Source organism: Saccharomonospora sp. CUA-673, from assembly GCF_001942305.1.
Classification (GTDB): Bacteria; Actinomycetota; Actinomycetes; order Mycobacteriales; family Pseudonocardiaceae; genus Prauserella.
Window position 1 is genome coordinate 55,005 of sequence record NZ_MKKE01000001.1, and the last position, 113,059, is coordinate 168,063.

General features: G+C 70.3%; 108 protein-coding genes, 2 tRNA genes, 10 pseudogenes and 1 riboswitch (1 of these 121 running past the window's edge). Of the genes and pseudogenes, 43 read left to right on the forward strand and 77 right to left on the reverse strand.

From position 1 onward, the window contains the following. Positions 1–89 precede the first annotated feature (89 nt). Positions 90–1,562 carry an FAD-dependent tricarballylate dehydrogenase TcuA gene (gene tcuA, locus BJF85_RS00330; protein ID WP_075845250.1) on the forward strand — a complete coding sequence of 491 codons (1,473 nt, stop codon included), beginning with the start codon at positions 90–92 and terminating at the stop codon, positions 1,560–1,562. Further along, on the forward strand, positions 1,559–2,176 hold the full coding sequence (locus BJF85_RS00335; RefSeq protein WP_075845251.1) for a GntR family transcriptional regulator: 618 nt from the start codon (positions 1,559–1,561) through the stop codon (positions 2,174–2,176). Before tcuA ends, BJF85_RS00335 begins: the two co-directional genes overlap by 4 nt. 223 nt (positions 2,177–2,399) lie before the next feature. Here BJF85_RS00335 and BJF85_RS00340 read toward each other — a convergent pair whose 3' ends face one another. Both BJF85_RS00340 and BJF85_RS00345 read right to left on the reverse strand, forming a co-directional pair. Further along, the gene (locus tag BJF85_RS00340; RefSeq protein WP_083665806.1) at positions 2,400–3,269 is read right to left on the reverse strand and encodes an ABC transporter permease; all 870 of its coding nucleotides are present in this window, start codon (positions 3,267–3,269) and stop codon (positions 2,400–2,402) included. Next, entirely contained in the window at positions 3,266–4,243 is a 978-nt protein-coding gene (locus tag BJF85_RS00345; protein ID WP_075845252.1) for an ATP-binding cassette domain-containing protein, read from the reverse strand. Before BJF85_RS00345 ends, BJF85_RS00340 begins: the two co-directional genes overlap by 4 nt. Before the next feature lie 101 nt (positions 4,244–4,344). Here BJF85_RS00345 and BJF85_RS28600 point away from each other — a divergent pair, with 101 nt between their 5' ends. Continuing rightward, on the forward strand, positions 4,345–4,572 hold the full coding sequence (locus BJF85_RS28600; protein WP_222844397.1) for a hypothetical protein: 228 nt from the start codon (positions 4,345–4,347) through the stop codon (positions 4,570–4,572). Next, a complete protein-coding gene (locus tag BJF85_RS00350) occupies positions 4,533–5,090 on the forward strand; it encodes a TetR/AcrR family transcriptional regulator C-terminal domain-containing protein (protein WP_222844398.1) in 558 nt (185 codons plus the stop codon). Before BJF85_RS28600 ends, BJF85_RS00350 begins: the two co-directional genes overlap by 40 nt. 47 nt (positions 5,091–5,137) lie before the next feature. Here BJF85_RS00350 and BJF85_RS00355 read toward each other — a convergent pair whose 3' ends face one another. Then, entirely contained in the window at positions 5,138–5,719 is a 582-nt protein-coding gene (locus tag BJF85_RS00355) for a TetR/AcrR family transcriptional regulator (RefSeq protein WP_075845253.1), read from the reverse strand. Between the two features lie 144 nt (positions 5,720–5,863). On the opposite strand from BJF85_RS00355, the gene BJF85_RS00360 reads away from it, so the two are divergent. After that, positions 5,864–6,811 (forward strand): DMT family transporter, encoded by a 948-nt coding sequence (locus BJF85_RS00360; RefSeq protein WP_075845254.1) that lies wholly within the window; start codon positions 5,864–5,866, stop codon positions 6,809–6,811. Here BJF85_RS00360 and BJF85_RS00365 read toward each other — a convergent pair. From BJF85_RS00365 to BJF85_RS00385, 5 genes are all read right to left on the reverse strand, one after another. After that, positions 6,708–7,394, reverse strand: coding sequence for a VC0807 family protein (locus BJF85_RS00365; RefSeq protein ID WP_139320398.1), 687 nt, complete (start codon positions 7,392–7,394; stop codon positions 6,708–6,710). The two genes, BJF85_RS00360 and BJF85_RS00365, sit on opposite strands and share 104 nt — an antisense overlap. Next, a complete protein-coding gene (locus BJF85_RS00370) occupies positions 7,391–8,020 on the reverse strand; it encodes a TetR/AcrR family transcriptional regulator (RefSeq protein WP_075845256.1) in 630 nt (209 codons plus the stop codon). The genes BJF85_RS00365 and BJF85_RS00370 overlap by 4 nt, the downstream gene beginning before the upstream one ends. A 109-nt stretch (positions 8,021–8,129) precedes the next feature. Continuing rightward, entirely contained in the window at positions 8,130–8,345 is a 216-nt protein-coding gene (locus BJF85_RS00375) for a DNA-binding protein (RefSeq protein WP_222844399.1), read from the reverse strand. Positions 8,346–8,383: 38 nt separating this feature from the next. After that, positions 8,384–9,145 (reverse strand): SDR family NAD(P)-dependent oxidoreductase, encoded by a 762-nt coding sequence (locus tag BJF85_RS00380; protein ID WP_075845258.1) that lies wholly within the window; start codon positions 9,143–9,145, stop codon positions 8,384–8,386. A gap of 56 nt (positions 9,146–9,201) precedes the next feature. Next, positions 9,202–10,200: an acetamidase/formamidase family protein gene (locus tag BJF85_RS00385; RefSeq protein ID WP_075845259.1), complete on the reverse strand. Its 999-nt coding sequence runs from the start codon at positions 10,198–10,200 to the stop codon at positions 9,202–9,204. A gap of 190 nt (positions 10,201–10,390) precedes the next feature. On the opposite strand from BJF85_RS00385, the gene BJF85_RS00390 reads away from it, so the two are divergent. Both BJF85_RS00390 and BJF85_RS00395 read left to right on the forward strand, forming a co-directional pair. Beyond that, entirely contained in the window at positions 10,391–10,765 is a 375-nt protein-coding gene (locus BJF85_RS00390; RefSeq protein WP_075845260.1) for a helix-turn-helix transcriptional regulator, read from the forward strand. Then, the gene (locus BJF85_RS00395; protein WP_075845261.1) at positions 10,762–11,235 is read left to right on the forward strand and encodes an SRPBCC domain-containing protein; all 474 of its coding nucleotides are present in this window, start codon (positions 10,762–10,764) and stop codon (positions 11,233–11,235) included. The genes BJF85_RS00390 and BJF85_RS00395 overlap by 4 nt, the downstream gene beginning before the upstream one ends. Positions 11,236–11,300: 65 nt before the next feature. Here the strand turns inward: BJF85_RS00395 and BJF85_RS00400 are convergent, their stop codons facing one another. Beyond that, positions 11,301–11,738, reverse strand: a complete 438-nt coding sequence (locus BJF85_RS00400) for a VOC family protein (RefSeq protein ID WP_075845262.1) — start codon at positions 11,736–11,738, stop codon at positions 11,301–11,303. 2 nt (positions 11,739–11,740) lie between these two features. Next, positions 11,741–12,331, reverse strand: a complete 591-nt coding sequence (locus BJF85_RS00405) for a DinB family protein (protein ID WP_075845336.1) — start codon at positions 12,329–12,331, stop codon at positions 11,741–11,743. Between the two features lie 74 nt (positions 12,332–12,405). Here BJF85_RS00405 and BJF85_RS00410 point away from each other — a divergent pair, with 74 nt between their 5' ends. Further along, positions 12,406–13,374 carry a YafY family protein gene (locus BJF85_RS00410; RefSeq protein ID WP_075845263.1) on the forward strand — a complete coding sequence of 323 codons (969 nt, stop codon included), beginning with the start codon at positions 12,406–12,408 and terminating at the stop codon, positions 13,372–13,374. Between the two features lie 15 nt (positions 13,375–13,389). Here BJF85_RS00410 and BJF85_RS30940 read toward each other — a convergent pair whose 3' ends face one another. From BJF85_RS30940 to BJF85_RS28610, 4 genes are read right to left on the reverse strand one after another with little or no spacing between them, the layout of a single operon-like run. Next, positions 13,390–13,500, reverse strand: a complete 111-nt coding sequence (locus tag BJF85_RS30940) for a hypothetical protein (protein ID WP_369822039.1) — start codon at positions 13,498–13,500, stop codon at positions 13,390–13,392. Beyond that, positions 13,455–13,808 carry a hypothetical protein gene (locus BJF85_RS00415; protein WP_255375284.1) on the reverse strand — a complete coding sequence of 118 codons (354 nt, stop codon included), beginning with the start codon at positions 13,806–13,808 and terminating at the stop codon, positions 13,455–13,457. The genes BJF85_RS30940 and BJF85_RS00415 overlap by 46 nt, the downstream gene beginning before the upstream one ends. After that, positions 13,805–14,311 (reverse strand): helix-turn-helix domain-containing protein, encoded by a 507-nt coding sequence (locus BJF85_RS28605; RefSeq protein ID WP_222844400.1) that lies wholly within the window; start codon positions 14,309–14,311, stop codon positions 13,805–13,807. The genes BJF85_RS00415 and BJF85_RS28605 overlap by 4 nt, the downstream gene beginning before the upstream one ends. Beyond that, positions 14,272–14,691: a hypothetical protein gene (locus tag BJF85_RS28610; protein ID WP_222844401.1), complete on the reverse strand. Its 420-nt coding sequence runs from the start codon at positions 14,689–14,691 to the stop codon at positions 14,272–14,274. The genes BJF85_RS28605 and BJF85_RS28610 overlap by 40 nt, the downstream gene beginning before the upstream one ends. Positions 14,692–14,795: 104 nt before the next feature. Between BJF85_RS28610 and BJF85_RS00425 the strand changes: the two are divergent. After that, positions 14,796–16,242: pseudogene (locus tag BJF85_RS00425) on the forward strand (GuaB1 family IMP dehydrogenase-related protein). A 72-nt stretch (positions 16,243–16,314) separates the two neighbouring features. Here BJF85_RS00425 and BJF85_RS00430 read toward each other — a convergent pair. Together BJF85_RS00430 and BJF85_RS00435 are read right to left on the reverse strand one after the other, a co-directional pair. Then, positions 16,315–17,712, reverse strand: coding sequence for a PhoH family protein (locus BJF85_RS00430; RefSeq protein WP_075845264.1), 1,398 nt, complete (start codon positions 17,710–17,712; stop codon positions 16,315–16,317). A 550-nt stretch (positions 17,713–18,262) separates the two neighbouring features. Then, the gene (locus BJF85_RS00435; RefSeq protein ID WP_075845265.1) at positions 18,263–19,042 is read right to left on the reverse strand and encodes an isoprenyl transferase; all 780 of its coding nucleotides are present in this window, start codon (positions 19,040–19,042) and stop codon (positions 18,263–18,265) included. 118 nt (positions 19,043–19,160) lie between these two features. Here BJF85_RS00435 and BJF85_RS00440 point away from each other — a divergent pair, with 118 nt between their 5' ends. After that, positions 19,161–19,835, forward strand: a complete 675-nt coding sequence (locus BJF85_RS00440; protein ID WP_075845266.1) for a hemolysin III family protein — start codon at positions 19,161–19,163, stop codon at positions 19,833–19,835. A 98-nt stretch (positions 19,836–19,933) separates the two neighbouring features. Beyond that, the gene (locus BJF85_RS00445) at positions 19,934–20,410 is read left to right on the forward strand and encodes an NUDIX domain-containing protein (protein ID WP_075845267.1); all 477 of its coding nucleotides are present in this window, start codon (positions 19,934–19,936) and stop codon (positions 20,408–20,410) included. A gap of 4 nt (positions 20,411–20,414) precedes the next feature. Here the strand turns inward: BJF85_RS00445 and BJF85_RS00450 are convergent, their stop codons facing one another. Continuing rightward, complete coding sequence (locus tag BJF85_RS00450; RefSeq protein WP_075845268.1) at positions 20,415–20,996, reverse strand: TetR/AcrR family transcriptional regulator; 582 nt, start codon at positions 20,994–20,996, stop codon at positions 20,415–20,417. 90 nt (positions 20,997–21,086) lie between these two features. Between BJF85_RS00450 and BJF85_RS00455 the strand changes: the two genes are divergently transcribed. Continuing rightward, positions 21,087–21,530: a DUF1772 domain-containing protein gene (locus BJF85_RS00455; RefSeq protein ID WP_075845269.1), complete on the forward strand. Its 444-nt coding sequence runs from the start codon at positions 21,087–21,089 to the stop codon at positions 21,528–21,530. 76 nt (positions 21,531–21,606) lie between these two features. Here BJF85_RS00455 and BJF85_RS00460 read toward each other — a convergent pair whose 3' ends face one another. From BJF85_RS00460 to mca, 5 genes are all read right to left on the reverse strand, one after another. Next, positions 21,607–23,499 carry an acyl-CoA dehydrogenase gene (locus BJF85_RS00460; protein ID WP_075845270.1) on the reverse strand — a complete coding sequence of 631 codons (1,893 nt, stop codon included), beginning with the start codon at positions 23,497–23,499 and terminating at the stop codon, positions 21,607–21,609. A 93-nt stretch (positions 23,500–23,592) separates the two neighbouring features. Continuing rightward, positions 23,593–25,602, reverse strand: a complete 2,010-nt coding sequence (locus BJF85_RS00465) for a thioredoxin domain-containing protein (RefSeq protein WP_075845271.1) — start codon at positions 25,600–25,602, stop codon at positions 23,593–23,595. A gap of 64 nt (positions 25,603–25,666) precedes the next feature. After that, complete coding sequence (locus BJF85_RS00470) at positions 25,667–26,071, reverse strand: DivIVA domain-containing protein (protein WP_083665815.1); 405 nt, start codon at positions 26,069–26,071, stop codon at positions 25,667–25,669. A 10-nt stretch (positions 26,072–26,081) separates the two neighbouring features. Further along, positions 26,082–26,534 (reverse strand): hypothetical protein, encoded by a 453-nt coding sequence (locus BJF85_RS29320; protein WP_187346846.1) that lies wholly within the window; start codon positions 26,532–26,534, stop codon positions 26,082–26,084. Beyond that, on the reverse strand, positions 26,531–27,448 hold the full coding sequence (gene mca / locus BJF85_RS00480; protein WP_075845273.1) for a mycothiol conjugate amidase Mca: 918 nt from the start codon (positions 27,446–27,448) through the stop codon (positions 26,531–26,533). Before mca ends, BJF85_RS29320 begins: the two co-directional genes overlap by 4 nt. A gap of 162 nt (positions 27,449–27,610) precedes the next feature. Here mca and BJF85_RS00485 point away from each other — a divergent pair, with 162 nt between their 5' ends. The 3 genes from BJF85_RS00485 (at position 27,611) to BJF85_RS00495 (ending at position 29,696) form a co-directional block, all read left to right on the forward strand. Next, complete coding sequence (locus BJF85_RS00485; protein ID WP_075845274.1) at positions 27,611–28,051, forward strand: DUF4307 domain-containing protein; 441 nt, start codon at positions 27,611–27,613, stop codon at positions 28,049–28,051. A 190-nt stretch (positions 28,052–28,241) separates the two neighbouring features. After that, a complete protein-coding gene (greA, locus tag BJF85_RS00490; protein ID WP_075845337.1) occupies positions 28,242–28,739 on the forward strand; it encodes a transcription elongation factor GreA in 498 nt (165 codons plus the stop codon). 138 nt (positions 28,740–28,877) lie between these two features. Beyond that, complete coding sequence (locus tag BJF85_RS00495) at positions 28,878–29,696, forward strand: MBL fold metallo-hydrolase (RefSeq protein ID WP_075845275.1); 819 nt, start codon at positions 28,878–28,880, stop codon at positions 29,694–29,696. Between the two features lie 4 nt (positions 29,697–29,700). Here the strand turns inward: BJF85_RS00495 and BJF85_RS00500 are convergent, their stop codons facing one another. After that, complete coding sequence (locus BJF85_RS00500) at positions 29,701–30,174, reverse strand: Lrp/AsnC family transcriptional regulator (RefSeq protein WP_075845276.1); 474 nt, start codon at positions 30,172–30,174, stop codon at positions 29,701–29,703. A 121-nt stretch (positions 30,175–30,295) separates the two neighbouring features. Here BJF85_RS00500 and hppD point away from each other — a divergent pair, with 121 nt between their 5' ends. Continuing rightward, positions 30,296–31,480 (forward strand): 4-hydroxyphenylpyruvate dioxygenase, encoded by a 1,185-nt coding sequence (gene hppD, locus BJF85_RS00505; RefSeq protein WP_075845338.1) that lies wholly within the window; start codon positions 30,296–30,298, stop codon positions 31,478–31,480. A 12-nt stretch (positions 31,481–31,492) separates the two neighbouring features. On the opposite strand, the gene BJF85_RS00510 is transcribed toward hppD, so the two are convergent. Further along, positions 31,493–32,476: an alpha/beta hydrolase family protein gene (locus BJF85_RS00510; RefSeq protein WP_075845277.1), complete on the reverse strand. Its 984-nt coding sequence runs from the start codon at positions 32,474–32,476 to the stop codon at positions 31,493–31,495. A 171-nt stretch (positions 32,477–32,647) separates the two neighbouring features. Between BJF85_RS00510 and BJF85_RS00515 the strand changes: the two genes are divergently transcribed. The 4 genes from BJF85_RS00515 (at position 32,648) to BJF85_RS29325 (ending at position 37,590) form a co-directional block, all read left to right on the forward strand. Then, entirely contained in the window at positions 32,648–33,682 is a 1,035-nt protein-coding gene (locus BJF85_RS00515; protein ID WP_075845278.1) for an LLM class flavin-dependent oxidoreductase, read from the forward strand. Positions 33,683–34,008: 326 nt separating this feature from the next. After that, the gene (locus tag BJF85_RS00520; protein WP_075845339.1) at positions 34,009–34,968 is read left to right on the forward strand and encodes a TIGR03885 family FMN-dependent LLM class oxidoreductase; all 960 of its coding nucleotides are present in this window, start codon (positions 34,009–34,011) and stop codon (positions 34,966–34,968) included. A 76-nt stretch (positions 34,969–35,044) separates the two neighbouring features. Further along, complete coding sequence (locus tag BJF85_RS00525) at positions 35,045–36,676, forward strand: alpha-amylase family protein (RefSeq protein WP_222844402.1); 1,632 nt, start codon at positions 35,045–35,047, stop codon at positions 36,674–36,676. An 89-nt stretch (positions 36,677–36,765) separates the two neighbouring features. Then, positions 36,766–37,590 (forward strand): DUF72 domain-containing protein, encoded by an 825-nt coding sequence (locus BJF85_RS29325; protein ID WP_075845340.1) that lies wholly within the window; start codon positions 36,766–36,768, stop codon positions 37,588–37,590. 51 nt (positions 37,591–37,641) lie between these two features. On the opposite strand, the gene BJF85_RS30945 is transcribed toward BJF85_RS29325, so the two are convergent. The 7 genes and pseudogenes from BJF85_RS30945 to BJF85_RS00560 form a co-directional block, all read right to left on the reverse strand. Beyond that, positions 37,642–37,911: a hypothetical protein gene (locus tag BJF85_RS30945; protein ID WP_369822041.1), complete on the reverse strand. Its 270-nt coding sequence runs from the start codon at positions 37,909–37,911 to the stop codon at positions 37,642–37,644. Positions 37,912–37,960: 49 nt separating this feature from the next. Beyond that, positions 37,961–40,222: pseudogene (locus BJF85_RS00535) on the reverse strand (cation-translocating P-type ATPase); the annotation flags it as partial. Further along, complete coding sequence (locus BJF85_RS00540) at positions 40,222–40,827, reverse strand: Chromate resistance protein ChrB (RefSeq protein ID WP_075845280.1); 606 nt, start codon at positions 40,825–40,827, stop codon at positions 40,222–40,224. The gene BJF85_RS00540 and the pseudogene BJF85_RS00535, both read right to left, overlap by 1 nt. A 79-nt stretch (positions 40,828–40,906) precedes the next feature. Further along, positions 40,907–41,287: a VOC family protein gene (locus tag BJF85_RS00545; RefSeq protein ID WP_075845281.1), complete on the reverse strand. Its 381-nt coding sequence runs from the start codon at positions 41,285–41,287 to the stop codon at positions 40,907–40,909. 130 nt (positions 41,288–41,417) lie between these two features. After that, complete coding sequence (locus BJF85_RS00550) at positions 41,418–43,631, reverse strand: xanthine dehydrogenase family protein molybdopterin-binding subunit (RefSeq protein WP_075845282.1); 2,214 nt, start codon at positions 43,629–43,631, stop codon at positions 41,418–41,420. Further along, positions 43,628–44,632 (reverse strand): xanthine dehydrogenase family protein subunit M, encoded by a 1,005-nt coding sequence (locus BJF85_RS00555; protein ID WP_075845283.1) that lies wholly within the window; start codon positions 44,630–44,632, stop codon positions 43,628–43,630. The genes BJF85_RS00550 and BJF85_RS00555 overlap by 4 nt, the downstream gene beginning before the upstream one ends. Next, positions 44,629–45,117, reverse strand: a complete 489-nt coding sequence (locus BJF85_RS00560; RefSeq protein WP_075845284.1) for a 2Fe-2S iron-sulfur cluster-binding protein — start codon at positions 45,115–45,117, stop codon at positions 44,629–44,631. Before BJF85_RS00560 ends, BJF85_RS00555 begins: the two co-directional genes overlap by 4 nt. Before the next feature lie 106 nt (positions 45,118–45,223). On the opposite strand from BJF85_RS00560, the gene BJF85_RS00565 reads away from it, so the two are divergent. Continuing rightward, complete coding sequence (locus BJF85_RS00565) at positions 45,224–45,865, forward strand: TetR/AcrR family transcriptional regulator (RefSeq protein WP_075845285.1); 642 nt, start codon at positions 45,224–45,226, stop codon at positions 45,863–45,865. A gap of 37 nt (positions 45,866–45,902) precedes the next feature. Here BJF85_RS00565 and BJF85_RS00570 read toward each other — a convergent pair. Both BJF85_RS00570 and BJF85_RS00575 read right to left on the reverse strand, forming a co-directional pair. Continuing rightward, positions 45,903–45,976: transfer RNA gene (locus BJF85_RS00570), tRNA-Leu, on the reverse strand. A 146-nt stretch (positions 45,977–46,122) separates the two neighbouring features. Then, complete coding sequence (locus BJF85_RS00575) at positions 46,123–47,445, reverse strand: NAD(P)/FAD-dependent oxidoreductase (RefSeq protein WP_075845286.1); 1,323 nt, start codon at positions 47,443–47,445, stop codon at positions 46,123–46,125. Between the two features lie 267 nt (positions 47,446–47,712). Here BJF85_RS00575 and BJF85_RS00580 point away from each other — a divergent pair, with 267 nt between their 5' ends. After that, positions 47,713–48,582, forward strand: a complete 870-nt coding sequence (locus BJF85_RS00580) for a metalloregulator ArsR/SmtB family transcription factor (RefSeq protein ID WP_083665808.1) — start codon at positions 47,713–47,715, stop codon at positions 48,580–48,582. 54 nt (positions 48,583–48,636) lie between these two features. On the opposite strand, the gene BJF85_RS00585 is transcribed toward BJF85_RS00580, so the two are convergent. Both BJF85_RS00585 and BJF85_RS00590 read right to left on the reverse strand, forming a co-directional pair. Then, positions 48,637–49,335 carry a uracil-DNA glycosylase gene (locus BJF85_RS00585; protein ID WP_255375287.1) on the reverse strand — a complete coding sequence of 233 codons (699 nt, stop codon included), beginning with the start codon at positions 49,333–49,335 and terminating at the stop codon, positions 48,637–48,639. After that, positions 49,316–50,479, reverse strand: a complete 1,164-nt coding sequence (locus BJF85_RS00590) for a macrolide family glycosyltransferase (RefSeq protein WP_075845287.1) — start codon at positions 50,477–50,479, stop codon at positions 49,316–49,318. The genes BJF85_RS00585 and BJF85_RS00590 overlap by 20 nt, the downstream gene beginning before the upstream one ends. A gap of 82 nt (positions 50,480–50,561) precedes the next feature. Here BJF85_RS00590 and BJF85_RS00595 point away from each other — a divergent pair. The 3 genes and pseudogenes from BJF85_RS00595 (at position 50,562) to BJF85_RS00605 (ending at position 53,150) form a co-directional block, all read left to right on the forward strand. Further along, positions 50,562–52,051 (forward strand): annotated as a pseudogene (locus BJF85_RS00595) (S10 family peptidase). Positions 52,052–52,401: 350 nt separating this feature from the next. After that, entirely contained in the window at positions 52,402–52,671 is a 270-nt protein-coding gene (locus BJF85_RS27800; protein WP_158056726.1) for a hypothetical protein, read from the forward strand. Between the two features lie 119 nt (positions 52,672–52,790). Beyond that, a complete protein-coding gene (locus tag BJF85_RS00605) occupies positions 52,791–53,150 on the forward strand; it encodes a hypothetical protein (protein WP_075845289.1) in 360 nt (119 codons plus the stop codon). Between the two features lie 16 nt (positions 53,151–53,166). Here the strand turns inward: BJF85_RS00605 and BJF85_RS30855 are convergent. The 9 genes and pseudogenes from BJF85_RS30855 to BJF85_RS00645 all read right to left on the reverse strand — a co-directional run bounded on the left by BJF85_RS30855 (position 53,167) and on the right by BJF85_RS00645 (position 59,431). Beyond that, positions 53,167–53,729: pseudogene (locus BJF85_RS30855) on the reverse strand (sugar O-acetyltransferase). A 10-nt stretch (positions 53,730–53,739) separates the two neighbouring features. Further along, positions 53,740–54,693 (reverse strand): Ppx/GppA phosphatase family protein, encoded by a 954-nt coding sequence (locus BJF85_RS00615; RefSeq protein ID WP_075845290.1) that lies wholly within the window; start codon positions 54,691–54,693, stop codon positions 53,740–53,742. Between the two features lie 20 nt (positions 54,694–54,713). Continuing rightward, entirely contained in the window at positions 54,714–54,914 is a 201-nt protein-coding gene (locus BJF85_RS00620) for a hypothetical protein (protein WP_075845291.1), read from the reverse strand. A 256-nt stretch (positions 54,915–55,170) separates the two neighbouring features. After that, the gene (locus BJF85_RS00625) at positions 55,171–55,920 is read right to left on the reverse strand and encodes a lytic transglycosylase domain-containing protein (RefSeq protein ID WP_075845292.1); all 750 of its coding nucleotides are present in this window, start codon (positions 55,918–55,920) and stop codon (positions 55,171–55,173) included. A gap of 83 nt (positions 55,921–56,003) precedes the next feature. Next, positions 56,004–56,168, reverse strand: coding sequence for a hypothetical protein (locus BJF85_RS27805; protein ID WP_158056730.1), 165 nt, complete (start codon positions 56,166–56,168; stop codon positions 56,004–56,006). Positions 56,169–56,291: 123 nt separating this feature from the next. Next, positions 56,292–56,828: a DUF501 domain-containing protein gene (locus BJF85_RS00630; protein ID WP_075845293.1), complete on the reverse strand. Its 537-nt coding sequence runs from the start codon at positions 56,826–56,828 to the stop codon at positions 56,292–56,294. Next, a complete protein-coding gene (locus BJF85_RS00635; protein WP_187346842.1) occupies positions 56,821–57,189 on the reverse strand; it encodes a septum formation initiator family protein in 369 nt (122 codons plus the stop codon). Before BJF85_RS00635 ends, BJF85_RS00630 begins: the two co-directional genes overlap by 8 nt. Before the next feature lie 179 nt (positions 57,190–57,368). Next, positions 57,369–58,655 carry a phosphopyruvate hydratase gene (gene eno / locus BJF85_RS00640; RefSeq protein WP_075845295.1) on the reverse strand — a complete coding sequence of 429 codons (1,287 nt, stop codon included), beginning with the start codon at positions 58,653–58,655 and terminating at the stop codon, positions 57,369–57,371. Positions 58,656–58,831: 176 nt separating this feature from the next. After that, complete coding sequence (locus BJF85_RS00645; protein ID WP_255375288.1) at positions 58,832–59,431, reverse strand: VOC family protein; 600 nt, start codon at positions 59,429–59,431, stop codon at positions 58,832–58,834. Positions 59,432–59,601: 170 nt separating this feature from the next. On the opposite strand from BJF85_RS00645, the gene BJF85_RS00650 reads away from it, so the two are divergent. Next, entirely contained in the window at positions 59,602–60,030 is a 429-nt protein-coding gene (locus BJF85_RS00650) for a tetratricopeptide repeat protein (RefSeq protein ID WP_075845296.1), read from the forward strand. 15 nt (positions 60,031–60,045) lie between these two features. On the opposite strand, the gene BJF85_RS00655 is transcribed toward BJF85_RS00650, so the two are convergent. From BJF85_RS00655 to BJF85_RS00680, 7 genes are all read right to left on the reverse strand, one after another. Continuing rightward, positions 60,046–60,861 (reverse strand): murein transglycosylase, encoded by an 816-nt coding sequence (locus BJF85_RS00655; protein WP_255375289.1) that lies wholly within the window; start codon positions 60,859–60,861, stop codon positions 60,046–60,048. A gap of 90 nt (positions 60,862–60,951) precedes the next feature. Continuing rightward, positions 60,952–61,917, reverse strand: coding sequence for a MazG family protein (locus tag BJF85_RS00660; RefSeq protein ID WP_075845297.1), 966 nt, complete (start codon positions 61,915–61,917; stop codon positions 60,952–60,954). Further along, positions 61,914–62,138 carry a hypothetical protein gene (locus tag BJF85_RS29330; RefSeq protein WP_083665810.1) on the reverse strand — a complete coding sequence of 75 codons (225 nt, stop codon included), beginning with the start codon at positions 62,136–62,138 and terminating at the stop codon, positions 61,914–61,916. The genes BJF85_RS00660 and BJF85_RS29330 overlap by 4 nt, the downstream gene beginning before the upstream one ends. Further along, on the reverse strand, positions 62,087–62,860 hold the full coding sequence (locus BJF85_RS00665) for a hypothetical protein (RefSeq protein WP_083665811.1): 774 nt from the start codon (positions 62,858–62,860) through the stop codon (positions 62,087–62,089). Before BJF85_RS00665 ends, BJF85_RS29330 begins: the two co-directional genes overlap by 52 nt. A gap of 58 nt (positions 62,861–62,918) precedes the next feature. Beyond that, positions 62,919–66,482 (reverse strand): transcription-repair coupling factor, encoded by a 3,564-nt coding sequence (gene mfd, locus BJF85_RS00670; RefSeq protein ID WP_075845298.1) that lies wholly within the window; start codon positions 66,480–66,482, stop codon positions 62,919–62,921. Positions 66,483–66,617: 135 nt separating this feature from the next. Then, positions 66,618–67,214: a TetR/AcrR family transcriptional regulator gene (locus tag BJF85_RS00675; RefSeq protein WP_030531646.1), complete on the reverse strand. Its 597-nt coding sequence runs from the start codon at positions 67,212–67,214 to the stop codon at positions 66,618–66,620. Between the two features lie 149 nt (positions 67,215–67,363). Then, positions 67,364–68,308 (reverse strand): acyl-CoA desaturase, encoded by a 945-nt coding sequence (locus tag BJF85_RS00680; protein WP_075845299.1) that lies wholly within the window; start codon positions 68,306–68,308, stop codon positions 67,364–67,366. Positions 68,309–68,512: 204 nt separating this feature from the next. Between BJF85_RS00680 and BJF85_RS00685 the strand changes: the two genes are divergently transcribed. The 7 genes and pseudogenes from BJF85_RS00685 (at position 68,513) to BJF85_RS00715 (ending at position 75,097) form a co-directional block, all read left to right on the forward strand. Further along, positions 68,513–68,584, forward strand: a tRNA-Gln gene (locus tag BJF85_RS00685). A gap of 130 nt (positions 68,585–68,714) precedes the next feature. After that, on the forward strand, positions 68,715–70,427 hold the full coding sequence (locus BJF85_RS00690; RefSeq protein ID WP_083665818.1) for a diguanylate cyclase: 1,713 nt from the start codon (positions 68,715–68,717) through the stop codon (positions 70,425–70,427). A 47-nt stretch (positions 70,428–70,474) separates the two neighbouring features. Further along, the gene (glmU, locus tag BJF85_RS00695) at positions 70,475–71,947 is read left to right on the forward strand and encodes a bifunctional UDP-N-acetylglucosamine diphosphorylase/glucosamine-1-phosphate N-acetyltransferase GlmU (RefSeq protein WP_075845301.1); all 1,473 of its coding nucleotides are present in this window, start codon (positions 70,475–70,477) and stop codon (positions 71,945–71,947) included. Further along, positions 71,944–72,923, forward strand: a pseudogene (locus BJF85_RS00700) (ribose-phosphate diphosphokinase). Before glmU ends, BJF85_RS00700 begins: the two are co-directional and overlap by 4 nt. 346 nt (positions 72,924–73,269) lie before the next feature. Continuing rightward, entirely contained in the window at positions 73,270–73,911 is a 642-nt protein-coding gene (locus BJF85_RS00705; protein WP_075845302.1) for a 50S ribosomal protein L25/general stress protein Ctc, read from the forward strand. Between the two features lie 32 nt (positions 73,912–73,943). Continuing rightward, positions 73,944–74,537, forward strand: a complete 594-nt coding sequence (gene pth, locus BJF85_RS00710; protein ID WP_075845303.1) for an aminoacyl-tRNA hydrolase — start codon at positions 73,944–73,946, stop codon at positions 74,535–74,537. A 197-nt stretch (positions 74,538–74,734) separates the two neighbouring features. Continuing rightward, positions 74,735–75,097, forward strand: a complete 363-nt coding sequence (locus BJF85_RS00715) for a DivIVA domain-containing protein (RefSeq protein WP_075845343.1) — start codon at positions 74,735–74,737, stop codon at positions 75,095–75,097. A 36-nt stretch (positions 75,098–75,133) separates the two neighbouring features. On the opposite strand, the gene BJF85_RS00720 is transcribed toward BJF85_RS00715, so the two are convergent. The 10 genes and pseudogenes from BJF85_RS00720 to metG all read right to left on the reverse strand — a co-directional run bounded on the left by BJF85_RS00720 (position 75,134) and on the right by metG (position 87,455). Then, positions 75,134–76,813: a fatty acyl-AMP ligase gene (locus BJF85_RS00720; protein ID WP_075845304.1), complete on the reverse strand. Its 1,680-nt coding sequence runs from the start codon at positions 76,811–76,813 to the stop codon at positions 75,134–75,136. 52 nt (positions 76,814–76,865) lie between these two features. Then, positions 76,866–78,677 (reverse strand): ABC-F family ATP-binding cassette domain-containing protein, encoded by a 1,812-nt coding sequence (locus BJF85_RS00725; protein ID WP_075845305.1) that lies wholly within the window; start codon positions 78,675–78,677, stop codon positions 76,866–76,868. Between the two features lie 110 nt (positions 78,678–78,787). Further along, on the reverse strand, positions 78,788–79,777 hold the full coding sequence (locus BJF85_RS00730; protein WP_075845344.1) for a 4-(cytidine 5'-diphospho)-2-C-methyl-D-erythritol kinase: 990 nt from the start codon (positions 79,775–79,777) through the stop codon (positions 78,788–78,790). A 75-nt stretch (positions 79,778–79,852) separates the two neighbouring features. Beyond that, positions 79,853–80,275 carry a PIN domain-containing protein gene (locus BJF85_RS00735; RefSeq protein ID WP_255375290.1) on the reverse strand — a complete coding sequence of 141 codons (423 nt, stop codon included), beginning with the start codon at positions 80,273–80,275 and terminating at the stop codon, positions 79,853–79,855. Next, complete coding sequence (locus BJF85_RS00740; RefSeq protein WP_075845306.1) at positions 80,263–80,532, reverse strand: type II toxin-antitoxin system Phd/YefM family antitoxin; 270 nt, start codon at positions 80,530–80,532, stop codon at positions 80,263–80,265. Before BJF85_RS00740 ends, BJF85_RS00735 begins: the two co-directional genes overlap by 13 nt. A gap of 167 nt (positions 80,533–80,699) precedes the next feature. After that, positions 80,700–81,723, reverse strand: a pseudogene (locus tag BJF85_RS00745) (methionine ABC transporter ATP-binding protein). A 195-nt stretch (positions 81,724–81,918) separates the two neighbouring features. Then, positions 81,919–82,007: riboswitch (SAM riboswitch) on the reverse strand. Between the two features lie 65 nt (positions 82,008–82,072). Further along, positions 82,073–82,947, reverse strand: a pseudogene (gene rsmA / locus BJF85_RS00750) (16S rRNA (adenine(1518)-N(6)/adenine(1519)-N(6))-dimethyltransferase RsmA). 80 nt (positions 82,948–83,027) lie between these two features. Beyond that, the gene (locus BJF85_RS30860; protein WP_075845346.1) at positions 83,028–84,401 is read right to left on the reverse strand and encodes a resuscitation-promoting factor; all 1,374 of its coding nucleotides are present in this window, start codon (positions 84,399–84,401) and stop codon (positions 83,028–83,030) included. 334 nt (positions 84,402–84,735) lie between these two features. Further along, positions 84,736–85,616 (reverse strand): annotated as a pseudogene (locus BJF85_RS00760) (TatD family hydrolase). A gap of 45 nt (positions 85,617–85,661) precedes the next feature. Beyond that, entirely contained in the window at positions 85,662–87,455 is a 1,794-nt protein-coding gene (gene metG, locus BJF85_RS00765) for a methionine--tRNA ligase (protein ID WP_075845307.1), read from the reverse strand. 61 nt (positions 87,456–87,516) lie between these two features. Here metG and BJF85_RS00770 point away from each other — a divergent pair, with 61 nt between their 5' ends. The 4 genes and pseudogenes from BJF85_RS00770 to BJF85_RS00785 all read left to right on the forward strand — a co-directional run bounded on the left by BJF85_RS00770 (position 87,517) and on the right by BJF85_RS00785 (position 90,713). After that, positions 87,517–88,101 (forward strand): PadR family transcriptional regulator, encoded by a 585-nt coding sequence (locus BJF85_RS00770; protein WP_075845308.1) that lies wholly within the window; start codon positions 87,517–87,519, stop codon positions 88,099–88,101. A 90-nt stretch (positions 88,102–88,191) separates the two neighbouring features. Next, a pseudogene (locus BJF85_RS00775) lies at positions 88,192–89,231 on the forward strand (ATP-binding cassette domain-containing protein). Beyond that, positions 89,221–89,988: an ABC transporter permease gene (locus BJF85_RS00780; RefSeq protein ID WP_075845309.1), complete on the forward strand. Its 768-nt coding sequence runs from the start codon at positions 89,221–89,223 to the stop codon at positions 89,986–89,988. Before BJF85_RS00775 ends, BJF85_RS00780 begins: the two are co-directional and overlap by 11 nt. A gap of 131 nt (positions 89,989–90,119) precedes the next feature. Then, on the forward strand, positions 90,120–90,713 hold the full coding sequence (locus BJF85_RS00785; RefSeq protein ID WP_075845310.1) for a lysozyme: 594 nt from the start codon (positions 90,120–90,122) through the stop codon (positions 90,711–90,713). Positions 90,714–90,748: 35 nt separating this feature from the next. Here the strand turns inward: BJF85_RS00785 and BJF85_RS00790 are convergent, their stop codons facing one another. The 13 genes and pseudogenes from BJF85_RS00790 to BJF85_RS00845 all read right to left on the reverse strand — a co-directional run bounded on the left by BJF85_RS00790 (position 90,749) and on the right by BJF85_RS00845 (position 103,695). Then, a complete protein-coding gene (locus BJF85_RS00790) occupies positions 90,749–91,399 on the reverse strand; it encodes a helix-turn-helix domain-containing protein (protein ID WP_075845311.1) in 651 nt (216 codons plus the stop codon). A 25-nt stretch (positions 91,400–91,424) separates the two neighbouring features. Then, positions 91,425–92,711, reverse strand: coding sequence for an allantoate amidohydrolase (locus BJF85_RS00795; protein WP_075845312.1), 1,287 nt, complete (start codon positions 92,709–92,711; stop codon positions 91,425–91,427). Further along, on the reverse strand, positions 92,708–93,901 hold the full coding sequence (locus tag BJF85_RS00800) for an FAD-binding oxidoreductase (protein ID WP_075845313.1): 1,194 nt from the start codon (positions 93,899–93,901) through the stop codon (positions 92,708–92,710). Before BJF85_RS00800 ends, BJF85_RS00795 begins: the two co-directional genes overlap by 4 nt. Continuing rightward, positions 93,891–95,225, reverse strand: coding sequence for an FMN-binding glutamate synthase family protein (locus BJF85_RS00805; RefSeq protein ID WP_075845314.1), 1,335 nt, complete (start codon positions 95,223–95,225; stop codon positions 93,891–93,893). The genes BJF85_RS00800 and BJF85_RS00805 overlap by 11 nt, the downstream gene beginning before the upstream one ends. A gap of 13 nt (positions 95,226–95,238) precedes the next feature. After that, positions 95,239–95,916 carry a protein glxC gene (locus tag BJF85_RS00810; protein WP_075845315.1) on the reverse strand — a complete coding sequence of 226 codons (678 nt, stop codon included), beginning with the start codon at positions 95,914–95,916 and terminating at the stop codon, positions 95,239–95,241. Further along, positions 95,904–96,350 carry a hypothetical protein gene (locus BJF85_RS28620; protein ID WP_222844403.1) on the reverse strand — a complete coding sequence of 149 codons (447 nt, stop codon included), beginning with the start codon at positions 96,348–96,350 and terminating at the stop codon, positions 95,904–95,906. The genes BJF85_RS00810 and BJF85_RS28620 overlap by 13 nt, the downstream gene beginning before the upstream one ends. A 178-nt stretch (positions 96,351–96,528) precedes the next feature. Next, entirely contained in the window at positions 96,529–96,801 is a 273-nt protein-coding gene (locus BJF85_RS28625; protein WP_222844404.1) for a hypothetical protein, read from the reverse strand. A gap of 17 nt (positions 96,802–96,818) precedes the next feature. Then, positions 96,819–98,189 carry a type III glutamate--ammonia ligase gene (gene glnT, locus BJF85_RS00820; protein ID WP_075845316.1) on the reverse strand — a complete coding sequence of 457 codons (1,371 nt, stop codon included), beginning with the start codon at positions 98,187–98,189 and terminating at the stop codon, positions 96,819–96,821. Between the two features lie 253 nt (positions 98,190–98,442). Further along, a complete protein-coding gene (locus BJF85_RS00825; RefSeq protein ID WP_075845317.1) occupies positions 98,443–99,714 on the reverse strand; it encodes an ammonium transporter in 1,272 nt (423 codons plus the stop codon). Between the two features lie 107 nt (positions 99,715–99,821). Further along, complete coding sequence (locus BJF85_RS00830) at positions 99,822–100,952, reverse strand: DUF3445 domain-containing protein (protein WP_222844405.1); 1,131 nt, start codon at positions 100,950–100,952, stop codon at positions 99,822–99,824. Further along, positions 100,949–101,920, reverse strand: a complete 972-nt coding sequence (locus BJF85_RS00835; protein ID WP_075845319.1) for a PDR/VanB family oxidoreductase — start codon at positions 101,918–101,920, stop codon at positions 100,949–100,951. The genes BJF85_RS00830 and BJF85_RS00835 overlap by 4 nt, the downstream gene beginning before the upstream one ends. Further along, positions 101,917–102,495, reverse strand: a complete 579-nt coding sequence (locus BJF85_RS00840; protein WP_075845320.1) for a dimethylamine monooxygenase subunit DmmA family protein — start codon at positions 102,493–102,495, stop codon at positions 101,917–101,919. Before BJF85_RS00840 ends, BJF85_RS00835 begins: the two co-directional genes overlap by 4 nt. A 202-nt stretch (positions 102,496–102,697) precedes the next feature. After that, positions 102,698–103,695, reverse strand: a pseudogene (locus tag BJF85_RS00845) (DUF4185 domain-containing protein). A gap of 354 nt (positions 103,696–104,049) precedes the next feature. Here BJF85_RS00845 and BJF85_RS00850 point away from each other — a divergent pair. The 5 genes from BJF85_RS00850 (at position 104,050) to BJF85_RS00870 (ending at position 109,267) form a co-directional block, all read left to right on the forward strand. Then, the gene (locus BJF85_RS00850) at positions 104,050–104,964 is read left to right on the forward strand and encodes a TauD/TfdA family dioxygenase (RefSeq protein ID WP_075845321.1); all 915 of its coding nucleotides are present in this window, start codon (positions 104,050–104,052) and stop codon (positions 104,962–104,964) included. Between the two features lie 236 nt (positions 104,965–105,200). Then, positions 105,201–106,097, forward strand: a complete 897-nt coding sequence (locus BJF85_RS00855; protein WP_255375291.1) for an ABC transporter substrate-binding protein — start codon at positions 105,201–105,203, stop codon at positions 106,095–106,097. Positions 106,098–106,114: 17 nt separating this feature from the next. Continuing rightward, positions 106,115–106,957: an ABC transporter ATP-binding protein gene (locus BJF85_RS00860; protein WP_083665812.1), complete on the forward strand. Its 843-nt coding sequence runs from the start codon at positions 106,115–106,117 to the stop codon at positions 106,955–106,957. Then, a complete protein-coding gene (locus BJF85_RS00865) occupies positions 106,950–107,585 on the forward strand; it encodes an ABC transporter permease (protein ID WP_255375292.1) in 636 nt (211 codons plus the stop codon). The genes BJF85_RS00860 and BJF85_RS00865 overlap by 8 nt, the downstream gene beginning before the upstream one ends. A 323-nt stretch (positions 107,586–107,908) precedes the next feature. After that, positions 107,909–109,267 carry an aminodeoxychorismate synthase component I gene (locus BJF85_RS00870; RefSeq protein WP_075845347.1) on the forward strand — a complete coding sequence of 453 codons (1,359 nt, stop codon included), beginning with the start codon at positions 107,909–107,911 and terminating at the stop codon, positions 109,265–109,267. On the opposite strand, the gene rsmI is transcribed toward BJF85_RS00870, so the two are convergent. After that, positions 109,264–110,091: a 16S rRNA (cytidine(1402)-2'-O)-methyltransferase gene (gene rsmI, locus BJF85_RS00875; protein ID WP_075845322.1), complete on the reverse strand. Its 828-nt coding sequence runs from the start codon at positions 110,089–110,091 to the stop codon at positions 109,264–109,266. The genes BJF85_RS00870 and rsmI overlap by 4 nt on opposite strands. Positions 110,092–110,170: 79 nt before the next feature. On the opposite strand from rsmI, the gene BJF85_RS00880 reads away from it, so the two are divergent. Continuing rightward, positions 110,171–111,748 (forward strand): dolichyl-phosphate-mannose--protein mannosyltransferase, encoded by a 1,578-nt coding sequence (locus BJF85_RS00880; protein ID WP_075845323.1) that lies wholly within the window; start codon positions 110,171–110,173, stop codon positions 111,746–111,748. 28 nt (positions 111,749–111,776) lie between these two features. Here the strand turns inward: BJF85_RS00880 and BJF85_RS00885 are convergent, their stop codons facing one another. Both BJF85_RS00885 and BJF85_RS00890 read right to left on the reverse strand, forming a co-directional pair. Then, positions 111,777–112,454: a lysoplasmalogenase gene (locus tag BJF85_RS00885; protein ID WP_075845324.1), complete on the reverse strand. Its 678-nt coding sequence runs from the start codon at positions 112,452–112,454 to the stop codon at positions 111,777–111,779. Next, positions 112,451–113,059, reverse strand: the final stretch of a protein-coding gene (locus BJF85_RS00890; protein ID WP_075845348.1) for a serine/threonine-protein kinase. Its footprint extends 1,062 nt past the window's final position; only the last 609 of its 1,671 coding nucleotides appear in the window; the start codon falls outside the window, past its right edge — the gene reads right to left on this strand; its stop codon occupies positions 112,451–112,453. Before BJF85_RS00890 ends, BJF85_RS00885 begins: the two co-directional genes overlap by 4 nt.

Here is a 113,059-nt window from a genome sequence, read left to right on the forward strand (position 1 = left end):
TCTCCGCGCCGATCCTGCGCCGACGCCGGTTGAGCTCCGGGCCAAGTGTTGGCATGCTGAATAGTCAGTTGGCATACCGAGGAGTATAAATGTCTACCTACACGACCGACGTTGTCGTCGTCGGCGCGGGGAACGCAGCGATGTGCGCGGCCCATGCCGCCCGTGAGACCGGCAAGCGGGTGCGGATGGTGGAGGCAGCCCCGAAGTCCAGGGCGGGTGGCAACAGCTACTTCACCGCCGGGGCCACCCGGATCACCCATGAGGGATTGGAGAGCCTCAAGGACCTGGTGGAACCCGACGAGCGGCACAGCCGCAGCGAGGTACCGCCTTACTCCAAGGAGGACTACGCGGCCGACCTGAAGAAGGTCACCCTGGGACGCAACGACCCGGACATGACCGAGCTCCTCACCTCGAACATCTCCGCCGATATGCGGTGGCTCAAGACCAAGGGGATGCGGTACCGCCTGATGTACGAGCGACAGGCCTACGAGACCTCGGACGGTGGGTACCTGTTCTGGGGCGGGCTGCACGTGGGCAACGTCGACGGAGGCGAGGGCCTGATGCGCGATCATCTCCGCATCGCGGAGGCCACCGGCATCGAGATCCTCTACGAGGCCCGAGCGGTGAAGCTACTCGCGGAGGACGGAACCGTCACCGGTGTGGCCTTCGAACGCGACGGCGAGGAGCACACCGTCCGCGCCGGAGCGACGGTCCTGGGCAGCGGCGGGTTCGAGGCCAGCAAGGAGATGCGCGCCGAGCACCTCGGCGCCGAGTGGCACCACGCCGTCACCCGAGGCACCCCGTTCAACACGGGCACCATGCTGCAGGAGGCGCTTCGCCTCGACGCAGCCAAGGGCGGAGACTGGTCCTCCTGTCACGCAACCCAGTGGGACGCCGGCTACGAGGACAACGAGTCCAACTACGAGGTCACCAACCGTCTCACCCGGCAAAGCTATCCGCTGGGTATCATCGTCGATCGCCACGGGAAGCGATTCCTCGACGAGGGCGCGGACTTCCGGAACCTGACCTACGCCAAGTACGGCAAGGAGGTGCTGATGCGGCCCGGTGCCATTGCCTGGCAGATCTTCGACGCACCTTTGCGCCCCATGCTGCGGCCTCAGGAGTACGAAGTACCCGGGGTGGGCGAGCACGTGGCCGGCTCCCTGCAGGAGCTCGCCGAAGAGGCCGGCATCGACCCGGGCGGTCTCGCCGAGACGGTGGAGTCCTTCAACACCTCCATCGACATCTCCACCGAGTTCGACCCCAACGTGAAGGATGGTCGCGCGGCACGGACCGAACCGCCGAAGTCGAACTGGGCCAACAGGATCGCCGAACCGCCCTTCTACGCCTATCCGGTCACCTGCGGAATCACGTTCACCTTCGGAGGGCTCAAGGGCGACGCCCAGGCTCGGGTGCTGAAGGAGGACGGCTCGCCCATCCCTGGGCTCTTCGCCTGCGGTGAGACGCTCGGCGGCCTCTTCAGCGAGAACTATCCCGGCGGATCCGGACTGGCGGCCGGGATCGTCTTCGGCCGGATCGCCGGACGGAGCGCGGCTGCGTGACGTTCCGCCCTCAGGTCGACGTGGTCTACGAACAGCTGCGCTCGAAGATCCTCGACGGCTCACTCGAACAGGGGTACGACCTCCACGAACGGACAGTGGCTGAGCTGGTCGGCACCTCCCGGACTCCGGTCCGGGAGGCGGTCGCCCGGCTGGTGGTCGACGGGCTGGCCGAACGCCACGGCCGACGCACCAGGGTGACCGTGTGGGACGAGGAGAAGACCGGCCAGCTCTACGAGATACGTGCGGCCCTTGAGTCGGAGGCCTGCCGACTGGCCGCGATGCGCCGCAGCGAGAGCGTGATGATGCGGCTACAGACCTCGGTGGCAGAGCAGCGACAGCTATCGGATCCCTCCGCCACTGCCCGCCGCAACATCAATTACGAGTTCCACGAGCAGATCTGGCAGGCCAGCGGCAACCCGTTCCTGCTGGAGACCAACCGGAAGTACGGGGTGCAGTCGATGTGCATCGCACCCACCACGTTGCGTCACGATGAGCGTTGGGCGACGGCCCTGGACGAACACGAGCAGCTCGTCGAACACATCAGCCGCCACGAGGCCGCCGAGGCGGCGGCGCTGATGCACCACCACCTCGAATCGGCGTTCAGGCGGCGTTGACCACCCTCAGTGTCCCTCCACGAGACCCGACCACAGGAATAACCAGGTTTTCAAGGTGCGAGCCTGTGTTCTATTCACGGACTGTCGGCAGCTGAAAGCCGAAATCGATGAAGGCCGCCGCTTAAAAGTCCACGAAATAGAGAACCTCCGTCTGGTTCAGATCGTCCGACCAACTACCACGCCTCGTCGAGACTCGAACAGGGCTTCCCTTGCCGAACGCCGCTCAGCGGCCCAGGCCCCGCCAGGTGCGCACCGCCAGCGGCAGGAACACCGCGATCAGCACCAGCGGCCACACCACGGCCGGCCACGGCGCGGCGTCCACGAGCCATGACGGCTGTACGGCGGCGACACCGAACGCCTCCCGGACGGCCCCGACCGTCGCGGTCAACGGGTTGACGTCGGCGACCGCGCCCAGCCACGCGGGCATCGTCGACGTGTCGACGAAGACCCCGGACAGGAACATCACCGGCCACACCGACACCTGCACCGCGCTGATCGACTCCTGACCGCGCACGCGCAGGCCGAGGTAGACGCCGATCCACAGCACCGCGACCCGCAACAGCACCAGCAGGCCGAGCACCGTGAGCCACGCGCCGACGCCCGCGTCAGGGCGCCAGCCGAACGCGAATCCCGCGGCCACCACGAACCCGAGACCGACGAGCGAGTTCAGCAGGTCGGCCGAGCACCGCCCCGCCAGCACCGCCGACGCCGACATGGGCAACGACCGGAACCGGTCGGTCACCCCGCGCGAGGCGTCGAGCGACACGGCCGTCATCGTCGACTCCAGGCCGAAGAACATCGTGATCACGAGCATCCCCGGCATCAGGAAGTCCACATAGGACCCGCCGGTGGCCATGCCGAGCGCCCCGCCCAGCAGCCCCTGGAACATCGCGAGCATCAGCACCGGGAACAGCCAGCCGAACACGACCAGTCCCGGCCGGTTGCGCCAGTGCTGCAGTTCCCGCGTCGTCATGGTCACGATGTCGCTCACGATCCGGGGCAACGCGGTGTCCCCGGCCGCGTTGCCCCGGATCGCGGTTCCCCCGGTCCCGGTGTCGCCGTTCGCGTCCGGCCGTGTAGTCGTCGCCGTCATGCCGGCACCCCCTTCGACTGGGTGAGTTCGAGGAACGCATCGTCCAATGTGGGCGTCCGCACGGCGACGTCGTCGAGCGCGATGCCGGACTCCCGCACCGCCGCGGAGATGCCCGTCAACGCCTCGACCCGGTCGACCACGGGAACGCTCACCTTCCCGCCGGCGACGTGCACCTCCCCGCTCGACCACGGCGCCGCCAACGCCGACAGCCGATCGACGTCGCCGTCCCCGGACGGGGTCAGCTCGATCAGATCGCCGCCGATCCGCGCCTTGAGCTCGTCGGGCGTGCCGTCGGCGACCACGCGGCCGTCGGCCATCAGCGAGATCCGGTCCGCCAGCTGATCGGCCTCCTCGAGGTACTGCGTGGTCAGCAGCACCGTCGTGCCCGCCGCGACGAGCCGGCGCACCGCGTCCCACACCTCGCGGCGTGCGGCCGGGTCGAGGCCCGTCGTCGGCTCGTCGACGAACAGCACCTCGGGAGCGACCAGCAGTGCCACCGCCAGGTCCAGCCGCCTGCGCATCCCGCCCGAGTAGGTCGCGATGCGCCGGTCGGCCGCGTCGACGAGCGCGAACTGCTCGAGCAACTCGCCCGCCCGCGCACCAGCCGCGGCCCTGGTCATCCGCGCGAGCCTGCCGAACAGCACGAGGTTCTGCCGGCCCGTCAGGTCCTCGTCGAGTGCGGCGTACTGGCCGACGAGGCCGATCCGGCGGCGCACCTGCGCGCCGTCGGCGGCGACGTCCCGGCCCACCACGCGCGCCGTTCCCCCGTCGTGGCTGGTCAGCGTGGTCAGCACGCGGATCGCGGTCGTCTTGCCCGCGCCGTTGTGCCCCAGCAACCCGTGCACGGTGCCGCGCGGCACCGTGAGGTCGAATCCGTCCAGCGCCGGGGCCTCCGCTCCCGGATAGGTCTTGCGCACGCCGAGACATTCGGCGGCGGGTCCGGCGTGCCCGTCCCGTGTGGTTGTCGGAACCATGATCTCCTCCCATTCCGTACGCTTTACCGTACGGCGTACGCAACACTGTACGGTAGGTTCCGGGAGAAGGCAAAACGCCCACGGACGGAAGGGAGCACGCCGTGAGCCGAGGGGCGCCCGTGGTCGACCTGGCGCGCAGCATCTACCTGCTGTGGGGTCACCACCCGAAACCCGGCCGTTCCGGGCTCACCGTGCCGGCGATCGTCGAGGCCGGCATCGAACTGGCCGACGCGCACGGACTGGAGGCGGTGTCGATGCGCAAGGTCGCCGAGCACCTCGCGTCGGCGCGATGTCGCTGTACGGCTACGTGCCCGGCAAGGACGACCTGACCGCGCTCATGACCGACGCGATGTACGCGGGCATGTACGGCGACCTCGACGAGGCGGCGCGCGCCGGCGACTGGCGCGAGGCGATGCGGTTCGTCGCGGGACGCAACTGGGAGGTGCTCACCCGACACCCATGGCTGCTCGCGGTCCGTTCCGCGCGCCCCGACCTCGGCCCGGGCGTGCTGCGCAAGTACGAGACCGAACTACGTCCGCTCGACGGCATCGGCCTGTCCGACGTGGAGATCGACAGCGTGCTGACGCTCATCCTCGGCCACGTCGCCGACACCGCGCGCACCCACGTCCAGCACGTCACCGCCAACCGCTCCGGCATGTCCGACGACGAGTGGTGGCGCACCGTCGCCCCCGTGCTTGAGCAGGTCATGGGCGAGGAGAGGCTGCCCGTGTCCGACCGGGTGGGCAGCACCGTCGGGTACGAGTTCCAGGCGGCGGCCAACCCCGAGCACATCTTCACCTTCGGCCTCGAGGTCATCCTCGACGGCGTGCAGGCCCGCCTGAGCTGAACCGGGCGGGACCGGTCAGTCGAGGGCACTGCTGGCCGAGGGCCCTATCAGTCGAGGGCACTGTCCAGGAGCTGGGCAGCGGCATCCCGTGCGGTCGCGACGGCGTCGGGGAGCATGCCGTACGAGGCGGACACGATCGCGCCGTCGTAGAGCAGGAACAGCGATGCGGCCAGTTTGCGCTGATTGCGCGCGCCGGTCTCGCGCACGAGCGCGCGGAAGTAGTCCAGCACCCACTGCTTCTCGTCGTCGATGGCCTCCCGCGCCGGGTGCTGCGGGTCGGGCAGTTCGGCGAGGGCGTTGACGAACGCGCAGCCACGCGGATTCTCGGCGGCCATCCACGATTCGAGGGCGTCGAACATCAGCAGGACGCGCCGCTTGGCGCCGAACCGACCGGGCTTCTCGACGATCGACGTGACGTGCTCGCGCCACCGCGCGTCCCGGCGTTCGAGATACAGCCGCACGATGGCGTCCTTGGATCCGAAGCGGTCGTAGAGCGTCTTCTTCGTCACGCCAGCCTCGGCCGCGATCATGTCGACGCCCACGGCGTGGATTCCGTTGTCGTAGAACAACGTCTCCACGACCTCGAGGACCCGCTCGGCCGCGGGGGTCAGCGTCACCTGCCGGCTCATGCGCCAACCCTACTCCATGCCCACACTTCCCGCCGACATTGACGGTATACCGATCTGTCTAGTAGACGTATATATACCGGTCTGTTTACATGGGAGGGTCTTCGTGCGCGTGACGGGAACCGACGTCGCCTCGCGGCGGGTTTCGTGCTGATGTGGAGCTCGGGATTCCTCGGCGCGACCATGGGCACCGAGTTGACCGGCAGCACGACGCTGCTGTTCTGGCGGTTCCTCGTGGTCACCGGACTGCTCGGCGCGTGGTGGCTGCTGCTGCGGCGCACGCGGATCACCCGGCGCGACCTCGGTATCCACGCGGTGCTGGGCCTGCTGTCCCAGGCCGGTTACCTGTCGGGCGTGGTGTTCGCCGCCGAGCTCGGCGTCCCCGCGGGCACGTCGGCGCTGATCGCGGCGCTGCAACCGCTCGTCGCCGCGGCGCTCGCGGGTCCATTGCTCGGCCAGCACACGGCACCCCGGCAGTGGGTCGGGCTGGCGATCGGTCTCGGCGGCGTGGCGCTGGTGGTGTCGGGTGATCTGGGCGGCAGCGCCGCAGTGTTGGCCTACACACTGCCGCTGTTGGCGATGCTCAGCCTCGTCGCGGGCACGTTCGCCGAACGCAGGCTCCCGTCGGCGTTGCCGATCGGCGAGTCGTTGCTGGTGCAGTCGGCCGTGTCGACGGTCGTGTTCGGCGTACTGGCCGCCGGCACGGGATCGACGGCTCCCCCGACGTCACCGGAGTTCTGGCCGGTGATCGCCTGGCTCGTGGTCTTCTCGACGTTCGGCGGGTACGGGTTCTACTGGCTCAACGTGCGCCGCGGTTCGGTCGGCCGCGTCTCGACACTGCTGTACCTGACCCCGCCGACGACCATGGTGGCCGCGTGGCTGATGTTCGGCGAACCCGTCAGGGCGGCGGGCCTCGCCGGACTGCTCATCTGCTTCGCCGCGGTCCCGCTGGCCCTCGCGCCCACGCCTCGCGCCGCCGCCCCTCCCGGCGTCACTGTCCGCTCCCGCTGCGACCGACGCCCTCCACGACGTCCGGCTCGGTCTCGTCGTCGCCGTCGCGAGCTCGCTGCAGACGGCGGCCGTAAGCCTTCGTGAACTGAACGATGGCGGTCAGCAACACCACCAGGAATCCGGCACTCAGCGCGGGGACCACGTCGACGGGCAGGGTGTAGGCCATGACGACCCGGGCCGCCGCGTCGAGGAGGAACGCGCCGCCCCACGCCGCCGTCATCCTCCGCATCACGCGGCGGAACGTGGGGTCGTGCTCCCAATCGTGTTCCCAGGCTCGGGCCGTCTGCTCCGGAAGCAAGGGCAGCGTTGCGGACAGCAGGATGGGCCGGGAAGCCCAGAGTGTGCCGAGGATCCAGAGACCGACGATGGCGGTCAGGTAACTCTCGCGGGCCAGCAGCAAGCGGGGATCTCCGGTGACCAGGCCCAGTGCCGTTCCCGCGATGAGGATGGTGAGCGTGAAGACGGCCGGGAGTGTGATCCGGCGTTCGGTGACGAGCCGATAGACGAGTGTGGCCAGGGGTATCGCCCCGCCGAGCAACAGGGCGAGCCACGGGTTCACACCGGCCCACCGCAGCCCGTAGAACACGGCCAGCGGAGCGGCCGTGTCCAGCAGCAGCAACGCCAGTTGTGCGCGCGGATTCGGCCGAGCCGGCCTCGCCGCTGTCATCGCGCGCCGTCTGCGGTGGTGGCCAGATCGAACATGGTGAGCAACTCCCGGGTGTAGGAATCGATGTCGAACTGCGGATCCATCGCGATCTGACCGGACGCGGCGTCGACGGCCGCCCGGATGACCAGAGCCATCGGGCGCGTGGCGAACTCGCGGAACACCCCGGTCTCCTGCCCGCGCCGCAGGATCCCCTCGAGGTGCCGCACGAGACCGTCGGCATCGGCCCCGCCGAAGTGGAGGCTGCCGTCCTTGTCGCGGAAGTTCATGACGATGTCGGTCAGCACCCGCACGTGGGTCGGGTTCTCCCGGATGAAGGTCAGGTTGGCCTCGAGGTATCCGCGGAGCGCCGACGATGCGTCCGGCGCGGCCTCGATCCGTTCGCCGATGAGCCGGCCTGCCCGCGCGTACAGCTCGACGACCACCTGCTCGGTCAGCTCGTCCTTGCCGGCGAAGTGGTACGAGATGACGCCCTTGCTCACCCCGGCACGCTTGGCGATCTCGGCCAGGGACGCCCGCACGTACCCCAGCTCGGACATCGCCTCGATGGCGCACTCCACGATCTGCGCACGTCGCGCCTGCTCCGTGAACGTCCGAGACTGGCCACTTGTTCCAACTTCTGACCGCATGGTCAAACCATAGCACGCACGTACTAACCGCGCTGATACTCGACGCCGGACGAGCCCCCTACCGGTTCCGCCGCACGAGCGGCCTGTGCTCACGATCCGGTCGCGGTCGTCACGTCTCCCGAAACGAGAGCCCCTTCGCGGCCAACGCCTCCCGCAGAATGCGGATCGCCTTCGGGCCGACTCCGTGGATCGCCAGGAGTTCGGTCTCGGTGCACGCGCTCACCTTCGCCAGGGAATCGATGCCGGCGGACTGCAACTCCCGCGGTGCGGTCTTACCGAGTTCGTTCGGCAGGTCTCCCACCGGCCGGACATCGGGTGTGCTCAACGGTTCCTCACTCTCTCCGCCTGCACGCGGCGGACGGGTCAGAGTTGGACGCCCTTGGTCAGGGCGCCGTCGACGACGAGGTTGGTGCCGGTGATGAAGCTCGCCGCGGGGCTGGCCAGGAAGGTCACGGCCTTGGCGACCTCGTCGGCGGTGCCCATCCGACCGGTCGGGTTCAGCGACAGGGCGTGGGCGAAGAACTCGGGGTTGTCGGCCTCGGTGTTGGCCCAGATCCCGCCCGGGAAGTACGTGTTGCCGGGCGAGACGCTGTTGGCGCGGATCGGTTTGTCCGCGAGCTGGTACGCCAGACCCTGCGTGTAGTGCACGAGGGCGGCCTTGACCGTGCCGTAGGGACCGGCGGCGAAGTCGATCTCCCGGCCGGACACGCTGGAGATCGTGACGATCGACCCCGCCGCGCTGCGTTCCAGGTACGGCAGCGCGGCGTTCACGGTGCGCACCGTGTGCATGAGGTCGACGTTGAAGCTGGTCTTCCAGTTCTCCTCGGTGTCGGGGATCGCGAGCGCGCTGACGTTGGCGACGACGATGTCGATGCCACCCAGCTCCTCGGCAGCGGCATCCACCCACCGCCGGAGGGCGTCGGCATCGGCGACGTCGACGGCCTGTCCGCTCACGGTGTGCCCCGCGGTGCGCTGTTGCGTCACGAACTCGTCCACATCGGACCCGGTGCGGGCACACAGCGACACCGCCGCGCCTTCCTCGGCGAGCGTCTGCACCGTCGCGGCACCGATTCCCTTGGTGCCTCCGGTGACGAGGGCGCGCAGTCCGTTCAGTTGCAGGTCCATCGGTCCTCCTTCGGTGTCACACCTGAGAATTACGGCGTGCGGATCGCGTCCGGGCGTTACAGCGTCGCGGCGAGGTCGCGCAGTTTGCGGTGCATGCCCTCGTAGGCGTCGGCCGGCGGCAACAGGTTCTTCGCGAGTTTGGTGACGGCGCTGTAGTTCGCGTCGCACACGTTGGCCAGTGGCGACTCGCTGATCTGGGTGACGAGCTGGTAGCCGTCCATGGCGTCGAGGCCGTACAGCTCACCGAGCCAGCGGATCATGTCGACCTGGCCGGCGCGCCACGCGTCCTCGAGGGGCCTGCTGGACCCGACGACGGAGAGATAGTCGTCCGATTCGATGCGCGGCCAGGCGGGTGCGCCACCCTTGATGAGGTCGACCAGGAGCGTGACGTGCATGGCGCCCTCGACGGCGGTGCCGCACGATTCCCCTTCGCCCTGGCGGTAATGCCCGTCGCCCACGGAGAACAACGCACCGTCCACATTGACCCCGAGGAAACAGGTGACGCCGGGTTTCATCTCCGGGGTGTCCATGTTGCCGCCGAACACGTCGGGCACGAGGGACGAGCGCACCTCGCCGGCGGCCGGCGCGACGCCGACCGTTCCGAGCATCGGCGCGATGGGCAGTTCGAGCCGCAGATCCGTGGACTGGGCGACGAATTCGACGGTGTTGCGGTCGCTGTTGACCTCGTAGATCCACGTCTGCTCGGGCAGCGGTTCCTGCAACGTCGCGGTGCGGTCGGTGCTGGTGAGCGCGCCGAACAGCGGGATCGTCGTGGAGGCACCCCACCCGCGGGCGGGCGTGAGGTCGACGAGATGCAGCGCGAGCGTGTCGCCGGGTTCGGCGCCCTCGACGTGGAACGGCCCGGTCTGCGGGTTGACGAACGGCATGTTCAGCGACGCGCTGGGCAGGTCGGTGACGTCGCGCAGCGTCCCGCAGAACGCGTCCTCGGTCCACAGCCGCAACAGCGTGCCGGGTTTGATCCGGTGCGACGGCGGCGCACCGCCGAAGGTCCAGACGTACTGCTCCGGTTGGGGCGTGTAGTCGACGACGTCCACGAGGCCTCCTTCGGCGGTCCGGTGCAGGGCCTGACTGCATTCCTAACGCACGTTCCGCGCCGGGACCAGGGCCCCGCGCGGCCGTGCGCCGAGCGGAAACACGACGAAACCCCGGTGTGACGCCAAGTGCGCAAACACCGCAAACACTTAGCCCTTGCGTTAAGTGTCGACGTCGACAATACTTAGCCATATGGCTCACCATTCGGCGCAGTTGGACGGCGTGTTCGTCGCGCTCGCCGACCCGACCCGGCGTGCCGTCGTGCAACGCCTCGGACTCGGGCCGACGAGCGTCGGTGATCTCGCCCGGGAGTTCCCGATGACACTCCCGTCCTTCATGAAGCACGTGCGGACGCTCGAGAAGAGCGGCCTCATCCGCACGATCAAGTCCGGCCGCGTGCGGACCTGCGTGCTGCAACGCGAACAGCTCGCCCTCCTCGACGGCTGGCTCGCCGAACAGCGCCGCGGCTGGGAGGAACGCACCGACCGGCTCGAACAGTTCGTCACGTCCATGGAGGACGTGCCGGACGCCGGCAACTCCGGAGAATCGAAGGGGAAACAGTCATGAACCACAACCTCGACCACGACCTCACCGTCCATCGCATCATCCGTGCCCCACGCGAGACCGTCTGGAACGCCTGGACGAAGCCGGACCAGCTTGCGCAATGGTGGATTCCGGCGCCGATCCGCTGCCGGGTCGAGCAGCTCGACGTGCAGCCGGGCGGCGCCTTCGTGACGCGCATGAGCGAGGACGGCGGCGAGTTCGTCCCGCACATCGACGGGTGCTTCGTCGCCGTCGACGAGCTGGAACGGATCGTGTTCACCAACGCGATCGACAGCTCATGGCGCCCTGCGTTGCCGCAACCGGTCGCACTGACCGCCAGCATCACGTTCGCCGACCACCCGGACGGCACGGACTACCGGATCGTCGCCCGGCACGCCAGCCCGGAATCCCGCGTGCTGCACGAGAAACTCGGGTTCGCCGACGGCTGGGGCACAGTCGCCGACCAGTTGGCTTCGTTCGTCACGGGCCGCTGAGCGGGCTCGGTCCGGACCGATCCGAGCGCCGGCCGTTCGGACCGAGTCGCCCGCTCTCGACCTGCTCAGTCCAAACAGAACTCGTTGCCCTCGGGGTCGGCCATGACGATCCACCCTGCGCCCATCGGCGGTGCCGGCTCGAACCGTTCGAGACGTTTCGCGCCGAGGCCGATCAGGCGGCGCGCCTCGTCCTCCAGTGCGGCCATCCGTTCGTCACCCTCGAGGCCCGGCGCGGCCCGCACGTCGAGGTGCAGCCGGTTCTTGCCGGCCTTCTCCTCGGGCACGCGCTGCAGGAAGATGCGCGGACCGTGCCCGTCGGGGTCGACGATCGCGTTCGCGTCGTTCCACCGCTCCTCGGGGACGCCCATCGAGGCCAGTGCCTCGTCCCACGTGCCGAATCCGCCGGGCGGATCCATCTGCCGGTACCCGAGGACCTCGATCCAGAACGCACCGAGCGCCTCCGGGTCGGCCGCGTCGATCGTGACCTGTAGTTCTCGTGCCATCGTCAGCTCCGGTCGGACGCGGTCGCCGGGTGCGCGTACAGATCGCGCAGCAGGGCGATCTCGGCGAGGTGGTGGATGAGTTCGCGGTGGATGTGCAGGACGAGCCGGGCCATCGAGCTCTCGGCGAACGGGCCCTCGGCGGGTCCGCACGGCCGCGCGAGTCCCTCCTCGCCCAGGGCTTCGACGCCGGCGAGCCACGTGGCGTACTCGGCATCGAGCTGACGCAGCGCGTCGTCGGCGGTCTCGGCGTACTCGAACTCCTGGTAGTCGGTGGGTGTGCGGCCGAAGTGCGAGGCGTTGCGGATGGCCAGCACGCCCACGATGACGTGCCCGAGCCGCCAGGCGATCGTGGTCACCGGAGCGGGATCGGGTTCGGGCATGGCGAAGTCGATGGTCATCGCACCCGATCCGCCCTGGATCGGCGCGGTGCCCGTGCCACGGGGACGCACGTTCCAGGCGCCGGGCGCCGGTTCCCAGAAGTACTCGGCGTCGGTGAGGCCTTCGAGTCGCGGACGTGCCTGCTTGTCCCAGTGCCACGTGAGCTGATCGCGGAGCAGCGCGTTCCATGTGGTGGCTGTTGTGGTCGCTGTCATACCCGGCAGCATCGCGGACATTGCGGACAGCTGCAGTCCGCGATGCGTGGACATTCTGTGCCACGATCGCCGGTATGACCGTCGAGGCGACCACCCAGCGCGTGTTGCGGCTGCTCGAGCTGCTGCAACGTCGTCCCGTGTGGACGGCGTCCGAACTGGCCGCGGAACTGGGCGTCACCGACCGGTCGGTGCGCCGCGACGTCGAACGGCTGCGCACGCTCGGCTATCCCGTGCACGCCACGGCCGGGGTCGGCGGCGGCTACCAACTGGGCGCGGGCACCCGGCTGCCGCCGCTGCTGCTCGACGACGGCGAGGCGATCGCCACCGCCGTGTCCCTGCGGCTGGCCTCCGGTGGCACGGTCGCAGGCACGGGCGAGGCGGCCGTGCGCGTGCTGGCCAAACTCGACCAGGTCATGCCCCCACGGTTGCGCGCCGAGGTGCGGGCCGTGCACGGAGCCACCGACACCCTCGTCGCCCCCGGCGCCGAGGTGGACGCCGAAATCCTGCTGACCATCGCCAGGGCGTGCCGCGACACCGTGCGCGCCCGGTTCGCCTACACGACGCAACGCGGCGAACAGCGCGTCCGCACCGTCGAACCCGTGCGCATGGTCGCCACGAGCCGACGCTGGTACCTCATGGCGTGGGACGTCGACCGCGAGGACTGGCGCACGTTCCGCCTCGACCGGATGCGCGACGCCGAGGCGACCACCTGGCGATTCCGGCCGCGCGAACACCCCGACCCGGTCGCCTACGTGCAACAGTCGGTGACGTCGTCTCCGTACCGCTACGTCGCGCGCGTCCGCGTGCACGCGTCGGCCGACGAGGTCGCCGAACACGTCCCGCCGCAGGCCGCGCAGATCACCCCCGAGACCGGCGGACGCTGCCTGTTCGTCGCGGGCGGCGACGACCTCGACTGGCTCGCCCTGCACGTGGCGACGCTGCCGTTCGAGTGCGAGATCCTCGACCCACCCGAACTCCGCGCCGCCGCCACCCGCCTGGCCCACAAACTGACCACCATGGCCGCCACCCCGCCGAAGCCGTGACGGCCCACGGGAACATCAGGGCCGTGGCTCGCCTCGGTAGTAGCCGAACGACCAGAGGTTGCCCTCCGGATCACGGATCGTCAGCTCACGATTGCCGTACTCCTGGTCCGCGACATCACGCACCATGTCCACGCCCGCCGCGCGCAATCGCTCGTACAACGCGTCGGGGTCGCGGTGACGACGTACATCCCGGCTGTGCCGGGTTCCCGGGACCAGTCGTGCGCGGGCTGGTACGAACCGAGCATCACGCCACCGCCTTCCGGCCAATCGAGCTGGGCGTGGGCGACCTGGTCCCCGTCGGCGTACACCGCCGTCCTCAGGAACCCGACGGTGTCGACGAGGAAATCGATGAGCGCGCCTGCGTCCCTGGCCTGCAGAACGGGCCACACGGTGGCCGCGGGACGGGCGTTCGCGGAGACATTCGTTGTACTCATGACGAGAATTCTTCCGCCGGCTGCGCTGCACCCGCTTGGATGTTTCGGCGCTCTTCGGCGAGCCAGCCGGTGGGCGACGTTCCCACGTACTGCCGGAAGTCCCGCACCAGGTGCGAATGGTCGGCGTAGCCGCACGCGTAGGCCGTGCCGGCCAGGTCGAGCGCATCACCCGCCCGCACCGCGCGGGTGATGCGCTGGCGCGCATGCTCGAACCGCATCAACCGCGCCACGGCTTTCGGCGACAGTCCGAACTCGGCGGTGAACACCGACGACAACTGCCGTTCGCTCAGTTGCACGTGCCTCGCGAGCCCCGCGATCGACCCGGTACCGCGGTGGCGCGCGATCCATCGCCACGCCTCGGCCACCTCGGGCCGTGGACCCTGTCGACGCGGCGCGCGGGCCAGCCGGCCCCGCAGATAGTCGTCGACGACGGCGAACCGCTGCCCCCAGTCGCCCAGTTCGCTCAGCCGTTCACGCAGCGACTCGACATCGGGTCCGAGCACGTCGCGCCCATCCACCGACTGCGACGAAGTTCCGCCAACGAGACGCCGAACAGACCGCGGGCCGCCAACGGACGAACGGCCAGTTGCAATCCGGTCTGCACGCGTGGCTGGGCGAGATACACCGGGCGGGTGTGCAGCCCACCGACCACGACGTGGGTCGCGAACGCGTCGGGTCCCGCCGCCTCGTCGGCGGTGCTCCCGGTGACGACGGGCTCGTCCAGGGTGAGTACGAACGTGACCGCGGGCGAGGGCACGCCGCGATGCAGCGTAGGAGCAGGCAGCTCGGAGCGGTACCCGACCGCGGACACCACCGCGTCGGCGGCCAACCGTCGGGCACGGGCGAACTCCCACCCGTGGCCGCCGTGCCCCTGCCCACCCATGGCGCCAGTATGACCGCGCTCCGACCCAACCGCCCGCCTGCGAAACGTCGTCCCTGGTGCTGGCGTGCACCGGTTCGGGGTTGCGTCCAGTACGCTGAAGTCTCGTGCAGTTTCTCGATGGCCACGGGCCCGCTCATGACCTGACCTACGACGACGTTTTTCTGGCGCCGAGCCGGTCGGCGGTCGAGTCCCGCTTCGACGTCGACCTGTCGACCGTCGACGGCACGGGGACGTCGATTCCCCTCGTCGTCGCCAACATGACCGCGGTCGCCGGCCGCCGGATGGCCGAAACGGTCGCCCGGCGCGGCGGACTCGTCGTCCTCCCCCAGGATGTCGACCCGACCGCCGTCGCCGACATCACCGCCTGGGTGAAGGGCCGCGACGTCGTGTGGGACACGCCCCTCGTGCTCACCCCTGGCGACGCCGTCGCCGACGCCTCAACCTCGTCGGCAAACGTGCGCACCACGCGGTCGCTGTCGTCGACTCCGACGGCAGGCCTGTCGGCATCGTCGACGAACAGGCGTGCACCGGCGTCGACCGGTTCGCGCGCCTCGGTGAGGTCCTCGACCCGCACGTGCTGACCTGCCCCATGGAAATGCCGCCGCGCGAGGTGTTCGAGAAGCTGCAGGACCACGGCGGCAGCCTCGCCCTGGGCGTCGACCCCGACGGCAGGCTGACCGGCGTGCTCACCCAGGTGTCCGCACTGCGGGCGGGCATCTACACCCCCGCCACCGACGGCGAGGGCCGGCTGCGCATCGCCGCCGCCATCGGCGTCAACGGCGACGTCGCGGCCAAGGCCGAGGCGCTGGTCAAGACCGGCGTCGATGTGCTGGTCGTCGACACCGCACACGGACACCAGGAGAAGATGCTCGCGGCGCTCAAGGCCGTCCGGTCGGTGGTGCCCGCCGACTCCGGTGTGCCCGTCGTCGCCGGCAACGTCGTCACCGCGCAGGGCACCCGCGACCTCATCGAGGCCGGCGCCGACGTGGTGAAGGTCGGCGTCGGACCGGGCGCGATGTGCACCACGCGCATGGCCACCGGCGTCGGACGCCCCCAGTTCTCCGCGGTGCGTGAATGCGCCGAGGCCGCGCGGGCGCTCGGCAAGCACGTGTGGGCCGACGGCGGCGTGCGGCACCCCCGCGACGTCGCACTGGCGCTCGCGGCCGGCGCGTCGGCCGCCATGGTGGGCTCGTGGTTCGCCGGCACCTACGAATCGCCCGGCGACCTGCGCTACGACGAGCAGGGCCGGCCTTACAAGGAATCGTTCGGCATGGCCTCGAAGCGGGCCGTGAGCGCACGGACCCGCACCGACAACGACTACGAACGCGCCCGCAAGAGCCTGTTCGAGGAGGGCATCTCGTCGTCGCGGATGGCGCTCGACCCGGCCCGGCCCGGCGTCGAGGACCTCATCGACTCGATCACCGCGGGCGTGCGATCGGCATGCACCTACGCGGGCGCGGCGAGCCTGGAACAGTTCCACGAGCGCGCCGTCGTCGGCGTCCAGTCGGCCGCCGCTTCGCCGAGGGCCGCCCCCTCCCCACCGGCTGGTGATGCCCCCCGAGGCATGTCGCGTGAACGCGACCATGGGGCCCTCGGGAGTCCCTGAGAACTGGTGGGGCGGGGTCAGGCCGGTGATGACTCGAGCATTTCCGTCACCAGGGCGGCGATCGGTGAACGCTCCGAGCGCGTGAGCGTGACGTGCGCGAACAACGGGTGACCCTTCAACTTCTCGATCACCGCCGAGACGCCGTCGTGCCGGCCGACCCGCAGGTTGTCCCGCTGCGCGACGTCGTGGGTGAGCACCACCCGCGACGCCGAACCGAGCCGCGAGAGCACCGTGAGCAGCACATTCCGCTCCAGCGACTGGGCCTCGTCGACGATCACGAACGAGTCGTGCAGCGACCGGCCGCGGATGTGCGTCAACGGCAGCACCTCGAGCATGCCGCGGTCGAGCACCTCGTCGACGACCTCCTGGCTGACCAGCGCACCGAGCGTGTCGAACACCGCCTGCGCCCAGGGCTGCATCTTCTCGTTCTCGGACCCCGGCAGGTACCCGAGGTCCTGCCCGCCGACCGCGTAGACCGGCCGGAACACGACCACCTTGCGGTGCATGCCGCGTTCCAGCACCGCCTCGAGGCCGGCGCACAGCGCCAGCGCCGACTTACCGGTACCGGCCCGCCCGCCGAGCGAGACGATGCCGACCTCCTGGTCGAGCAGCAGGTCGAGCGCGATCCGCTGTTCGGCCGAACGCCCGTGTAGGCCGAACGCCTCCCGGTCGCCGCGGACGAGTTTGACCTGCTTGTCCTGCGTGACGCGGGCCAGCGCACTGGTCGTTCCCGCCAGCAGCCGCAGCCCGGTATGACACGGCAGCTCGGCCGCGTCGGGCACGCCGAAGTCGGACAGGTCGGCCGAACCGGAGGAGAACAGCTCGTCGATGGCCTCCTGCGGAACGTCCAGGTCGGCCGTGCCGGTCCAGCCGGACGGCGTGACCTCCTCGGCGCGGTACTCGTCGGCGGTCAGGCCGACCGCACCGGCCTTGACCCGCAGCGGAATGTCCTTGGTGACCAGCGTGACGGCCCCGCCGAGCTCCTTCGCCAGGTTCAACGAGCACGCCAGGATGCGGTGGTCGTTGGCCTCCGTGCGGAATCCGGGCGGCAGCACCGTCGGATCGGAGTGGTTCAACTCGACGTGGATGGTGCCGCCGGCGTCGCCGATCGGCACCGGGGCGTCGAGGCGCCCGTGGGTGCGGCGCAGGTCGTCGAGCAGCCGGAGGGCTTCCCGTGCGAACCAGCCCAGTTCGGGGTGGTGCCGCTTACCCTCCAGCTCGTTGATCACCACGATCGGCAGGACCACCGGGTGTTCGGCAAATCTGGTCATCGCCCACGGGTCGGACAGCAACACCGACGTGTCGAGCACGAAAGTTCTGGGCTGACCTGGGGATCCTGCGGCGTCGGGCTCAAAGCCCGGGGCGCCGATCGTAGCGGGGCCGGAGGCTTCTCGGGGCAAACGCTGCGCAGTCACGACGGCATCTCCCTCAGGGGCGTTGGCACCACGCCCGCACTCGCTGGGCCGGGCACTGCCCTGGCTGGTCATGCGATCCGACGTCGGAAGACGTCAGGTCACACGCCCACGAGGGCCCGGTGCCGGCCCCCTCGTGCGCTTGAACGGCTTCGCCGTTCGCTGTTCCACTGCCACGACCAGGGCCTCCCGTGACGAACCACATCGGTTCGTGGTCCGTCACCCGCGAAGCTACCGCCGCACGCCGACAAATGCAGGCAGCCGGCCAGGTGATTCACCGATTTGTCATGTGAGCGCCGGTGACGGGACATCGAGGGCCGGTGATCGATACCGAAAGTCACCGGAACCGGGACTTGACGCCCATTTCTTCACCGGGAAAGAGCAGCGGTTTCGCAGGTGTTACGAACTCCGGTGACGCCATACCAGTTTCTCCCCGGAACCGGCAAGATCCGTACCCCTCCACGGTGACCCAAGGGCGTGTAGCACCTCGCATCCTCGCTGGTCAAGACCCACGATCGGCGCGTCGTCGCACGGCCGGCGCCGCACCGGCCCGTCAACCGCCGTATCGCCGATTCCGCACCGCGAAGTCGCGCAGCGCCCGCAGGAAGTCGACCCGCCGAAATGCGGGCCAATAGGCCTCGGTGAACCAGAATTCGGAGTGCGCCGATTGCCAGAGCAGAAATCCGGACAAGCGCTGTTCTCCGGACGTCCGAATGATGAGATCCGGGTCCGGCTGCCCCGAAGTATACAAATGTTCGGAGATGTGGTCGACATCCAAAACCTTGGCGACCTCGCGGATCGACGTGCCCTCGTCGGCGTGCTGACGGAGCAGCTTGCGGACGGCGTCAGCGATCTCCTGCCTGCCGCCGTAACCGACGGCGACGTTGACGACCATGCCCTTGCGGCCGTCGGTGCGCTGCGCGGCGGCGGTGAGTCGCGTCGCCACCTCGGCGGGCAGCATCTCCTGCGAGCCGACGATCGACAGCCGCCACGGGTTGCCCGGCGCGGCGAGCTCGTCGACGACGTCCGGGATGATCTGCAGCAGCGCCTGCACCTCCTCGTTCGCCCGGTGCCGCACGTTGTCGGTGGAGAGCAGGAACAGGGTGACGACCTCGACGTTCGCCTCGCGGCACCACGTCAGGAAGTTCTCGATGCGCTTGGCGCCCACGCGATGTCCACCGTTGACGTCGGTGAAGCCCGCTTCGCGCGCCCAGCGGCGATTACCGTCGAGGATGATGCCGATATGGCGGGGATGCTTGCCCGCGGACTGCTGTTGCAGCCGCCACGAGTAGAGGCGGTAAACGACCTTGGAAGCGAACGACCGAAGACTCACGTCCAGGCAGCGTACGCGTGCCGGAATCGGCGCGTCGTCCGATCGGGCACTCGGCGATGCGCGTGACGTTCGCTGCTCGAGGGTGCGCCGGCCACATACGCCTCCGTAACCTGGATACGTGAGCACGCTGACCGAACCGCCCCCGGCGAAGTCCGTCGACGAACGTCCACGACTGCGCGGGCACCTCCATTCCTGGAGCTTCTTCGGCGCCGTCGCGGCGGGCGCGGCCCTGATCGCGCTGGCCGCGTCGACCGTGTCCGGCCTCGCCGCAGCGGCGACGTCGGTCTACGGCGCCACCGTGCTGGGCCTTTTCGGCGTGAGCGCGCTGTATCACCGGCGCATCTGGAGTCCGCGCGGCTACAAATGGATGAAGCGCGCCGACCACTCGATGATCTTCCTGTTCATCGCCGGCACCTACACCCCGTTCACGCTGCTGGCGATGTCCCAGCCCACCGGTTACATCGTGCTCGGCGTGGTGTGGGCGGGCGCGATCGCGGGCGTCGCCCTCAAGATGCTGTGGCCGAAGGCGCCGCGCTGGCTGGGCGTGCCGATCTACGTGGCGCTCGGCTGGGTGGCCGTCTTCGTGTTGCCCGAACTGGCCGTCAACGGCGGCGTCGCGGCGCTCGTGCTGCTGATCGTCGGCGGCGGGCTGTACACCGTGGGGTCGGTGTTCTACGCGACGCGGTGGCCGAACTTCTGGCCGCGCACCTTCGGTTACCACGAGTTCTTCCACGCCTGCACGGTCCTGGCCGCGATCTGCCACTACATCGCGATCTGGCTGGCCATGTACTAAACGCGCCGTGTCAGCACCCCACGTCGCCGTGTCGGCAGTTGGCGTCGCCGTGTCGGCATCCCGCGTCGCTGTGTTGGCACGTCGGTACGCTCCGCCGCATGGCTAGCGGGAACGGCACGGTCGGGGTCGGCGTCGTCGTACGCGACGAGGACGGACGGGTGTTGCTCGGACTGCGCGCGAAAGCGGGCGAACCGGTCGTGTGGTGTCTGCCCGGTGGCGCCGTCGACCCTGGTGAGAGCTTCGAACAGGCCGCCGTACGCGAACTCGCCGAGGAAACCGGACTCACCGCCGACACGGCCGACGTCGTGGGCCTCGTGTTGGCACCGGGACCGGACGTCACGGCCACCGCGGTCGCGGTCGCCGGCCCCGCGCGAGGCGAACCCCACGTGCTCGAACCGCAGGTCTTCCGCACGTGGCAATGGTTCGCCGACCACGAGGTGCCCGCCGAGCTCTTCCCCGCGACGCGGCAGGCCCTCGAGTTCCTCGCCGACGGCGCCGCGGCCGCCGGCACGTCCTACCGACTGACCGCCGCACAGACCGCACCCGCCGACACCGCGCCGACGGGTCCGGACTGACGCCTCACGGGCAGAAGCGGGCGGCCAGCTCGGCGACGCGGCTAGCGCGGTGTCCCTCGCGCAGCCGGCCGGCACGTTCGAGCAGGCTGAGTCCGTGCAGGGCACCCCACAGCACCTCGGTGGCGGTCCCATCCCCGCCACCGGCGGCGCCACCAGCACCGTCGCCGATCACGTCGGCGAGCGCGTCGAATCCGGCGCGGAGCTCGGCCTCGGCGTCCTCGCGCGCGAATCGGGCGTCGAGGGGCAGTTCGAACATGGCGGCGTACAACGCCGGATGCTCGGCGGCGAAATCCAGGTAGGCCACGGCCGCGGCCTCCACGGCAGGCCGGCCCGTGCGCCCGTGCACCGCGCTGCGGCACAGCCGCGCCAGCTCGACGAAACCCTCCAACGCGACTGCGCGCATGATCTCGGCCTTGCCGCCGGGGAAGTGTCCGTAGAGCACCGGCTGGCTGTAGCCGATCGCCTCGGCCAGATGGCGGGTCGTGACGGCGGCCCAACCCTCAGCATCGGCGCGGGCACGGGCGGCGTCGAGGATCTGCCGGCGCCGGTCCTCCGCGCGTCGCTGTTTGGCCGCCGAGTCGGGCATCGATCCTCCGATTCCGGGCACGTTAGGTCGAGCGGTGCTAGCCTAGCAATGCTAGAAATTCTAGCACCGCTAACCCGAGAGGGGTCTGCCATGACCTCGCTGCTGGCCGTGCTCACCGCGACCGTCGTCGGCCTGTTGGTCGGCGTCGAACTGGCCGTCGCGGCCGTCGTCAACCCGATCCTGGCGCGACTGCCGGCAGGACCCGCGCTCGACGGTCGCGCCGACGGGGCGCGCAGGCTCGGGCGCACCATGCCGTTCTGGTACGCCGCATCGCTGGCGCTCACCGTCGCGCTGACGATCGCCGCGTGGCCGACCGCCTCGGCCACGGCCGCAGCGGTGTTGCTGCTGATCAGCGTGCTGATGTCGGTCACGCTGCTCGTGCCGATCAGCAATCGTTCGGCACGCTGGACCGCCGACGAGCACCCACCCGACTGGCGTGATCAGCTGCGCCGTTGGGACCGCCTGCACCACGTGCGGGTGGGTGTCCTCGCCGCGGCGTTCGTCCTCGTACTTGTCGCGACGACGACACTCTGACCACCCGCGCACCGTCCCCGAAACGCCAACACGGCGACGCCAGGTGCTGACACGGCGACGTGGGGTGCTGACACGGTCAGTCGGCGATGATCGGGGCCTGGAGGAACTGCTCCGGGATGGCGAAGGCGTCGACGAGTTCGCGGGCCCGCGGACGCAGTTCGCGGCACAGTTCGTTCACCGCCGCGACGACGGCCTTCGACCGCTGGCTGGTGAGCCTGCCGTGTTCGAGGAACCAGGCGCGGTCGGCCTCGATGTTGGCCAGCGCGTACAGGTCGCACAGCTGCTCGAGCAGCGCCTTGGTGTCCGGGTCGGTGCAGCCGTCGATGGCGCCGACGAAGCCTTCGAGCACGACCCGGTCGACGTGCACCCGGCCGGCGCGCAGCACGTGGTCCTGGGCGTTGTTGAACACGTCGAACGCGTCGACGCCGTCGTTTCCGGCCCGTCGCAGCCGCTGGACGAGGCTGTCGAGCACGTGCTCCTCGCGGTCCTCGAACATGCGGACCTGCCAGGCGCGGTCGTACAGCGAGTCCTCCTCGTCGCGCCGCGGCCCGGCGTCCATGATCCGCTCGATGACCTTGCGTGCGGCCGTGCGCTCGATGACCCGCTCGAAGACCTGCTCGGCGACGAACCGCGCCGTCTCGAGCGGCCGCAGATCCTGCACCTCCTGCTTGTAGCTGGTCAGCATGCCCTTGGCGACGAGCTGCAACAGCACGGTGTTGTCGCCCTCGAACGTGGTGAACACGTCGGTGTCGGCCTTGAGCTGCGGCAGGATGTTCTCGGCGAGGTAGCCGGCGCCGCCGCACGCCTCGCGCGCGGCCTGGATCGTCGACGTCGCATGCCACGTCGCGACCGCCTTGACCCCGGCGGCGTGCGATTCGAACTCCCGGCGCATGCGCTCGTCCGGTTCGTCGATGTGCTGCAACTCGTCGAGCGCGGTGACGAGCTCCTCCTGCGCGAAGTGCAGCGCGTACGTCGTCGCGAGTGCGGGCAGGAGTTTGCGCTGGTGTCCGAGGTAGTCGAGGATCGCGACCTCGTCGTCGGTGCCGGGACGCTCGAACTGGGTGCGCCGGTCGCCGTAGCGCACCGCGATCGTCAGCGCCCGCTTCGTCGCACTGCCGGCGCTGCCCGCGACGCTGACGCGGCCGCGCACGAGCGTGCCGAGCATCGTGAAGAACCGCCGGCCGTCGCTCTCGATGGGGCTCGAGTAGGTGCCGTCCTCGGCGACGTCGCCGTACCGGTTGAGCAGCGCGGTCCGCGGGATGCGCACCTCGTCGAACGTCAGCCTGCCGTTGTCGACGCCGTTGAGGCCGGCCTTGTGCCCGCAGTCCTCGATGGTCACGCCGGGCATCGGGGTGCCGTCGTCGTTGCGGATCGGCACGAGGAAGGCGTGCACGCCGCGGCTCTCACCACCGGTCACCAGCTGCGCGAACACGGCGGCCATGCGGCCGTCGCGGGCGGCGTTGCCGATGTACTCCTTGCGCGCCGACGTGTCCGGCGTGTGTACCACGAACTCCTGCGTGGCCGGGTCGTAAGTCGCGGTGGTCTTGAGGTTCTGGACGTCGGAGCCGTGGCCGTACTCGGTCATCGCGAAGCAGCCGGGCAGGTCGAGATCCATGATCGCCCGCAGGTAGCGCTCGTGGTGGCGCTGCGTGCCCAACAGCTCGACCGCGCCGCCGAACAGGCCCCACTGCACGCCGGCCTTGACCATCACCGACAGGTCGCCGAGCGCGATCATCTCGAACGAGACGATCGAACCGCCGATGTCGCCCTTGCCGCCGTACTCGACGGGGAATCCGAGGTGCGGACGCCCGGTCCGCGCGAGTTCCTTCAGCTGATCCAGCACCTGTGCGCGGTGCTCCTCGCGCTCGAGCCCGTGGGCCGGCGGCTGCTCGGTGCTGTCCAGCTGGGCGCGCACGTCGCGACGCACGCCTGCCCACCTGCCGTCGAGAACGTCTGTCAGGGGCGTCATACCGCCAGCCTGCCGGAGAACGCGGTCGAACGCACTCCTGACATGCCAGCCGCCACGCGGGCTTCACTCCACAGTAGACATCGGGGTCGGCGTTCAGAGGGTGAGCTGCCGGACGAGGTCCTCGCTCGTGGTCACCGGACGCTCGCAGACGTAGCCGCGGCAGACGTACGCGGCGGGTTCACCGTCGACGAGCGGCCGGTCGGCCAGCAGCGGCACGTCGGCGCTCTCGGGGGTGCCGGCCAGGACGACCGACCCGCCGGGCACACGCCGGGCCGCCGTCGCCACCAGCTCCTGCCGTGCGGCCGCGTCCTCGCCGACGACCGCGACCTGCAACGGCCCGGTCTGCATGGCCTCGGCGACGGCGGCCCAGTTGCCCGCGAACCGCGGCACCTGCGTCACCAGTGCGCCCGCCCGCGCGACGGCCTTCTCGCACAACGACCGGTATCGCGTGGCGCGGTCCGGACCGGCCAACGCGGACGCCGTCAGCAGGGCACTCGCCAGCGCCGAGGCGCCGGACGGGGTGGCGTTGTCGGTCGGGTCGGCGGGCCGGTTGATGAGCTGTTCGGCGTCGTCGGCGGTGTCGTGGAACGCGCCGGGAGCCTCGGCGGCGAACCGGTCGACCGCGACGTCGAGCAGTCGCGTCGCCTCGCCCAGCCATTCGGGGTCGCCGGTCGCCTGGTGGAGTGCGAGCAGGCCCTCGGCGGTGCAGGCGTAGTCCTCGAGCACCCCGTCGGCCTCGCCGACGACACCGTCGCGCGAGGTGCGGCGCAGCTTGCCGTCGACGGCGTGCACGTCGAGCAGCAGCCGAGCGGCGTCGCCTGCGGCGTCGACCCATTCCGGTTCGCCCAGCGCGGTACCCGCCTCGGCCAGCGCCGCGACCGCGAGTCCGTTCCACGCCGCGACGACCTTGTCGTCCCGGTCGGGCTGCGGACGTCGGTTGCGCGCCGTCAGCAGCTCCGTCCGCACGCGCTGCCACCGTTCGGTGTCGTCGGGATCGGCGGGAAGTTGCAGTGTCGAGGCGCCTTCCTCGAACGTCCCCTCGTCGGTGACGGCGAACGTCTCGGCCGCCCACGCGCCGTCGTCCTCGCCGAGCACCTCGACCAGCTGTTTCGGCGTCCACACGTAGGTGAGGCCCTCGACGCCGTCGGTGTCGGCGTCGAGCGACGCGGCGAACCCTCCTTGCGGGGTGCGCAGGTCACGCATGAGGAACTCGGCGGTGTCCGCGGCGACGCGCTGCGCGCCCGCGTGCCCGGTGCGGCGCGCGAGGTGCGTGTAGACACGGAGCAGCAACGCGTTGTCGTACAACATCTTCTCGAAGTGCGGCACGACCCAGCGTCCGTCCACGGAGTACCGGGCGAAGCCGCCCGCGAGTTGGTCGTAGATGCCGCCGCGCGCCATCCCCTCGGCCGTCAGTTCCACAATGGACAACGCGGCGGGGTTGGCCGTCCGTTCGTAGTGCCGCACGAGGAACTCCAGGACCATCGACGGCGGGAACTTCGGCGCACCACCGAATCCGCCGTAGCCCGGGTCGGTCTCCTCGCGGAGCTTGGTGACCGCGGCGGTGAGCAGCTCGTCGTCCACCTGCTGCTCGCGCAGTGGTCCGGACTGCTTCTCGAGGTGCTCGACGATCTTGCCGGCGCCCTCGGTGAGTTCCTCAGGCCGTTCGTCCCACGCCCGCGCGACGGCGTCCAGCACCTGCCGGAACGCGGGCATTCCGTGGACGGGCGCGGGCGGGTAGTAGGTGCCGCAGTGGAACGGTTTCCCGTCCGGGGTGAGGAAACACGTCATCGGCCAGCCTCCCTGGCCGGTCATGGCCTGCGTGGCCGACATGTACACGGCGTCGATGTCGGGGCGTTCCTCGCGGTCGACCTTGACGTTGACGAAGTGCTCGTTCATCACGGCCGCGATCTCGTCGTCCTCGAACGACTCGTGCGCCATCACGTGACACCAGTGGCAGGCCGCGTAGCCCACAGACAGGAGGATCGGCACGTTCCGTTCGGCCGCCTCCGCCAGGGCCTCGGGACCCCAGGGCCACCAGTCGACCGGGTTGTCGGCGTGCTGCAGCAGGTACGGGCTCGTCGAGTTCGCAAGGCGGTTGGCCATGGTCAACAGGGTCTCACCTCAGGCCAACCCCCTCCACCCGACGGCCCCACCACGAGGTCTGCGTTCAGCGCCGGTGCCACCACCGGCGCCGGCGGGTCGTGTCCTCGATTGGCGGTGCGATCGTGGGCTCGGCCACGGGTTCGGGCTGGGCCTCGGGTGCCGGCCGGGCCGCCTGCGCCGCACTCGCGGGCATCCCTCCGGAGTCCACGATGCGCCGCAGCTCGGCGACGAACAGATCGATGAACGCGTCGACCTCGTCCGCGTTGTAGGCGCCCTTCCGCCGCGGTGCGGGGCTGAACTCGACGGCGGCGGCCTCGTGGGGCTGCAGTCCGCACTCACCGGTGCGGATCGCCCGTTCCAGCTCGGCCTCGCACAGGTCGAGGAACGCATCGACCTCGTCGACGTCGTACCCCGTCGCACCGAACGGCGGTCTGCTGAACGCTGCGGAGCGCACCTCGGACGGGTCCATCGTCGCCACCTCACTCCCCTACGCGGCGCACCTGCCCACGCGCCCGCCGGGGCGCGTCGGCCGGCGCCGAGCATAGGCGCGCCGGCAGGCGACCGCCCGGCGAACAGCTGTTGCTGCTGGCGTGACGGTCAGGAGCCGTCGGACCTGGCTTGTCGCCCTGCGTCGCCGACGCCGCCTCGGCCTTCGCAGCGGGCGAACCGCCGGAACCGCCGTCGGAGCCACCGCCGGACTCGCCGTCGCTCGCAGCCTGGCCGTCCTGGTCGAAGCTCTGCGGCAGCCGCTTGAGGTGCTTGGTCATCGACCGGATCAGGACGATGACCGCGATCAGGAACACGATCATCAACAGCAGGCCGACCGGGGACGACTTGCCGAAGTCCTCCCCCTGGCCGCCGGTGTCCTGGGCCTGCGCGAGCACGGTCGTCGCCGCCATCGCCGGCTCCGTGATCACCTCGGACAACGTCATGAGCTCACCTTCTCTCGGACGCCGGCGAACAGGTCGTCCTCCGGAACCGTGCTGTCGACGAGCGATCGTGCCAGCTCGTACTCCTCGGTCGACCACAGCTCACGTTGGATCTCCAAGGGTACGGCGAACCAACGACTGGTCGGGTCGATCTGTGTCGCGTGAGCGCGCAGGGCGTCGTCACGCTGTTCGAAGTGGTCGGCGCACTCCACCTGCGTGGTCACGCGCTCCATCACGTCGGGCTTGTTCGGGTCCCACTTCTCGAGCCACTCGCCCCACGGCGACTCCTGGCCCGCGGCGAGGAGCGCCTCGTGGAACGCCGTGATGCGGGCGCGGGAGAACCCGTGGACGTAGTAGACCTTCAGCACCTGCCACGGATCGCCCGCGTCGACGAACTGCTCGGGGTCGGCGGCCGCCTCGAACGCGGCCATCGACACCTCGTGGGTGCGGATGTGGTCGGGGTGCGGGTAGCCGCCGTTCTCGTCGTAGGTGATGACGACGTGCGGACGGAACTCGCGCATCACACGCACCAACGCCTCGGTGGACTCCTCGAGGGGGACGCGGGCGAAGCAGCCCTCGGGCAGCGGCGGGAGCGGGTCGCCCTCGGGCAGACCCGAGTCGACGAAACCGAGCCAGCGGTGCTGCACACCGAGGATCTTGGCGGCCTTGGCCATCTCCTCCCGGCGGATCTCGTCCATGTGCTCGTGCACCTCGGGACGGTCCATCGCGGGGTTCAGCACGTCGCCGGCCTCGCCTCCGGTGCAGGTCACGACCATGACCTCGGCGCCCTCGGCGACGTATCGGGCCATGGTGGCCGCGCCCTTGCTCGACTCGTCGTCGGGATGGGCGTGCACGGCCATCAGCCGCAAGCCCTTGCTCGCGACCTCGCTCGTTTCCGCTCTGTCCGATCCAGTCATGCCCGACCAGACCCCTCTCGCACCAGGTTGTGCCGTCACCGTTTCCTGCACCGCACCGACCCCGACAGCTCTCGGCCGGGGGTCGCCCCCGATACTCGTAACACCGGGGATGGGGTCCATCTTCCTGGTACCCACGACAGTCCCGACCGGGAGGCCTCCGTTTTGTCCGACGAGCCCACGTCCGGCGCCGACCGGATCGCCGATCGTTACGGGCGCACCGCGCGCAAGCCCTGGACCAAGCTGAAACGCTGGCAGGCGGTCGTTTTCACCGCGGTCGCACTGGGCGTGAGCGGCTTCGGCGCCTACGTCGGGTATCAGAATCTGGCCGGCGCGCCGGTCGAGGCACAGCGCATCGCCTACGAGGAGCGCGAGAACAACGCGGTGGAAATCACCATCGACGTCTCCCGCAACGACGCCGACCGCGAAGTGGTGTGCATCGTACGCGCACGCAACATCTCCGGCCAGGAGAGCGGACGAAAAGAGATCCTCGTCCCACCCGGGCAGAGCAGGGTCTCGACGGTGATCGAGAGCATCGGCCAACCCGTCACGGCGGACGTCTACGGCTGCGGCTACGATATTCCGGAGTACATGTCAAGGGCCTAGCGGCCAACGGGGTGAACGAGGCGCCGAATGTTCGGGCGCGATTGCGCTCGGCAGCATCCGCGCGCCGTTTCGTGGTAGTCTGCACCATCGGCACGGTCCTGGATGGGCCGTGTCTTTCCTTTATTTCGAACCACGCCCAATGCGTGGCGGCCGGTCTGTATACCCAGATTCGGCAGGCAAGGAGGAGATGGTGACCGTGAGCGACACCAAGGTGACCTGGCTGACCCAGGATGCCTACGACAGGCTCAAGAGCGAGCTCGATGAGTTGATCGAGAATCGTCCGGTCATCGCCGCGAGGATCAACGACAGCCGCGAGGAAGGCGACCTCAAGGAGAACGGGGGCTACCACGCCGCCCGTGAGGAACAGGGCCAGCAGGAAGCTCGCATCCGTCACCTGCAGGAGCTCCTGCGCAGCGCGAAGGTCGGCGAGGCACCGACCAACAGCGGCGTCGCCGAGCCCGGCATGGTGCTGACCATCCAGTACGACGGCGATGACGACTCCGAGACGTTCCTGCTCGCGACGCGCGAGGAAGGCGGCGGAGGCGACCTCGAGGTCTACTCGCCGGATTCGCCGCTCGGGGCGGCCCTGCTCGGCGCCAAGGAGGGCGAGACGCGGGAGTACCCGCTGCCCAACGGCAAGACCGAGAAGGTCAAGCTCCTCAAGGCGGTGCCCTACAGCGCAAGCTGACGACTCACGGCGCCCGTGACCACCGACGGCGCGCCCCGGCCACTGCCGGGCGCGCCGTTCGGCGTTTCGGACGCATGCGCTTCGGGGCCCGTGTCGGATGGCGCGCCGATTGTCGGTGGGTTCTGCACACTTGAACGCGTGACCACCGAACCTGCCCTCGACCTGCCCGTGTGCCTGGCCTGCGGGACGCAGTACGCGGCGCCGCGTGCCGACTGCCCGATCTGCGAGGACGAACGGCAGTACGTGCCCCGGTCCGGCCAGCAGTGGACGAGTCTGCGTGAGCTGCGGGCAGGCGACTACACGGTCGCCGTCGAGCAGGAGGGGCCCGGCGTGTACGGCGTGGGCACCCGCGAGCGGTTCGCCATCGGGCAACGGGCGCTGCTCGTGCGCGCCGCGTCCGGGAACGTGCTGTGGGACTGCGTCACCTACCTCGACGACCGGCTCGTCGAACACCTCGTCGACCTGGGCGGGATCACGGCGATCGCGATCAGCCATCCGCACTACTACACGACGATGGTCGACTGGGCCGACACCTTCGGCGTGCCGCTCTACCTGCACGAACGTGATCGGCAGTGGGTGGGCAGGCCGAGCGAGCGCATCCGGTTCTGGAGCGGCGACACGTTCGCGCTCGCCGAGGACCTGACGCTGGTGAACCCGGGCGTGCACTTCGCGGGCGGCACGGTGCTGCACTGGCGCGACGGTGCCGGAGGCAAGGGCGCGCTGTGCACGGGCGACATCGTGCAGGTGGTGCCGAACCGCGAGCTGGTGGCGTTCATGTACAGCTATCCGAACTTCCTGCCCGAGCGGCCGAGCGTGGTGCGCCGGGCGGCGGACATGCTGGCGGGGCTGGCGTTCGACGACCTGTACGGCGCCTGGTGGAACGCCACGATCATCGGCGGCGCCGAGCGGGTCGTGCAGCACGCGGCGAAGCGGTACCTGGAGCTGACGGTCGGCTGACGGCTCACTCGTCGTCGCGGGCGATGCGTTCCAGCAGCGGCCGCACGCGCGGGGCGACCGGCGTCGACAGGGCGATCGACGTCGAGGTGCGCAACACGCCGGGGACGCCGACGACCTCGTCGATGACGCGTTGCAGGTCGTCGTTGGAACGGGCCACCAACCGCACGAACAGGTCGCCCTGACCGGTGGTCGCGTGCACCTCGCACACCTCGTCGATGGCGGCGAGCGCCTCGGCGACCTCGCCGCGCCGCCCCTGGGCGATCTCGAGCACGGCGAACGCGGTGAGCCCGTAGCCGACGGCGTCGAGGCGCAGTTCGGGCGGGAACCCGGTGAGGACGCCACCGGCGGACATGCGGTCGAGTCGGGCCTGCACGGTGCCGCGGGCGACGCCGAGCCGGCGCGCGCATTCGAGCACCCCGAGGCGGGACGCGTCGGTCAGCAGCAACAGCAGCCGCGCGTCGAGCGCGTCGAGCTCCACGGGCCACCTCCTGGGCAATCTGCTCACTCTGACCGATCAACTGTCGGTTTCTCTGCGCAGTTTGTCCAGTGAAATCGGCGGCTGTTGTCCAGCATGCCGACGCGGGCGCATGCTGGCTGACATGGCGAACCCAGCGCTCGACGACATCAGCTACGACCAGTTGCGCCAGCTCGTGGGGCTCGTGGACCACGACGAGTCCGCCGATCCGTTCCCGGTGACGGCGCTGGACGCGATCGTGTTCACCGTCGGCAATGCGACGCAGACGGCGTGGTTCTACCAGAGCGCGTTCGGGATGCGGCTCGTCGCGTATTCCGGCCCGGAGACGGGTGAGCCGGAGCGCAAGTCGTTCGTGCTGACGTCCGGTTCGGCGCGGTTCGTGATCAACGGTGGGGTGCGGCCGGATTCGCCGTTGCTCGATCACCACCGCAAGCACGGCGACGGGGTCACCGACCTCGCCCTCGAGGTGTCCGATGTGGACCGCTGTGTGGCACACGCCTGCGCGCAGGGCGCGACGGTGCTGACCGAGCCGCACGACGTGTCCGACGAGCACGGCACGGTGCGGATGGCGGCGATCGCGACGTACGGCGACACGCGGCATTCGCTGATCGACCGCTCCCGGTACGCCGGCGCGTACCTGCCCGGGTACGTGGCGAGGACGTCGGCGGTACCGCGGCGCGAGGGGGCGCCGAAGCGGTTGTTCCAGGCCGTGGACCACTGTGTCGGCAACGTCGAGCTGGGCCGCATGGACGAGTGGGTGGACTGGTACCACCGCGTGATGGGCTTCGTGAACATGGCGGAGTTCGTCGGCGACGACATCGCGACCGAGTACTCGGCGTTGATGAGCAAGGTCGTGTCCAACGGCAATCACCGCGTGAAGTTCCCGCTGAACGAACCGGCCGTGGGCAAGAAACGCTCGCAGATCGACGAGTACCTCGAGTTCTACGGCGGTGCGGGTTGTCAGCACATCGCGTTGGCCACGAACGACATCATCACCACGGTGACGGAGATGCGTGCGGCGGGCGTCGAATTCCTCGGCACCCCGGACTCGTACTACGACGATCCGGAACTGCGCGCGCGCATCGGCGAGGTGCGCGTGCCGATCGACACGCTGAAACAGCACGGCATCCTCGTCGACCGCGACGAGGACGGCTACCTGCTGCAGATCTTCACCAAACCCGTCGGCGACCGTCCGACCGTGTTCTACGAACTCATCGAACGCCACGGCTCCCTCGGCTTCGGCAAGGGCAACTTCAAGGCCCTCTTCGAAGCCATCGAACGGGAACAGGACCGCCGCGGAAACCTGTAGCCGCGACGGCGGTCAGGCTGCGGCCCGCAATGTCGCCACGACGCCCTCGACGTCCTCGTGGAGCATCCGCACCTGATGACCACCGGACTCCTCGTACGAGTCGTGGCCGATCCCCGCTGCGTCCAGCGCAGCCTTGAACTCGCGCTGCCCGGCCAGCACCTGTGTCTCGTTCAAGTGGTCGCCGGGGTTGATGTGGATGGGGTCGGGGCTCGTGCCTGCGGTCAGGAAGATCCGCTTACCGCGGTAACGCTCGATGTTCTCCATCGGGTTGTCCGCACTCACGCGCGCCTCGTCCCACGGCACGCCGTACACCGTGCCACCGCCCAACTCGACCGCGGCCGACGAGGCATTCGCCCAGCGGCCCACCGCCCCGAAATCCCGTCGCACGCTCGCGGGGCCGGAGTAGGAACTCACCGAGGCGAAGTGACCGTAGTACTTGGCGGCATATTTGAGAGCGCCGAAGCCGCCCATCGAGAAACCGCCGACCGCACGGCCGTCCATGGTGTTGTACGCCCGGAAGTTGGCCTCCACCCACGGAATCAGCTGATTGATGTGGAAGTTCTCCCAATTGCGCGGTCCGACATTCGAGGTGACGGGGTTCGAGTACCAACCGGCCATTCCGCCGTCGGGCATGACGACGATCAGCGACTTGCCCGCGGTCGCCTCCCGAATGCCCTCCGCGTCGAAGGAGCTGAAGTCGCCCAGGCCGCCGTGCAACAGGTACAGTACCGGGTAGGTACGGCCGCTCGTGTGATAGTCGTCCGGCAACAGCACATTGGCCGCCGGATCCCAGCCGATCTCGGCGGTCGCGAACCGGTAGAACCACATACGCGGGTCGCCTTCGTCCCGCCGGACGACGTTCAACCCCGCCGCCGAGACCTTGGCGCTCGCCGATGCGGTGCTCGCCACCGCGGCCGCACCGCCCAGGCCCACGGCGGCTGCCAGGCCGCCGGCCCCCTTGAGAAGACTGCGCCGGTCCACTCCCCTGTCGAACACGAACGATCCTCCTACGACGCCGGAACAGGATGTCGGCAATTTTCCAGATGTGAACCAATGGCGCCATCACCCAACCTACTTTCGTAGGCACCCGTCCTTCGCCACCCACGGGACCAGCCGCTCCGGAGCAGTCGTGGAACAAGAACCCCGCCGCGGGGCGTTGCACGGGAGGTGAAGAAGATCGGGTTTCTGTCCTTCGGCCACTGGTCCGACGCGCCGCATTCGCAGACGCGCTCGGCGTCGGATGCGTTGCTGCAGGCGATCGAGCTCGCGGTCGCGGCGGAGGAGCTGGGGGCCGACGGCGCCTACTTCCGCGTCCACCACTTCGCGCGGCAGCATTCGTCGCCGTTTCCGCTGTTGGCCGCGATCGGCGCGCGCACGAGCCGCATCGAGATCGGTACCGGCGTGATCGACATGCGCTACGAGAACCCGCTCTACACCGCCGAGGACGCCGGCGCCGCCGACCTCATCGCGGGCGGACGGCTGCAGCTCGGGATCAGCCGCGGCTCGCCCGAGCAGGTCGTCGACGGCTGGCGCTACTTCGGCTTCGAACCCCGCGAGGGCACGAGCGACGCGGACATGGGTCGCGAACACGCCGAGACGCTGCTCGCGACCCTCGAGGGCAAGGGCTTCGCGCGGCCGCACCCGCGCCCCATGTTCCCCAACCCGCCCGGCCTGCTGCGCGTCGAGCCACATTCGGATGGTCTGCGCGAGCGCATCTGGTGGGGATCGGGCTCCAACGCGACGGCGGAGTGGGCGGCGCGACTCGGCATGAACCTGCAGAGCTCGACGCTCAAGGACGACGAGAGCGGTGAGCCGCTGCACGTCCAGCAACGCAAGCAGATCGAGATCTACCGTGAGGCGTGGCGCGCCGCAGGGCACGAACGCACACCGCGGGTCTCGGTCAGCCGCAGCATCTTCCCCATCGTCAGCGACCTCGACGACATGTACTTCGGCGACGCGGGCGACTCGGAGGACAAGGTCGGCTACATCGACGCGAACACCCGCGCCGTGTTCGGACGCTCGTACGCGGGCGAGCCCGACGTGCTGGCCAAGCGGCTGGCCGAGGACGAGGCGATCGCCGCCGCCGACACGCTCCTGCTCACCGTGCCCAACCAGTTGGGTGTCGCTTACTGCACATCCGTTCTCGAGAACATCATGCGGTACGTCGCGCCGCCATTGGGGTGGAAGCCGGATCAGCCGTAGGCTGCGGCCGCCGTGCATGCCCACGCCTCTGGCGCCTGCCGTGCGAGCACAGGCCACTGTTTGGTGAATGTGGTGGCGAGTCAGGCAAGCGCATGGGGGAATCTGGGCGGGGTCAAGAATGGGAACAGGTGAGCGCACTGTCCCTGGACGGGCGGCTTCGTCTTGATGAAAGCGATGACGACGAGGATTACGAACCCGGAATGCGCCGTGCCGCCACCGAACACGGCGAGAAGAATGGGAATCGCAAACGACGCCCAGGCGGAGTTCGCCGGACATCCGGTAGTGTAAAGACTCACCGGCCACCGCCCCGACTCTGGAGCGTGACCATGACGGTTTTCGGCTTCCACGCCTCGCACGAGCAGATCGCGCCGTCTCAGCTGCTCTCCGATGTCCAGCATGCCGAGGCCGCCGGCTTCGATGCGGCCATGTGCTCAGACCATTTCATGCCCTGGTCCGAGCGCCAGGGCCACTCCGGATTCGCCTTCTCCTGGCTGGGCGCCGCCCTGGCGTCCACCAGCTTCAGCATCGGCTCGGTCTGCACCCCCGGGCAGCGCTACCACCCGGCCGTCGTCGCCCAGGCCACCGCCACCCTGGGCGAAATGTTCCCGGGCCGCTATTGGAGCGCGCTGGGCGCAGGTCAGGCAATGAACGAGCACGTCACCGGTGACGCCTGGCTGAACCAAGACCTCCGACGACGACGGCTGCGCGAGTCCGCCCAGCTGATCCGGGACCTGCACGCCGGTGAATGGGTCGGCCATCACCAGGGAATGGTCACCGCCACCGACGCCTACCTCTACGACCGGCCCGCTGACCCCGTCCCGCTCTACGCGGCCTGCATCACCCCGGAGTCGGCCGCCCTGGCCGCCGAATGGGCAGACGGATTCATCACGCTGAACCAGCCCGGAGCCGCCCAGGAGCAGGTGCTTCAGGCCTACCGGGAAGCCGGTGGCACCGGGCCCGCCATGCTGCAGGTCCATCTCAGCTGGGCAGAAACACAGGCCAAGGCTGAAGAGATCGCCTACGACCAGTGGCGCACCAACGTCTTCGGACCCCCGTTGGACCAGGACCTGCCCACCGCGGAGCACTTCGACTCTGCGGCCGCCGAGGTTTCGATGGACAGTGTGCGCGAGGCGGTGTGGACGTCGTCGTCGGCTGGGCAGCACGTGGAGTGGTTGGCACAGGCCGGGCAGGCCGGCTTCAAGCGGGTTTACCTGCACCACGTGGGGCAGACCCAGGCGCCATTCATCGACACTTTCGGCGATCAGGTGCTGCCCCAGCTGCGCTGAGCGAAAGGCAGGGATCAATGCGGATCACAGAGACCGCCGACCTTTGGTACAAAACGCGATCGTCTACTGCGTGGACGTGGAAACATATCTGGACTCCGACGGCGACGGCACCGGCGACCTGCACGGTGTCACCCAGCGCATCGACTATCTGGCCGAAATAGGGGTCAACTGCCTGTGGCTGATGCCCTTCTACCCCTCGCCGCGCGAAGACAACGGCTATGACATCTCTGACCTCTACGGGGTCGATGCCCGCTACGGGGACCACGGCGATTTTGTGGAGCTGGTGCGGATAGCCCATGACCGCGGCATCCGGGTGATCGTGGACCTGATCATCAACCACACCTCCGACAAGCACCCCTGGTTCCGCAAAGCCCGGGCTTCCAAGGACAACCGGTACCGGGACTTCTACGTCTGGCGCGCCGACACCCCGCCGGACACGTCGGACCAAACCATGTTTCCCGATGTGGAGGACGGCATCTGGACCCACGACGAGAAGACCGGGGAGTGGTACCTGCACCACTTCCTCTCCAGTCAGCCCGACCTGAACACCGCCAACCCGGCGGTGCGCGACCAGATCGCCAAGACCATGGGCTTCTGGCTGCAGCTGGGCGTGGACGGCTTCCGGGTGGACGCTGTGCCCTTCGCGCTGAACCAGAACACCCTGCAGGGCATTGATGAGCACGACTTCGACGAGCCGCACAGCTATCTGCGGTCCCTGCGCGGCTTCCTGGAACGCCGCTCCAGCGGCAACGGTGCCGCCATCCTGCTGGGCGAGGTGAATCTTCCTCATGAGGAGCAGGCCACGTTCTTCGGCGGCGAGCAGGGCGATCAGCTGACCATGCAGTTCGACTTCTTCACCAACCAGCGGATCTTCCTCTCCCTGGCCAGGAACTCGGCCGAGCCGTTGGCCGAGGCGCTGCGCAACCGTCCCAAGGACGTGGGAATGGAGGCCCAGTACGCCAACTTCCTTCGCAACCACGACGAGCTGGCCTTGGACCTACTCGAGGAGGATGAGCGCGCCGAGATCCTGGAAGCCTTCGCCCCGGAGGAGGAGATGCGCTTTGCCGGTGAAGGGATCCGCCGTCGGCTGCCCCCCATGCTCGACGGCGACCCGCGGAAGCTGCGAATGATCTACTCGCTGCTCTTCGCCCTGCCCGGCACCCCGGTGCTGTTCTACGGTCAGGAGATCGGCATGGGGGAGAACCTCGAGGTCCCCGGCCGCGAAGCGGTGCGCACCCCCATGCAGTGGTCGGACGAGAAGAATGCCGGGTTCTCCACCTGCAAACCCTCCCAGCTGCCGCGCCAAATCCCGGACGGGCCCTACGCTCCCGACCACGTCAATGCCGCTGCTGCCCGGCGTGACCACGAGTCGCTGCTGCATCACATCACTCGCCTGGCCAAACGCTACCGGGAGTCCCCGGAGCTGGGCTGGGGCGACTACGAGATCATCGACCAGCCCCACGAATCCGTCCTGGTCCACCGCACCGCCTGGGAGGACCGTTCGGTGGTGCTGATGCACAACCTGGGTCCTGAGCCGGTGATCGTGCCGCTTGCCCTGGAAAGCGAGGAACCGGGCACGTACTTGGTGGACCTGCTGTCTGAGCATTCTTGCCAGCTGGATGGGGAGCGCGGCGCCGAGATCCCGCTGGATGGCTACGGGTATCGCTGGCTGCGTATCAAGAGCGAGAACGACCCTCACTTGGTGTGACGAGCGCTGCCCGGCACTGAGCACCGGGGGAAGCGATGGGCGGTCGAAGGGAGCTGACCGGGTTGGCACGTCTGCATGTCGGCTGTGCGATGTGGACACACCAGGCCTGGCAGGGACGGTTCGTACCGTCGTCGTTGCCGGCCACGGGACGCCTGCGCGCCTATGCCGGCTGGTGCAACGCGGTCGAGGGCAACACCACGTTCTACGCCACGCCCGCGCGGGACACCGTCGCGAGCTGGGCGGCGCAGACCGACCCGGACTTCCGGTTCGTGCTGAAACTTCCGAGGGTGGCCACGCACGAACGCCGGTTCGTCGGCGTCGAAACCGAGATGCGCGCGTTCCTCGACGCGGTCGAACCGCTCGGTGAGCGTGCGGTGCTGTGGACCCAGCTGCCGCGCTCGTTCGGCCCGCCCGCGCTGGACGCGCTCGGCCGGTTCCTGCGCAGACTGCCGCCCGGCATCCCGCGGGCGGTGGAGGTGCGCGACCCGGTGTTCTTCACCGACGCGGGTGCAGCGTCCCGACTCGAGGCGACGCTCGCGGGAGCGAACGCCGAATGGGTGCCGTTCGACACGACCCCGATGTTCGCCACCCCACCGACCAGCGACGCGGAACACGAGGCCTGGCAACAGAAACCGCGGCTGCCGCGGCGCACCCGCGCGCTGACCGACCGGCCGATCGTGCGCTACCTCGGCAGGGACGCGGTCGACGAGACGATCGCGGGCTGGGCACCGTGGACCGCGGTGGTCGCCGACTGGCTGCGCGAGGGCCGCTCACCCACGGTCTTCGTGCACACCCCGGACAATCGCGATGCGCCCATGCTGGCCCGCCGGTTCCACGACGACGTCCGCGCCCGGGTGCCCGACCTCGACCCGCTGCCCGAACCTGAGCCGGTCGAACCGGCGACCCTGTTCTGACCCCACCGGCGCCGGACTCGACCTCCACGGGCCGTCGACGATGCGGCCGGGCTACAGCAACTGCGGCATTCGGGTCGCGCGGTTCGCCGCGGTCGCTGCGGCGGTCGCCAGGACGACGAGGGTCGCGACGAGCGCCGCCCCTCCCCACGTCAGCGGTGCGAAGTCGAGCACGGTGGCGACGGGAGTGAGGGTCGCGGCGAGTCCCGCGAGCAGTGCGGTCAGGGCCCACGCGGGGAAGGCGGGGTTGGCGGTCCACGACAGGGCAGGCTGGCTGCGCAGCGTCCAGGCGATGAGGGCGTGCGCGGTGAGCCAGGTCAGCACAGCACCGGTGCGGGCTCCTCGATGCCGGCGCGAGTTCGGTGAGCAGCAGGTAGGCCGGCAGAACCGCGAGGGTGAGCGTGGCCGCGGTGGTGGCGATGGCGGTCACGACGACCCGGTCGAGGAATCGGTTGTCGGCGGGCCGGGGCGGCCGGTGCATCGCCTGGGGCGCCGCCGGTTCGGCGACGAACGCCACCGAGGCACCGAGGTCCATGAAGATCTCCAGCAGGACGATGTGCACGGGTTGGAACGGGATGGGCAGGCCGAGCGCCAGCGCGAGGAGCAGCACGAGCACGAGCGCGACCTTCGCCCCGAGATAGAACGCGACGGCGCGGCGCAGTTGGGCGCTGATGTTGCGGCCCTTGGCGACCGCGGTGACCACGGTCGGGTAGGCGTCGTCGGTGAGGACGACACCGGCGGTGGCGCGGGCGAGTTCGGCACTGCGCCGGCCCAGCACGATGCCGACGTCGGCGGCGGCGAGTGCCGGAGCGTCGTTGGCGCCGTCCCCGGTGACCGCGACAACCTCGCCCCGCTGTTGCAGGGCCTGCACGACCCGGTGCTTGGCGGCCGGGGTGGCTCGGGCGATCACACTGCCGTGCCGGAGGTGGGTGGCCAGCTCGGCGTCGGACAGGACGTCGAGGTCCTGACCGCGCAGCGTGTGACCGGCGGGCAGCCCGGCCTGCGCGGCGACCGCGGCGGCGGTGGCGGGGTGGTCCCCGGTGACCACGATGGTGGCCACGCCCGCGTCGGTGAGCTCGGCGACGGCACCGCGCAGGCCGGGGCGGATCGGATCGGTGAACGCGGCGAGTCCCACGTAGGACAGCTCCCGTTCGACCGTTTCGCGGTCGACCGTTTCCCATTCGGCCGTTTCGCGGTCGGCTGTTTCGTGGTCGAGACGGCGTTGGGCGAACGCGACGACCCGCATCCCACGGCCCGACATCGTGTCGAGTTCGGCGTCGAGCGCGCTGCGGGTGGCGGGGTCGAGGCGGCAGCGGTCCAGCACGGCCTCCGGTGCGCCGGACACCGCCACCACCACACCGTCGCCCGTGGTGTGGGCGCGGGACACGAGCTTGCGGATCGGGTCGAAGGGGAACACCGCCACCTGCCCGCCCTGCCGGACGATGCCGGCCTCGACGGCAGCACGGGCGAGCTGGGTTTCAAGGGGGTCCCGCTGTGCCGCGTCCTCGGACTGGCAGGCCAGCGCGACCTGCAGCACCCGCGTGCGGTCGCCGCGGATCTCGGCGAGTTGCAGCTGGTTCTCGGTGAGGGTGCCGGTCTTGTCGGTGACGACGGTCGTCACCGCGCCGAGGGTCTCCCCTGCCCGCAACCGCCGCAGCAGAACGCCGCGCCGCGCGAGCGCGCGGCCCCCGATCGCGAGCAACACCGTGATCAGGATGGGCAGCTCTTCGGGAACGGTCGCGAACGCGATGGTCAGTCCGGAGAGCAGCATGTCCTGCCAGGGCTGCCCGGTGAGCAGGCCGACGACGGGCACCAGCACGCTCGCCGCGATCGCCACGATCGCCACCGTCCTGGCCAGCTGGGACAGCCCGACCTGCAACGGCGTCGGCGGCTCCTTGGTGTCGGCGACGAGTTTGCCCAGCCGCCCCAGCTGTGTCGTCTCGCCGGTGGCGACCACGACGGCACGCCCCTCACCCGCGAGGACTGCGGTGCCCGCATGCAGCACACCGGAGCGGTCGGCGAGCTCGGTCCGCGCCGGCACCGGATGCTCGGTCTTGCCGACCGGGGCGGCCTCGCCGGTCAGGGTGGACTCGTCGGCCCGCAGTCCGCTTGCCGACAGCACGCGTGCGTCCGCGGGCACGACGTCGCCGGCCTCGACCGCCACGACATCGCCGGGTACGAGGTCGGCGGACGGCACCTCGACGACACCGCCCTCGCGCACCAGCCGCGCGGTCGGGGCGGTCAGCGCCTTCAACGCAGCGATGGCCCGCGCGGCCCGCATCTCGCTGGCCGTCTCCAGCGCCGCGACCACGACAACCACGGACGCGATCGCGATCGCGTCCACCATCTCCCCGAAGACGCCGGACAGCACGGCCACCGCGATCAGCAGCAGTTGCAGCGGTTCGGTGAAGGATTCGGCCAGTTCCTCCCACCACGGTTCCCGTTTCTTGGCCGCAGCGGTGTTCGGGCCGTGGTGGGCGAGACGACGCGCCCGCTCGTCCTCGGGGAGTCCGGTCTTCCCGGTCTCCAGCCGCTCGACCACGTCTCCCGTGGTGAGGGCGTGCCACGCAGGTGGCTGTTCCGCATCGACCACGTCGACGGCGGTGTCTACCTCTCCTGCGCGGGCGCGGGGCATCAGCGGTCCTCGACCGCTCGCAGCCTGCGTTGCGATGCGTCCTCGACGGCAGGTTCGACGGGGGCCTCACGGCTCAGCGCAGCCTGCTCGAAGTCGGCCAGGTCCCGCGCGGCCTGTTCCACCGCGTCGCGCGCAGCCTGCCCACCGGGCGCGTCGAAGTAGTCCCGCGCAGCGATCTTGGCCAGCCAGGACCGGTACCGCTCCAGGTCGGCCTCCGACTCCTCCACCTCGGCGTAGGTCGCTCGTCCGCGCGCCCGCTCGGACTCCAGCTCCTTCCGGAGCTCGGGTAGCCGTTCCAGCATCTCCGCGTACTCGTCGTCGCGGGCGGTGTTGAACTCCGCGATCACGCCCCGCTCCTCGTCGCGGTCGGCGAAACGCATCGTCAGCACGCGCGCACTGCCGCCCTGCTGGCGCACCTTGTCGGCCAGCCGCCGCACCTGCCGCACCACCTCCGGTTCGGCAGGCAACAGGCACACCGACTGCTGCAGGTACAGCGCCCCCAGCGAGCGCAGCTTGCGCCACACGGTCACGCGCAACGTCCCCGCCGCGCCCGCGGTCGACACGCTGACCATCAGCCAGTCCCGGCTGTCAGTTTCGCTCGTCACGACCCAATGTTACGCCCGTAACATCGACGCGCAAGAGTCTCGGGCTCAGCACATAACTGGAAACGTCGTGCGGGCGGCGCTACCGGGCGGGCTCGAACAGCTCCACGGGATTCCCGGACGGGTCCTCCACGAGGATCTGCTTGCCGCCGCGTCCGATCACGACGTCGTTGCGCAGGTGGACACCCGCCTCACGCAACGCCGCCACCTCCGCGTCGAGATCGACGACCTCGAGTTGAATGCGGTTCCAGCCACCCGGCTGCGGGACGCGACCGTCGGGCATGGCTTGCGCGGCACCGCCCGGCCCACTGGGGGCGCTGAGCAACAGCCGCAGCTCGTCCCTGCCGACGATGGCGAACCCCGGCCCCGGATGGAACTCGACGCCGAAACCCAGGTTCCGGGTATAGAAATCGACGGCGGAGGCGACGTCGTCGACGATGTAGCGAACCTTCACCGTTGCCATGGATCCTCCTGCTTCCAGGCGGTCCTCGAGGGGTGGGACATCCCCCGACGGACGCTCCCCATCTTGGAGTGCCCCCGGCGGGAACAGCAAAGGATGGAAACAGGCCGGTGGAACCGCAGGACTCGCGGTGTCACAGGAGCTTGGCCGGGGTGATGGGCAGGTCGCGGAGGCGTTTGCCCGTCGCGTTGTGGATGGCGTTGGCGACCGCCGCCGCGACGCCGGTGATGCCCACCTCGCCGATGCCGAGCAGGCCCAGCGGCATGGTCGGGTCCGCCTCGTCGAGGTAGGCGATGTCGATCGGCGGGATGTCGGCGTGGACGGGCACGTGGTAGCCCGACAGGCTCGGGTTCATGATCCGGCCGCTGCGCGGGTCCACGTGCGCCTCTTCGGTGAGCGCCATCCCGATGCCCATGACGATCCCGCCACGGAGCTGGCTGACCGCGGTCTTGCGGTTCATGACACGGCCGACGTCGAAGGCGCCCGTCCACCGGGAGACGCGCACCTCGCCGGTGTCGGCATCGACCCGGACCTCGCAGAAGTGCGCGCCACACGCGGCCTTCTGCCATCTGCGCATGTCGCGCATCGTCCTCGCCATGAACCGCGCCTGGCCCACCGCCTTGCCGATCCTGGTGTCCGAGCCGACCGCCGCCTCGATGTAGGGAACCTTCGCGGCGGCGACGACCTCGGCCGGCGTTCGGCCCTCTGTGCCCGAACGCCGCGCCAACGTGTCGAGCCGCCGCGTGAGCTTCCGGCACACCGCGAGCACGCTGGCCGCGACACTCGAGGTCTGCATCGAGCCGCCCGCCATCGCTCCCTCGGGCAGCGCCGAGTCGCCGTACTCGACGTGCACCGCGTCGAACGGCACGCCGAGCGCGTCGGCCGCGATCTGCGCCTGCACGGTCGCCGCGCCGACGCCGATCTCGTGTAGTCCACTGCGGACGGTCACGCTGCCGTCGGCGGCGAGCCGTACGGTCACGTTCGCCGTGAGACGCAGTTGCGGGTGGTACGCCGTCGCCACGCCCGTGCCGACGAGCCAGCGGCCGTCGCGTGTCGTGCCGGGCTCCGGCGAGCGGTCGGCCCAGCCGAAGCGCCGCGCACCCAGCTCGTAGGCCTCACGCAGCATCCGGTGCGAGAACTTCTTGCCGTCGATGGGGTTTCGCTCGGGCTCGTTGCGCATGCGCAGCTCGATCGGGTCGGCGCCCAGCTCATACGCGAGCTCGTCGATCGCCGACTCGAGTGCGAACGACCCGATCGCGTCGCCGGGTGCGCGCAAGGCCGTGTTCGGGATCCAGTCGAGTGTCACCGAGCTCAGTGCGGTGCGGATGTTGGCCACGTCGTAGAGGTGGTTCGCGGGTGTCACGGCGGGTTCCGGCTGACCGCCGACCGGGCTCTTCCTGGTGACAGCGGTGTGTACGAGTGCGGTGAGCTTCCCGTCACGGCCGGCGCCGAGCGCGACCCGCTGAGTCGACGGTGTCCGCGCTCCGACCGTGCGGTAGACGTCCTCGCGGGTGAGTGACAGCCGGACCGGGCGGCCCGTCGCCCGCGCGGCGAGCACCGCGAGGATCACGCCAGGCCAGGCGAACCCCTTGCCGCCGAATCCTCCGCCGACGAACGGCGCCAGCACCCGCACCTTGGCCTCCGGCACCCCGAACCGGAGCGCAAGATGCGTGCGCAGCCACGCCATGTTCTGTGTCGCGTCGTGCACGGTCAGCTCGTCGCCGCGCCACACGGCGGTCGTCGCATGCGGCTCGATCGCGTTGTGGTGGTGCTGCGGCGTCGAGTACTGCGAGTCGACGACGACCGGTGCCGCCGCGAGCGCCGCGTCGGCGTCGCCCTTCTTCGCACCGGTGGGCATGAGCATGTTTCCCTTGTCCAGCACGGCGTTCGGCAGCTCCGCGGAGAAGTCCACCGTGGCGGGAAGACGCTCGTAGGTCACCTCGACGAGCGCGGCCGCCTCGCGTGCGGCGTGGGAATGCTCGGCCACGACGACGGCGACCGGCTGGCCGTCCCAGTGCACCTCGTCGGTGTTGAGGTAGTTGACCTGCGTGCCGGAGATCATCGAGCTCATGTTGACAGGGGAGACGCGCTTCGGCGGGTTGAGCTTCGGCGCATTGTGGTGCGTCAGCACCGCCACCACTCCGGGAAGCGTCTCGGCTGCGGAGGTGTCGATGCGGGTGATCCGGCCACGGCTGACGGTCGCGGTCACCAGTGCCGCGTGGACGAGACCGGCAAGGTCGTGTTCGGCGGCGAAGCGCGCCGCGCCGGTGGTCTTCGCCGGCCCGTCGACGCGGTCGACCGGTGCGCCGACCACGGGCCCACGGGTGGTGTTGTGAGTGCTGGTCATGCGGCGCTCCCGTCTGCGGCATTGTCCCGAAGCTCGCGCAGGGTCGCCACGATCGTGCGGCGTGCGAGCTCGACCTTGAACGCGTTGTCGTGTTGTGGGCTGGCCGCGGCGAGCTCGGACTCGGCGGCGCGGGCGAAGGTCTCCTCGGTGGCGGGTGCGCCGACGAGCAGTCGCTCGGCCTCGGCGGCACGCCACGGGAGTGGCGCCACGCCACCGAGCGCGACGCGAGCGTCGGCGACGGTGCCGCCGTCGAGGCGCAGCGCGGCGGCGACGGAGACGAGCGCGAACGCGTACGAAGCCCGGTCTCGCACCTTGCGGTAACGGGACCGCGGGGTCACGTCGGTAGCGGGCAGCTCGACGGCGGTGATCAGCTCGTCGCGCTCGAGCACGGTCTCGACATGCGGCGTGTCGCCCGGCAGCCGGTACAGCTCCACCACGGGCACACGCCGCGCGCCCCGCGTGCTCTCCACCTCGACGACGGCGTCGAGCGCCGCGAGCGCGACGGCCATGTCCGAGGGGTGCGTCGCGACGCAGTGCTCGCTCACCCCGAGGATCGCCGCGTCGCGCGTGATGCCGCCCAGCGCGCCGCAGCCGCTGCCCGGCTCGCGCTTCGCGCACGGCGACGCGGTGTCGTAGAAGTACGGACATCGCGTGCGCTGCAACAGGTTCCCGCCGACGGTCGCCATGTTGCGCAGCTGCGCCGACGCGCCGTTGAGCACTGCCTGCGAGAGCACGGGGTAGCGCGTACGAACGAGCGGGTGCGCGGCGAGCGCGCTGTTGCGCACGCCGGCTCCGACGCGGACACCGCCGCCGGGCAACTCGTCGACGGCGGTCAGCGGCAGCCGGGTGACGTCGACGACCACGTCCGGCCGCTCGACGTTCTCGCGCATGAGGTCCACGAGGTTCGTGCCGCCGCCGAGGAACTTCGCGCCCGGCCTCTCGGCGACGGTGCGCAGCGCGGTGGTGACGTCCGTGGCCGTCACGTAGTCGAACGTTCTCATCGCACGACCTCCGCGACCGCCTCGACGACCCCGTTGTAGGCGCCGCAGCGGCAGATGTTGCCGCTCATCCGTTCCCGGATCTCCTCGTCGGTCAGCTCCTCGCCCTCGGCCGGCGGGTCCTCGGTGACGGCGCTGGGGATGCCCTCCTTGTGCTCGGCGAGCATCCCGATCGCCGAGCAGATCTGGCCGGAGGTGCAGTAGCCGCACTGGAACCCGTCGTGACGGACGAAGGCCTCCTGCAGCGGATGATCGACGCCTTCGATCGTCGTGATCTCGCGGTCGGCGTACTGCACGGCGAGCGCGAGGCAGGCGTTGATCCGCTCGCCGTCGGCGAGCACCGTGCACGCGCCGCACGCGCCCTGGTCGCAGCCCTTCTTCGTACCGGGCAGCCCGAGGTGCTCGCGCAGGGCGTCGAGCAGGCTGACCTGCGGGGGGATGTCGAGCCGTCGGTCGGCCCCGTTGACGCGCAAGCGCACCTCGGCCATCGCGGTCTCCTTCGTCGTGGTGGATGTACCGCAAAGTTAACAGAACGCTGTACCGTTAACAAGAGTACGGCGTTCCTCTAACTGGTTACCTATACTCCGCTGAGACATGACTCAGGAAACGTTCGTACGGGCAAGGCGTCCGGAACAGAAGCGGCAGCGCCGCGAGGCGATCCTCGCGGCGGCGGAGGAGCTCGCGCTCGAACGCGGTGTGCGCGACGTCAGCCTCGGCGACATCGCCAAACGGGTGGGCTTCGCGAAGTCGAACGTGGTGCGTTACTTCGGCACCCGCGAGGAGATCTACCTCGAGCTCTCGCTGGTCCACGGACGGCAATGGGTCGACGAGGTCAAGCGGCGGCTCCCGCGCGAGGGGATCGTCGACGCGCTCGTCGAGCCGCTCGGCGAAAGACCACTGCTGTGCGACCTGATCAGCCAGGGCGGCACGTCGCTCGAGCACAACGTCGGGGTGGAGGCGGCGGCGGAGTTCAAACGCACCATGCATGGGCTGACCGCCGAGCTGGCGGTGGCGATCGCGGAGTGCTCCGCCGAGCTCACCGACGCCGAGGCGAGCGAGGTGGTCACGGCGGCGGCCGCGTTCGCGATGGCGTTCTACCCGGCCGCGAACCCGCCGCCGACACTGCGCGAGGCCTACGACCGCCATCCCGAGCTGGCCGGAATGCAGGTGGAGTTCGTGCCCGCGACGAAGCGGGCGGTAGCCGCACTCCTCGCGGGTATTCCGACGTTGCGGTGAACGCCGGAAGACGCCCCACCGGTGCACGTCCTTGGAGTGCCCCCGACGGGATTCGAACCCGCACTTGATCGATTTTAAGTCGACTGCCTCTGCCGGTTGGGCTACGGGGGCTCCTGCAGCTTATGCCCCTCGGCTCCCCGATCGTGGCCACCCCGGTAACGAAACCGCAGGTACGGAGGTCACGAAAATGAAAACCGGCCCCACACCCCGATTGCATGGTGGTGCGGGGCCGGTCTCCCGGCGGAGTTGTTCGCGGGTCAGGACTTGGACGCGCGGGTGAACTCTTCCTTCGGGTTGTTGATCTGCCCGAGGGCGATGGTTTCGCGGCGGAACAGACCGCCGAGCGCCCAGTCGAGGAGGATGCGGACCTTGCGGTTGAAGGTCGGCATCGCCTTGACGTGGTAGGCCCGGTGGAACAGCCACGCGGGGAAGCCCTTGATCTTCATGTTCATCGCGTCGGCGACGCCCTTGTGCAGGCCGAGACCGGCGACCGCGCCGAGGTTCTTGTGGTAGTAGTCCGTCGGCTTGCCACTACGCAGCGAGGCGATGATGTTCTTCGACAGGTGCCTGGCCTGCCGCACCGCGTGCTGCGCGTTCGGCGGGCACGTCGCCGTCGGGTCCTCCTCGGTCCGCGACAGGTCCGGCACGGCCGCGACGTCACCGGCGGTCCACACGTCCGAGTGCCCCACGACGTTCAACGCCGCCGTCGCCTCGAGCCGGCCCCGCTTGTCGATGGGCAGGTCGGACTGCGCGACGACCGGGTTGGCCTTCACGCCGGCCGTCCAGATGATGGTGTCGCTGTCGAACTCGGTGCCGTCGGACAGCACGACCCGGCCGTTCTCGAACGACTTCGCCGCCGTCGACAGGTACACCTCGATGCCACGCTTCTCGAGCTGCTCGACCGTCCACACGCCGAGGGTGTCGCGCACCTCCGGCAGGATCCGGCCGGCCGCCTCGACGAGCACCCACCGGACGTCCTCCGGATCGATGTTCGGGTAGTAGCGCGTGGCGAACCGGGTCATGTCCTCGAGCTCGGCGAGTGCCTCGATGCCGGCGAACCCGCCGCCGACGACGGTGAACGTCAGCAACCGCTTGCGCAGGTCGGGGTCCAGCGTGCTGGAGGCCTCGTCGAGCTTGGTCATCACGTGGTTGCGCAGGTAGATGGCCTCGCCGACGGTCTTGATGCCAATGCCCTGCTCGGCCAGACCGGGGATCGGCAGCAGCCGCGGCACGGAGCCGAGCGCGACGATGAGGACGTCGTAGCCCAGCTGCTCGATGTGCCCGTCGGCGGCCTCGACCGTCACGGTCTTGCGCTCGTTCTCGATCTTGTTCACCCGGGCGGTGAGGACGTGGCAGCGTCGGAGCACCCGGCGCAACGGAACCACGACATGCCGGGGCTCGATGGACCCGGCAGCCGCCTCCGGAAGGAACGGCTGATAGGTCATGTGCGGTTGCGGATCGACGATCGTCACGGACGCCTCGTTGGCGCGGAGCTTCTTCTGAAGACCCAGCGCCGTGTAGAGGCCGACGTACCCACCGCCGAGAATGAGGATCCTCGTCGGTTCCGACTTGACTGCCATGAGTTCAGTTTCCCACTAACCGGCAACCCCCACCCACCGGGCCAGCCAGGTGTGATCGGTGTCGCCGACTTCTCGCAAACGATTCAGTTGACAACGACTTCACAGCGTCCTACCCCGTACGCAGTCCAAACGCAACACCTGTCGCCGACATTCGGCTGATTACTCACACCTTCGCCGACCCGATGAGGTCAGCGTTGACATGCAGCCGCACGGCTGCGTATCTTAGGCAGCCAAACGGTTACCTTTTCCTGATTGCGATCACGCCCCATGGACCCGGTCTTCAAGGCGTTGGCCGACCCCAGCAGGCGCCGCCTGCTCGACCGCCTCAACGCCCACAACGGACAGCGCCTGCGCGAACTGTGCGAGGGCCTCGACATGGCGCGCCAATCCGTGAGCAAACACCTCGCCGTACTCGAGGACGCCGGGCTCGTCACGACCGTCCGGCACGGCAGGGAGAAGCTCCACTACCTCGACGCCGCACCGATCAACGCGATCGCCGACCGCTGGCTCAGCCGCTACGACCGCCGGCGCGCCGAGGCGCTCGCCGACCTCACCCGCGCATTGGAGGCATCACCGATGAGCAACGACGATTTCGTCTACACGACCTTCATCAGGACCACGCCCGAACAGTTGTGGCGCGCCCTCACCGATCCGGCGTTCACGCGCCGCTACTGGGGAATCGAGTTCGACACCGACTGGCAGCCGGGTTCGCCCATGGTCTGGGAGGAGCACGGGAACCGCACTGTCGACCCGGAACAACGCGTCCTCGAGGCCGAGCCGTACCGCAAGCTCTCCTACACGTGGCACACGCCCACGGAGGAATGGGCGGCCGGCGCCGGCATCGACGCCGACACACTGGCCACCCTCGTCGCCGAACGCCGGTCGAAGGTCACGTTCGAGATCGAGCCGCTGGGCGACCTGGTCAAGCTCACCGTCGTGCACGACGACTTCCCCGAGGGCAGCACGATGCAGCAGATGGTGAGCAACGGCTGGCCGCATCTGCTGTCGGATCTGAAAACGCTGCTCGAGACCGGCGAGACCCTGCCCGCCGTCCCCGCTGACGCGCGCGGGGTTGAGGTGAGGGCCCCGGATCCCGCCGGCGACGCGAGATGCCAACACGGCGACGCGAGTTGCTGACACGCCCGCGTGAATTGCTGACACGGCGACGTGGGGTGCTGACACGGCGACGGGTTACGGGAGGTCGGCCAGGTGTCTTGCCTGGTTCAGGACGTCGCGCAGCATGGCCGGGGTGAGACGTCCGGTGAAGGTGTTCTGCTGGCTCACGTGGTAGCAGCCGACCACGTGCAGGGGCGCCGGGCCGGCGAGTTCGACGTGCGCGGCGTGGCCGAACGCCGGGCGTGGGCGCGGCACCTCCCAGCCCGCCCGCGCGAGGATCGGCAACAACGCCTGCCAGCCGAAACCGCCGAGCACCACGATCGCGCGCATCGTCGGCGCGAGCAGGTCGAGCTCCTCGGCCAGCCAGCCGCCGCACGTGTCGCGTTCGGCCGGCGTGGGTTTGTTGGCGGGCGGCGCGCAGTGCACCGGCGAGGTGATGCGCGTGCCGTGCAGCGTCAACCCGTCGTCGGCGTGGGTCGAGGTCGGCTGCGAGGCCAGGCCGACGTCGTACAGCGCCCGGTACAGCACGTCGCCGGAGCGGTCGCCGGTGAACATCCGGCCCGTGCGGTTGGCGCCGTGCGCGGCGGGCGCCAGTCCGACGATCACCAGCCGCGCGTCGGTGGGCCCGAACCCGGGCACGGGCCTGCCCCAGTACGTCTCGTCGGCGTACGCGGCACGTTTGGTCGCCGCGACGTGCTCCCGCCACTCCACGAGCCGCGGGCACGCACGGCAGTCGATCAGCTCCCGGTCGAGGTCAGCGAGTGTGCGCACCACGCGGCACAGTCTCCCGCGCCAGGCGTTCCACCGCGTCGGCGGCACGCTCGACACCGCCCTGCGCGCGCACCTCGGCGCGCAGCTCCCGCGCCCGGCCGGTCTTGCCGGTCGCCTCGTCGACGGCCGCGCGCAGGGTCGCAGCGTCCCACGGCTCCGCGGGCAGCACCCCGGCGCCGACCGCGACGAGCGTGTCGGCGTTCAGCGGCTGGTCGACGGCCTGCGGCAGCAGCACGGTCGGCACGCCGAACCACAGCGACTCGGCGGCGCTGCCCATGCCGGCGTGGCTGACGAAGACCGCCGCGTGCTCCAGCACGTCCAGCTGCGGCCGGCTGCGCTCCGCCGTCACCCCGTCCGGCAGCGGGCCCAACGCGGCCGGGTCGACCTTGCCCGTCGCGAGCACCACGCGGTACTCGCCGGACAGCCCGTCGATGCAGGCGCGGTAGATGTCGGGCTGGTCGGTGTAGGCGGTGCCGAGGGCGACGTAGACGAGCGGGCGGTCGTCGCCCGGTTCGGGCGTCCAGCCGGTGCGGCGGGCCGGGTCGACGCACGGGCCGGCGAAGACGTACCGATCGGCCACCCGGTCGGCGTTCGGCTGCAGCACCCGCGGGATCAGCACGACGCACGCGGGCGGCGTCTCGAGGAACTCGTCGGCATCGACGTCCATGCCGTTCTCGTCGAGCCACGCGCGCACGGTCGCGAAGTAGCGCGCACCGGACGCCGACTCCTTCAGCTGCGTCTTGAACTCGGCCATCTCCTCGGCCATGCCCTCCCACGCGACGTACGCGGTGGACAGCTGCACGGCGGGCACGTCCCAGTGGTGCGCGGCGACCCGCCCTGCGAAACCGCCGATGTCGTAGAGCACCGCGTCCGGCCGGTCGAGCTCGCGCAGCACGGGCAGCGCGGTCATCGCGTCGTCGAGGAACACCTGCATCGCCGCGCCGGTGTCCTCGGGCCAGTGTTCGTCGGCCTCCGGCATCACCGATTCGTGGGTGACGACGTCCGCGCCGGTCGCGGCGACGAGGTCGGCCAGCCGCTCGCCGACGACGTAGGTGACGCGGTGCCCGCGGGCGACGAGCTCGGCGATCAGTCCGAGACCCGGGTAGACGTGGCTGGGCGCGGTCACGCCGACCATCACGAGATGCATGCCGGCATCCTGTCAGCGGACGCGGCGAACCGCGCGCCGATTTTCCCGGCGGCCCGGCGGGTGCTCGGCATAGGTTGTAGGCATGCCAGACACGCCTGACACAGTCGACAGCAAGCCCGACCCCGACGGCGCCGCGTCCCCGGCCGAGCCGGTCGACGACCTCGTCACCACGCAGCACTCGATCACCATCAAGCGCCGCAAGCTCGCCTACACGGCGCAGACCGGCCGGGTCGTGCTGCGCAAGGAGGTCCTCACCGACGGCACGTTCGACGGCCACAAGCCGAAGGCCGAGGTGTACGTCACCGCCTACACGCTGGACGGCGCCGATCCGACGACGCGTCCCGTCACGTTCGCCTTCAACGGCGGGCCCGGTTCGTCGAGCATCTGGCTCCACATGGGCGTGCTCGGGCCGCGCCGGGTCGTGTCCGGCGACGTCGACGCGCCCGAACCGCCGCCGTACCGGCTCGTCGACAACCCCGACACGTTGCTGGCGCACAGCGACCTCGTGTTCATCGATCCGGTGTCCACCGGCTACTCCCGCGCCGCAGACGGCGAGAAGCCCGGCGACTACCACGGTTTCAACCCGGACGTGGAGTCCGTCGGCGAGATCATCCGGCTGTGGACCTCGCGCAACCAGCGGTGGTTGTCGCCCAAGTTCGTGGCCGGTGAGTCGTACGGCACGCTGCGCGCGGCCGCGCTCGCCGCGCATCTGCAGAGCCGGCACGGGCTGTACCTGAACGGTCTGCTGCTGATCTCGTCGGTGCTCGACATGGGCACGATCCGGTTCACCGAGGGCAACGACCTTCCCTACAGCCTCTTCGTGCGACGTACGCAGCGATCGCGCACTACCACGGCAAGCACGGCGACCGGGAGCTCGGCGACGTGTTGGCCGAGGCCGAGGAGTTCGCGTCGAACACGTTGCCGTGGGCGTTGCAGCGCGGTGCGCGCCTGGACCCCGACGAGCGCGCCGAGGTCGTCGCCAAGCTGGCCGAGCTGACGGGCCTGTCGGAGTCGTATGTGGACAGGGTGAACCTGCGCATCGAGCACGTGCGGTTCTTCACCGAGCTGCTGCGCGACGAGGGGCTGGTCACCGGCCGCATGGACGGCCGGTTCACCACCTGGGAGCCCGACGGCGGGCGGGAGCACATGAGCGACGACGCGTCGATCTCGCGCATCATCGGCGCCTACTCGGCCGCGTTCAACCACTACGTGCGTGCCGAGCTCGAGTACGTCAGCGACCTGCCGTACGAGATCCTGTCGATCGACGTGAACAAGGCCTGGTCGTACTCGGACTTCGAGGGCCGCGCCGTGTCCGTTGTGGACTCGCTCAGCGGCGCGATGCGCGAGAACCCGCACCTGAAGGTGCACGTCGCACTCGGCCACTACGACGGCGCGACGCCGTACTACGCAGCCGAGCACGTCATCGCCCAGCTCCGCATCCCCGCCGACCTGCAGTCCAATGTGGAAACGGCGTACTACCCCGCCGGGCACATGATGTACGTGCACGACGCCTCGCGGGTCCAGCAAGGCAAGGACCTCGGCGAGTTCGTCAAGTCGGCCTCCAATCGCTGACCCGGTGGCGAGGGCTCGCCACCGGCGACTCGCCACCGGCACTGCACCGTCCGGCGTCACGGCCACGCGCCGCGGCGCCGGACGGCTGCCGTCAGGTGAAGCCGCGCCACCTCACAGCAGTGGTTCTCCGGTGTCCGGCAACGGTCTCCAGACTCGACATGAACGCGGGCCGGTACTGCCCGCCCACTTCCACGCAATCAATCGCACGCCGAAATTGCTTCCTCGGAAGATTCTGTTTTCGTAGATTAAAGCGGCCTCATTGACAGTTCACGTCACAGGTTATTGAATGCGCCGGATCGAATGGGTTTTAATTCCACGTCTACGCGCCGAATAGGTGAAGGGACCCCACCGTGCGCAGTCATGACGCGCTCACCGTCGACGTGCCGGACGCCGCAGCCCCCGCGGCTGCTTGCGTGGCCACACTCGAGGTCGACACGGACGGACCGCACGCGGACACCGCGTGGATCGTGCCCGTGGGACACGCCCCGCGGGAACCGATCGAGTGCTTCGCCGTGCCCGACGCGCGACGTGGGACGAATGGGCCCGAGCCGTCGACGCCGTTCTGGCCGAGACCGGATGGACACGCACCGGACGGTTCGTGCGCAGCGGGCCGACGGTGACCGCACGTCTCGTGCGCACCGCCACCGCGACGCCCGAGCACGGTGTCGCCTCTCGACGCCGGGTTGTCCAGCGCTGACGTAGGACTCACGACGCCGACACCACGAGCGGGAGGAGAACTGTGAACCCCGACTACCAGGCTGCTGTGCGGACGATCCGGGAGCTGTGCCGCACACCGGCCGCCGTCGATTCCCTCGCGAGTATCCAGCAGGACGCGACACCGCCGACGATCGTCGTGTGCCTCGACACCGAGACGTACGGCTCGGCGATCGAGCGTGCCCGACTCCACGATCCGCCGGTGGTGCTGGTGATGTACCGCCCGGGAAGTGGCCGCGTCTGCGCCATCCGCCCCGACGATCTGACCGGCGACGAACGGCCGGATTTCTGGAACGACCCCCTGGCGGCGATCATCGCCTCGGGCTGGGTGGCGGTGGCCGACCTGCCGCCGACCGAGTTCGACGACAGCGTCCTGACGACGTAGCTGGACTCGCAACAGCTCAGCTGCCGTCCAGGCGCCGGATCACGCGGGCCGGATTGCCCGCGGCGAACGTGTGGTCGGGCACGTCCCGCACGACGACACTGCCCGCACCGATCACCGTGTTCTCACCGATCGTCACGCCGGGGCAGACGATCACACCACCGCCGAGCCAGGTGTTCTCGCCGATGGTGATGGGCGCGGGCCGTTCCCAGCCGGCACGTCGTCGCTCGTGGTCCTCCATCGGATGCAACGCCGTGAGCAGCTGTGCACGCGGCCCTATCCGAACGTCCTCGGCAACCGTGATGGGCGCGTCGTCCATGAAGATCGCATCGCTGTTGACGAAGGCGTTCGCACCGAGCCGGATCTGCGTCCCGTAGCTGCACCGGAACGGCGGCTCGACCACGGCGCCCGCGCGAGCGAGGCGACCAGCTCGGTGAGGACGGCACGCCTGAGGGCGTCGTCGGCGGCGTCCGCGGCGTTGAACCGGTCGACGAGCCGGCGGCACCGGCGGCGGTCCTCGACGAGTTCCGGCTCGTCGAGGTACCACTCCCCGCGGAGCATGCGCTCCTTGTGTTCGCCCACGGCCGAGCGTTCAGGCCAGGGAGAGGGCGATGCCGTCGAGGATGTCCTTCTCGCTGACGACGAGGCGGTCCGGGCCGCCGCGCTGGGCGAGTTCGTCGGCGAGCGTCTGCACCACCAGTGCGCCGCCGCCGATGACGTCGACCCGGCCCGGGTGGATCACCGGGTTCGCGGCGCGCGCGTCGTGGTCGGCGGCGAGCAGTTCGGCCGTGACGCGGTCGAGCGTCGCCCGCGTCATGGTCGACAGGTGCGTGGCCTGCGAGTCGTACTCGGGCAGGTTCTGCGCCACCGCCGACAGCGTCGTCACCGTGCCGGCGACGCCGATCCACGTCTGCGCCTTCGCCACGTCGACCACGTCGAACGCCCCGGTCAGCACCTCGCGCGCGAGCCCGCGTGCGGCCTCGACGTCGGCGTCGGTCGGCGGGTCGGTCGGCAACGCCCGCTCGGTGATGCGCACACAGCCGATGTCCACCGACTTCGCACCGAGGATCTCCGCCCGCGCGCCGTCCCACGTGCCCAGCACGAGCTCGGTCGACCCGCCGCCGACGTCGGCCACCAGGAACGGGCCGTCGTCCGGGTCCTGCTCGCCGACCGCGCCGGTGAACGACAGCCGCGCCTCCTCGTCACCCGTGATGACCTCGGCCTCCACCCCGAGCACCTCGCGGGTCATCGCGAAGAACTCGTCGCGGTTCTCGGCGTCGCGGGTCGCCGACGTCGCCACCATGCGCACCTGCTCGGCGCCCTTGCGCCGCGCGGCGACCGTGTACGCCGCCAGCGCCTCCCTGGTGCGTTCGAGCGCCTCGGGCGCGAGCCGCCCGGTCGCGTCGACGCCCTGACCGAGTCGCACGACCCGCATCTCCCGATGCAGGTCACGTAGGTCGACGCTGCCGTCGTGGCGGCGGGTCAGCTCGGCGACGAGCAGACGGATCGAGTTGGTTCCACAGTCGATGGCGGCTACGCGGGGCATGCCCCAACACTAATCGACCCTCAGCGCTCCTCGTGGCGAGCCGCCGGGGCCGTCGCCGTGCCCTCGCCGTCCTTCGGCCGGTCGGCAGGCTCCTCGTCCCAGCACTCCTCGGGGTTCTCGACCTCGTCGCCGGGTTCGTCCGAATCCGGCGGGCAGTAACACGGTGGCAGCTCGTCCGAGGTCGCCGATTCGCTCTCGGCACCGTCCTCCTCCGGCCACACGCACCACTCCGGCTCGTTCTCGTCCTCCTCCGGCGGCGTGCCGTCCTCCGGCGGCGTGCCGTCCTCCGGCGGCGTGGTGTCGTCCGGCGGCGTGGTGTCGTCCGGCGGGGTCGTCCCGTCCGGCGGCGGTGTCTCGTCATCCGGGTGCGTGGGGTTCGGGCGGTCGGGCCGGTTCGGGTCGTCGACCGGCGGCCGCGACTGATCGCCACCGCCACCGTTGTTGCCGTTGCCACCGTTACCGGGGCCGTTGCCACCGTTACCGGGGCCGCCGTTGCCGGGCCGTTGCCGCCGTTACCGGGCCGTTGCCGCCGTTGCCACCGTTGCCGGGGCCGCCGGGGCGCTGACCGTCCGGGGAGTTGTGGCCCGGTGCGGCGACGGCGTCCGGGTTCGACGTCTCGGGCGGCGCGGGGCGGGCCGGGGCCGCCACGACCTGCGGCGGTGCGCCGAGCGACACGTCGCTGTCCGGGATGGGCAGCGCGCCGGTGCGGTAGGCCTCGGCCCAGCGGATCACCGTCGCGACGTAGGAGCTCGAGTTGTTGTAGCGGTGCAGTGCGCCGCGCAGCTGGTTGTCGTCGCGCAGGTTCGAGCTGCCCGCGCACAGGTAGCGCCCCGCTGCGAGCGTCGCGTCGTGGATGTTGTTCGGGTCGGCCTGGCCGCTGCCGGTGCCGTCGGCGCCGAACGCCTGCCACGTCGCCGGGATGAACTGCATCGGGCCGACCGCGCGGTCCCACACGGGGTCGCCGTCGAGTCGGCCGCCGTCGGTGTCGCGGATCGCGGCGACGCCCGGGCCGCCGTCGAGCACCGGCCCGAGGATGCGCTCCCTGGTGGTGCCGTCGGCGTCGACGAAACCACCGCGTGCATGGTTCGACTCGATCCGGCCGACGCTCGCCAGCAGGGCCCAGTCGACGCCGCAGTCGGGCGATTCGGCCGCCAACCGGTCGGCGGCCTGACGGTACGCCGCGAGCATGCTGCCCGGGATGCCCAACGGGCCGCCGGCCGCGGGCATGTCGGCGAGAAGAGTCTCGGGTTGGGGCGGTGTCGGCAGGCTTCCGTTGACGGCGACCTGCTCCGTGTCGCCGGCACCCGCGCCTACCGGTTGCCGGTCGGACGGGTCTCGAAGGCCGCGGCCCCCATCGCTCGATAGTCCTGTTCGGACCGATCAGCGAGCAGTGCCGCCGGCGTCACCGCCAGTGCGGCCGCCAAGGCGACCGACGCGACCTTCTCGGAGAACCGGACTCTGCGCGGTCTGTCCACGCGCCCCTCCTCGCACAACCGAACGACCGGTGCCGCCGTGTCACCGTGTCGAGGCCAGAGTGCCCGTTGGGACGCGTGCTCACACGCAAACGCCGATGTTCGCGCGAGATTGATCCGGACGGGCTACCCCTGAGCACCCTGATCGTCGGCGTCGGCATGCCCGGCCGCGCAGGGGCCGTTCGGCCAGCCGAGTTCGGCCAGCAGCTCCAACGTCTCGTCCCCGAAAGGGTTCACACCAGCGCCGCGGGCCAACGTGTGCGCGAGGTGGACGTGCAGACACTTGACCCGGCGCGGCATTCCGCCTGCGCTGACCTCGTGGCCCAACGGGTCGATGGCGTCGCGTTCGGCGAGGTACTGGGTGTGCGCATGCTCGTACGCCGCCGCCAGTTCGGGATCCTGCTCGAGCCGCTCGGTCATCTCGCGCATGACGCCGCGGGCCTCGAGCCCGCCGACGAGGGACGTGAGGTTCGAACAGGTCAGGTAGTAGAGGGTCGGGAACGGCGTGCCGTCCTCGAGCCGCGGACTGGTCTGCACGACGCTCGGATGCCCGCTGGGACACCGCGCGGCGACCGCCCGCAGAGCCCGTGGCGGGCGGCCCAACTGCTCGGCGATGATCGCCTTGTCCGCCTCGGTCACGGGCTCGAAGTCGGTGCTATTCACGCTCGGTCACGCCATCCCACAAGTTCTCGTACCACGCCGCATCACTGTGCGGCTGTTCGTCGCCGCGCAGCGGGCGGCTCTCGTCGCCCCGGTCCCCGGGGAGCTGCACGATGTACGGCGTCTCCCCCGGAGTCACATAACGCAGTCTGCGCTTGGCCTCGGCCTCGACCTGCGCCGGGTCCGACAACTCGGCCTTGCGTTCCTCGAGCTGCTCGACCTGCTGGCGCAACTGCTGCTGCCGGGCCTCCTGCTCGGACACCTCGGCCTGCTGCGACAGGTACGTCCGCAGCGGCACCGCGATCGTGAACGCGAGCGCGCACACCACGATCGCGACGATCGCGGCCCGCCGGGTCGTCGACATACCGAGCACCTTCGCGGCGCCCGCCGTGCGCTTGGCAGCGGCCGAACGGCGCAGGGACGACCTGCGGTCGCCGCTCCGCCTGGTGCGTTGCGGCGACCGCACGTCGCGGGGAGCCGAGCCGCGTGCTCGGCTCCCGCCGCGTCGCGTCCGCGTTCTCCCCCGTTCGGCCACGGTGCGCCTCAGCCCTCCGGCGTGAACCGCGGGAACGCGAGGTCGCCCGAGTAGCGGGCCGCGTCCCCGAGGGTCTCCTCGATGCGGAGCAGCTGGTTGTACTTGGCCACGCGCTCGCTCCGGGCCGGGGCGCCGGTCTTGATCTGGCCGACGCCGGTGGCGACGGCAAGGTCGGCGATCGTCGTGTCCTCGGTCTCGCCGGAACGGTGGCTCATCATCGACTTGTAGCCGTAGGAGGTGGCCAGCGACACCGCGTCGAGCGTCTCCGACAGCGTGCCGATCTGGTTGACCTTCACCAGCAGCGCATTCGCGGCGCGGCGGGAGATGCCCTCCTCGAGCCGGTCCGGGTTGGTGACGAACAGGTCGTCGCCGACGAGCTGCACCTTGTCGCCGAGCTGCTCGGTCAGCGTGACCCAGCCGTCCCAGTCGTCCTCCGACAGCGGGTCCTCGATCGACACCAGGGGGTACGCCGCGGCGAGCTCGGCGTAGTAGGCACTCATGTCCTCGGCGGTGCGCTTCTGGCCCTCGAAGGTGTAGACGCCGTCGGAGTGGAACTCGGTCGCGGCGACGTCGAGTGCCAGCGCGATGTCGCGGCCCGGGGTGTACCCGGCCTTGCCGATCGCCTCGACGATCAGGTCCAGGGCCTCACGGTTGTTCGACAGGCTGGGCGCGAACCCGCCCTCGTCACCGAGGCCCGTACCCAGGCCGCGGGACTTCAGCACCGACTTCAGCGCGTGGTAGGTCTCGGTGCCCCAGCGCAGCGCCTCCCGGAACGACTCCGCGCCGATCGGGGCGATCATGAACTCCTGGATGTCCACGTCGGTGTCGGCGTGCTCACCGCCGTTGAGGATGTTCATCATCGGCACCGGCAGCACGTGCGCGTTCGGACCGCCGAGGTAGCGGAACAGCTCCAGGTCGGCCGAGTCGGCCGCGGCCTTCGCGACGGCCAGCGAGACGCCGAGGATGGCGTTCGCACCCAGCCGGGACTTGTCCGGCGTGCCGTCGAGGTCCAACAGCTTCTGGTCGACGATGCGCTGGTCGACGGCGTCGACGCCCGACAGGTCGGGGCCGATCTCGTCCAGTACGGCGGCCACGGCCCGCTCGACGCCCTTGCCGCCGTAGCGACCGGCGTCGCCGTCCCGCAGCTCCACCGCCTCGTGCTCACCGGTCGACGCACCCGACGGCACCGCGGCACGCGCCAACGTGCCGTCGTCGAGGGCCACCTCCACCTCGACGGTCGGGTTGCCGCGAGAGTCGAGAATCTCGCGCGCGCCTACCTGCTCGATCACGGCCACACTTGCTCCTCACCCGGTTGTGTCGACTTGACGTGCATGCCGACATGCCTGAGACATGACGGCACCCAACGTAGTCGCGTCGAGGGCAGCGTATCGGGCGTCGTAGGTCACCCGTTGGAGGCACGCGCGAGCGCGACGTGCGAAGAGTGACTTTTCCGGCCCACGTGGCGCATGTCTCAGGACTCGGACGCGGGTGCCGGCGTTCCGGGCGCCGTGTCGGTCGTGTCCGAGCCGACGCCGTCGGCTCCGTCGGCGCTCGCGGCGGTGTCTGCGCTGTCGGCACTGTCGGCGGTGCTCGCGGAGTCGGAGTCGCCGCTGCGGATCTGCCGCCAGCCGGCGGGCAGCTCGGCCGTGTCGGAGATGTGCTGCCAGAACGTCCAGCTGTTGCCGCCGATGTCCTGCACCGTGAACAGCCGCGCCCCGTACGGCTGGTCCTGCGGACGGGACACCTCGACCGTCTCGCCGACGGCCTCGCTGACCCGCTCGTACTGCACGTCGACGTCGTCGACGTACACCACGTTGAGCTGGCCGACGGGTCCATCGACCCCCTTGGCCGGCCAGTACTCGTCGCCGACACCCGCCAGGTGGATGTCGGAACCGCCCGCGCTCAACGTCGCCTGGAACACCTCGCCCGCCGCGTCGACGTAACGGACCTTCTCGGTGAACCCGAGGACGCGGGTGAGCCACTCCACCGCCTCGGTGGCGTCCGTGTAGTAAAGGTACGGCGCAATGCCCAGGTACCTCGGGTCATCGCCCTTCATCACTGGGTCGCTCATGGCGCGCAAGTCCACCACACGAATGAGCGCGGCTTGTCGCGCCCCCGCCCACGGCATGTCGGTCCGCGTACTGCGCCACCAGGTTGATCTTCGGCGGCCGGAGGCTGTCAAGGGGTCGATTAGCACGCAGGACGCGGGTACCGTCGCTGAACCATGGGTGAGTCGACGCCATCGAATCCACCTCCGGCAGGGCCCTCGGCCTCGTCCGACCGGCCGCGCCCGATGCCGGTGAAGCCCGTGTCCACGCCTTCCGCCAGGCCGAGGCACTCGTGAAACGGCGTCGCCCGCTCGACGCGCTCCAGGCCCTGCAACCCGTGCTCGAGGCGGAGGCCGACAAGCCCAGCGTCCAGCTCCTCGCCGGCCGCGCCTACTTCCACTCGGCGCAGCTGCGGCGGGCCGAGCACGCCCTGGGCAGGGTGCTCGAACACGATCCGTCCGACCACTACGCACGCTTCGTGCTCGGCAAGACCCTGCAGCGGCTGGGTCGCCTCGCCGAGGCGCTCGGCCAGTTGCGAATGGCCTCGGCGATGCATCCGCAGCCCGAGTACCAGGACGCCATCGGCGAGGTCTCGGCGAGACTGGCGCTGCACGGAACCTGACGGGTCCGAGCGCCCTCAGCGGTCGGCGGGCATCCGCCGGCCGTAGATGTCGGCCCGGGTGGCGACCTCACGGCCGTAGCTCTCGGCCGGGTCCTCGTCGGGTCCGTTCCCGGCGTCCGGTGCCGGGCCGGCTCCGTGGTGGACGCGCACGGCCTCCCACCAGCCGTCCACGCTCGAGAGGTCGCGCCCCTGCCCGCACAGCAGCCGCGCGGCGGTGAGTGCGGCGTCGTCGACGTCCTGCGGGTCGGGCGGCCGGCCGTCCCTGGTCGCCCGGTCGGCCGCGTTCTCCCAGTGCTCGGGCAGGAAGCCGAGCGGGCCGAGTTTGCGGTCCCAGGTGACGTCTCCGTCGAGCAGGCCGTTGTCGGTGTCGGCGACCTCGGCGCGGCCGCGCGTGCCGTCGAGGGGCGGACCGACGATCGGTTCGGCGGGACGTCCGTCGGCGCGGATCGGCGTCCCGGATCCGCCCTCGCCGTGCCGTGTCTCGACGTAGCCGATGGCCGCGAGGGTGCTCCAGGACAGGTGGCAGTCGGGTTCGCCGCCGCGCAGCCACATCTCCGCGCGCCCGTAGGCGGCCGCCGCGCGGGCCGGCACTCCCGTCGCCCGTTCCACCTGCCGGGACCAGTCGTCGAGTTCCTGTTCGTCGGAGACCTGCTTGCGGTCGACCGGCGCCTCGGCGGCCGCGGCCGGCAGCGTGCGGTGGAGCGCCGGAGGCGACTCCTCGGGTGCCGGTTCGCGAGTGCCCGGTTCGGCGGCGGGCTCCTCGTCACGCTCCGTGCCGACGGTGAAGACGAGGATCAACCCGGTCGCGATGAGCGCGAACGTGAGGGCCAACCGCGACCGTGCGGGACCGGGCAGCGGCCACGACCATCCACCACGAGTACCCGGGGTAGCAGACGAAGGGCGTTCGCTCACTCGGTCAGGTTACGGGTGCGGCGTCGGCCAGAACTCCCGCCATCCGTCGGCATCCAGTTCGGCCGGATCGCGGCCCGCCTCGCGGGCCGCCGCCTCCGCCGCCCGCAGCTGCTCGGCGAAGTCCTTCGCGACCGCGCGCAGCGCACCCTCCGGGTCGACGCCCGTGCGCGAGGCGGCCGCGGCGATGCGGAACAACCGCGCGCCCTCGCCCTCCTCCGCGGGCAGCAGGTCGAACGGGACGCCCGCCCGCCCGGTGCGTTGACCGAGTTTGCCGGCGAGCGCGGCCGCGGGCTGTCCCAGCGCGACACCGTCCACAAGCGACTCGCGCTGTTTCTCCCGCTGCTTCAGATCCTCCCAGCGGAGCGCCTGGTGCTCGGGCGAGTCCACCTGCTCCGCGCCGGCGAACAGGTGCGGATGCCGGCCGACCATCTTGTCCACGAGGTTCCGGGCGACGTCGTCGACGTCGAAGGGGTCGCCGTCGTGCTCGGCGGCGACCCTGGCGTGGAACAGCACCTGCAGCAGGACGTCGCCGAGTTCCTCGCGCATGGCGGGACGATCCTGCTGTTCGAGCGCCTCGAGGAGTTCGTAGGTCTCCTCGATCAGGTAGCGGCGCAGCGACTCGTGCGTCTGCGCCCCGTCCCACGGGCAGCCGCCGGGCGAACGCAGGCGGTCCATGACCTCCACCGCCCGCGACAACGGCGGGACCGACGCCTCGATCACGGTGGCACCGGCCGCGATCAGCGCGGCGGCGCCGGGTTCGTGCGCCCCGGAGGCCACGAGCACGACCCCGCTCTGGCGGGTCAGCTCATCCGGATGCGGCGCCGGTTTGGCATCGAGCGCCACGCGGAGCGAATCGGGAAGACCCGGGGCGGCGTAGACGTTCTCGGCGGCGCGCACGACTCCCAACGCCGCGGCAGGGAGGGAATCCGGCAGTGCCGGACTGCAGAGGACTACCGTCGCGGATCGCCAGGTCATGACTGCACGGTACGTGACCGCAGCAGCGTGCCCGTCAACTCGTCCTCGTTCGGAGCCGGCGCGAGCGCCGCCTCGTCCCACACGCCGTACCGCGGATTGAGGCGCACGCCCACGTCCTCCGCAATGGGCTGGAGCATGCGGAGCCCGGCGAAGTACAGGAACTCCGGATTCACCTGCCCCGGCAGCGGTTCCGCCGCACCCGAGACCGTCCGGTCGGACACCAGGCCGACGAGCCACCCGGCCTGCTGCCGGCTCGGCTGGATGACGACGACCGTGCCCTCCTGGGCGCGAACACGGCGGTCGTGGCGAGTTCGGGGTCGCTCTGCAGTGCCTCCGCGAAGTCGAGCTGCTCGTCGACGAGCTGGTGGCCCTCCTGCCGGACCACCTGCTGCGCACGCTCCGGGTCCTGCGCGATGCGCTCACCGAGCGCGGTGGCCTGGTCCTTCGCGCTGTTGCCCGGCTCGTCCTGGGTGATCACCGTGCCGGTGAGCTCCACCGAGAGCCTGCCGACGTACTTCTCCGCCAGCTGCTGGAGCATGACCTGGTCGTAGGCGAGGTCGTGGACCCGCTCCGGGGCCACGCCGGCCGTGCGCGCGATCTCCGCGGCCCCACCGCTGCCCTCGACGAGCTGGTCGATCTCGCCCTCGTTCGGCCGCAGCCCCTCCCGCTGGACGGCGATCTCGGTCAGCTCGTGCACGATCCGTCCGCGCACCACCTCGCGCGCGTGCAGATCGAGCTTGCGCTGCCCCTGTGCCTCCCGCACCTGCGGCACGTTGTCGAGCAACCAGTCGACCTCCTGCTGCACGCCGTCGAGCGGCACGGAGCGCTCGCCGACGATCGCGGCGGAGGTGACCTGACTGGGCCCGGTGCCGCACCCGGCCAGAACGGCGATGGCGGCAGCGGCGGTGAACAACGCGGCGGGACGACGCATGATCCGGATCACAGACCGTACCTTCGCACACACCCCGCCGCCCTGTACAACGATCACACCGGTACGTCGATCAGACCGTCGCGGGCTGCTGCGTCATCGACGTCAGCAGGTTGTGACACCAGTCGATGAGCGCCTCGTCCCGCAACGGCGGTGCGCCGATCCGGCCACCGGCCGGCCCCTCGGTGGGTTTCGGCACCGACACCGTGTGCGTGACGGCCTTGTACGTCGCCTTGGGGTACAGCCGCTTGAGCCGCACCAGCTGCGAATCGGCCAACGGCATCGGGGTGAAGCGGATGGTGTTGCCCTGCACGGTCACCTCGGTCACGCCCGCCCTGCGGCACGCCTGGCGGAACGCCGCGACAGCCAACAGCCGCCGCACCGGTTCCGGCGGTTGGCCGTAGCGGTCCACCAGCTCCTCGAGCACACCGTCCAGTTCGGACTGATCGGTGGCCGCCGCGATCTTCCGGTACGCCTCGAGGCGCAGTCGTTCGCCCGGTACGTAGTCGTGCGGCAGGTGCGCGTCGACCGGAAGGTCCACCCGCACCTCGGTCGGCGCCTCGTCCTCGACGGGCTCGGCGCCCGCGCTCCGGCGGAACACGTCGACGGCCTCGCCCACCAGCCGGACGTACAGGTCGAAGCCCACGCCCGCGATGTGCCCGGACTGTTCCTCGCCGAGGATGTTGCCCGCGCCGCGGATCTCCAGGTCCTTCATCGCCACCGCCATCCCGGCGCCGAGTTCGGTGTTCTGCGCGATCGTCGCGAGCCGGTCGTGCGCCGTCTCGGTCAACGGTTTCTCCGGCGGATACAGGAAGTAGGCGTACCCGCGCTCGCGCCCGCGACCCACGCGCCCGCGCAACTGGTGCAGCTGGGCGAGGCCGAGCATGTCGCCGCGTTCGACGATGAGCGTGTTGGCGTTGGAGATGTCCAGACCGGTCTCGACGATCGTCGTGCACACGAGCACGTCGAAGTCGCGCCCCCAGAACCCCTCGATGATCTGCTCGAGCCGGTGCTCGGGCATCTGGCCGTGGGCGGTGACGACCCGCGCCTCGGGCACCAGTTCCCGCAGCCGCTTGGCCGCCTTCTCGATCGACGACACCCGGTTGTGCACGAAGAAGACCTGCCCGTCGCGCAACAACTCGCGGCGCAGCGCCGCCGCGACCTGCTTGTCGTCGTAGGAGCCGACGTAGGTCAGGATCGGGTGTCGATCCTCGGGCGGGGTGAGGATCGTCGACATCTCGCGGATGCCCGCCATGCTCATCTCGAGCGTGCGCGGGATGGGCGTCGCCGACATCGTCAACACGTCGACGTGCGTGCGCAGCGCCTTGATGTGCTCCTTGTGCTCGACGCCGAACCGCTGCTCCTCGTCGACGATGACGAGACCGAGATCCTTGTAGCGCACCCCGGTCTGCAACAGCCGGTGCGTGCCGATCACGATGTCGACCTCGCCCGCGGCCAGTTCCGCCAACGTCTTGTCGGCGTCGGCCTGCTCGGTGAACCGCGACATCCCGCGGATCGTCACCGGGAACGCGCTCATCCGCTCGGTGAAGGTGTTCAGGTGCTGCTGCGCGAGCAGTGTCGTCGGCACGAGCACCACGACCTGCTTGCCGTCCTGGACCGCCTTGAACGCGGCGCGCACCGCGATCTCGGTCTTGCCGTAGCCGACGTCGCCGCAGATCACCCGGTCCATCGGGACGCTGCGTTCCATGTCGGCCTTGACCTCGTCGATGGCCGCGAGCTGATCGTTGGTCTCCACGAACGGGAACGCGTCCTCGAGTTCGCGCTGCCACGGGGTGTCCGGTCCGAACGCGTGCCCGGGCGCCGCCTGCCGGGCGGCGTAGAGCTGCACCAGTTCGGCGGCGATCTCCTTGACGGCCTTGCGCGCCTTGGCCTTCGTGTTCTTCCAGTCCGAGCCGCCGAGTTTGTTCAGCGTCGGCAGCTCGCCGCCGACGTACCGCGACACCTCGTCGAGCTGATCGGTCGGCACGAACAGCCGGTCGCCGGGGTGGCCGCGCTTCGAGGCCGCGTACTCGAGCACCAGGTACTCACGGGTGGCGCCGCCGATGGTGCGCTGCACCATCTCGACGAACTTGCCGATGCCGTGCTGATCGTGGACCACGTAGTCGCCGGCCTTCAGCGCCAACGGGTCCACGGCGTTGCGCCGCCGCGACGGCATCTTCGTGTTCAGATCGCGCCCGGACCGGGCGACACTCGCACCGCGGCCGGTGATGTCGGACTCGCTGAGCACCACCAACGCGCTCCCCGGAGCGACGAACCCGTCGGTGATCGCACCGCACGTGACGGTGACGACCCCGGGCTTCGGCTGCTCGGCGAGACTGTCCACATAGGTCGCAGGCACCTCGCCGGACGACAGCTGCTCGACGGCGCGCTGCGCGGTGCCGCTGCCGGCGACGACCACCACGGCCGCGCCGCCCGCCGCGGTGTGCGCGCGCAGATCGGTGACGACCTTGTCCAGTTCGCCGTGATACCCGGGGACGCCGTCGATGCCGACGTGCACCACGTCGTCCTCGCTCGTCAGCTGCGACAACGTCCACCAGCAACGACCGGAATCGGTGGCATGCGTACGGATCTCGCCGAGTCCGCGGTACGCCGAGGCGCCGAGGTCGATCGGGGCGCGGCCGCCGTCGGCCGCCGTCGTCCACGACGCCTCGAGGAACTCCTGGCCCGTGCGCACCAGATCGGCGGCCCGCGCGCGGATCTTCTCCGGATCGCTCAGCACGATGTGCGTGCCCTCGGGCATCGCGTCGGTGAGCAGTTCCAGCTCGCCGTCGCACAGGACCGGGATCAACGCCTCCATGCCCTCGGACGGGATGCCGCCGGCAAGCTTGGTGAGGATCTCGGCGAGCTGCGCGTCCGCGGCGTGCTCCTCGGCGAGCTCGGCCGCCCTCGCCTTGACGTCGTCGGTGAGCAGCAGTTCCCGGCACGGCGGGGCGGTGGCCTGGCCGACCTCCGACTCCTCGCCCGGCAGCGAACGCTGGTCCGACACCGAGAACGTGCGGATCTCGCTGACCTCGTCGCCCCAGAACTCGATCCGGTGCGGATGGTCGTCGGTGGGGGCGAACACGTCGAGGATGCCGCCTCGCACCGCGAACTCGCCGCGCTTCTCGACCATGTCGACGCGCGTGTAGGCCAGTTCCACCAGCCGCTCGAGCACGCCCTCGAAGTCCTGCTCCTCCCCGACCCGCAGGTCGACGGGCGCCAACGAGCCCAGACCGGGTGCGAGCGGCTGGATCAGGCTCCGCACGGTCGACACCACGACCCGCAGACCGTCCTGGTTCGGCCGGGCCAACCGGTGCAGCACCGACAGTCGCTTGCCGACGGTGTCGGCCCGCGGCGAGAGCCGTTCGTGCGGCAACGTCTCCCACGACGGGAAATCCGTCACCACGTCCTCGCCGAGCAGGCTGCCCAGCGCGGCCGTCAGCTCCTCGGCCTCACGGCCGGTCGCGGTGACCGCCAGTACCGGCCTGCCCGCGCCCTCGTCGGAGGCCAGCGCGCCGAGCACGAGCTGCCGGGTCGCGGGGGCACCGTCGAGATCGACGAGCGGTGCGCCGGCACGCTCGGCGACCGCACGCAGCGCGGGATCGGGCAGGACGGCCGACAGGAGGCCGGCCAACATCGGCTGGGACACGGGAAGACTCCCCCTGTACGGGAACGCACGGACAGACCCGTGCCCGGGAAAATGTGGGCACAGGTCCGGTGGGTGCTCGAGCTTGTGGGTTGTGCGTCCAGCCTACGTCGTGGCCGGCCGGTCTCACTCGGCGACGCGCAACTTCGGCTTGTGCTCCAGGTGCGACAGGCCGTTCCACGCGAGGTTCACCAGATGCGCGGCGACCTCGTCGCGCTTGGGCTTGTGCGCGTCGAGCCACCACTGTCCGGTCAACGCGACCATGCCGACCAGCGCCTGCGCGTACAGCGGGGCCAGCTTGCCGTCGTAGCCGCGCGCCGAGAACTCCTCGCCGAAGATGTGTTCGACCTGGCTGGCGATGTCATTGAGCAGCGTGGAGAACGTTCCCGTCGAACTGGCCACCGGCGAGTCGCGCACGAGGATCCGGAAACCCTCGTGCGACTCGTCGACATAGCTCAGCAACGCGATCGCGGCCTGCTCGAGCATCACCCGCGGATGTCCGCCGTGGAGGCTGGAGACCATGCGGTCGAGGATCGTCTGCGCCTCCCGGTCGACGACGACCGCGTAGACGCCTTCCTTACCGCCGAAATGCTCGTACACGACCGGTTTCGACACGTTCGCGCGGCGGGCGATCTCCTCGACGGACGTGCCGTCGTACCCCTTCTCCGCGAAGAGCGTGCGAGCCACGTTCAGCAGCTGCTGCCGGCGCTCGGTACCCGTCATCCTCACTCGCGCCATCCCGGAAGCCCCCGGAGCTCCGCCGACCCCGGGGCGCCGGCTGCGTCACCCTGAGCGTTCGCCGCAGCCGCCGCTTCCCGCTTGGCGCGCCTTCGACCTGCCATTTACCGAACCGTACAGGCAACCCGACGCGCTCACGCGGCCGAGAGCTTCTCCAGTCGCTTGGCTGTGGGCCAGCGCACCTTGTGGGCCCAACCGAGCTTCTCGAACGCCCAGATCACGCGGGCCGAGATGTCGATCTGCCCCCGCTTGACGCCGTGCCGGGCGGACGTCGGGTCGGCGTGGTGCAGGTTGTGCCACGACTCGCCGAACGAGGCGATGGCCAGCGGCCAGAAGTTGGCCGAACGGTCGCGCGCGGTGAACGGCCGCTCGCCGAGCATGTGACAGATCGAGTTGACCGACCACGTCACGTGGTGCAGCACGCACACGCGCACCAGGCCGGCCCAGAAGCAACCGGTCACGAAGCCCCACCACGACCAGGTCACCAGACCGCCGATGATGCCGGGGAGCACGAAGCTCAGCAGCGTCCACAGCCCGAACAGCCGGTCGACCCTGCGGATCGCCTTGTCGTTGAGCAGGTCGGGGGCGAAGCGTTCGTGGTTGCTGTTGTCCCGCTCGAACAGCCAGCCCATGTGCGCGTGCCAGAAGCCCTTGGCCACGGCCAGCGGCGTCGTGCCGAACAGCCACGGCGAGTGCGGGTCGCCCTCACGGTCCGAGAACGCGTGGTGCCTGCGGTGGTCGGCGACCCAGGTGATCACCGGGCCCTGAACCGCGGAGCTGCCCGCGATGGCCAGCAGCACACGCAGCCACGGCTTGGCCTTGAACGAGCCGTGCGTGAAGTAGCGGTGGAAGCCGACGGTGATGCCGAGTCCGGAGAAGGCGTAGAACGCCACGAACAGGCCCACGTCGACCCAGGACAGGCCCCATCCCCATGCGAAGGGGACGGCGGCCACCAGTGCGGCCAGCGGGGCCAGGACACCGAGGTAGACCGCGAACTGGAGGCCGGCGGTGCGTTGTCCGTCGAGGACGGGTTTACGACCGGATCTGGGCGTCTCGTCCGCATCCAGGGTTGCCGTCATGCACGTCTCTTCTTTCCACGAGGACCCTCGCCTCGCCCGCGGCGCCGGCGATGCCGACCGGGCGAGCGTTCGAAGGGTGACCTTACCTACGATACCGTAAGTTACGGTACAGCACGGTTTCCCGGTCTGGGGAGTGAGGAAAACGTCGTGCGCCGGACCTGCCCGCGATCTGCAAGGTGCACTGGATATCCTGACCAGGCGCAATCCGCCGTAGTGTAATTGGCAGCACTTCAGATTTTGGTTCTGACAGTCCAGGTTCGAGCCCTGGCGGCGGAGCAGCTCGCGGCATTCGAGCAGCCCAGGGGGTGTGTGTCCGCTGCACGGCGATGAGCTCCACGCCGGGAAGGCAACGGCAGGCCGGTCGACGGCCGGCCGGAAGGTAGGCCAGACAGAGGCAATGGAGCAGATGGACCAGGGCGCATCCGGCCCGGCACTCGGCGACAAGTCCGACGCCTGGCTGCTCGGCCGCGCTCGGGAGCTGATCGCGAACGTCCAGCGGTGCTCGAAGTCCGAACAGATCGAGATCATCGAGACGCTCGACGGCCTGCTCGACGAGACCCAGCGCCGCGGTGAGCCGCTGCTCGTCGCCCAGATGCTGCGGGCCGCCGCGCTGGCCCGGATCATCTCCGTCAGCAGGGCCGAGGAGGCCGAGCAGCAGCTCGACGAGATGCTCGCCCACACCCGCCGCCACGGCGCGACCCTGCTGCAGGCCGACTGCCACGCGCTGCGCGGCCGCAGGCTGGTGCTGTCCGGTCACGACGACGCCGCGCTGACGGAGATCGCCCGCGCTCTCGCCCTGCTCGACGACCCGCCGTCGCAGGAGCTCGGGCTGGGCAGGCGCGCGTGGGACCGGCTGCTGTCCACCGCGCTCAACGACTGCTGGATCGTGCTCAACCAGCTCGGCGTCTACGAGGCCGCCGAGGAGGTGATCACGCGCGCCCACCAGGCCGTGCGGGACAGCGCCGGGCCGCACGAGATCACGATGCAGCTCATGAACCGCGTGAAGATGCTGCTCGGCTGGGGGCTGCGGCTCGAGCGGATCGGGCGCAGCGAGGAGGCGGGCGAGAAGTTCCGCACCGCGGCCTCGATGGCCATCGCGGTCGAGGCCCCGTTCGCCGAATCGCTGTTCCCCCGCAAGGCCGGGGTCGCGGCCGTGGACCAGGTCGCCTCCCTCGCCGCGGCGCTCGCGTTCGCCGCGCCCAGCGAGGCGCACATCGACCGGCTCCGCCGACTGCGCACGACCCCGTTGTTCCCGTTCGACAAGCCGCTGCTGTCGATCGCGTTGGCCCGCTGCCTCGAATCGATCGGCAACCACGAGGAGGCCTTCGAACTCCTCCTGGGCGACCGCGACGACCTGCCGGACGAGCATTACCAGCCGTCGATCCGCATCGGCGTCATCCACGAGCTGACCCGCTTCGCCGACCGCTACGACCTCGGCGACCCCCGCGCCCAGCTCGCCGACTACGCGGGCGCGCTCGAGGCCGAGCTGTGGTCGATGCGCGAATCGCAGAGCGCCGCGCTCGACACCCGCCGGGAGCACGAACGGCTGTCGGCCATGCACGGCGCGATCACCCAGCAGGCCATGCAGGACCCGCTGACCGGACTGCCGAACCGCCGCGCGCTGGACGAACGCCTGCGCGGCTATGCCTCCTCGTCGGTGAGCGAACCCCTCGCCGTGGCCCTCATCGACCTCGACGGGTTCAAGGGCGTCAACGACCTGCGCTCGCACGCCGACGGCGACGACGTCCTGCGGATCGTCGCCAGCACGCTGCGCGACTCCCTGCGCGGCGACGACATCGTCGCCCGCTACGGCGGCGACGAGTTCGTCGCCCTGCTGCCGGGCGCTCCGCTGGCGGCCGCGACGCAAGCGATGAACCGTGCGGTAACGGCCGTCGACGAACTGCCGCGACATCTGTCACACGGGGTCACCCTGTCGGTCGGGCTCGTCGCGCTCCGGACCGGCGAACGCGCCGAGGAGGTCCTCTCGCGCGCCGACGCCTCGATGTACCAGGCCAAACGCCAAGGCGGGAACCGAATCGCCACCGCCACCCAAATCGGCGACGAGGGACAAACCGCACCGCAGGACGACCCCACGTCCGCCGTCGACGAACCGACGTAGGATCGTTGACCGGTCGAGATTAATCCCCGGTGAATCCAAGGAGTGCCGTGACCGGGCCGTTGAGCACCGTGATCCTCGCCGCGGGCGAGGGCACCCGTATGCGTTCGGACCTTCCCAAGGTGTTGCACCCCCTTGCCGGACGGCCGCTCGTCGAGCACGCGGTCCGCGCGGCGGCGGGGTTGGACCCGGACGAGCTCGTCGTGGTCGTCGGGCACGGCAGACAGGCCGTCGGCACACACCTGGACCGGGTGGCCGAGGTGATCGGCCGGACCGTGAAGACGGCCGTGCAGGAGGAGCAGCGCGGTACCGGACACGCGGTGCGCTGCGCCCTCGACGCGCTGCCCGCGGGCGACACCGGAACGGTGCTGGTCACCTACGGCGACGTGCCGCTGCTCGACAGCGCCACGCTGGCCGAGTTCCTCGCCGCGCACGAACGCGCCGGGCACGCCGTCACGGTGCTGACCGCCGTCGTCGACGACCCGTCCGGCTACGGCCGCATCGTGCGCGACGCCGACGGCGCCGTCACCGGCATCGTCGAGCACAAGGACGCCGACGAGGCCCAGCGCAACATCACCGAGATCAACTCCGGGGTCTACGCCTTCGACGCCGCCGTGCTCACGGACGGGCTCTCGCGCCTGTCGACCGACAACGTGCAGGGCGAGCTGTACCTGACCGACATCCTCGGCATCGCCCGCGGCGACGGACGCGCCGTCGGGGCCCTGCCGGTGTCGGACCCGTGGCAGACCGAGGGCATCAACGACCGGGTGCAGCTCTCGACGCTGGGGGTCGAGCTCAACCGCCGCATCGTGACCCGCTGGCAGCGCGAGGGCGTCACGGTGGTCGACCCGGCCACGACGTGGATCGACCTCGACGTCACGCTCGCCCGCGACGTCGTCGTCGAACCGGGCGTGCAGCTGCGGGGTGCGACGGTCGTCGGCGCCGGCGCGCGGATCGGCCCGGACTCCACGCTGACGGACGTACGCGTGGGCGAACGCGCCAGTGTGGTGCGCACCCACGGCAGCGAGTCGGTCGTCGGCGACGACGCCGCCGTGGGCCCGTTCGCCTACCTGCGTCCGGGCACGCGACTCGGCGACGCGGGCAAGATCGGCACCTTCGTCGAGACCAAGAAGGCCGACATCGGCCGCGGCACGAAGGTGCCGCACCTGACCTACGTCGGCGACGCGACGATCGGCGAGCAGAGCAACATCGGCGCCTCGAGCGTGTTCGTCAACTACGACGGCACGGCCAAGCACCACACCACGATCGGTTCGCATGTCCGCACCGGTTCGGACACGATGTTCGTGGCGCCGGTGCACGTGGGGGACGGCGCCTACAGTGGCGCAGGCACGGTGATCAGGGAGGACGTGCCGCCAGGGGCGCTCGCGGTGTCGGGGACGCCGCAGCGCAACATCGAAGGCTGGGTTCCGCGCCGTAGGCCGGGTACCCCAGCGGCGAAGGCCGCCGAACAGGCCCTCGCCGACCAGGAGGAAACCGACACCGACGGGGAGTCGCAACAATGAGTCCGAAGTCCGGAACACCCCAGAAGAACCTGATGCTCTTCTCGGGGCGTTCACACGTCGAGCTCGCCGAAGAGGTCGCCAAGGCGCTCGACGTGACGATCACCCCGCAGACGGTGCACACGTTCGCGAACGGTGAGATCTACGTCCGCTATCAGGAGTCCGTTCGGGGAACCGACGCGTTCGTCATCCAGAGCTTCTCGCCGCCGATCAACGAATGGCTGATGGAACAGCTGATCATGATCGACGCGCTGAAGCGGGGCAGCGCGAAGCGGATCACCGCGATCGTGCCGTTCTACCCGTACTCGCGACAGGACAAGAAGCACAAGGGCCGTGAGCCGATCTCCGCGCGCCTGGTCGCGGACCTGTACAAGTCGGCGGGCGCCGACCGCATCCTCACGGTCGACCTCCACACGGCGCAGATCCAGGGCTTCTTCGACGGCCCCGTCGACCACCTGCACGGCCAGAACGTGCTCGCCGACTACATCAACGAGCACTACAGCCAGCACGACATCACGGTCGTGTCCCCCGATTCGGGCCGCGTCCGCCTCGCGGAGAAGTGGGCGCAGCAGCTCGGCGACCGGCCGATCGCGTTCATCCACAAGACGCGCGACCCCGACCAGCCGAACCAGGCGGTCGCCAACCGGGTCGTCGGCCACGTCGAGGGCCGGCTGTGCGTGCTGATCGACGACATGATCGACACGGGCGGCACCATCACGAAGGCCGTGGACGCGCTGCTCGAGCAGGGCGCCTCCGACGTCGTCATCGCCACGACGCACGGCATCCTGTCCGACCCGGCGACCGAGCGGCTGTCCAACTCCAAGGCGCGCGAGGTGATCGTCACCAACACGCTGCCGATCCCGGAGGAGAAGCGCTTCCCGACGATGACCGTCCTGTCGATCGCGCCGCTGCTCGCGCGCGCATCCAGGAGGTCTTCGAGGACGGCTCGGTGACGAGCCTGTTCGACGGCAGCGCCTGAGCCTCGACACCCCTCGAACGGGGCCGGCGTGGACATCGGTCCGCGCCGGCCCCGTTCGCTGTCGGTGCCCGGTCCGAACCCCGCGTCTTGCACAGAACCGGCAGGGGGTCAAGAGCGCCACGAGACGCTGCATTACACTGGGCGAGTTGTCTCGGCGAGGCGGGACCGGAGGGACTCTCCGGTCACCGACGTGATCGACGCGGCGGCTTGAGAAGGCCCCCGTGTGCGCACGTCGTGGTACTCGCCGCCGGACAGCCACAAGAGACCAGGAGCTGGCCCGCCAGCAACGCTCGACCAGAAGAACCGCCCCATTCCACCAGGGCCCCACCGCGAGGAGTGCATCACCGTGTCCGAGGTACGCCTGTCCGTCGAACCCCGTACCGAGTTCGGCAAGGGAGCGGCCCGCCGCACCCGCCGCGCCGGCAAGATCCCCGCGGTGCTGTACGGCCACGGCGAGGATCCCAAGCACCTCGCGCTGCCGGCCGTCGACTTCGCCCGCGTCGTCCGTGAGAACGGCCAGAACGCCGTCATCACGCTCGACGTCGCCGGTGCGACCAAGAAGTCGACCGACCTGGCGCTGACGAAGACCATCACGGTCCACCCGCTGAAGAACTACATCGAGCACGTCGACCTGCTGGTCGTGCGGCGCGGCGAGAAGGTCACCGTCGACGTCCCGATCGTGCTCACCGGCACCGCCCGCCCGGGCACCCTGGTCAACCAGGACGTCGACACCATCCAGATCGAGGTCGAGGCGACCCACATCCCGGAGCAGTTCGAGGTCGACATCGAGGGCACCGAGGCCGGTCACACGGTCGTCGCCTCGGAGGTCACGCTGCCCCGCGGCGCCGAGCTGGTCTCCGAAGCCGAGACCCTGATCGTCGCCGTGAACGAGGCGCCGACCGAGGAGGCCATGGAGGCCGACGTCGACGCCGAGGGCGCCGGTGTGGTCGAGGAGGAGTCCGACTCCGCCGAGGGCGAGAACAGCTGATCCACCCCAGGGTCAGCTGAACACACCCCGACATGGCAGAAGATCTTCCCGGGGCCGGCGAGCAGGTGCTGCTCGCCGGCCTCGGCAATCCAGGGCCCAAGTACGCGGGCAACCGCCACAACGCGGGCTTCCTCGTCCTCGACGAACTGGCCGCCCGCGTGGGCGGGAAGTTCAAGGCCCACAAGAGCGGCGCCGAGATCCTCGAGGGACGACTCGGCGGCCGCAAGGTGGTACTGGCCAAGCCCCGGTCGTTCATGAACCTCTCCGGCGGCCCGCTGCTGGCCGCGGCCCGGTTCTACAAGATCGACGCCGCCGGTCTGGTCGTCGTGCACGACGAGCTGGACGTGCCGTACGGATCGCTGCGGCTCAAGCTCGGCGGCGGCGACAACGGCCACAATGGACTGCGGTCCATCACGAAGTCGTTCGGCACCAAGGATTACTACCGCGTGCGGTTCGGCGTCGGCCGGCCGCCGGGACGCATGGACGCCGCGGATTTCGTACTCAAGGACTTCGCCACGGTCGAACGCCGCGAGCTGCCGCTCAACGTCGACCGCTGCGCCGACGCCGTCGAGGAGCTGCTCGCCGGCGGCCTCACCGCCGCGCAGAACACCTTCCACGTCTCCTGATCGCCGCCGACCTCCGGCCGGACGTTCCTTACTACGGCCCTGCGCACACGGAGCGTCACACCACGGGGTGACACTCCCCCGACGGGGTCGGATCGATACGCCTGATCGAGTCGTATATCGGCGTGAAGCTTCCCCATTGTCGGTGCCCCCGGCTATCACGGATAGCCGCGAGGGACCCCGACGTGGAGGTGCGGATCATGGCGCTCACGGCAGACGAGGTACGGAACACCGACTTCCCGGATTCCGGCTTCGGCAGGCGCGGCTACGCCAAGCAGGAGGTCGACACGCTGCTCGACCGAGTTGTCCGCACACTGTCCGACGAGGACGACCTGACGGCGGCCGAGGTGCACCACGTCCAGTTCGGACGGCCGCCGATCGGCAAACGCGGTTACGACGAGAAGACCGTCGACGAGTTCCTCGACCGCGTCGAGGACACGCTCCTGAACCGGACGGGCGTCACCCGCGGTGCTCACCAGGTGCCGGCTGCCCGCGACGACTCGCCCACCGTCACCGACGCGGCGCCCGTGGGCGAGTCCGTCCCCCAGCGCGCGGACCTCTGACCGGAGACCGGAGCCCCGGCGGTGCTGCCGCCGGGGCTACTGCGCGTCCATCCGGTCGCGGTACTGCTCGGCGGTCGCGGCGCGCTGCACCTTGCCCGACGGCGTCTTCGGCAGGCTGCCCGTCGGCAGGACGACGACGGCGTAGGGCCGCGCGTCCACGGCGTCGCGCACGCGTGCCGTGACCTCCTTGACGATGCGGGCCTCCTCGGCCTCGTCGCCCGCCGACTTCGATTCGAGCACGACGGCGAACCGTTCCCGTCGCGTGCCCGCGTCGATGCGCACGGCCACGGCGTTGCCGGCCCGCACGCCCTCGACGCCGCCCGCGGCCCGTTCGACGTCCGTCGGGTAGACGTTGCGCCCGCCCAGGATGATGACGTCCTTGCTGCGCCCACAGATCACGATCTGCCCGTCGGCCAGGTAGCCGATGTCGCCGGTGGCGAACCAACCGTCGGCGTCCTGGGTGTCGACAGGGCCGTCGACGGTCAGATAGCCGGGCGTGATGGCGGCGCCGCGCAGGCGGATCTCGCCGACCTCGCGCTCGCCCCGCACCGCGCCGTCCTCACCGACGATCTGCGCCTCGATACCGTCGAGCGGCCTGCCCAGGACCGCGAAGCCGCGGACCTGCTCGGTGCCGCGCCGCTCGTCGCCCTCGGGCACGGGCACCGCGCGGTTCTGCGCCTCGAGGGGTTCGGCCTCGACGACGTCGACGGTCAGGCCGGACAGCAGCGGCGCGAACGACACGGCGAGCGTCGCCTCGGCGAGCCCGTACGCGGGGAAGACGCATTCGGCCGGCATCCCGAACCGGGCGCCCGCCTCGGTGAAGGTCCGCACCGCGGTCTCGTCGATCGGCTCGGCACCGTTGAGCGCGATCCGCATCCGCGACAGGTCGTACGCGGCATCGTCGTCCACACGTGCGAGCCGGCGGCCCACGATGGCGTAGGCGAAGTTCGGCGCCGCGGTGATCGTGCCGCGGTAACGGGTGATCAGGTCCGGCCACAGCAACGGCGAGGTCAGGAACTCGACGGGCGTCACCTTGACCAGCTCGACGCCGAACGTCATGGGCACGGTCAGGAAGCCGACCATGCCCATGTCGTGGAAGGTCGGCAGCCACGACACCATCACGTCGCTGTCGGGGTCGAGGTTCGAGCGCCGCGCCATCGCGCTGATGTTGTCGTACAGGTTGCCGTGCGTGATGCGCACGGCCTTCGGCTCGGCCGTGGAACCGCTCGTGAGCTGCAGCAACGCCATCGCGTCCTCGTCGACGGCGACGGGCTCGGCGATCGGGTCGGACTCGAGCAGGTCCTCGATCGTCCGGTACGAGATGCCGTTCTGCTCGAGCACGGGCGCCAGCTGGCCGAACGGTTCGCCCAGCAGCACCAGGTCGGATCCGATCATCCGGAGCACCTGCAGCGTGTCCTCGGCCCAGCGGGCGAGGTCGGTCCGCGGGGTCGGCTGGTGCAGCATCGTCACGCTGCCGCCCGACAACCACACGCCCTGCACGGTCGGCGCGATCAGCTCCGGTGCGGCGGCCAGCACGGCGACCGCCCCACCGGACTCGAAACCGCCCGCGGTCAATCCCCCGGCGAGGCGCCGGGCGCGCTCGTGCACCTCGGTCCACGTCCTGCGCACGGGCTCCGAGGGCTCACCCGTGACCATGCCTCGCTGCTGCCCGCCAGCCTCGGCGCTGGCGATCATCGTGTCGACGAACCGGCTCATGGCAGTGACTGTAACCGCGAGTCACACGCCGCGGGGAGGCGGCCGGACCGGTTCACTCGACGGCTTCGGACGCCTCGAGCCACTGTTGTTCGAGTTCGTCCTTTTCCGCCTGCAGCTGCTTGAGCTCGTTGTTCAGCTCCATCAGCCGGTCCGGTTCGGTCGCCGCGTCGGCCAGCGCCGCGTGCAGGGTCGACTCCTTCTCGGCGAGGGTGTCGAGTTTGCGTTCGAGCTTGCCCAGCTCCTTCGTGATCGCCCGCCATTCGGCGTTCGACAGGGCCTTCGCCCCGCCCTGCGACCCGGCTGCCGACGCATCGGCCGACTGCTCCGCCGCCTGCTCCGACACGGTGCCCGCGGTGGGCCGCGCGGACGCGATGTTCTGCCTGCGCCGCAGGTACTCGTCGATCCCGCCGGGCAGGTCGGTGATGCGGCCGTCGCCGAACAACGCGACGACGCTGTCGCACACGCGCTCGGTCAGGTACCGGTCGTGCGAGACCACCACGAGGGTTCCGGGCCAGCCGTCGAGCAGGTCCTCGAGCTGCTGCAGCGTGTCGATGTCCAGGTCGTTGGTCGGCTCGTCGAGCAGCAGCACGTTCGGCTCGGCCATCAGCAGCCGCACCAGCTGCAGCCGGCGACGCTCGCCGCCGGACAGATCGCCGACCGGCGTCCACTGGCGCTTCGGCGGGAAGCCCAGCTTCTCGGCGAGCTGCGAGGCCGACAGTTCGTGCTTGCCGAGCTGCACACGCGCCGCCACGGCCTCGACCGCCTGCAGGACGCGCAGGTCCGCGGGCAAATCGTCGAGTTCCTGCTTGAGGTGGGCCAGGTGGACGGTCTTGCCCTCGATGCGCCGGCCCGTCTCCGGTTCGCTCTCCCCCGCGAGCAGCTTCAGCAGCGTCGTCTTGCCCGAGCCGTTGACGCCGACGAGGCCGATCCGGTCGCCGGGGCCGATGCGCCACGTCACGCGGTCGAGCAGGACCCGATCGCCCGCGCTGAGCGAGGCGTCCTCGAGTTCCAGCACCGTCTTACCGAGCCGGCGCCGGGCGAAGCTCATCAGCTCGACCGTGTCGCGCGGCGGCGGGACGTCGGCGATGAGCGCCTCTGCGGCCTCGACCCGGAAGCGCGGCTTGGAGGTGCGTGCCTTCGCGCCGCGCTGCAGCCACGCGAGCTCCTTGCGCGCGAGGTTCTGCCGTTTCTCCTCCGCTGCCTGCGCCAGCCGCGCGCGTTCGGCGCGGGCGAACACCCAGTCCGCGTACCCGCCCTCGTACTGCTCGACACGGCCGCCGGTGACCTCCCACGTGCGCGAGCACACCGTGTCGAGGAACCACCGGTCGTGCGTGACGACCACGAGCGACGACTTGCGGGCCAACAGGTGATCGGCCAGCCAGCGCACGCCCTCGACGTCGAGGTGGTTGGTCGGTTCGTCGAGCACCAGCAGGTCGATCTCGCCGACGAGCGTCGCGGCGAGCGCGACCCGGCGGCGTTCCCCACCGGAGAGGTTGGCGGTATCGGTGTCGAGGCCGATCGCGGCGATCCCGAGACCGTCCACAATGGAACGCACGCGGGCATCGGAGGCCCATTCGTGCTCGGCACCGAACCCGGCCAGCACGACGTCGCCGACGGTGCTGCCCTCCGGCAGGTCCGTGCGCTGGGTGACGACGCCCAGGCGCAGGTCGCGCACCCGGCTCACGCGCCCGGAGTCGGGTGCGGTGACGCCCGCGAGCACCTCGAGCAGCGTCGTCTTGCCGCCGCCGTTGAGCCCGACGACCCCGATGCGCTGCCCCTCGCCGACCCCCAGGGACACCTCGTCCAGGAGGGGCCGGACACCGTAGGACTTGCTCACCGATTCGAGATTGACCAGGTTGGCCATACGTCAGAAAAACCTTTCCACGAAGTGGAATGCGTGTTGCAGAATGTCTGTTGTGGACTCAGGTCGCCTGTTGTCCCGGATCCTGCCGGTGTGCCGCCGCACGGCAGGGGTCATGCATGTGCCTGCGGCGGGGTGGGCGGCCACGGGACGTCGTCGTCCCCGCCACCGTCGCCGTCCTCGACGAGCCGCGCGCCCGGGACCGGTCCGCTGGCGACCCGCACCGTCCGGCACACGCCCGCTCCCGACAGGCGCGCCGACACCTGTACCGCGGCGTCGCCGTCGGCACACAGGAACGCGCAGGTCGGCCCCGAGCCGGAGACGATCCCGGCGAGCGCGCCCGCCTCGACACCGGCGCGCAACGTGCGGCGGAGGTTGGGGCGCAACGACACAGCGGCGGCCTGCAGGTCGTTGCCGAGCAGTTCCGCGAGCCGGTGCACGTCGCCCGACGCCATCGCCTCGACCAACGGTGCGTGGTCGCCCACGGGCGGCGGATCGCCGGTCTCACGCAGGCGGTCGAGCTCGCGGTAGACCCGCGGGGTCGACAGGCCTCGCTGCGCGAACGCCAACACCCAGTGGAACGTGTGCCGCGAGAGCACGGGGACGAGTTCCTCACCGCGTCCGGTGCCGAGCGCCGTCCCGCCGTGCAACGCGAACGGCACGTCGCTGCCGAGCTTGGAGGCGAGCCCGGTCAGTTCCTCGCGGGAGAGGTCGAGCTTCCACAGGTTCGCCAGTGCGACGAGGGCACCGGCCGCGTCGGCACTGCCGCCCGCCATGCCGCCCGCGACGGGGATGCCCTTGTCGAGCGTGATGCTGACGTTGCCGAGTTCCTCGGCCGACCGGCCGGTGTGCTCGGCCAGCACGTCGACCGCCTTCCACGCGAGGTTGCGCTCGTCGCGCGGCACGATCTTCACGCCCTCGCCCGTGACGTGCATGGACGGCGTCTCGGCGGCCGAGACCGTCACGGTGTCGGTCAGCGACAACGCCTGGAAGATCGTCGTCAGCTCGTGGTACCCGTCGTCGCGCGCAGGACCCACCGACAGGTGCACGTTGATCTTTGACGGCACCGTGACGGTCACGGGAGTCGGTACGACGGCAAGCACGTACCCAGGGTACTTGCGGACCCCGCCGACGCCGTCAGGCACGCGGCAACACGGCGACGCGAACCGCCAACCCGTTCAGAGCCGCGGCGCTGCGCCGAGATCCGCGACCTCCAAGGACTCCTCGAGGCCCTTGAAATCAGCGGCATTCCGAGTCAACAGGACAAGCCCGTAGCGCACAGCCGTCGCAGCGATCTGCAGATCGAGACGCCGTGGACGGGGGTCCCTGCCGGCAGCGCGCACCGCGGCCGCCAACGCCCCGTAGTACTCGGCGCAGTCGGCATCGAACGGCAGCACATCGAACGCAGCGGTGACGGCGTGCAGTTCACGTCGCCGCCGCACCTGCACAACCGCGTCCTTGGGAGCGGTCACGCCGTATTCGAGCTCGGCCAACGAGATCGCTGCCACGGCGGCCTCGTCGACCACCGCGGCAACCTGCTCCGCCGGATAATCGATAACGACGGACGTGTCGAGCAGCCCCCGACGCATCACCGCGCCCACGGATCCTCGACCTCGTCGGCGAACGGCGCCGACTCGACGTCGGCGATCCACGCCGCACGATCGAGATCCTCGCGTCCGAGGAGTTGCGCGATCTCGTCGACCGGGATGAAGCGACGCTTCGTGTCCCGCTGATGCGGCACGACGTCGGCAACGGGCCGCCCGTTGACGGTGACGGTGAAAGCTTCGCCCTCAGCCACCCGACGCATGATCGCCGCATTGTCGTTGCGCAGCTCCGACTGCCGAATCTCCGTACTCATAGCGCAATGATAGCAATAGGGAACTACTAGCGCTACGAGAACGCTATCCCATGGCATACGTCGTACGAGCGCACACGAACCCGCAACACGGCGTCGCAGGATGCCGACACGGCGACGTGGGGTGCTGACACGGCGACGCCGTGGGCGTCCCACGGCGTCGCCGGGGGTCAGGCCGCGACGCCGCGGAGGCCGTAGAGGGTGTGGGTGACGTGGGCGCCGCGTTCGGCGATCCACGCCAGCGCCGCGTCGGCACGCTGACCACGGACGCCGATGCGGAACCGGGCCACGGGCGTGTCACCGAACCGCGTCAGACCGCCGCCGATGGTGCCGATCTCGACGTCGAAGCGGCTCGAGCTCCGGCAGCAGCGCGCCGACCGACGCGAACCCCACCAGCACGACGTCGACCACCACGTCGAAGCCCGCGGCGCCACCCGCGGCCGGCTCGACGGCGGGCAGCAGCTCGTCGGCGATCCGGCTGCCCCGCTTGCCGGCAAGGCCGAGCAGGTTGCCGCTCTCGACGACCGACCCGCGGTCGAGCAGCGCGACGTCGTCGCACACGCGGCGAGCCACCGACGTGTCCGGCGTCGTCAACAGCACGGTCGCGCCGAGCTCGGACCGCGCGCGGTCCAGCACCGACAACACCGAACCGGACTCCTCGACGTCGACCCCGGAGGTCGGATCGTCGGCCAGCAGCACGGCCGGGCCGCCCGCCAGCGCACGGGCGATGGCCACGCGCCGCTGCTGCCCGGGCGTCAGGTCGGCGGGCACCTGCGCGGCCGCGCGGGTGAGGCCGATGACGTCGAGCAGGGTACTGACGCGCTGGCGACGCCGGGCCCCGTCGACACCGACCCGCTCCAGCGGGGCGGCGATGTTGCCGGCGACGGTCCGCTCGGGCCGCAGCCGCGCGTCGACGACGGCGACCTGACTCTGCGCCTCGCGCAGCTTGCGGCCGTCCAGCGTCGTGGTGTTGAGGCCGTCGTAGCGCACGGCGCCGCGGTCGGGCCGCTCGCGCAGCGCCACGCAGCGGGCCAGGGTGGACTTGCCCGAACCGGACCCGCCGACGACGCCGAACAGCGAGCCTGCGTCGACGTCCAGGTTGACCTCGCGCAGGGCGGAAACCGAGGCGGCGGAAGGGGCGTTGTCGGAGGTGGTGGAGGGGAACGACTTGCTGACGTTCTCGACGGTGATCAAGACAGCTCCAAGGCAGCTCAGGGCTCACCGGCACGCACCGCGGACAGCGGCGTGCCAGGAGGGAAAACGGGTGGCGGGTCGGTCAGGCTGGTCGGCCGTCAGGCCATGACGCAGCGTCGACACGCACTGACCGTGCGGCGGCCCTGATCGACTACCCGGCGCTGTGTGAGCAGCTCGGAGACGTACATCGGAGTTCCTCCATCGGTCCTGGCGTTAGCACCGTCCTCGAGGGAGGGTTGCTGCGACGTCGACGAGCCAGGTCTCTCGGTCGCTCGGGATGGAACTCCCACATAGTAGACATGAAACGTGCCCGTAATGGCAAGCCGCCGGGCGTAGATCACATCCGGCGTCACGCGGCCGGCGCAGCACCGGCCTCGGCGATGGCGATGAACGCGTCGATGTCGAGCTGCTCCCCCCGCGTCCGCGGATCGATGCCGGCGGCGGTCAGGATCTCCCCTGCCCGCTCGGCCGACCCGGCCCACGACGCGAGCGCCGACCGCAACGTCTTGCGCCGCTGGGCGAACGCCGCGTCGATCGCGGCGAACACCGCGTCGCGATCCACGCCGGGCCGGTCGGCTCCCCGGTCGAACGCGACGAGCGACGAATCGACGTTCGGCACCGGCCAGAACACCGCGCGCGGCACCGCGGCCACCTTCTTCGCCCTGCCGTACCAGGCGAGCTTGACGCTCGGCACCCCGTAGACGCGGCTGCCGGGTCCCGCGGCCATCCGCTCGGCCACCTCGGTCTGCACCATCACCAGCACCCGCCGCAGCGACGGAAACTCCGCCAGCAGGTGCAGCACGACGGGCACGGCCACGTTGTACGGCAGGTTCGCCACGAGCGCGTCCGGCGCGCCGACGTCGGCCGGGCCGATGCGCAACGCGTCGCCCGCGACGACGGTCAGCCGGGGCGCCGCCTCCGGTGCGTGCGACCGTGCGGTCTCGGCCAACCTGCGGCGAGCACCGGGTCGATCTCGACCGCCACCACCTCGGAGCCCGTGGCCAGCAGACCCAGCGTGAGCGAGCCGAGGCCGGGCCCGACCTCGAGCACGACATCGCCCGCGTCGACGGCGGCCAGGTCGACGATCCGGCGCACGGTGTTCGCGTCGTGCACGAAGTTCTGCCCGAGCTTCTTCGTCGGACGCACGTCGAGCTCGGCGGCGAGTTCGCGGATCTCGGCGGGCCCGAGCAGGCCCGGCTGCGCGGGCGGGTTGTCGGCGGTCACGGCAACGAGTTCAGCACAACGCCGCCCGGTACCCCTGCGCAGGGGTACCGGGCGGCGTCGGAGTTGTTCGGTGCGGCCCGTTACGACAGGCCGAGCTTCGACGAGCACGCGGGCCAGGCGCTGTAACCGCCGCGGTCGTCGCGGACCTGCGTGGCCGTCGCGATCTGCTGCTCGCGGCTGGCCTCGTGCGGGTATGCCGCGTACTGGCTGCCGCCGTAGGCGTCCCAGGTCTGCTTGTCGAACTGCAGACCGCCGTAGTACCCGTTGCCGGTGCTGATCGACCAGTCGCCACCGGACTCGCACTCGGCGAGCTGGTCCCACACGGCGCCGTCGGCGATCTGCGGCTGCGGCGGCTCCTTGGTGCCGACGCGAACGACCCGGTCCTCGGCTTCCTTGAGGACCTTGGAGTCGACCTCCTTGCGGGAGATCTCCTCGCCGTTCTCCTTGGTGACGCGGTAGGTGACGAGCTTCTCGCCGGCCTTGCCCTCGTCCTCGACGATCTCCTTGCCCTGCTCGAGCTCCGGGTCCTCGATCTCGCGGACCTCGGGCTCGATGGCTTCCTTCTCGTTCACCACGGACACGCCGGTGCGGGCCACGAAGACCTCGGCGTTGTCCGTCAGCTTCATGTCGCGGCCGCTCTTGACCTCGTCCCGCGGACCGAGCTCGAGGCCGAGCTCGTCGAGGAGCTCCTCGGCGGTCACGGCGTTGGTCTGCACCTCGCGCGGCTCGTCGCCGCCGTCGTAGACCGTGACGTTCTTCAGCGTCTTGATCTCGAGGTTCTTGCCCTTGAGCGGCACGTCGCCGTCGAGCGGCGCGGAGAACTCGGCGCCCTGGTTCTTCAGGTGGTCCAGGTCGAGCTGGGTGAGCGCCTCGCCGACGGTGGTGGCGCGGACCCAGGAGGTCTGCTCCTCGCCGTCGACCGTGACGGTCAGGTGGCGGCCGCGCTCGAGCTTGATGACGCCGCCGTCGCCCACGCTCGCCTGCGGCGACGGGGACAGCGCGTCGTGCTTGCCGACGTTGATGTCGGCGTCGTCGAGGATCTCGCCGACCGTCTCGCCGTAGCTGCGGATGGTCTGCTGCTCGCCGTCGACGTCGAGCGTGACGCTCTTGTTCATCGCCAGCGCCGCCGCACCACCACCGGTGAGCGTGATCAGCATGGCGAGGACCGAACCCTTGAGGAAGCGCTTCTTCCACGTCCGGACCGCGCTGGCGAAGCCGTCGTCGGCGTCGAGGTCGTCGGCGTCGGCGGCCGCGACGGCGCCGGGCGCCGGGGCGGTGTCGACGATCGGCGGAAGCATCGTGGTCTCGGCGTTCATCAGCCGAATGAGTTCGTCCACTCCGACATTGGCCTCGGCCATCATCGCGTCGGCGTCGGGGCCGAGCACGGCGAGGATGTCGTCCCGCGTGATCCGCGGGTCGGACGAGAACTCTGGATCGCTCGGTCGGTCGAGCAGAGCCGTCGAGTCGGCACGAGCCGACGACGAGCTCGCGTCTGCGCGCCCGTAGCTACCAGTCACTGGGTCTATCCCTTTCACGCATGGCCAGGACACCCGCAGTCAGCGTCGTCCCCTGACATTCGCCGCGCGGATCGCTCCGCGCGAGTCATGTGGTCCCCGACGAACACCGACGTGACTGTGGGCATGCCGGTGGGAGGCAGTCGATCTCCAACCAGCACGGTCACGGCACCGTAACGGGCCTCGGGGGGTTGCGCAAACACGCCACGCAGTCTTGTGATCTGCCTCACTGGATCGAATGACGGCTTGTGCCAGCACCTTTGTCGCAGTCCGTTCAGGCCGATGTGACTGTCGGCAACGGAGGGAGACGGAAGACACGCTCGGCATTGCTCCGAACGGCGTCCGCGACCACGGCGACCGGCTCACCGCGGAGCTCGGCGAGACCGTGAACGGTGTAAGCGGCGCAGTACGGCTCGTTCGGGCGACCCCGATACGGATGAGGGGTCAGGAACGGCGCGTCGGTCTCCACCAGATACTGCTCCGCGGGGACGAGCTCGGCCGCGTCCTGCAGACCCGTGGCGTTGCGGAACGTCACCGTGCCCGCGAACGAGAGGACGTAGCCGGCGTCGACGCACCGGCGCGCCATGTCGGCGTCGCCGGAGAAGCAGTGGAACACGACCCGCTCCGGCGCCCCCTCCTCGGACAGGATGCGCAGGATGTCCTCGTGGGCCTCGCGGTCGTGGATCATCAGCGGTTTGCCGATGCGCTTGGCGAGGTCGATGTGCCACCGGAACGCCTCCTGCTGCGCGGCGGGCGGCGAGTAGTCCCAGTAGTAGTCGAGTCCGGTCTCCCCGACGGCCACGATGCGGTCGCCCGCGGCGAGCCGTTCGATCTCGGCCTTCTCGGCGTCACCGAAGTCGGACGTGCGGGTGGGGTGGATCGCGACGGCGGCGAACACGCGCTCGTCCCACGTGGCCGCCTCGGCGGCCCACTGCGCCGCCGCCAGGTCGTCGGCCACGGTGACGACCCGCTCGATCCCCGCCTCGCCTGCCCGGTCGAGGATCGCGGCGACGTCGGCCGCCGTTTCCGCCCCGCAGGCGTCGAGATGGGTGTGCGCGTCCACCGCGGGCGCGGCAACCGGTCCGGCACCGGCGGCGGCGTGTCCCGCCCACTCTTCCGACTCACAACCCCTCCCGTATGCACTCCCGAGGCCATGTCGCGTTGAACGCGACCATGGGGCCCTCGGGGGCTCTATTCGTGTCAGCTGGTGATGGGGGCCCAGTCGGGGCCCGTCTCGCCGAGTGTCGCGTCGAGCTTGGCGAACAGCGGCGACGGCTTGGCCAGCGGACGGCCCACCTCGATCGGCGTGGACGCCCACACGGCCTGCTCGCCGCTGTAGTCGCCCGTGAGGATCGGGTTGACCCGCCCCGGGATGTCGAGGTCCTCGACGTCCTGCAGCTCGGGCTGCGCCGCCCACACGCCGGTGCCGCCGAGGGCCTCGTGCACCTTCTGCGCGGCGTGCGGCAGGAACGGCGTCAGCAGCGCGTTGGCGTCGGACACCACCTGCAGGGCGGTGTGCAGCACGGCGTCGCGCCGGTCGGGGTCCTCCTTGAGCTTCCACGGCTCCTGGTCGGACAGGTACTTGTTCGCCGCCGACACCACCCGCATCGCCTCACCGGCGGCCTGCCGGAACCGCGAGCGCCGCAGGTGCTCGCCGACGGTGTCGAACGCGCCGCGGGAGAGGGCCTTGAGCTCCTCGTCGGCGGCCGCGGGCGCGGTCGGCGCGGGAACGCCGCCGTTGTTCTTGTGCGCCATCGAGATGGCCCGGTTGACGAGGTTGCCCCATTCGTTGGCGAGCTCGAAGTTGGTGCGCCGTACGAACTCGTCCCACGTGAAGTCGGTGTCCTGGGTCTCCGGCCCGGCGACGCTGATGAAGTAGCGCAGCGTGTCGGGGCCGAACTCGCGCAGGAAGTCCTCGACGTAGATGACGGTGCCGCGCGAGGTCGAGAACTTCGACCCGCTCATGGTGAGGAACTCGCTCGAGACGATCTCGCCGGGCAGGTTCAGCGTGCCGTACCGGCCGGTCTCGCCGCCCTTGTCGCCCGCGCCGTTGTGCCCGAGCAGGAACGCGGGCCACAGCTGGGCGTGGAAGGTGATGTTGTCCTTGCCCATGAAGTAGTACGACTGGGCGTCCGGGTCGGTCCAGAACGGCTTCCACGCGTCGGGGTCGCCGCTGCGGCGCGCCCACTCGACGCTGGCCGAGAAGTACCCGATGACCGCGTCGAACCAGACGTAGAACCGCTTGAGCGGCTGGTCGCGCCACCCGTCGAGCGGCACCTTCACGCCCCAGTCGAGGTCACGGGTGATCGGCCGCGGACGCATGTCGTCGACGAGGTTCTTCGTGAAGTTGAGGACGTTGGAGCGCCAGTCGGTCTTCGTCGACAGCCACGAACCGAGCGTCTCGGTGAACGCGGGCAGGTCGAGGAACAGGTGCTCGGTCTCGACGAACGTCGGCGTCTCGCCGTTGATGCGCGAGCGCGGGTTCTTCAGTTCGGCGGCGTCGAGCTGGTTGCCGCAGTTGTCGCACTGGTCGCCGCGTGCGCCGTCGTAGCCGCACAGCGGGCAGGTGCCCTCGATGTAGCGGTCGGGCAGGGTGCGCCCGGTCGACGGACTGACGGCGCCGGTCGTCGTCTTCGGCACGACGTAGCCGTTGCGGTGCAGCGCGAGGAAGATCTGCTGGACCACGTCGGCGTGGTTGCCGGTGGTGGTACGGGTGAACAGGTCGTAGGACAGGCCGAGTCCGCGCAGGTCCTGGCCGATCTGCCGGGTGTACTTGTCGGCGGTCTCCTGGGGCGTCAGGCCCTCCTTGTCGGCCTGCACCAGGATCGGCGTGCCGTGTTCGTCGGTCCCGGACACCATGAGCACCCGGTTGCCGGCCATTCGCTGGTAGCGCGAGAAGACGTCGGACGGGACGCCGAAGCCGGACACATGACCGATGTGGCGGGGGCCGTTGGCGTAGGGCCAGGCCACCGCGGTCAACACTGAGGTGCTCATGCCTCAGTAGATTACGGAAGGTGCCCGGCGGACGGGCGAGCAGGGACGGAGGCCGGTAGCGGTGCCAGCGACGCGGTTGCTCGTGCTCGGCGTGGTGCGGATGTACGGCCGCGCTCACGGTTACCAGGTGCGCCGCGAGCTGCTGTCGTGGTCGGCGGAGCGGTGGGCCAACGTGCAGCCGGGCTCGATCTACCACGCGTTGAAACGGCTGGCGTCCGAGGACCTGCTGCAGCAGGTCGAGACCACGCCGGGCAAGGGCCCGGACAGGTTCGCCTACACCCTCACCGACGCCGGCGAACGCGACTTCCAGCGCGAGTTGCAACAGCGGATCGCCGACGTCACGAGCTCGCCGGCGGACGCGAGCGCCTTCACCGCCGCGTTGGTGTTCATCACGGCACTGCCCCGCAAGCTGGCGCTCGAACTGCTGGAGTACCGCGTGACCCAGTTGGAGGGGCAACGCGCGAACGTCGCGACGGTGCTCGACAAGGGCAGCGACTGGGGCCACCCGGCGCACGTCAACGAGTTGTACCGGCTGTGGCTGGGGCATTGCGACGCCGATCTGACCTGGACCCGCGAGCTGGTCGAGCGCCTGCGTTCCGGTGAGTACGTCATGGCCGACGACCCGACCGACACCGGGCACAGCTAATCAAATTTGACGACGATGCCGGTCGTGGAGGACAGTCGTCCTCGGGTCGCACGCGACGACCCGCACTGTCTTTTCTCCACGGGGGTTCCATTGATCACGGCACGCGGTTTGCAACGCCGCTTCACCTCGCGCGGGCGCACGGTGGACGCGGTGAAGGGCGTCGACATCGATGTCGCCGAGGGCGAACTCGTCGGCTTCCTCGGCCCGAACGGCGCGGGCAAGACCACGACGCTGCGCATGCTCACCACGCTGCTCACGCCCACGGCGGGTGAGGCGCAGGTCGCCGGCCGCGACCTGCTGGCCGATCCGGTGGGGGTGCGCAGGCGCATCGGTTACGTCGCCCAGGGCGGCGGCACGGGACCGGAGTGCAAGGTCGCCGAGGAGATCGAACTGCAGGGCCGGCTCTACGGTCTGCGCAAGTCCGAGGCGATCGCACGCGGCGCGGATCTCACCGAGCAGCTCGATCTGTCCGGATTGGACCAACGGCTGACGAAGACGCTGTCCGGCGGCAGCGGCGCAGGCTCGACATCGCCCTCGGCCTGATCCACCGGCCGGGTCTGGTGTTCTTCGACGAACCGACCACCGGCCTGGACCCGCAGAGCAGGGCGAACCTGTGGGAGCACATCCGCACCCTCCGCGCGGAGCAGGGCGTGACGCTGTTCCTCACCACGCACTACCTCGACGAGGCGGACGCCCTGTGCGACCGGATCCTCGTGATCGACGGCGGTGAGATCGTCGCCGAGGGCAGCCCGGACGCGTTGAAGGCCCGGGTCTCCGGCGACGGCGTCGTGCTCGGTGTCGACGACGACGCGCTGCCCCGAGCCGCGGAGATCGTGTCCGCGGTCGAGGGCGCCCACGACCTGGTCACCGCCCACGGCGAGGTGCGGTTCCGCGTCCCGCGCGGCGACACGGCACTGCCCGCGCTGCTGCGCGCGTTCGACGCCGCCGACATCGGGATGCGGTCGATGCAGGTGCACCGGCCGACGCTGGACGACGTCTTCCTGACCCTCACCGGCCGCAGCCTGCGCGACAGCGACAACACAGCCGACAACACAGCCGGCACCGACTCCGACACCAGGACCGACGACAAGGCCGGCAACGAGGGCGGGGTGAACACCCGTGTTGCGTGACACCTGGCTGATCTTCCGCCGCGACTACACCCTGCTGCTGCGCAATCCGGCCTGGTTGGCGATCGGCGCGATGCAGCCGGTGCTGTACCTGGTGCTGTTCGGGCCGCTGATGGAACGGATCGTCACCAGCACGCCCGGCTTCCCGCCCGGTGACAGCTGGACGATCCTCACGCCCGCGCTGATCATCCAGCTGTCGTTGTTCAGCGCCACGATGGCCGGCTTCTCGTTGCTGGCCGATCTGCGCAACGGCGTCGTCGAACGGCTCCGCGTGACGCCGGCCAGCCGGGTCGCGCTGCTGCTGGGCAAGGTCCTCACCAACGGCCTCACCACGATCGTGCAGGCATTGATCATCACGACGCTGGCGTTCCTGGTGTTCGACCTGTCGGCGCCGGTCGGCGGGATCGTGCTGACCCTGCTGATCGTCGGGATGCTGTCGGTGACGCTGGCCTCGGCCTCTTACGCGGTGGCGTTGACGCTGCGCAACGAGGAGGCCTTCCCGGCGGTCGTGAACTCGGTGCTGATGCCGGTACTGCTGTTGTCGGGCATCCTCGTGCCGATCACCACCGGGCTGGCCCCGCAGTGGCTGTACTCGATCTCGCGGGTCAACCCGTTCACGCACATCGTCGACGCGGGCCGCGCGAGCTTCCGCGGCGACTTCTCCGTCGACGCGCTGCTGACCGGTTCGGTGGTGCTGCTCGTGCTGATGTCCCTGGCGGTGTTCTGGGGCGCGCGCACGTTCCGCCGCGAGAACGCCTGAGCCGACCGGCCCGACCCGCCGGCCGATCCACCACCGGACACGCCCGCCCGAAGGGCCCACTTTTCGTGCATCGCCGCACGTAGAGTGGGCCCTCGGCAGGCAGCACAGCGGCAGGCGGATGAGGTGGGGCGGTGACCGAACCGGCGGGACCGACGGGCGTGAGCCTGTCGCTGCGTGAGTCGGTGCCCGACTGGGCGGCGCTGCGCGGCCGGGCGGTCACGTTCGCGGCGATCACCGTCACCGAGAACCTCAACTGGACCGACGACGGTTCCGCCGCACAACTGGGCCGGGCCCTGGACGCCGGGGTGCACGCGGGCATCCGGCATCTGGCGCGTGAGGGCGGCGCGATCGACCAGGCACGGCATGTCGTGCGCGCGGGCGCACCGCTCGGGGCGTTCGCGCCGGGTGTGCTCGCGCCGACGTTGGATGCGCGCGCCCCCGGCATCGACGACCGGTTCGTCAAGACGTGGATCAAGACGATCCGCGGCGAGGCCGGCATCCGCCGCGTGCTCGTGCAGGCCGAGTTCGAGGACTGGCAGCACCGGTTCCACCCCGACCGCTGGGCCGATTCCGACGTCGTGCTGTGGCTGGTGCGCCGCAACGGCATTCCCGGCCGCCCCGGCTGGTTCCACAGCAGGCTCGGCGTGCACCAGCACAGCAACCGTTCGCAGGCGCCCGAGTCGGCGCTGGTCTACCCGTTCACGCTGGCCGACATCCTGCTGTGAACCCGCGAACCTCGCTGAACCTCTGACCCGTCCGGTCAGAGCGTGGCCGAGTCGGGGAAGGCGATGACCGACAGGAACCGGATCGGGAACGTGATCAGTTCGACCGGTCCGTGCGGCGCCTCCCCGTCGATCTGCAGCGAGTCGCCTGCCCGCATCCGGTAGACCGACCGGCCGTGTCCGTAGGCCATCTCCCCTTCCAGCAGGTAGATGAACTCGGTGCCGGGGTGTTCGAAGAGGGGGTGCACCTCGCTCTGCGCGTCGAGGGTGACGAGCAGGCATTCGAGGCGTTTGTGCTCGTCGCGCAACGTGCCGAGGAGTTCGTACTCGTGGCCGACCTGCGTGCCGTTGCGGACGATGCGGGTGCCCTGTCCCGCGGGGACGAACGAGGCGGGCCGTTCGGTCTCGGCGCCGCGGAACAACGACGTCACGGGCACGTCGAACGCCGAGGCCAGCCGGGCCAACGTGGCGAGGCTGCACGATGTCTGCGCGTTCTCGATCTTCGAAAGCATCGCCTTGGAGATGCCGATCTGCTCGGCCATGTGCCCGACGGAGACCCCGTGCTGGGCGCGCAGGCGGCGGACGTTGGCCGCGATCGCCTCCTCGAGCGCGATCTCCTCGACGGTCTCGCTCTCGTGCCGGTTGCGCGCGGTGCCCGAGACGTTCCGGAGGAGGTTCTCGTCGGTCATGGGTTCACCCTAGCGGCGAGTCGTCTCATGGCAGTGGACGCTCAGGCGCCGTGGATGCGGTGTCCGCCAACAGTTCCATGCTGTCGGCGAGCGCCTCGGCGCCTGCTTCGGCGTCGGTGTCCTCGCAGCCCTCGTCGGGGGCGTGGGAGACGCCCGTCGGGTTGCGGGTGAACAGCATCGCCGTCGGGACGTGCGCGTTGAGCACGCCCGCGTCGTGCCCGGCTCCCGTGGGCAGCAGCGGCACGTCGCCGAGCCGGGCGGCCAGCCGGTCGCGCAGGCCGGCGTCGAAGTCGACGGTGCCGCCGAAGGACTCCTCGGTCAGCGTCGCCGTGCAGCCCTCGTCGGCGGCCAGGCGCGATGCCTCGGCGCCGATCTGCTCGACCAGCGCAGCGGTGACGGCGTCCTCGGGGTGGCGCACGTCGAGCCAGACGTCCACGCGGGAGGCGATCACGTTGGTACCGCCGGGAATCGGCTGCAACCGGCCCACGGTGGCGCGCGCCCCGGGTTCGGCGCGGGCGAGGTCGCGCACGCGCACGACGAGCGCGCCCGCGGCGATCATCGGGTCGCGGCGGTCGGTCATCAGCGTCGTGCCGGCGTGGTTGCCCTCGCCGGAGATCGAGATCCGCCACCGTCCGTGGCCCAGGATCGACGTGGCCACGGCGACCGGACTGCCCAGATCGACGAGCCCCCTGCCCTGTTCGACGTGCAGTTCGACGAACGCGGCCATCCGCGCCAGCGTGTCCGGATCCGGTCCCATGTGCGTCGGGTCGAGCCCACTGCGCTCGGCGACCTCGGCGTAGGTGCGACCGTCGGCGTCGGTCAGCGCCAGCGCCCGTTCCGGGGAGATCGCCCCGGTGGCCAGGCGCGAGCCGAGGCACGCGACGCCGAACCGCGAGCCCTCCTCCTCGCCGAAGACCGCGATCGCCCGCGCACCACCGGTTCCGCGTTCGGCCAGCCGGTCGAACGCGACGAGCGCCGAGGCGATCCCGAGCGGTCCGTCGTAGGCGCCGCCGCCCGGAACCGAGTCCAGGTGCGACCCGGTGACGACCGCGTTCTCCCGCCGTCCGCCGGGCGCGTGCCACGCCCAGATCGTGCCGTTGCGGTCGGTCTCGACGTCCAATCCCCGCCGGGCCGCCTGCTCCCGGAACCACTCGCGCAACGTGTGCTCGGCGTCGGAGTGGACGGGCCGGGAGTAGCCGCCCCGCTTCGGATCTCGTCCGACGTCGGCGATCTGGCCGAGCAGCCCGGCGACCGTGTCGGCGCTGCTGGCCGGCGTTCCGGTGTGTTCCGTGCTGCTGTGCTCGGTGCTCATCGCATCTCCCCCGCGCCCGCGTAGGGATGCGGGCTGCGCAACAGGTCCCCGGTCTCGAACCGCTCGAGGCGGAAGTCGCTCGCCGGGATGTCCGGGTCGGTGCTGTCCCCTTCGAGCAACAGGTCGGCGACGAGATCGCCGACCGCGGGGCTGATCTTGAAGCCGTGGCCGGCGAAGCCGGCGCACAACGTCAATCCTGCGACATCGCCGACGGGCGCGATCACCGGGTTCCAGTCCGGGGGCACGTCGTAGACGCCGGCGTAGCTGTGACTCACCGACGGCGCGGGGAATCCGGGGAAGCGGTGCAGCACCTTCTCGGCGTAGGCCAGCACGCTCTCCTCGGCGGCGACGTTGGAGTAGTCGTCCGGGTCGACGAACCGCCCGCCCTCGCCGCCGTGGTCGCTGCCGTGGTCGCTGTTACCGACCAGGAACTGACCGGCCCCTTCGACGCGGCAGTACTGCAGGCTCACCAGGTCCGAGACGACGGGCAGGTCCGGCAGCGGTTCGCCGGCGTCGACGACGATCAGTTCGGAGCGGTACCCCTCGACGGGGAAGGGGATGCCGAGGTCGGCCAGCAGCGGCGCCGACCACCATCCCGCGGCGACGACCACCCGGTCGGCCTCGACGACCTCCCCGGAGACCAGTTCGACGCCGGTGACCCGGTCGCCGGTCGTGCGGATGCGCGCGACGGGGCATTGCTGGCGCACGCGGGCCCCTGCGGCGCGGGCGAGCTGTCCGAAGTGGAGGGCCAGCTGGGTGGCGTCGGCGAAGCCGCCGCGCGGTTCGTACGCCGCCGCGGCGACGTCGTCGACGTTCATCATCGGCCACATCGCGGCCAGCCGGTCGAGGTCGATCAGATCGACGTCGATGCCGAGCCTCTGGTGCGTGGCGATGTTCGCGCGCAGCGAGGCCTCGTTCTCCTCCCCGACGAGCACCGCGTAGCCGCACTGCCGGAAGCCGACCGCCGCGCCGAGTTCCTCGAACACGGGCGTGCTGCGCCAGGCCATCGCGGCGATCGACGGAACACCGTAGTGGGCGCGGACGATGCCGCTGGACTTGCCGGTGCCCCCGCCGGCGAGCATGCCGCGTTCCAGCACGAGCACATCGCCGACACCGCGGGCGGTCAGCGCGCGGGCGATCGACAGTCCGATCAGCCCGCTGCCGACGACGACCGTTCTGTCACCACCCATGCGTCTGCCCCGGGATCCACGACGTGCCCGCGAGCGGAACCCGTGCCATGGCGGCGGATTCGATCGTGAGCGCCACGAGGTCCTCCGGTTCCAGGTGCCGCACGTGCGCCTTGCCGCACGCGCGCGCGACGGTCTGCGCCTCCATCGTCAGCACGCGCAGATAGTTCGCGAGCCGCCTGCCGCCCTCGACCGGGTCGAAGCGTGCGGCCAGTTCCGGGTCCTGGGTGGAGATGCCCGTCGGGTCGCGGCCGTCCTGGAAGTCGTCGTAGAAGCCGGCGGCCGAGCCGATCCGCTCGTAGTCGGCCGCGTGGGCGGGATCGTTGTCGCCCAACGCGATCAGCGCGGCCGTCCCGATCGCGACGGCGTCGGCGCCGAGCGCCATGGCCTTCGCGACGTCGGCGCCGGTGCGGATGCCGCCGGAAACGATCAGCTGCACGCCGTCGTCGCCGGCCCGGTGCACACCGAGTTCCTGCAACGCCTGCACGGCCTGCGGAATCGCCGCGAGGGTCGGAATGCCGACGTGCTCGATGAACACCTCCTGCGTGGCGGCCGTGCCGCCCTGCATCCCGTCGACGACCACGACGTCCGCACCGGCGTGGACGGCCAGCTTGGTGTCGTAGTACGTGCGGCTCGCCCCGACCTTTACGTAGATCGGCTTCTCGTGGTCGGTGATCTCGCGCAGTTCGTTGATCTTGATGGTGAGGTCGTCGGGTCCGGTCCAGTCGGGATGCCGCGACGCGCTGCGCTGGTCGATGCCCTCGGGCAGCGTGCGCATCTCCGCCACGCGCGGGGAGATCTTCTGTCCCAGCAACATCCCGCCGCCGCCCGGTTTGGCACCCTGGCCGAGCACGACCTCGACGGCGTCGGCCTTGCGCAGGTCGTCGGGGTTCATGCCGTACCGACTCGGCAGGTACTGGTACACCAGGTGTTTCGACTGGCCGCGTTCCTCGGCCGTCATCCCGCCGTCGCCGGTGGTCGTCGACGTCCCGGCCTCCGACGCCCCGCGGCCCAGCGCCTCCTTGGCCCGGCCGGACAGCGCGCCGAACGACATGCCCGCGATCGTCACCGGGATGTCCAGGTGCAGCGGGTACTTCGCGCCACGCGTACCCAGCCGGACGTCGGTGTCGCAGCGTTCGCGATACCCCTCCAGCGGGTACCGCGACATCGACGCACCCAGGAACAGCAGGTCGTCGAAGTGCGGAACGGCGCGTTTGGCTCCCCAGCCGCGAATGTCGTAGACGCCGGTGTCGGCGGCGCGCCGGATCTCGGCGATCGCGGCGCGGTCGAACGTCGCCGACTCGCGCAGTCCCCACGTGTCGCTCACGGGCGGACCTCCTTCAGTACGTGTTGTGGGCCTGGAAGTGGTAGAGCTGTCGCGCCGAGCCGTAGCGCGTGTAGTCGGCGGGATCGTCGTCGTAGCCGGCGGCCTTGAGCAGTCCGGCGAGTTCGTCGACGTGCTCGGGCCGCATCGGCTTGGCCACGCAGTCGGCACCGAGCGTGCCGACGTCACCGCGCACGTAGAGCCGCGCCTCGTAGACGGAGTCGCCGAGCCCGTCGCCCGCGTCGCCGCGGACCACCATGCGCCCGGCCTGCGCCATGAACGCCGAGTTGTGCCCGACGTTGCCGCCCACCACGATGTCGACGCCCTTCATCGAGATGCCGCAGCGCGCGGCGGCGTCCCCGTGCACGACGAGCAGTCCGCCGTGGGCGGTGGCGCCCGCGCTCTGCGACGCGTTTCCGTGCACGACAACGGTTCCGCTCATCATGTTCTCGGCGACGCCCGTTCCGGCGTTGCCCGTGACGACGACCTCGGCCCGCTGGTTCATGCCCGCCGCGTAGTAGCCGACGTGCCCCTCGACGGTGACCGTCACCGGGGCGGTCAGTCCGACCGCGACGTTGTGCGCGCCGTTCGGTGTGGTGATCACGTAGTCGCCGGCCAGGTCGTCGGCGTGCAGTGCCGCGTTGACCTCGCGCAGCGGGGTGGTGGCCAGGTCGAAGCGCCTCACCGGGTCCATGCGTAGACCACCTCCGGTTCGGGTTCCCAGATGCGGGCGGATGCGACGCCGGGCAGGTTCGCCAGCGCGCGGTACTCGCTGGCCATCGCGACCCAGTCGGCGGTCTCGGCGATGACGGCGGGTTTGCACGCGATCGCGTCGCGCACCACGGCGAACGAGTCGTGATGCGACACCAGCAGCGTGTAGAAACCGTCGAAGGTGGCGCACAGGTCCTTCAACGCCGTCTCGATGTCGACCCCCTGCGCCAGCCGCTGCGCGACGAACCGCGCGCCGACCTCGGTGTCGTTGAGGCTGTCGAACTCGACCCCCGCAGCCGTCAGCTCGCGGCGGATCGTGGCGTGGTTGGCGAACGAACCGTTGTGCACCAGGCACTGGTCCGGGCCCACGGCGTACGGGTGGCAGCCGGCCGCGTCGACGGCGGACTCGGTCGCCATGCGCGTGTGGCCCACGCCCTGCCAGCCCTGGGCGCCGGGCAGTCCCCACCCTCGGCGAGCGTGCGCGGGTGGCCGACCCCCTTGAGCACGGCCAGGTCCGTGCCGAACCCGGCGACGAGCGCCTCGGGGTGCGCGGTGCGCGCCGCGGCGAGCAGCCGTTCGCTGGGCGCCGGGGACGTCAGCAGCAGGGTCTCGGCGAGACGGCGCCCTGCACGGGTTCGCCGAGCGCGGCGGCGACGGCCTCCGCCGCGGCCGCCGGGTCGCCGGCACCGGTCTCGAGCAACGACACCGCACCGTGTCCCGGCGGTGTCCACCGAGGATCGCCGTACACGGCGACGCCCGCGGAGTCGGCGCCGCGATCCTCCATCTCGCACAGCATCCCGCTGAGCAACTCGCCCAGGTGCGGGTGCAGGTCCGGGGTCCGGAGGTGCAGACCCACGATTCCGCACATGCGCGTGCCTCCTTGTGTCAGAACGCGGTCAGGTAGCGGTCGATCTCCCACCGGGAGATGGCGTGGTGCCACGCGAAGTACTCGTCGCGCTGCAATGTCGCGAAGTAGCGGGAGACGGGTGTCGCGTCGCCGGCGACGCCACCCGCGGGGACGGCGGCGTCGAGCACGCCGCTGATCACGGGATCGGCCTCGAGCTGTTCGACGGCGTGCAGCAGGGTGCGCGGAAGGGTGTCGACGTGGTCCGGACCGGTGCCGAGCGCGCCCGGGTCGCCGCTGCGTTTGATGCCGTCGAGTCCGGCGCCGATGGCCCCGGCGACCGCGAGGTACGGGTTGGCCGATCCGTCGCCGCCGCGCAGCTCGACCCGGGTCGGATCGGGAATGCGCACGTAGTGCGTGCGGTCGTTGCCGCCGTAGGTCGGTTTGGACGGAGCCCACGAGGCACCCGAGGTCGTGGCCGTCGCGCCGGTGCGCTTGTACGAGTTCACCGTGGGCGCGATCAACGCCTGCAGCGCGGGCGCGTGGCCGAGCAGTCCGGAGACGAACGAGTACGCCGTCGCCGACAGACCGGTGCCGCGCTCGTCGCCGCCTGCCGCGGGGAACACGGGATCCCCGGCGCTCGTGAGCGAGAGGTGGAAGTGCAGTCCGGAGCCGGTGCGGTCGGCGAACGGCTTCGGCATGAACGTCGCGATCATGCCGCGTTCCTGCGCGAACATCGACAGCAGATACCGCAGGGTGACGACCCGGTCGGCGGTGGTGAGGGCGTCGGCGTAGGCGAAGTTCTGCTCGAACTGGCCGTTGCCGTCCTCGTGGTCGTTGGCGTAGTTCGACCAGCCGAGGGTGTTCATCGCCGTCGACACCTGGGTGAGGAAGTCGTACATGCGCGTGAGCCCGCGGACGTCGTAGCAGGGCTGGGCGGCGTCGTCGAGTTCGTCGGCGGTGACCAGGCTGCCGTCGGCCGTCTTCCGCAGCAGGAAGTACTCGACCTCGGCGCCGGCGTGGGGTTCGAATCCGGCGTCGCCGGCCTGGCGGATCAACGCCTTGAGGATGTTGCGCGGGGCGTACGGCCACGGCTCGCCCTCGACGTGCGGGTCACAGTGGACGATCGCCAGCCCCTCCTTGAGGAACGGCACGGGCGTGAAGGACGCGACGTCGGGGATGGCGATCAGGTCCGGGTCCTTCGGTTCCTGCCCCATCGCGCCGACCGCGTACCCGGCGAAGCCGACACCGTCGGTGGCGAGCTCGTCGACCGCCTCCACGGGCACGAGCTTCGCGCACGGCTTGCCCCGCAGATCGACGAACAACGCGAGGATGAACCTGGTTCCGTGCTGCGAGGCCAGCGCAGCCAACTCGGTCGACGTGGCCGGCCCCTTCTCGGTGGTGACGGTCATCGGCCTGCTCCCAATCGTCTACCTGTAGGAATCGGTATACATCCTCAGTAGACACGGCCGGGATTTCGCCGCGATGACATCGCCGTCATCGTCACGTTGCGCCCCGCGACACCTTGCATCAAGGGGGAGGGTTGAGTGGGTTTACCCCGATTCGAGGGGGAGGGTTGAATCGGGGCTCAGCGAGTTTCCGCAGGTGAACATGGGTGTGGCCCGGTCACCTGGGTGACCGGGCCACACGCGACGGCACAGGCGCTCAGGCGGAGGTCTCCCCGCCCGGCTTCGGGGCGCTGCGCGCCGGGGTGAGCTCGTAGGCCGACTCGGCGTGCACCGAGACGTCGAGGCCCTGGGACTCGGTCTCGGAGTCCACGCGGATGCCCATCAGCTTGTCCAGACCCTTGGCGACGAGGAACGTCATGACGAACGAGTAGACGCACGTCGCGAGGATGCCGACGAGTTCGCGCCAGATGATGTCGGGACTGCCGCCGAACAGCACGCCGGTCACCCCGCCGGGCGCGGCGCCCGAGGCGAACAGGACGACGCACAGGGTGCCGAACATGCCGCCGAGGCCGTGCACGGCGAACGCGTCGAGGCTCTCGTCGATGCCCAGCTTGTTCTTCAGGCCGAGCAGTGCGCACACGCCGGCACCGGCGATCACGCCGACCAGCAGCGCCCCGATCGGGCTCATCGCGTCGGCCGCGGGCGTGATGCCGACCAGACCGGAGATCAGACCCGTGACGATGCCGAGCCCGGTGATCCGCTTCTCCCGCAGCTGCTCGACGATGGCGAACCCGATCATGCCGGCGCACGCCGACAGCAGCGTCGTGAGGATGACGTACTGGGCCAGGAAGTCCGACGCACCGGCGGTGCCGCCGTTGAAGCCGAACCAGCCGAAGAACAGGATGCCGGCGCCGATCACCACGAGTGGCAGGTTGTGCGGGCGTTCGCCGGAACGGCGTTTGCCGAGCGCGAAGGCGAGCGCGAGCGCGGCGACACCGGCGTTCATGTGGACCGCGGTACCGCCGGCGTAGTCGTGCACGCCGAGCTTGCTCATCCAGCCGTCGTCGATGGCGAAGATCCAGTGCGCGAGCGGGAAGTACACCACCGTCAGCCACACCGCGGAGAAGGCGATCCAGCCGGTGAACTTCATCCGGCCCGCCGCACCCGACGCGGCGATCGCGATGGTGATCGCGGCGAAGAGGATGAAGAACGCCGCGTCGAACGCGCCTTCCGCACCGCCGGTTCCCTCGTCGTTCTGGAACTGGCCGAGGCCGATGAAGTCGGTCGGATCGCCGATCAGGCCGAGCCCGCCGACCGATGGTCCGGACACCAGTCCGTAGCCGTACAGCACGTACAGCACCGAGGTCACGGCGAGCGTGCTCATGACCATCATCATCATGTTGAGCGTGTTCTTCGCTCCCAGCATCCCGCCGTAGAACAGCGCGAGTCCGGGGAACATCAGCGAAACCAGGGCGAAGGCTGCCAACAGCCACGCCAGGTCTGCCTGAGCGGCCAGGACGGATTCCATGGTCGTACTCCTGCGATTCTTGATTTTCCGGGTTTCGGGGTGATCGGGGTGTTGCGGAAGTCTGCGTGGCGAGTACTTCGGCGACGTTGCCGATCACGCCGTGGGCGTTACGGTCTGGTAGCGCCTACGCCGGAATGCGGGCCGTGGCTTCGCAGCCAGTCGGCGACGCGGTCGCGGGTCTCGATGAGTCCCTTGTAATCGGCCATGTCCTCGGGCAGTTCGGCGAGCACGTTCGCCATGCGCACCCGCCACGGTTCGATGCGCGCGATCTGCCGCAACGGGAGCAGATGCGTGCGGATCAGGAACATCACCGCACCCGAATCGGCGAGCCGGATCAGGTGCTGCACCTCGACGCGCAGGTGCAGCAGCTCGCCGAACAGGTCGTCGTCGATGCTCGGCACCATCGCCCGTTCCGGACCCCAGCCGGGGTAGGTCTCGGTGGACACGTCGAGCCTGCGGCCCACGGTGAGCGTCCAGTTCGTGCGCCGATACGGCTCGTGCGGCTGCAACCGCTGGAGGAAGTCGTGTGCACGGGTGATGACGCGCTCTTCGTGGATGCGCGGCACCGGGCCGTGAATCTCCAGGAAGCTCATGCCGAGGTCGAACCCGAAGTTCCAGTCGGCGGCGAACGTGACGACACCGGCGTCGGCGTAGAGCTGCTCGCGCTGGTCGAGCAGGACGATGTCCTCCTGCACCTGCGAGCCGATGTAGGCCATCGGATCGGCCACCGTGCCGTCGTCGCCGTAGCGGAACCGCAGCCGGTCGCCGAGCAACGCGTTGTGCCAGCGGTACTCGTCGCCGCCGAGAGGCTCCAGCGTGAAACTCTCCGGATAGGCGGCGGACAGCTCACGCATCAACGTCAGCATCGCGTCCCACGCCGCGGGCCGCATGTGCGGCAATGTGGCCTGACGGCGCGGATCGCGGCGCACGATGTCCGCGCGCTCGGCGAGTTCCGCGGCGTACTCCCCGTCGACGTCCACCACCGCCTCACCCCACCCGCCGACCTCCGTCCGCACCGGCACACCCGCCGGCTGGACGTTGGTGGAGTAGCGGAACCGGTCGGCGGTGAACGGGAACGGGAACCGGGCGGTCAACTCGTCGAGCCGATCGGCGGGGGTCGTCGGGACGCCGAGCATCCCCGCGGGCGTCGTCGCATACGTCGGCGCCGTGCCGTCCGGTGCTGTGTCGGTTGGTGCTGTGCTTGAGGTTGCTGCGCTTGCGGGTGCCGGGCGGTTCACAGGGACACCTCCAGGGTGGGGCCGTCGGCGCGGGAGACGCAGGCCATCACGGCCTCGCCGGCGGCCTTCTCGTCGTCGCCGAGGAACAGGTCGCGGTGCAGGGGTGTGCCGCCGGTGACGGGCAGCCGGCATTCACCGCACACGCCCTGCCTACACATGTTGGGCACGTCGACGCCGTGGCGTTCGAGGGTTTCGAGCAGGCTGACGCCGCTGGGCACGTCGAACCGTTCGGCGACGCCGCCCCGGGTGACCGTGAGCGTGAACGGCTCGCCGGGGTCGAGCGCGTCGACGCCGAAGCGTTCGGAGTGCAGGCGTGAGGCGGGCCAGCCGGCGTCGCCCGCGGCCGACAGCACGGCGTCGATCATCGCGCCGGGGCCGCAGACGTACAGGTGCGTGCCGACGGGCTGTCCGCGCAGCACTGTGGACAGTCGCGCCAGCAACATGTCGCGGTCGGTGCACGTCTCGACGCCGGGCCCCGGCAGCGGGGCTGTCAGCGTCTCGAGGTCGTCCAGGTGCGCGCCGCGGCCGGGCCGGAACGCGTACAGCACCTGCACCTCGCGTCCCCATCGGCGGGCCGCATGCAGATGCGACACGATCGGCGTGACACCGATGCCGCCGGCGATCAGCAGGTGCCTGCGCGCGCGGGCGACGGGTGCGAACGCGCTGCGCGGCAGCTGCGCGGTGAGCCGCATGCCGGGCCGGAGTTCGCGGTGCAGCCAGTCGGAACCGCCCGCACCGCCGGGCACGTGCAGCACGGAGATGTCGTAGGTCGCCGGCGCGACGCCGTCGCCGGTGAGACTGTAGGCGTTGCGCCACTCGCCCTGCTCGCCGAGTGCGAGCACGAGGTGGCTGCCGGGAACGTACCCGGGAAGCGGGTTCCCGTCGGGGTCGGCCAGGGTGACCGCACGGACGTCCGGTGCGGTGTCCCGGACGGCGGTCACGACGAGTTCCAGCGTACGCGCGCTCATCGCTGCGTCCCCTCCTCGTTTCCGGGCCGCGTTTCGGCGTCGTGCTGGAAACCGAGGAACCGCCCGGAATTGCGGGAGACGTGGTAGTAGATGTGAAGGCCGCGGGCGCATCCGGCGCAGTCCGCGACGTCACCGATCCCGGCCTCGACGCGGGTGACGGCCGCGCAGTGTCCACAGTAGAGTTCGATCGGCCCGGTTCCGGTGGGGTTCACGTCGAGTTCGTCGTCCTCGATACCCGCCGTCAGCGCGACCCCGCGCAGTTGCAGGCAGTCTCCGACCGGACCGGCGATCCGCAGCCGGACGCCGACCGTGGCGCGGGCGAGCGCGTCGGACAGGCGCGGTCCGGCCTCGTCGACCGTGCCCGCGAGGACGGTCTCGGTCGGCAGGCCCGTCTCGCGTTCCCATGCGGCCACCCGCGCCCGACCGTCGTCGCCGACGCCCACGAGGAGATGCCACGCCCCGCCGACCGGGCTGCCGGCGCCCAGGTCAGCGACGCCCACGGCAGCGGTGTCCCCGGTGGCCGCGTCCGATCCGCGGGCCCACGCCGGGACGCTGGTGTGTTCCAGTGTGTTCATTCCTGGACTCCTACCTCACGGCAACTCCTATTACCAGGAAACTCTGTTGCCCGTCAGTAGACGCCCTGCGCGGCGCGCGGAGGTTGCCGACCCGTGAAAGGTGTGTTTCGACGTCCGTTATTCCGGGTTAGGACCCGTAACCCGGAATAACGCGGGCGTTGTTCCGGGTTACGACGCCCCCTGACCCCGAGCCCAGGCGGGGTCACACCACCTCGAGACGGGTTCGGGTGAGGAAGACGTTGTACGGGCCCCATTGGGAGACGAGGTAGTACAGCTCCGGCCCGTCGAGCGACCACGGGTGGAGGAACCCGCCGTAGATCGCGGGGAACTCGTCGCCAGACACGACGACCTCTCCCCTGCTCCACGGCCCGGTCACCGCCGGGGCGCTGCGCAGCACGATGCCCTTGCGCGGCTCGTCGAGGTGCAGCATCACCCACAGCCCGAACCCCGAATGGTAGCCCACGGACATCTCGCCCACCGATCCGTCGCGACCGGGGCCGCGTCCCGCTCGTCGCGACCCCACCCGTCGCCGTTCCAGTACTCGCAGGCCCGCACGTTCGCCGGGTCCGCGCGGGGCAGGCGCGCCAGGTACGGCACGTCGTGCCTGCCGTTGGTGGTGCCGAACAGATGCACCCACTCGCCGTCGGGGCCATCGCCGAGCGCGAAGGCGCCGATCTGGAATCGGTTGTCGCCGTCGCGGTTCTTCCACCGCGCGGACCGGGGCCGGTCCCAGCTGCGTCCGTCGTCGGTCGAGACGGCGATACCGGCGTGGTTCGTCCGCCAGTGGCCGGGTCGTCCCCATTCGCGCACCGACATGTAGTGCACGTAGTGCACGCCGCCGACGGTGATCGCGCCGTTGGGGATGACCGTGACCTCGCGCCGCGCCGAGGGAATGACCTGCGTCGCACCGCCGCCGGACCGCTCGACGACCCCGTCCAGCGACAGGCCGGCCGACAGGTCACGGCCCGTCGACCAGGCGAGGACGTTGCTGCGCCAGTCGGCGTTGCCGGGGCCAGCGCCATGACCACCCCAACCCGCGCCGAAGGTGTCGCCGAACAGCACGAACACCCGGCCGTCCCCGGCATCCCACAACAGTCCGAGGTCGGTGGCCTCGATCGCGAACCGCTCACCGGTGCGGTTGGCCGACGCCGTCCCGGTGACCTGCGCGATCCGTTCCGTGTGCAGCGGCCTGATCTCCATGCCCCGAACGTAACGCGACACCGCACACCTCGCCCGCGAACGACGAGAACCTCATTGCACGCGATTATTAATTCGGTGCATTTATTCGCCCCGCGCGTGGGCTTTTCGTCCAATTGATGGGATCGCCGAGAAATGGTTGACGCCGCGCTCCACTCATGGCCACCCTGAAGTCATGGCGAGCACGATGCCCACCGACGGAGGCCGGTGAACAATTCACCCGAACGACATTTCCCCGGGCTAAGTGCGTCCAAAATCTCGACCCGCCGAATCGATCGTGCACAAAAAAGCCAAATGATCATAGCGCCGTAGTGGCTCGGAGCAACAGAAAAGCGCAGACAACATCAGGAGTGCAGCATGACCGCGAGTCAGACCACCGTCATCGACGTTCAGCCCGTCGCCGGATCGCTCGGCGCCGAGATCACCGGTGTCGAACTGGGACCCGACACCAGCGACGACGTCGTCGCGCTCGTCCGGCAGGCGATTCTCGAGCACAAGGTGGTGTTCGTCCGAGGTCAGGATCACCTCGACGACGACCTGCAGGCCGGATTCGCCCGCAAACTCGGGGAACTGACGTCCGCGCATCCGACCGTTCCCGGCGCCGAGGCGAACAGCAACGTGCTGCCCGTCGACGCCGAGCGCGGCAACCGCGCCAACAGCTGGCACCACGACGTGACGTTCGTCCAGGCGCCGCCGTCGTTCTCGCTGCTGCGCGCGATCGTGCTCCCGCCGTACGGCGGCGACACCGCCTGGGCCAACACCGTGTCCGCCTACGAGAGCCTCCCCGATTCGCTCCAGCGAATGGCCGAACAGCTCTGGGCGGTGCACACCAACGACTACGACTACAGCTCCTCGCACGCCGTCGCCGCCGTCACCGAACAGGCGCAGCGCTACCGCGAGCAGTTCACCTCGACCGTGTACAAGACCGAGCACCCGGTGGTGCGGATCCACCCGGAGACCGGCGAGAAGACGCTGCTGCTCGGGCACTTCGCGCAGAAGTTCGTCGGCTACAACGGAAGCGACTCACGGCACCTGTTCGAGGTTCTGCAGAACCACGTGTCGCGACTGGAGAACACCGTGCGCTGGCGCTGGGCGCCGGGCGACATCGCGATCTGGGACAACCGGCTGACCCAGCACTACGCCGTCTCCGATTTCGGGGACACGCCGCGCAGGCTGCACCGCGTGACCGTCGCAGGCGACGTTCCCGTGAGTGTCGACGGCAGGCGCAGCGTGGCCCTCCAGGGCGATGCCTCGGCCTACACGCCGGCCTGACGCCACCGCACGGACCACCACACCGGTGCCGCGAGCGAGCCGTGCCCGCTATATCCACAGTGGACACGATGACCGCTCGCGGGACCGGGGAAAGCGACGAGTGTGAGCACCCTCCGAACCGTCAACCGCCGCGACGCACTCCGCCTGGCCGCGGGCGCCGCCTTCGGCACGGCCGCGGCCGCCGCGTTGAGCGGCTGCGTCGCCGCGCCGGCGCCGACACCGCACGCCCCGACACCGTGCGGTACCAGGGTTGGGCGGGCAAAGTCCTGTTCTTCGAACTCGCCGACGACCTCGGTTTCCTCGGCGACACCCGGCTCGAATGGATCGGCAACACGATCAGCGGGCCGCAGGACATCCAGTCCGTCGTCACCGGCGACATCGACATCGGCGGCGCGTTCAACGGCGCGATCCTGCGGCTCGTCGCCGCGGGCGCTCCCATCACGTCCGTGCTCAGTTACTACGGTGCCGACTCGCGCACCGAGGCCGGCTACTTCGTGCTCGAGGACAGCCCGATCCGCGGGCCGCGCGACTTCATCGGCAAGAAGGTCGGCGTGAACACCCTCGGCGCGCACCACGAGGACGTGCTCACCCTGTACCTCGAACGCGCCGGACTGACCCCGGAGGAGATCGACTCGGTGCAGCTCGTCGTCGTGCCACCCGTCAGCGCGGAACAGGCACTGCACTCGGGACAGCTCGACGTGGCGTGCATGACCGACATCACGCGGGAGAAAGCCCTGGCACGCGGCGGAATCCGCACGGTGTTCAGCGACTACGAACTGCTCGGTGCCTTCAGCGCGGGCTGTTACGTGATGCGGTCGGCCTACCTGCGCGAGCACGCCGACACCGCCCGGCGGTTCCTCGCCGGCACGGCCAGGGCGGCGCGGTGGGCGCAAACCCGTCCGCGGGACGAGGTCGTCGCCCGCTTCGCCGACATCATCACGCGGCGACAACGCAACGAGGACACCGAGGCCATCCGGTACTGGCGCTCGACCGGCGTCGCCCTGCCCGGCGGACTGATCGCCGACCGCGAGTTCGACCTGTGGAAGGAGCGCGCCGCCGAGACCCGCCCCGCCCTGCACGACATCGCCACCCGCGACCTCTACACCAACGAGTTCAACCCGTACCGGTCCTGACCCCACTGGAGAAGCTGATGAACGCCATCGTGTTCGACGACGTGTCGAAGAGATTCCACGCCCGCACCAGCGGGGGTGAGGAGGTCACCGCACTGAGCGGCATCGACCTGCGCATCGAGGCCGGACAGCTCGCCGTCGTGGTCGGCCCCAGCGGTTCGGGCAAGTCGACGCTGCTGGACCTGCTGGCCGGGCTCGACCATCCGACGTCCGGGCAGATCCGCATCGGCGACCGGGTCGTCACCGGCCCCGGGCTGGACCGCGGCGTCGTGTTCCAGCAGTACGCGCTGCTGCCGTGGCGCACCGCGCAAGGCAACGTCGAATTCGGACTCGAGGCGAAAAAGGTGCCGAAGAACGAACGCCGCGAACGCGCACGCCATTATCTCGACCTCGTCGGACTCGGCGGTTTCGAACAGCACTATCCCGACCAACTGTCCGGCGGAATGAAACAACGCGTCGCCATCGCCCGCAGCCTGGCCTACGACCCGGATGTGCTGTTGATGGACGAACCGTTCGCCGCACTCGACGCACAGACGCGCGACGTCCTGCAGGAGGAACTGCTGCGCATTTGGCAGCAGACGCAGAAGACGATCGTGTTCATCACGCACAGCATCGAGGAGGCGGTGTTCCTCGGCAGGAAGGTCGCTGTGCTGAGCGCGCGGCCGGGCCGCGTGCGGGCCGTGGTCGACGTCGACCTGCCGGGCCGGGCCTCCGGCGAGGACATCCGCTCCACGCCGGCATTCGCCCACCACCGGCACGAGATCTGGAGCCTGCTCCGCGGGGAGGACAGCACCGGCGCGTCGGCCGACGCCCGGCAGGGCGCGGCTGCCGAGGAGGCCGAGGAGGTCGTCCCCGTTGGCTGACATCGACGCACCACCGCGCCCCGTTCACGGCGCCCCGACCCGGCCGGGCGGGACCGGCCGGGCCCGCCGGGTGCTGGTCGGTTCGGCGGGCGTGGTCGCGTTCCTGGCGTTGTGGGAACTCGCGCCGCGCCTCGGGCTGGTCGACAGCATCTTCCTACCCCCGTTCAGCCGGGTCGTGCAGGCGATGGTCGAACTGTCGGCGACGGGTGAGCTGTGGGAGCACTTCGGCGCGAGCCTCGCGCGTTCGCTCGCCGGGTTCGTCGTCGCCGCGGCGCTGGCGGTGCCGCTGGGCATCCTGATCGGCTGGTACCGGCCGGTGCACGTGGCACTGAATCCCCTGCTGGAGCTGTTCCGCAACACCGCCGCGCTGGCGCTGCTGCCGGTGTTCGTGCTGCTGCTGGGCCTGGGCGAGCTGTCGAAGGTGTCGCTCGTGGTGTTCGCGTGCACGTGGCCGATCCTGCTCAACACGGTGAGCGCCGTGCGGACCGTGGACCCGCTGCTGATCAAATCGGCGCGGTCGCTGGGCTTCTCGCCGCTCGCGTTGTTCGGGAAGGTCGTGCTGCCCGCGTCCGTGCGACGATCTTCACCGGAATCCGGTTGGCCGGCGCCAGTTCGATCCTCGTGCTGATCGCGGCCGAGATGGTCGGCGCCGAGGCCGGGCTGGGCTACCTGATCAACGCGTCGCAGTACAGCTTCCTCGTGCCGGAGATGTACGCGGGCATCGTGACGATCTCCCTGCTCGGCGTGACCCTCAACCACGCCCTCGTCCTCACGGAGCGTCGCCTCTCCCGCTGGCGCGCTAACCCCGTCAAAGTTCCCGAGGCCATGGTCGCGTTGAACGCGACCATGGGGCCCTCGGGAGCTTTTGGGTCTCGCTGCGGGTGGTTACTGCGGGTCGTGTTGGCCACCTTTGCGGGGTGTGGGGCGTCCGGACGGGTGACAATGCCCGATATGCGGCTCCAGCGGACGGCACTCACCTCGCGGCTCCCCGCCGAGCGGGTGCTGACCGCGCTCGAGCACCGCGCCCGCACGCTCGGCCTGCCCCCGCCCGCGGCGCTCACCGGCGACTGGTTCCGCTCCCGCGCCGTCCTCGCCCCGTCCGTTCGGCTCGAGCCCGTCACCGACCTCGACACCGCGCTCGACCTGCCCGACCCCACCGGACGCTCCGAGCCCACGGCCGACACCGACGCCGCCGACACCGATGCCGGGGCGGTCGGCGGCGGGTGGTTCGGCTACCTGTCCTACGACCTGGCCGACCCGTCCGGCCGCGCCGGTCTGCTGCCGCGGGCCGTGTGGGGGTGGGCCGATCACGTGCTGCGCCTCGACGCCGCAGGCCGGTGGTGGTTCGAGTCGCTCCGCCCGCACACGGGGCCGGAGGTCGACGAGTTCGAACGGCTCCTCACCGACCCGCCGCCGGTGCCGGACACGTGGCGGGCCACGTCGCTGCACCGCCCGCCCGCCGACGTCCACCACAAGGCCGTGCGCGAATGCGTGCACGCCATCGAGGCCGGCGAGCTGTTCCAGGCCAACATCTGCACCCGGTTCACGGGCCGCTTCGACGGCGCGCCGGTCGCGCTGTTCGCCGAGGGCGTGCGCCGGTTGAACCCGATGCGCGCGGCGTATCTGTCGGGCGCATGGGGCAGTGCGGTGTCGATGTCCCCGGAGCTGTTCGTCTCGCGCCGCGACGCCGACGTGCGCTCCACGCCGATCAAGGGCACCCGTCCGCGCACCGGCGACGCGGGCGACACGGGGGCCGAGCAGCTCCGGGCGTCGGTCAAGGACGTCGCGGAGAACGTGATGATCACCGACCTGGTGCGCAACGACCTCGGCCGCGTCTGCGCCGTCGGCAGCGTGCGCGTCCCGGAGCTGTTGGCGGTCCGGCCCGCGCCGGGCGTGTGGCATCTCGATTCGACGGTCGTCGGCACGCTCGCCCCTGGCAACGGTGACGCCGACCTGCTCCGCGCGACGTTCCCACCCGGCTCGGTCACCGGCGCGCCGAAGATCCGCGCGCTCGATCTCATCGCCGAGCTCGAGGGCGACGCCCGCGGGCTGTACACGGGCGCGATGGGCCTCGTGTCGCCGGTCGCCGGGCTCGAGCTGAACGTGGCGATCCGGACGTTCGAGATCCGCGACGGCATCGTCGAGGTGGGCGTCGGCGGCGGCATCACGGCCGATTCCGACCCGGCTGCCGAATGGCGCGAATGCCTCGACAAGGCCGCCCCGCTCGAACAGCTGCTGGCAACCCCGCCCCGGTCCGCGCGCCCCAGTTCCGCACGCACCGGTTCCGTACGCCCTAGGCGCGCGCCCTAGCCGTTCCGCGCTGCGACCACGGCGTCGTAGAGCTCCTTCTTCGACACGCCGGTCCGCTCCGCCACCTCGGCGGCGACGGCCTTGAGCCGCTCGCCCGCCTCGACCCGGCCCGCGACGTCGGCGACCAGGTCCTCGACCCGCACCGCACGCGGCGCCGCGCCCGCGAGGACGACGGTGATCTCCCCTCGCACCCCGTCGGCCGCCCACGCGGCGAGTTCGCCGAGGCCCCCGCGGCGCACCTGCTCGTAGGTCTTGGTCAGCTCCCGGCACACGACCGCCCGCCGGTCGGCGCCGAGCGTCTCGGCGGCGTCGGCCAACGTCGACGCGAGCCGGTGCGGGGATTCGAAGAACACGGTGGTGCGCTTCTCGCCGACGAGTTCGGCGAGCCAGCGCGCGCGTTCGCCGGGTTTGCGCGGAGCGAAACCGTCGAAGCAGAAGCGGTCGGGGGCCAGGCCGGACAGCGCGAGTGCCGTCGTCACCGCCGACGGTCCGGGTACGCACGTGACGGGCAGGTCCTCGTCGGCGCACGCGGCCACGAGACGGAACCCCGGGTCGGACACGCTCGGCATGCCCGCGTCGGTCACCAGCACCACGGTCTCGCCCGCGCGCACGGCCTCCAGCAGACGCGGCAGGCGGGCGGTCTCGACGTCCTCGTAGAAGCTGACGACCCTGGCCGTCGTGGTCACCTCCAGCGCCGTGGTCAGCCCGCGCAGCCGGCGCGTGTCCTCCGCGGCGATGACGTCGGCCTCCCGCAACGCCTCGGCGAGCCTCGGACTGGCGTCTGCGCGGTCGCCGAGCGGCGTCCCGGCGAGGATCAACGGCATGACGTCGAGGCTAGCGCGGCCGCGTGCAAGATCCCGGCCTGCACGGGGTTTCACATCGGCGCCCGTAGGATCGGCCCTCGTGACCGCCGTTCTGACCCGTTCCCGCCCTGGCCAGGGCGCCAGTGGCGGCAGCGGCAGCGGTTCGGGCGGGGCCCCGCCGTCGGACCGGGAGGCCGCGCTGCTCGGCACGCCGATGCCGGCCGACCGGATGCGCGCGCTGTGGGTCACGCTCGTCATCACGACCATCGGCGGCGTCGTCCGGCTGTGGAACCTGGGTCATCCCACCGACGACGGTTCGCCGGTCTTCGACGAGAAGCACTACGTGCCGCAGGCGTGGCAGATGCTGCGCAACGGCGGTTACGAGGACAACTACGGCTACGAGCTGGTGGTGCATCCGCCGCTGGCGAAGCAGCTGACGGCCGTCGGCGAGTGGCTGTTCGGCTACAACGGCTGGGGTTGGCGGTTCACGGCCGCGCTCGCGGGCGTGCTCATCATCCTGCTGGTCATCCGCATCGCGCGGCGGCTGACGCGGTCGACGCTGCTCGGCGCCGTGGCCGGCATCCTCGTGATCTGCGACGGCGTGCTGCACCTGCAGTCGCGCATGGGGATGCTCGACATCTTCCAGGCGCTGTTCGTCGTCGCCGCGTTCGCGTGTGTGCTCGTCGACCGGGACCAGGTGCGCGAACGACTCGCCGTCGCCGTCCGTGAGGGCTGGCTGCACGAGACGCCGTACGGTCCGCGGCTCGGTTTCCGCTGGTGGCGGTTCGGCGCGGGTCTGCTGGTGGGCCTGGCGACCGCGATCAAGTGGTCGGGCATGTACTGGGTGCTGGCGTTCGGGCTGCTCACGATCGCCTTCGACATCGCGGCGCGCCGCGCGGCCGGTGTCGCGCGGCCGTGGCTGGGCGTGCTGCGCCGCGACCTGGCTCCCGCCGCGTGGGCCATCGGCCTCGTGTCGGTGCTGGTGTACTTCAGCACCTGGTGGGCGTGGCTGGCCAGTGAGACAGCCACCGACCGGCACTACGCCGAGATCGAGGGCGACGACTCGTTCGGGTTCCTGCCCACGGCCTTGCAGAACCTGATGCTGTACACGTTCAACGTCCTGGACTTCCACAGCGGCCTCGCGACCCCGGACGGCGATCCGCATCCGTGGGAGTCGAAACCGTGGACGTGGCCCATGGGGCTGCGGCCGATGCTGTACTACCACAGCTCGGGCAGCGACATCGGCGGTTGCGGACAGCACGAGTGTGTCCAGGCGACGATGCTCATCGGCACGCCCGCGATGTGGTGGCTGGCCCTGCCGGTGCTGGCGTGGGGTCTGTGGCGGATGCTGCTGCGCGCCGACTGGCGCTACGCCGCCGTGCTGGTGGGCTACGGCGCGGGCCTGCTGCCGTGGTTCGTCAACCTCGACCGGCAGATGTACTTCTTCTACGCCACGCCCATGGCGCCGTTCCTCGTGCTCGGCCTGACGCTCGTGCTCGGCCACCTGCTGGGCAGGGCGAAGGACGGGTTCGAACGCCGGGGCACCGGACTGCTCGTCGTCGCCCTCTACACCGGGTTGGTCGTCGCGAACTTCGTGTGGCTGTGGCCGATCCTCGTGGGCGAGTCCATCACCGTGGACCAGTGGAACGCGCAGCTCTGGCTGCCGTCCTGGCGTTGACCGCCGCGGGGCCCGACCGGGCACGGCCTCACCCGCGCACAGCATCTCCGGTCGCGGCGTCTGACCGCACGCGGCGCAACACACCCGCGGCCAGCAGAACCTGCCCGGCCAGGTAGGTGAGCATCACCCAGAACCCGCCCACCGGTGGGTCGTACCAGTCGGCGAAGGCACTGAGGGCAATGAGCGCATCGGAGCAGAAGAACACTGCGCCGCCGATGCCCGCGAGTCGGCCGACGCCCGTGGCGAGTACGGCCATCAGCGTGAGGCAGCCGCCGTAGACCGCGACGGGCACGAGCATCTCGCCTGCTCCCGGTGCGCACAGCCCGAACAGGACGGCGAACGCGACGACGTAGAGCCCGGTCCACGGGGTCCGCGCCACCGAGCCCCGGCGATACGGCCAGAACGCCAGCGAATACCCGACCTGAGCGGCCAGGAAGCCGGCAACCATCGCGAGGAACGCCGCGTCACCGGTGAACGCGACGGGAAGCGAGTCGCCCAGCCACGAGAAAGCCAGCGCAACCACCGCGATCCGCACGAGGCGGGTGCGTTCCGCTGCGGCGCACCACAGCCACGCGGCGAGCAACGGCATGAGCAGCATCTGGGTGGGCCGCGACAACCACGCCGGTCCCGCGAGCTGCACGACGAGATGCCCCGCGGAGACGACCGCGTAGGCGATCAGCAGCACGTTCGCCGTACGAGCGCTCACTCCGAACGCGGCACGATGCGGGTGACGGGGCCGTCCGGGGACGAGCCCATGCGCGCGAGCCAGCCCTGGACCTCCCGTTCGACGGCGGCCAGGGTCGGCCGGTTGCGGGGCTGCGGGTCCAGCGACGCACGCAGCAGTCGCGCGTGCACGCTCTGCTGGGGCAGATGGCTGGCCGGTTCGGCGCGGGCGGCCGCCATGAGCGCCGCCATCGGCGTCTCGCGGGTGCCGCGCGGCGGGTGGCCGGACAGGGCGAAGCTCACGGTCGCCGCGAGCTGCCACGCGTCGGAGGCGGGCGTGGCCTCCTTGCCCTCCGCGGCCTCGGGCGCGGTGTAGTCCGGCGTGCCGATCATCATGCCCGTCGCGGTCAGCTTGGCGTCGTTCTTGCTGCGCGCGATGCCGAAGTCGATCAGGTGCGGCAGGCCCTGCGGGTCGAGGATGACGTTGGACGGCTTCATGTCGCGATGCAGCACGCCCTTCTCGTGAGCGGCCGACAGCGCGCCGGCGAGCGTGGCCCACAACCTGCCCGCGGCCTGGTCGTCGAGGGCGCCACCGCTGTCGACGGCGTCGGCCAGCGAACGGCCCTCGAGGTACTCCATGACCAGCGC

What these genes read in the sequence shown, in the direction of transcription:
- tcuA (WP_075845250.1), top strand. Translation starts at nt 90, where the DNA reads ATGTCTACCTACACGACCGACGTTGTCGTCGTCGGCGCGGGGAACGCA.
- BJF85_RS00340 (WP_083665806.1), bottom strand. Translation starts at nt 3,269, where the DNA reads ATGACGGCGACGACTACACGGCCGGACGCGAACGGCGACACCGGGACC.
- BJF85_RS00345 (WP_075845252.1), bottom strand. Translation starts at nt 4,243, where the DNA reads ATGGTTCCGACAACCACACGGGACGGGCACGCCGGACCCGCCGCCGAA.
- BJF85_RS00350 (WP_222844398.1), top strand. Translation starts at nt 4,533, where the DNA reads ATGTCGCTGTACGGCTACGTGCCCGGCAAGGACGACCTGACCGCGCTC.
- BJF85_RS00355 (WP_075845253.1), bottom strand. Translation starts at nt 5,719, where the DNA reads ATGAGCCGGCAGGTGACGCTGACCCCCGCGGCCGAGCGGGTCCTCGAG.
- BJF85_RS00365 (WP_139320398.1), bottom strand. Translation starts at nt 7,394, where the DNA reads ATGACAGCGGCGAGGCCGGCTCGGCCGAATCCGCGCGCACAACTGGCG.
- BJF85_RS00370 (WP_075845256.1), bottom strand. Translation starts at nt 8,020, where the DNA reads ATGCGGTCAGAAGTTGGAACAAGTGGCCAGTCTCGGACGTTCACGGAG.
- BJF85_RS00380 (WP_075845258.1), bottom strand. Translation starts at nt 9,145, where the DNA reads ATGGACCTGCAACTGAACGGACTGCGCGCCCTCGTCACCGGAGGCACC.
- BJF85_RS00390 (WP_075845260.1), top strand. Translation starts at nt 10,391, where the DNA reads ATGGCTCACCATTCGGCGCAGTTGGACGGCGTGTTCGTCGCGCTCGCC.
- BJF85_RS00395 (WP_075845261.1), top strand. Translation starts at nt 10,762, where the DNA reads ATGAACCACAACCTCGACCACGACCTCACCGTCCATCGCATCATCCGT.
- BJF85_RS00400 (WP_075845262.1), bottom strand. Translation starts at nt 11,738, where the DNA reads ATGGCACGAGAACTACAGGTCACGATCGACGCGGCCGACCCGGAGGCG.
- BJF85_RS00405 (WP_075845336.1), bottom strand. Translation starts at nt 12,331, where the DNA reads ATGACAGCGACCACAACAGCCACCACATGGAACGCGCTGCTCCGCGAT.
- BJF85_RS00410 (WP_075845263.1), top strand. Translation starts at nt 12,406, where the DNA reads ATGACCGTCGAGGCGACCACCCAGCGCGTGTTGCGGCTGCTCGAGCTG.
- BJF85_RS30940 (WP_369822039.1), bottom strand. Translation starts at nt 13,500, where the DNA reads ATGGTGCGTGATGTCGCGGACCAGGAGTACGGCAATCGTGAGCTGACG.
- BJF85_RS00415 (WP_255375284.1), bottom strand. Translation starts at nt 13,808, where the DNA reads ATGAGTACAACGAATGTCTCCGCGAACGCCCGTCCCGCGGCCACCGTG.
- BJF85_RS28610 (WP_222844401.1), bottom strand. Translation starts at nt 14,691, where the DNA reads ATGGGTGGGCAGGGGCACGGCGGCCACGGGTGGGAGTTCGCCCGTGCC.
- BJF85_RS00445 (WP_075845267.1), top strand. Translation starts at nt 19,934, where the DNA reads ATGGCTAGCGGGAACGGCACGGTCGGGGTCGGCGTCGTCGTACGCGAC.
- BJF85_RS00450 (WP_075845268.1), bottom strand. Translation starts at nt 20,996, where the DNA reads ATGCCCGACTCGGCGGCCAAACAGCGACGCGCGGAGGACCGGCGCCGG.
- BJF85_RS00455 (WP_075845269.1), top strand. Translation starts at nt 21,087, where the DNA reads ATGACCTCGCTGCTGGCCGTGCTCACCGCGACCGTCGTCGGCCTGTTG.
- BJF85_RS00460 (WP_075845270.1), bottom strand. Translation starts at nt 23,499, where the DNA reads ATGACGCCCCTGACAGACGTTCTCGACGGCAGGTGGGCAGGCGTGCGT.
- BJF85_RS00465 (WP_075845271.1), bottom strand. Translation starts at nt 25,602, where the DNA reads ATGGCCAACCGCCTTGCGAACTCGACGAGCCCGTACCTGCTGCAGCAC.
- BJF85_RS00470 (WP_083665815.1), bottom strand. Translation starts at nt 26,071, where the DNA reads ATGGACCCGTCCGAGGTGCGCTCCGCAGCGTTCAGCAGACCGCCGTTC.
- BJF85_RS29320 (WP_187346846.1), bottom strand. Translation starts at nt 26,534, where the DNA reads ATGACGTTGTCCGAGGTGATCACGGAGCCGGCGATGGCGGCGACGACC.
- mca (WP_075845273.1), bottom strand. Translation starts at nt 27,448, where the DNA reads ATGACTGGATCGGACAGAGCGGAAACGAGCGAGGTCGCGAGCAAGGGC.
- hppD (WP_075845338.1), top strand. Translation starts at nt 30,296, where the DNA reads ATGGCGAACCCAGCGCTCGACGACATCAGCTACGACCAGTTGCGCCAG.
- BJF85_RS00520 (WP_075845339.1), top strand. Translation starts at nt 34,009, where the DNA reads ATGACGGTTTTCGGCTTCCACGCCTCGCACGAGCAGATCGCGCCGTCT.
- BJF85_RS29325 (WP_075845340.1), top strand. Translation starts at nt 36,766, where the DNA reads ATGTGGACACACCAGGCCTGGCAGGGACGGTTCGTACCGTCGTCGTTG.
- BJF85_RS00545 (WP_075845281.1), bottom strand. Translation starts at nt 41,287, where the DNA reads ATGGCAACGGTGAAGGTTCGCTACATCGTCGACGACGTCGCCTCCGCC.
- BJF85_RS00550 (WP_075845282.1), bottom strand. Translation starts at nt 43,631, where the DNA reads ATGACCAGCACTCACAACACCACCCGTGGGCCCGTGGTCGGCGCACCG.
- BJF85_RS00555 (WP_075845283.1), bottom strand. Translation starts at nt 44,632, where the DNA reads ATGAGAACGTTCGACTACGTGACGGCCACGGACGTCACCACCGCGCTG.
- BJF85_RS00560 (WP_075845284.1), bottom strand. Translation starts at nt 45,117, where the DNA reads ATGGCCGAGGTGCGCTTGCGCGTCAACGGGGCCGACCGACGGCTCGAC.
- BJF85_RS00565 (WP_075845285.1), top strand. Translation starts at nt 45,224, where the DNA reads ATGACTCAGGAAACGTTCGTACGGGCAAGGCGTCCGGAACAGAAGCGG.
- BJF85_RS00575 (WP_075845286.1), bottom strand. Translation starts at nt 47,445, where the DNA reads ATGGCAGTCAAGTCGGAACCGACGAGGATCCTCATTCTCGGCGGTGGG.
- BJF85_RS00580 (WP_083665808.1), top strand. Translation starts at nt 47,713, where the DNA reads ATGGACCCGGTCTTCAAGGCGTTGGCCGACCCCAGCAGGCGCCGCCTG.
- BJF85_RS00590 (WP_075845287.1), bottom strand. Translation starts at nt 50,479, where the DNA reads ATGCATCTCGTGATGGTCGGCGTGACCGCGCCCAGCCACGTCTACCCG.
- BJF85_RS00615 (WP_075845290.1), bottom strand. Translation starts at nt 54,693, where the DNA reads ATGCCCCGCGTAGCCGCCATCGACTGTGGAACCAACTCGATCCGTCTG.
- BJF85_RS00625 (WP_075845292.1), bottom strand. Translation starts at nt 55,920, where the DNA reads ATGCCCGCGGCCGGCGGCCCGTTGGGCATCCCGGGCAGCATGCTCGCG.
- BJF85_RS00635 (WP_187346842.1), bottom strand. Translation starts at nt 57,189, where the DNA reads ATGTCGACGACCCGGCGGGCCGCGATCGTCGCGATCGTGGTGTGCGCG.
- BJF85_RS00645 (WP_255375288.1), bottom strand. Translation starts at nt 59,431, where the DNA reads ATGAGCGACCCAGTGATGAAGGGCGATGACCCGAGGTACCTGGGCATT.
- BJF85_RS00660 (WP_075845297.1), bottom strand. Translation starts at nt 61,917, where the DNA reads ATGACCTGGCGATCCGCGACGGTAGTCCTCTGCAGTCCGGCACTGCCG.
- mfd (WP_075845298.1), bottom strand. Translation starts at nt 66,482, where the DNA reads ATGTTGGCCGGCCTCCTGTCGGCCGTCCTGCCCGATCCCGCGCTGCGT.
- BJF85_RS00675 (WP_030531646.1), bottom strand. Translation starts at nt 67,214, where the DNA reads ATGACGGGTACCGAGCGCCGGCAGCAGCTGCTGAACGTGGCTCGCACG.
- BJF85_RS00680 (WP_075845299.1), bottom strand. Translation starts at nt 68,308, where the DNA reads ATGACGGCAACCCTGGATGCGGACGAGACGCCCAGATCCGGTCGTAAA.
- BJF85_RS00690 (WP_083665818.1), top strand. Translation starts at nt 68,715, where the DNA reads ATGGACCAGGGCGCATCCGGCCCGGCACTCGGCGACAAGTCCGACGCC.
- pth (WP_075845303.1), top strand. Translation starts at nt 73,944, where the DNA reads ATGGCAGAAGATCTTCCCGGGGCCGGCGAGCAGGTGCTGCTCGCCGGC.
- BJF85_RS00715 (WP_075845343.1), top strand. Translation starts at nt 74,735, where the DNA reads ATGGCGCTCACGGCAGACGAGGTACGGAACACCGACTTCCCGGATTCC.
- BJF85_RS00720 (WP_075845304.1), bottom strand. Translation starts at nt 76,813, where the DNA reads ATGAGCCGGTTCGTCGACACGATGATCGCCAGCGCCGAGGCTGGCGGG.
- BJF85_RS00725 (WP_075845305.1), bottom strand. Translation starts at nt 78,677, where the DNA reads ATGGCCAACCTGGTCAATCTCGAATCGGTGAGCAAGTCCTACGGTGTC.
- BJF85_RS00740 (WP_075845306.1), bottom strand. Translation starts at nt 80,532, where the DNA reads ATGAGTACGGAGATTCGGCAGTCGGAGCTGCGCAACGACAATGCGGCG.
- metG (WP_075845307.1), bottom strand. Translation starts at nt 87,455, where the DNA reads ATGAGCACCTCAGTGTTGACCGCGGTGGCCTGGCCCTACGCCAACGGC.
- BJF85_RS00790 (WP_075845311.1), bottom strand. Translation starts at nt 91,399, where the DNA reads ATGACCGACGAGAACCTCCTCCGGAACGTCTCGGGCACCGCGCGCAAC.
- BJF85_RS00795 (WP_075845312.1), bottom strand. Translation starts at nt 92,711, where the DNA reads ATGAGCACCGAGCACAGCAGCACGGAACACACCGGAACGCCGGCCAGC.
- BJF85_RS00800 (WP_075845313.1), bottom strand. Translation starts at nt 93,901, where the DNA reads ATGGGTGGTGACAGAACGGTCGTCGTCGGCAGCGGGCTGATCGGACTG.
- BJF85_RS00810 (WP_075845315.1), bottom strand. Translation starts at nt 95,916, where the DNA reads ATGGACCCGGTGAGGCGCTTCGACCTGGCCACCACCCCGCTGCGCGAG.
- BJF85_RS28620 (WP_222844403.1), bottom strand. Translation starts at nt 96,350, where the DNA reads ATGGCGACCGAGTCCGCCGTCGACGCGGCCGGCTGCCACCCGTACGCC.
- BJF85_RS28625 (WP_222844404.1), bottom strand. Translation starts at nt 96,801, where the DNA reads ATGTGCGGAATCGTGGGTCTGCACCTCCGGACCCCGGACCTGCACCCG.
- glnT (WP_075845316.1), bottom strand. Translation starts at nt 98,189, where the DNA reads ATGACCGTCACCACCGAGAAGGGGCCGGCCACGTCGACCGAGTTGGCT.
- BJF85_RS00825 (WP_075845317.1), bottom strand. Translation starts at nt 99,714, where the DNA reads ATGGAATCCGTCCTGGCCGCTCAGGCAGACCTGGCGTGGCTGTTGGCA.
- BJF85_RS00835 (WP_075845319.1), bottom strand. Translation starts at nt 101,920, where the DNA reads ATGAGCGCGCGTACGCTGGAACTCGTCGTGACCGCCGTCCGGGACACC.
- BJF85_RS00840 (WP_075845320.1), bottom strand. Translation starts at nt 102,495, where the DNA reads ATGAACACACTGGAACACACCAGCGTCCCGGCGTGGGCCCGCGGATCG.
- BJF85_RS00850 (WP_075845321.1), top strand. Translation starts at nt 104,050, where the DNA reads ATGACCGCGAGTCAGACCACCGTCATCGACGTTCAGCCCGTCGCCGGA.
- BJF85_RS00860 (WP_083665812.1), top strand. Translation starts at nt 106,115, where the DNA reads ATGAACGCCATCGTGTTCGACGACGTGTCGAAGAGATTCCACGCCCGC.
- BJF85_RS00870 (WP_075845347.1), top strand. Translation starts at nt 107,909, where the DNA reads ATGCGGCTCCAGCGGACGGCACTCACCTCGCGGCTCCCCGCCGAGCGG.
- rsmI (WP_075845322.1), bottom strand. Translation starts at nt 110,091, where the DNA reads ATGCCGTTGATCCTCGCCGGGACGCCGCTCGGCGACCGCGCAGACGCC.